97 protein-coding genes, 1 rRNA gene, 1 pseudogene and 1 riboswitch (1 of these 100 running past the window's edge) are annotated in these 115,343 nt (G+C 67.4%); of the genes and pseudogenes, 69 read left to right on the plus strand and 30 right to left on the minus strand.

Translation table 11 applies throughout. The features are described from left to right. The first annotated feature begins 3 nt into the window (after window positions 1–3). Window positions 4–118: ribosomal RNA gene (rrf, locus tag AC5P7E_RS15975) — 5S ribosomal RNA — on the plus strand. Window positions 119–594: 476 nt separating this feature from the next. On the opposite strand, the gene AC5P7E_RS15980 is transcribed toward rrf, so the two are convergent. From AC5P7E_RS15980 to hemH, 3 genes are all read right to left on the minus strand, one after another. Then, complete coding sequence (locus tag AC5P7E_RS15980; RefSeq protein ID WP_114618981.1) at window positions 595–2,709, minus strand: methyl-accepting chemotaxis protein; 2,115 nt, start codon at window positions 2,707–2,709, stop codon at window positions 595–597. Between the two features lie 290 nt (window positions 2,710–2,999). Next, the gene (locus tag AC5P7E_RS15985) at window positions 3,000–3,854 is read right to left on the minus strand and encodes an alpha/beta fold hydrolase (protein ID WP_005411680.1); all 855 of its coding nucleotides are present in this window, start codon (window positions 3,852–3,854) and stop codon (window positions 3,000–3,002) included. Further along, window positions 3,851–4,813 (minus strand): ferrochelatase, encoded by a 963-nt coding sequence (gene hemH / locus AC5P7E_RS15990; RefSeq protein WP_012481653.1) that lies wholly within the window; start codon window positions 4,811–4,813, stop codon window positions 3,851–3,853. Before hemH ends, AC5P7E_RS15985 begins: the two co-directional genes overlap by 4 nt. Window positions 4,814–4,978: 165 nt before the next feature. Here hemH and AC5P7E_RS15995 point away from each other — a divergent pair, with 165 nt between their 5' ends. The 4 genes from AC5P7E_RS15995 (at window position 4,979) to tatC (ending at window position 7,398) form a co-directional block, all read left to right on the plus strand. Then, complete coding sequence (locus AC5P7E_RS15995) at window positions 4,979–5,872, plus strand: lipid-binding SYLF domain-containing protein (protein ID WP_005411678.1); 894 nt, start codon at window positions 4,979–4,981, stop codon at window positions 5,870–5,872. Window positions 5,873–5,947: 75 nt separating this feature from the next. Next, a complete protein-coding gene (tatA, locus tag AC5P7E_RS16000) occupies window positions 5,948–6,175 on the plus strand; it encodes a Sec-independent protein translocase subunit TatA (RefSeq protein ID WP_005420453.1) in 228 nt (75 codons plus the stop codon). 15 nt (window positions 6,176–6,190) lie between these two features. After that, window positions 6,191–6,652: a Sec-independent protein translocase protein TatB gene (gene tatB / locus AC5P7E_RS16005; RefSeq protein WP_114618979.1), complete on the plus strand. Its 462-nt coding sequence runs from the start codon at window positions 6,191–6,193 to the stop codon at window positions 6,650–6,652. Continuing rightward, the gene (gene tatC, locus AC5P7E_RS16010; RefSeq protein WP_005411675.1) at window positions 6,649–7,398 is read left to right on the plus strand and encodes a twin-arginine translocase subunit TatC; all 750 of its coding nucleotides are present in this window, start codon (window positions 6,649–6,651) and stop codon (window positions 7,396–7,398) included. The genes tatB and tatC overlap by 4 nt, the downstream gene beginning before the upstream one ends. Window positions 7,399–7,505: 107 nt before the next feature. Here tatC and AC5P7E_RS16015 read toward each other — a convergent pair whose 3' ends face one another. The 3 genes from AC5P7E_RS16015 to AC5P7E_RS16025 are packed head-to-tail and all read right to left on the minus strand — an operon-like array spanning window position 7,506 to window position 11,021. Continuing rightward, complete coding sequence (locus AC5P7E_RS16015; protein ID WP_005411674.1) at window positions 7,506–8,417, minus strand: BPSS1780 family membrane protein; 912 nt, start codon at window positions 8,415–8,417, stop codon at window positions 7,506–7,508. A 50-nt stretch (window positions 8,418–8,467) separates the two neighbouring features. Further along, window positions 8,468–9,214, minus strand: a complete 747-nt coding sequence (locus AC5P7E_RS16020) for a glutamine amidotransferase (RefSeq protein ID WP_012481650.1) — start codon at window positions 9,212–9,214, stop codon at window positions 8,468–8,470. Continuing rightward, window positions 9,186–11,021, minus strand: a complete 1,836-nt coding sequence (locus tag AC5P7E_RS16025; RefSeq protein WP_005414929.1) for a GspE/PulE family protein — start codon at window positions 11,019–11,021, stop codon at window positions 9,186–9,188. The genes AC5P7E_RS16020 and AC5P7E_RS16025 overlap by 29 nt, the downstream gene beginning before the upstream one ends. An 83-nt stretch (window positions 11,022–11,104) precedes the next feature. On the opposite strand from AC5P7E_RS16025, the gene glyQ reads away from it, so the two are divergent. The 4 genes from glyQ to AC5P7E_RS16045 all read left to right on the plus strand — a co-directional run bounded on the left by glyQ (window position 11,105) and on the right by AC5P7E_RS16045 (window position 20,086). Then, the gene (glyQ, locus tag AC5P7E_RS16030) at window positions 11,105–12,016 is read left to right on the plus strand and encodes a glycine--tRNA ligase subunit alpha (RefSeq protein ID WP_495222855.1); all 912 of its coding nucleotides are present in this window, start codon (window positions 11,105–11,107) and stop codon (window positions 12,014–12,016) included. A gap of 87 nt (window positions 12,017–12,103) precedes the next feature. After that, complete coding sequence (glyS, locus tag AC5P7E_RS16035; RefSeq protein WP_065183648.1) at window positions 12,104–14,179, plus strand: glycine--tRNA ligase subunit beta; 2,076 nt, start codon at window positions 12,104–12,106, stop codon at window positions 14,177–14,179. A 256-nt stretch (window positions 14,180–14,435) separates the two neighbouring features. Beyond that, complete coding sequence (locus AC5P7E_RS16040; protein WP_005414924.1) at window positions 14,436–16,232, plus strand: autotransporter assembly complex protein TamA; 1,797 nt, start codon at window positions 14,436–14,438, stop codon at window positions 16,230–16,232. Continuing rightward, window positions 16,229–20,086 carry a translocation/assembly module TamB domain-containing protein gene (locus AC5P7E_RS16045; protein ID WP_111197075.1) on the plus strand — a complete coding sequence of 1,286 codons (3,858 nt, stop codon included), beginning with the start codon at window positions 16,229–16,231 and terminating at the stop codon, window positions 20,084–20,086. The genes AC5P7E_RS16040 and AC5P7E_RS16045 overlap by 4 nt, the downstream gene beginning before the upstream one ends. A gap of 19 nt (window positions 20,087–20,105) precedes the next feature. On the opposite strand, the gene AC5P7E_RS16050 is transcribed toward AC5P7E_RS16045, so the two are convergent. After that, window positions 20,106–21,719 (minus strand): J domain-containing protein, encoded by a 1,614-nt coding sequence (locus AC5P7E_RS16050; protein WP_099531407.1) that lies wholly within the window; start codon window positions 21,717–21,719, stop codon window positions 20,106–20,108. Beyond that, window positions 21,716–23,404 (minus strand): molecular chaperone HscC, encoded by a 1,689-nt coding sequence (locus tag AC5P7E_RS16055; protein WP_005414921.1) that lies wholly within the window; start codon window positions 23,402–23,404, stop codon window positions 21,716–21,718. The genes AC5P7E_RS16050 and AC5P7E_RS16055 overlap by 4 nt, the downstream gene beginning before the upstream one ends. A gap of 127 nt (window positions 23,405–23,531) precedes the next feature. Between AC5P7E_RS16055 and AC5P7E_RS16060 the strand changes: the two genes are divergently transcribed. Together AC5P7E_RS16060 and AC5P7E_RS16065 are read left to right on the plus strand one after the other, a co-directional pair. Next, complete coding sequence (locus tag AC5P7E_RS16060) at window positions 23,532–25,679, plus strand: S46 family peptidase (protein WP_099531406.1); 2,148 nt, start codon at window positions 23,532–23,534, stop codon at window positions 25,677–25,679. A 207-nt stretch (window positions 25,680–25,886) separates the two neighbouring features. Continuing rightward, window positions 25,887–29,333 (plus strand): hybrid sensor histidine kinase/response regulator, encoded by a 3,447-nt coding sequence (locus tag AC5P7E_RS16065; RefSeq protein WP_114618978.1) that lies wholly within the window; start codon window positions 25,887–25,889, stop codon window positions 29,331–29,333. Between the two features lie 39 nt (window positions 29,334–29,372). On the opposite strand, the gene AC5P7E_RS16070 is transcribed toward AC5P7E_RS16065, so the two are convergent. The 3 genes from AC5P7E_RS16070 to acs all read right to left on the minus strand — a co-directional run bounded on the left by AC5P7E_RS16070 (window position 29,373) and on the right by acs (window position 33,047). Then, window positions 29,373–29,948 (minus strand): manganese efflux pump MntP, encoded by a 576-nt coding sequence (locus AC5P7E_RS16070; protein WP_088430561.1) that lies wholly within the window; start codon window positions 29,946–29,948, stop codon window positions 29,373–29,375. An 88-nt stretch (window positions 29,949–30,036) separates the two neighbouring features. Further along, window positions 30,037–30,126, minus strand: a riboswitch (yybP-ykoY riboswitch). 232 nt (window positions 30,127–30,358) lie between these two features. Continuing rightward, window positions 30,359–31,024 (minus strand): response regulator transcription factor, encoded by a 666-nt coding sequence (locus AC5P7E_RS16075; RefSeq protein WP_005411662.1) that lies wholly within the window; start codon window positions 31,022–31,024, stop codon window positions 30,359–30,361. Between the two features lie 79 nt (window positions 31,025–31,103). Beyond that, window positions 31,104–33,047 (minus strand): acetate--CoA ligase, encoded by a 1,944-nt coding sequence (gene acs / locus AC5P7E_RS16080; RefSeq protein ID WP_005411661.1) that lies wholly within the window; start codon window positions 33,045–33,047, stop codon window positions 31,104–31,106. 245 nt (window positions 33,048–33,292) lie between these two features. Here acs and AC5P7E_RS16085 point away from each other — a divergent pair, with 245 nt between their 5' ends. From AC5P7E_RS16085 to xth, 4 genes are all read left to right on the plus strand, one after another. Continuing rightward, window positions 33,293–34,720, plus strand: a complete 1,428-nt coding sequence (locus AC5P7E_RS16085; protein ID WP_099490694.1) for a DcaP family trimeric outer membrane transporter — start codon at window positions 33,293–33,295, stop codon at window positions 34,718–34,720. Between the two features lie 192 nt (window positions 34,721–34,912). After that, complete coding sequence (locus AC5P7E_RS16090; RefSeq protein ID WP_005411659.1) at window positions 34,913–36,574, plus strand: MFS transporter; 1,662 nt, start codon at window positions 34,913–34,915, stop codon at window positions 36,572–36,574. A 213-nt stretch (window positions 36,575–36,787) separates the two neighbouring features. Beyond that, complete coding sequence (locus tag AC5P7E_RS16095) at window positions 36,788–38,197, plus strand: coniferyl aldehyde dehydrogenase (protein WP_099473896.1); 1,410 nt, start codon at window positions 36,788–36,790, stop codon at window positions 38,195–38,197. Between the two features lie 131 nt (window positions 38,198–38,328). Beyond that, a complete protein-coding gene (gene xth / locus AC5P7E_RS16100; RefSeq protein ID WP_062605312.1) occupies window positions 38,329–39,096 on the plus strand; it encodes an exodeoxyribonuclease III in 768 nt (255 codons plus the stop codon). Window positions 39,097–39,168: 72 nt separating this feature from the next. Here xth and AC5P7E_RS16105 read toward each other — a convergent pair whose 3' ends face one another. Beyond that, a complete protein-coding gene (locus AC5P7E_RS16105; protein ID WP_005411656.1) occupies window positions 39,169–39,420 on the minus strand; it encodes a GlsB/YeaQ/YmgE family stress response membrane protein in 252 nt (83 codons plus the stop codon). An 84-nt stretch (window positions 39,421–39,504) separates the two neighbouring features. On the opposite strand from AC5P7E_RS16105, the gene AC5P7E_RS16110 reads away from it, so the two are divergent. The 9 genes from AC5P7E_RS16110 to AC5P7E_RS16150 all read left to right on the plus strand — a co-directional run bounded on the left by AC5P7E_RS16110 (window position 39,505) and on the right by AC5P7E_RS16150 (window position 47,671). Next, window positions 39,505–40,104, plus strand: coding sequence for a 4'-phosphopantetheinyl transferase family protein (locus tag AC5P7E_RS16110; protein ID WP_043034419.1), 600 nt, complete (start codon window positions 39,505–39,507; stop codon window positions 40,102–40,104). 39 nt (window positions 40,105–40,143) lie between these two features. Continuing rightward, window positions 40,144–40,782 (plus strand): 16S rRNA (guanine(527)-N(7))-methyltransferase RsmG, encoded by a 639-nt coding sequence (gene rsmG, locus AC5P7E_RS16115; protein ID WP_012481632.1) that lies wholly within the window; start codon window positions 40,144–40,146, stop codon window positions 40,780–40,782. A 113-nt stretch (window positions 40,783–40,895) separates the two neighbouring features. After that, window positions 40,896–41,693 carry a ParA family protein gene (locus tag AC5P7E_RS16120; protein WP_005411653.1) on the plus strand — a complete coding sequence of 266 codons (798 nt, stop codon included), beginning with the start codon at window positions 40,896–40,898 and terminating at the stop codon, window positions 41,691–41,693. Continuing rightward, window positions 41,693–42,616 carry a ParB/RepB/Spo0J family partition protein gene (locus tag AC5P7E_RS16125; protein WP_005411652.1) on the plus strand — a complete coding sequence of 308 codons (924 nt, stop codon included), beginning with the start codon at window positions 41,693–41,695 and terminating at the stop codon, window positions 42,614–42,616. The genes AC5P7E_RS16120 and AC5P7E_RS16125 overlap by 1 nt, the downstream gene beginning before the upstream one ends. Window positions 42,617–42,741: 125 nt before the next feature. Next, window positions 42,742–43,476: a suppressor of fused domain protein gene (locus AC5P7E_RS16130; protein ID WP_049419294.1), complete on the plus strand. Its 735-nt coding sequence runs from the start codon at window positions 42,742–42,744 to the stop codon at window positions 43,474–43,476. A gap of 45 nt (window positions 43,477–43,521) precedes the next feature. Then, on the plus strand, window positions 43,522–44,487 hold the full coding sequence (locus AC5P7E_RS16135; protein ID WP_049419295.1) for an NAD-dependent epimerase/dehydratase family protein: 966 nt from the start codon (window positions 43,522–43,524) through the stop codon (window positions 44,485–44,487). A gap of 89 nt (window positions 44,488–44,576) precedes the next feature. Beyond that, entirely contained in the window at window positions 44,577–45,299 is a 723-nt protein-coding gene (locus AC5P7E_RS16140; RefSeq protein WP_012481630.1) for a glycosyltransferase family 2 protein, read from the plus strand. Further along, the gene (locus AC5P7E_RS16145) at window positions 45,299–45,646 is read left to right on the plus strand and encodes a lipid-A-disaccharide synthase N-terminal domain-containing protein (protein ID WP_005414908.1); all 348 of its coding nucleotides are present in this window, start codon (window positions 45,299–45,301) and stop codon (window positions 45,644–45,646) included. Before AC5P7E_RS16140 ends, AC5P7E_RS16145 begins: the two co-directional genes overlap by 1 nt. A 252-nt stretch (window positions 45,647–45,898) precedes the next feature. Then, the gene (locus AC5P7E_RS16150; protein WP_111118201.1) at window positions 45,899–47,671 is read left to right on the plus strand and encodes a DUF885 domain-containing protein; all 1,773 of its coding nucleotides are present in this window, start codon (window positions 45,899–45,901) and stop codon (window positions 47,669–47,671) included. A gap of 95 nt (window positions 47,672–47,766) precedes the next feature. On the opposite strand, the gene AC5P7E_RS16155 is transcribed toward AC5P7E_RS16150, so the two are convergent. The 5 genes from AC5P7E_RS16155 to AC5P7E_RS16175 form a co-directional block, all read right to left on the minus strand. Continuing rightward, window positions 47,767–50,976, minus strand: coding sequence for an efflux RND transporter permease subunit (locus AC5P7E_RS16155; protein WP_114618977.1), 3,210 nt, complete (start codon window positions 50,974–50,976; stop codon window positions 47,767–47,769). A 10-nt stretch (window positions 50,977–50,986) separates the two neighbouring features. Then, a complete protein-coding gene (locus AC5P7E_RS16160; RefSeq protein ID WP_099473889.1) occupies window positions 50,987–52,192 on the minus strand; it encodes an efflux RND transporter periplasmic adaptor subunit in 1,206 nt (401 codons plus the stop codon). Further along, window positions 52,189–53,442: a TolC family protein gene (locus AC5P7E_RS16165; protein ID WP_099473887.1), complete on the minus strand. Its 1,254-nt coding sequence runs from the start codon at window positions 53,440–53,442 to the stop codon at window positions 52,189–52,191. The genes AC5P7E_RS16160 and AC5P7E_RS16165 overlap by 4 nt, the downstream gene beginning before the upstream one ends. A gap of 56 nt (window positions 53,443–53,498) precedes the next feature. Next, the gene (locus AC5P7E_RS16170) at window positions 53,499–53,831 is read right to left on the minus strand and encodes a hypothetical protein (RefSeq protein ID WP_099473884.1); all 333 of its coding nucleotides are present in this window, start codon (window positions 53,829–53,831) and stop codon (window positions 53,499–53,501) included. Window positions 53,832–53,992: 161 nt separating this feature from the next. Further along, entirely contained in the window at window positions 53,993–54,391 is a 399-nt protein-coding gene (locus AC5P7E_RS16175; protein WP_329761708.1) for a RidA family protein, read from the minus strand. A gap of 108 nt (window positions 54,392–54,499) precedes the next feature. On the opposite strand from AC5P7E_RS16175, the gene AC5P7E_RS16180 reads away from it, so the two are divergent. Both AC5P7E_RS16180 and dnaQ read left to right on the plus strand, forming a co-directional pair. Then, window positions 54,500–55,393, plus strand: a complete 894-nt coding sequence (locus AC5P7E_RS16180; RefSeq protein WP_099473882.1) for a LysR family transcriptional regulator — start codon at window positions 54,500–54,502, stop codon at window positions 55,391–55,393. A gap of 55 nt (window positions 55,394–55,448) precedes the next feature. Then, complete coding sequence (gene dnaQ / locus AC5P7E_RS16185; RefSeq protein WP_005411640.1) at window positions 55,449–55,958, plus strand: DNA polymerase III subunit epsilon; 510 nt, start codon at window positions 55,449–55,451, stop codon at window positions 55,956–55,958. Window positions 55,959–55,971: 13 nt separating this feature from the next. Here dnaQ and AC5P7E_RS16190 read toward each other — a convergent pair whose 3' ends face one another. Further along, window positions 55,972–57,186: a nucleotide disphospho-sugar-binding domain-containing protein gene (locus AC5P7E_RS16190; protein WP_099473879.1), complete on the minus strand. Its 1,215-nt coding sequence runs from the start codon at window positions 57,184–57,186 to the stop codon at window positions 55,972–55,974. Between the two features lie 278 nt (window positions 57,187–57,464). Between AC5P7E_RS16190 and rpmB the strand changes: the two genes are divergently transcribed. The 6 genes from rpmB (at window position 57,465) to AC5P7E_RS16220 (ending at window position 63,696) form a co-directional block, all read left to right on the plus strand. After that, a complete protein-coding gene (rpmB, locus tag AC5P7E_RS16195; RefSeq protein WP_005411638.1) occupies window positions 57,465–57,701 on the plus strand; it encodes a 50S ribosomal protein L28 in 237 nt (78 codons plus the stop codon). A 10-nt stretch (window positions 57,702–57,711) separates the two neighbouring features. Further along, window positions 57,712–57,879, plus strand: a complete 168-nt coding sequence (rpmG, locus tag AC5P7E_RS16200; protein ID WP_169411268.1) for a 50S ribosomal protein L33 — start codon at window positions 57,712–57,714, stop codon at window positions 57,877–57,879. Window positions 57,880–58,111: 232 nt separating this feature from the next. Continuing rightward, window positions 58,112–59,530: a cardiolipin synthase gene (cls, locus tag AC5P7E_RS16205; RefSeq protein WP_005414897.1), complete on the plus strand. Its 1,419-nt coding sequence runs from the start codon at window positions 58,112–58,114 to the stop codon at window positions 59,528–59,530. 45 nt (window positions 59,531–59,575) lie between these two features. Beyond that, window positions 59,576–60,997, plus strand: a complete 1,422-nt coding sequence (locus tag AC5P7E_RS16210; protein WP_099473878.1) for an FAD/NAD(P)-binding protein — start codon at window positions 59,576–59,578, stop codon at window positions 60,995–60,997. Window positions 60,998–61,006: 9 nt separating this feature from the next. Then, a complete protein-coding gene (gene uvrD / locus AC5P7E_RS16215) occupies window positions 61,007–63,199 on the plus strand; it encodes a DNA helicase II (protein ID WP_049396046.1) in 2,193 nt (730 codons plus the stop codon). Between the two features lie 170 nt (window positions 63,200–63,369). Next, on the plus strand, window positions 63,370–63,696 hold the full coding sequence (locus AC5P7E_RS16220) for a low molecular weight protein tyrosine phosphatase family protein (RefSeq protein WP_049396047.1): 327 nt from the start codon (window positions 63,370–63,372) through the stop codon (window positions 63,694–63,696). A gap of 91 nt (window positions 63,697–63,787) precedes the next feature. Here AC5P7E_RS16220 and AC5P7E_RS16225 read toward each other — a convergent pair whose 3' ends face one another. Then, window positions 63,788–64,414: a hypothetical protein gene (locus AC5P7E_RS16225; RefSeq protein ID WP_024957802.1), complete on the minus strand. Its 627-nt coding sequence runs from the start codon at window positions 64,412–64,414 to the stop codon at window positions 63,788–63,790. Window positions 64,415–64,669: 255 nt separating this feature from the next. On the opposite strand from AC5P7E_RS16225, the gene AC5P7E_RS16230 reads away from it, so the two are divergent. Next, window positions 64,670–65,224 (plus strand): hypothetical protein, encoded by a 555-nt coding sequence (locus tag AC5P7E_RS16230; protein ID WP_043034430.1) that lies wholly within the window; start codon window positions 64,670–64,672, stop codon window positions 65,222–65,224. 48 nt (window positions 65,225–65,272) lie between these two features. Here AC5P7E_RS16230 and AC5P7E_RS16235 read toward each other — a convergent pair whose 3' ends face one another. Next, window positions 65,273–65,419 (minus strand): hypothetical protein, encoded by a 147-nt coding sequence (locus AC5P7E_RS16235; RefSeq protein WP_005411630.1) that lies wholly within the window; start codon window positions 65,417–65,419, stop codon window positions 65,273–65,275. A gap of 185 nt (window positions 65,420–65,604) precedes the next feature. Between AC5P7E_RS16235 and AC5P7E_RS16240 the strand changes: the two genes are divergently transcribed. Beyond that, window positions 65,605–66,051 (plus strand): universal stress protein, encoded by a 447-nt coding sequence (locus AC5P7E_RS16240; RefSeq protein WP_005411629.1) that lies wholly within the window; start codon window positions 65,605–65,607, stop codon window positions 66,049–66,051. A 257-nt stretch (window positions 66,052–66,308) separates the two neighbouring features. Here AC5P7E_RS16240 and AC5P7E_RS16245 read toward each other — a convergent pair whose 3' ends face one another. Continuing rightward, window positions 66,309–66,593, minus strand: coding sequence for a DUF2782 domain-containing protein (locus AC5P7E_RS16245; protein WP_005411628.1), 285 nt, complete (start codon window positions 66,591–66,593; stop codon window positions 66,309–66,311). Window positions 66,594–66,691: 98 nt separating this feature from the next. On the opposite strand from AC5P7E_RS16245, the gene polA reads away from it, so the two are divergent. Further along, window positions 66,692–69,466: a DNA polymerase I gene (polA, locus tag AC5P7E_RS16250; protein WP_024957710.1), complete on the plus strand. Its 2,775-nt coding sequence runs from the start codon at window positions 66,692–66,694 to the stop codon at window positions 69,464–69,466. Window positions 69,467–69,806: 340 nt separating this feature from the next. Next, window positions 69,807–70,286, plus strand: a complete 480-nt coding sequence (locus AC5P7E_RS16255) for a DUF421 domain-containing protein (protein ID WP_005411626.1) — start codon at window positions 69,807–69,809, stop codon at window positions 70,284–70,286. Between the two features lie 42 nt (window positions 70,287–70,328). Here the strand turns inward: AC5P7E_RS16255 and AC5P7E_RS16260 are convergent, their stop codons facing one another. From AC5P7E_RS16260 to AC5P7E_RS16290, 7 genes are all read right to left on the minus strand, one after another. Further along, window positions 70,329–71,492 (minus strand): hypothetical protein, encoded by a 1,164-nt coding sequence (locus AC5P7E_RS16260; protein ID WP_114618975.1) that lies wholly within the window; start codon window positions 71,490–71,492, stop codon window positions 70,329–70,331. A 95-nt stretch (window positions 71,493–71,587) separates the two neighbouring features. After that, window positions 71,588–72,484 (minus strand): oxygen-dependent coproporphyrinogen oxidase, encoded by an 897-nt coding sequence (hemF, locus tag AC5P7E_RS16265; RefSeq protein ID WP_088429546.1) that lies wholly within the window; start codon window positions 72,482–72,484, stop codon window positions 71,588–71,590. A 54-nt stretch (window positions 72,485–72,538) separates the two neighbouring features. Next, window positions 72,539–74,152 (minus strand): hypothetical protein, encoded by a 1,614-nt coding sequence (locus AC5P7E_RS16270; protein ID WP_099473872.1) that lies wholly within the window; start codon window positions 74,150–74,152, stop codon window positions 72,539–72,541. 37 nt (window positions 74,153–74,189) lie between these two features. Then, the gene (locus tag AC5P7E_RS16275; RefSeq protein WP_114618974.1) at window positions 74,190–75,311 is read right to left on the minus strand and encodes a hypothetical protein; all 1,122 of its coding nucleotides are present in this window, start codon (window positions 75,309–75,311) and stop codon (window positions 74,190–74,192) included. A 34-nt stretch (window positions 75,312–75,345) separates the two neighbouring features. Then, window positions 75,346–75,906: a hypothetical protein gene (locus tag AC5P7E_RS16280; protein WP_111118213.1), complete on the minus strand. Its 561-nt coding sequence runs from the start codon at window positions 75,904–75,906 to the stop codon at window positions 75,346–75,348. Between the two features lie 30 nt (window positions 75,907–75,936). After that, window positions 75,937–76,356 carry an NUDIX hydrolase gene (locus AC5P7E_RS16285; RefSeq protein ID WP_012481609.1) on the minus strand — a complete coding sequence of 140 codons (420 nt, stop codon included), beginning with the start codon at window positions 76,354–76,356 and terminating at the stop codon, window positions 75,937–75,939. Further along, window positions 76,353–78,725, minus strand: coding sequence for a S9 family peptidase (locus AC5P7E_RS16290; protein WP_012481608.1), 2,373 nt, complete (start codon window positions 78,723–78,725; stop codon window positions 76,353–76,355). Before AC5P7E_RS16290 ends, AC5P7E_RS16285 begins: the two co-directional genes overlap by 4 nt. A gap of 168 nt (window positions 78,726–78,893) precedes the next feature. On the opposite strand from AC5P7E_RS16290, the gene AC5P7E_RS16295 reads away from it, so the two are divergent. From AC5P7E_RS16295 to AC5P7E_RS16420, 26 genes are all read left to right on the plus strand, one after another. Further along, a complete protein-coding gene (locus AC5P7E_RS16295; protein ID WP_043034435.1) occupies window positions 78,894–79,223 on the plus strand; it encodes a hypothetical protein in 330 nt (109 codons plus the stop codon). A gap of 37 nt (window positions 79,224–79,260) precedes the next feature. After that, window positions 79,261–79,914: an RNA polymerase sigma factor gene (locus tag AC5P7E_RS16300; protein WP_114618973.1), complete on the plus strand. Its 654-nt coding sequence runs from the start codon at window positions 79,261–79,263 to the stop codon at window positions 79,912–79,914. Continuing rightward, window positions 79,911–80,126, plus strand: a complete 216-nt coding sequence (locus AC5P7E_RS16305) for a hypothetical protein (protein ID WP_005414878.1) — start codon at window positions 79,911–79,913, stop codon at window positions 80,124–80,126. The genes AC5P7E_RS16300 and AC5P7E_RS16305 overlap by 4 nt, the downstream gene beginning before the upstream one ends. Window positions 80,127–80,341: 215 nt before the next feature. Next, entirely contained in the window at window positions 80,342–81,739 is a 1,398-nt protein-coding gene (locus AC5P7E_RS16310) for a cytochrome ubiquinol oxidase subunit I (protein ID WP_099490678.1), read from the plus strand. Between the two features lies 1 nt (window position 81,740). Then, entirely contained in the window at window positions 81,741–82,754 is a 1,014-nt protein-coding gene (gene cydB / locus AC5P7E_RS16315; protein ID WP_005414876.1) for a cytochrome d ubiquinol oxidase subunit II, read from the plus strand. A 217-nt stretch (window positions 82,755–82,971) separates the two neighbouring features. Beyond that, the gene (locus tag AC5P7E_RS16320; protein ID WP_049403644.1) at window positions 82,972–83,715 is read left to right on the plus strand and encodes a beta-ketoacyl synthase chain length factor; all 744 of its coding nucleotides are present in this window, start codon (window positions 82,972–82,974) and stop codon (window positions 83,713–83,715) included. Then, entirely contained in the window at window positions 83,708–84,505 is a 798-nt protein-coding gene (locus AC5P7E_RS16325; RefSeq protein ID WP_005414875.1) for a lysophospholipid acyltransferase family protein, read from the plus strand. Before AC5P7E_RS16320 ends, AC5P7E_RS16325 begins: the two co-directional genes overlap by 8 nt. Continuing rightward, complete coding sequence (locus tag AC5P7E_RS16330) at window positions 84,492–84,749, plus strand: phosphopantetheine-binding protein (protein WP_005411610.1); 258 nt, start codon at window positions 84,492–84,494, stop codon at window positions 84,747–84,749. Before AC5P7E_RS16325 ends, AC5P7E_RS16330 begins: the two co-directional genes overlap by 14 nt. Window positions 84,750–84,766: 17 nt before the next feature. Beyond that, window positions 84,767–85,024, plus strand: a complete 258-nt coding sequence (locus tag AC5P7E_RS16335) for an acyl carrier protein (protein ID WP_005411609.1) — start codon at window positions 84,767–84,769, stop codon at window positions 85,022–85,024. 22 nt (window positions 85,025–85,046) lie between these two features. Continuing rightward, window positions 85,047–85,598, plus strand: coding sequence for a COG4648 family protein (locus tag AC5P7E_RS16340; RefSeq protein ID WP_005414874.1), 552 nt, complete (start codon window positions 85,047–85,049; stop codon window positions 85,596–85,598). Continuing rightward, entirely contained in the window at window positions 85,591–87,276 is a 1,686-nt protein-coding gene (locus AC5P7E_RS16345; RefSeq protein WP_114618972.1) for an ApeI family dehydratase, read from the plus strand. Before AC5P7E_RS16340 ends, AC5P7E_RS16345 begins: the two co-directional genes overlap by 8 nt. After that, a complete protein-coding gene (locus AC5P7E_RS16350; protein WP_114618971.1) occupies window positions 87,266–88,036 on the plus strand; it encodes a glycosyltransferase family 2 protein in 771 nt (256 codons plus the stop codon). Before AC5P7E_RS16345 ends, AC5P7E_RS16350 begins: the two co-directional genes overlap by 11 nt. Before the next feature lies 1 nt (window position 88,037). Next, window positions 88,038–88,979 (plus strand): lysophospholipid acyltransferase family protein, encoded by a 942-nt coding sequence (locus AC5P7E_RS16355; protein WP_114618970.1) that lies wholly within the window; start codon window positions 88,038–88,040, stop codon window positions 88,977–88,979. Then, entirely contained in the window at window positions 88,969–90,519 is a 1,551-nt protein-coding gene (locus tag AC5P7E_RS16360; protein ID WP_049448227.1) for an HAL/PAL/TAL family ammonia-lyase, read from the plus strand. Before AC5P7E_RS16355 ends, AC5P7E_RS16360 begins: the two co-directional genes overlap by 11 nt. Then, entirely contained in the window at window positions 90,506–90,937 is a 432-nt protein-coding gene (locus AC5P7E_RS16365) for an acyl-CoA thioesterase (protein WP_032960618.1), read from the plus strand. Before AC5P7E_RS16360 ends, AC5P7E_RS16365 begins: the two co-directional genes overlap by 14 nt. 2 nt (window positions 90,938–90,939) lie before the next feature. Then, window positions 90,940–91,563: a LolA family protein gene (locus AC5P7E_RS16370; RefSeq protein WP_196769509.1), complete on the plus strand. Its 624-nt coding sequence runs from the start codon at window positions 90,940–90,942 to the stop codon at window positions 91,561–91,563. Then, the gene (locus AC5P7E_RS16375) at window positions 91,535–93,910 is read left to right on the plus strand and encodes an MMPL family transporter (protein ID WP_065183619.1); all 2,376 of its coding nucleotides are present in this window, start codon (window positions 91,535–91,537) and stop codon (window positions 93,908–93,910) included. The genes AC5P7E_RS16370 and AC5P7E_RS16375 overlap by 29 nt, the downstream gene beginning before the upstream one ends. A 52-nt stretch (window positions 93,911–93,962) precedes the next feature. Further along, a complete protein-coding gene (locus tag AC5P7E_RS16380; protein ID WP_043034447.1) occupies window positions 93,963–95,213 on the plus strand; it encodes an NAD(P)/FAD-dependent oxidoreductase in 1,251 nt (416 codons plus the stop codon). Further along, window positions 95,201–95,758, plus strand: coding sequence for a DUF3261 domain-containing protein (locus tag AC5P7E_RS16385; RefSeq protein ID WP_005411599.1), 558 nt, complete (start codon window positions 95,201–95,203; stop codon window positions 95,756–95,758). The genes AC5P7E_RS16380 and AC5P7E_RS16385 overlap by 13 nt, the downstream gene beginning before the upstream one ends. After that, window positions 95,755–96,939 carry a beta-ketoacyl-ACP synthase gene (locus tag AC5P7E_RS16390; protein WP_099473860.1) on the plus strand — a complete coding sequence of 395 codons (1,185 nt, stop codon included), beginning with the start codon at window positions 95,755–95,757 and terminating at the stop codon, window positions 96,937–96,939. Before AC5P7E_RS16385 ends, AC5P7E_RS16390 begins: the two co-directional genes overlap by 4 nt. Next, a complete protein-coding gene (locus AC5P7E_RS16395; RefSeq protein ID WP_329761707.1) occupies window positions 96,936–97,391 on the plus strand; it encodes a hotdog family protein in 456 nt (151 codons plus the stop codon). The genes AC5P7E_RS16390 and AC5P7E_RS16395 overlap by 4 nt, the downstream gene beginning before the upstream one ends. After that, complete coding sequence (locus tag AC5P7E_RS16400) at window positions 97,388–98,119, plus strand: 3-ketoacyl-ACP reductase FabG2 (RefSeq protein WP_005414863.1); 732 nt, start codon at window positions 97,388–97,390, stop codon at window positions 98,117–98,119. The genes AC5P7E_RS16395 and AC5P7E_RS16400 overlap by 4 nt, the downstream gene beginning before the upstream one ends. Beyond that, window positions 98,119–99,357, plus strand: coding sequence for a beta-ketoacyl-ACP synthase (locus AC5P7E_RS16405; protein WP_005411595.1), 1,239 nt, complete (start codon window positions 98,119–98,121; stop codon window positions 99,355–99,357). Before AC5P7E_RS16400 ends, AC5P7E_RS16405 begins: the two co-directional genes overlap by 1 nt. A gap of 62 nt (window positions 99,358–99,419) precedes the next feature. Further along, the gene (locus AC5P7E_RS16410) at window positions 99,420–99,860 is read left to right on the plus strand and encodes a hypothetical protein (RefSeq protein ID WP_005411594.1); all 441 of its coding nucleotides are present in this window, start codon (window positions 99,420–99,422) and stop codon (window positions 99,858–99,860) included. A gap of 160 nt (window positions 99,861–100,020) precedes the next feature. Then, window positions 100,021–100,281 (plus strand): YcgL domain-containing protein, encoded by a 261-nt coding sequence (locus tag AC5P7E_RS16415; protein ID WP_005411593.1) that lies wholly within the window; start codon window positions 100,021–100,023, stop codon window positions 100,279–100,281. Beyond that, on the plus strand, window positions 100,274–103,612 hold the full coding sequence (locus AC5P7E_RS16420) for an ankyrin repeat domain-containing protein (RefSeq protein WP_495222856.1): 3,339 nt from the start codon (window positions 100,274–100,276) through the stop codon (window positions 103,610–103,612). Before AC5P7E_RS16415 ends, AC5P7E_RS16420 begins: the two co-directional genes overlap by 8 nt. Window positions 103,613–103,746: 134 nt before the next feature. Here the strand turns inward: AC5P7E_RS16420 and AC5P7E_RS16425 are convergent, their stop codons facing one another. After that, entirely contained in the window at window positions 103,747–105,525 is a 1,779-nt protein-coding gene (locus tag AC5P7E_RS16425) for a monovalent cation:proton antiporter-2 (CPA2) family protein (protein ID WP_005411591.1), read from the minus strand. 344 nt (window positions 105,526–105,869) lie between these two features. Here AC5P7E_RS16425 and mgtE point away from each other — a divergent pair, with 344 nt between their 5' ends. After that, entirely contained in the window at window positions 105,870–107,240 is a 1,371-nt protein-coding gene (mgtE, locus tag AC5P7E_RS16430) for a magnesium transporter (RefSeq protein WP_043034452.1), read from the plus strand. 178 nt (window positions 107,241–107,418) lie between these two features. Next, the gene (locus tag AC5P7E_RS16435) at window positions 107,419–110,145 is read left to right on the plus strand and encodes a bifunctional acetate--CoA ligase family protein/GNAT family N-acetyltransferase (RefSeq protein WP_099473854.1); all 2,727 of its coding nucleotides are present in this window, start codon (window positions 107,419–107,421) and stop codon (window positions 110,143–110,145) included. Window positions 110,146–110,169: 24 nt separating this feature from the next. Here AC5P7E_RS16435 and AC5P7E_RS16440 read toward each other — a convergent pair. Then, window positions 110,170–110,286 (minus strand): annotated as a pseudogene (locus AC5P7E_RS16440) (heavy metal-binding domain-containing protein); the annotation flags it as partial. Between the two features lie 218 nt (window positions 110,287–110,504). Between AC5P7E_RS16440 and AC5P7E_RS16445 the strand changes: the two are divergent. The 5 genes from AC5P7E_RS16445 to AC5P7E_RS16465 all read left to right on the plus strand — a co-directional run. Then, window positions 110,505–111,752, plus strand: coding sequence for an HlyD family secretion protein (locus tag AC5P7E_RS16445; RefSeq protein WP_108270096.1), 1,248 nt, complete (start codon window positions 110,505–110,507; stop codon window positions 111,750–111,752). 82 nt (window positions 111,753–111,834) lie between these two features. Beyond that, window positions 111,835–112,011, plus strand: a complete 177-nt coding sequence (locus AC5P7E_RS16450; RefSeq protein WP_165931253.1) for a hypothetical protein — start codon at window positions 111,835–111,837, stop codon at window positions 112,009–112,011. A 51-nt stretch (window positions 112,012–112,062) separates the two neighbouring features. Beyond that, window positions 112,063–112,251 carry a Blp family class II bacteriocin gene (locus tag AC5P7E_RS16455; RefSeq protein WP_099473850.1) on the plus strand — a complete coding sequence of 63 codons (189 nt, stop codon included), beginning with the start codon at window positions 112,063–112,065 and terminating at the stop codon, window positions 112,249–112,251. Window positions 112,252–112,653: 402 nt separating this feature from the next. Then, window positions 112,654–114,780: a peptidase domain-containing ABC transporter gene (locus AC5P7E_RS16460; RefSeq protein ID WP_099473920.1), complete on the plus strand. Its 2,127-nt coding sequence runs from the start codon at window positions 112,654–112,656 to the stop codon at window positions 114,778–114,780. A gap of 128 nt (window positions 114,781–114,908) precedes the next feature. After that, window positions 114,909–115,343: the 5' portion of an alpha/beta fold hydrolase gene (locus AC5P7E_RS16465; protein ID WP_329761706.1), read on the plus strand. 267 nt of this gene lie beyond the right edge of the window; only the first 435 of its 702 coding nucleotides appear in the window; it begins with the start codon at window positions 114,909–114,911; its stop codon lies beyond the right edge, outside the window.

Consider the following 115,343-nt stretch of genomic DNA (forward strand, 5'->3'; position numbering starts at 1 on the left):
CTCCCTGGTGAAATTAGCGCTGTGGAACCACCCGATCCCATCCCGAACTCGGAAGTGAAACGCAGCTGCGCCGATGGTAGTGTGGCTCAAGCCATGCGAGAGTAGGTCATCGCCAGGGTTTACACCCAAAACCCCGCTGCTTACGCAGCGGGGTTTTTCTTTGTGCGCAGAAAATGCAGGTAGTGCCGGCCGCTGGCCGGCACCCGATGGCATTGCATCACCCGGTAGATCCACGCCATGCGTGGATGCCCTCTGCGAGGAGCCAAGGCGCCAACCAAGGTTGGCCGCTACCAGCAGGCGCGCACAGCGGTCGTTTGCCGGCCAGCGGCCGGCAACTTTGTGCGCGGTAAACACCGGGTAGTGCCGGCCGCTGGCCGGCAACCCGATGGCATTACATCGCCCGGTAGATCCACGCCATGCGTGGATACCCCCTGCGAGGAACAGCGGCGCCAACCAAGGTTGGCCGCTACCAACAGCAGGCCCACACAGCAATCGGTTGCCGGCCAGCGGCCGGCACTACCAGGGGCAGGTCACGCATAAAAAGACGGCGCCCTGCGGGCGCCGTCCTGATCAGACTCGAATGGAAGGCCAGGATCAGGCGACCCGCGAGACCTCGAGCGGTTCCTGCTGGCGGAATACCGAGACTGCTTCGGTCAACGTGCCGGCCTGGTTCTGCAGCTCGCGTGCGGCAGCGGTGGCTTCTTCCACCAGCGCCGCATTCTGCTGCGTGGCCTGATCCATCTGCACCACGGTCTGGTTGATCTGCTCGATACCGACCGACTGCTCCTGCGACGCCGCGGATATCTCGCGCATCAGGTGGCTGACATCCTCCACGCCGCCGACAATTCCCTGCATGCGCTGGCCGGCATCGGCCACCAGCTGGGCACCTTCGCCCACCTGCCGGCCCGCTTCGTCGATCAGCTTCCTGATCTCCTGTGCGGCCGCCGCCGAACGCTGCGCCAGCACGCGCACCTCGCTGGCCACCACGGCAAAGCCTCGGCCCTGCTCGCCGGCGCGTGCCGCCTCCACCGCTGCGTTCAACGCCAGGATATTGGTCTGGAAGGCAATGCCGTCGATGACGCCGGTGATGTCGCCGATCCGCTTCGAGGCACCTTCGATGGCCTGCATGGTATCCACCACCCGCTGCATGGCCGTGTTGCCGTCACTGGCAGCGCTCTGCGTGGAGGCCGCCAACGCACTGGCCTCACGCGCATGGGCGGCGTTCTGGCGCACGGTGGCGGTCAGTTCCTCCATCGATGCTGCGGTCTCCTGCAGGTGCGCGGCCTGGCGCTCGCTGCGCTCGGACAACGCGCCGTTGCCAGCGGCAATCTCGCTGGCGGCGGTACTGATCGACGCCGCGCATTCCTGGATGCGGCCGACCATGCGTGCCAACTGCCCGGCCGTGGCGTTGGCATCGCGCTGGATGGCAGCGAAGGCGCCGTGATACTCGCCGTGCATGCGCCGATCCAGATCGCCGTTGGCCAGTGCCGAGAGCATCTGCCGCACTTCGTTGACGGTGCTGCCGAGCGTATCGAGCAGCTGGTTGATGCCACCGGTCAGGCCATCGAGGAAGCTGGCGCCTTCAGTGGCCTGCAGGCGCTGGTCGAGGTCACCGGCCGCTGCCGCTGCGACGATGCCGGCCACGGCATTCTCCAGCGCGAGCTCATGGGTGCGGTCATGCCATTCCACGGCGAAGCCCAGGCGCACGCCCTGCGCGTCGAACACCGGCGTGACCACCTGCGCGAAGTGCACCGGGCCGATCTGTACCTTGCCGTTGTGCGCTACCTGCAGGCCGTTGAGGATCGCGCGGATGCGGTCCGGGTTGGCGTGGAAACGATGGATGCTGCTGCCGACCAGGCGCTCGGCGTCGAAATCGGGGAAGGCCTGTCGCAACGTCGCCTGCTGGTTGCGCAGCAGTGCCACCACCGAGCGGTTCACGTAGCGGATCACATGGTCGTTGTCGGCGATCATCATCGCGGTGCGCGAGGCATCGAGGGCCTGGCGGATCTGCGCGTTCTCGGCATGTGACGCGGCTTCGCGCCCACGCTGGGCCTGCACGTGGCGTGCAGTGTCGGCCAGGGCGTGGGCCAGTGAACCCGGCGCATAGGCGCCGGTATCGGCATGCGCGCCAAGATCGGCACCGGTGGCGATATCGCGTGCGAGCGCGGCAAGCCGACGCGGGCCGTGGCCGAGGGCCTCGGTCTGCTGCCGAAGGCGCAGTGCGACCTGGCCGAGGAACAGGGTCAGGCCCGCGAGCATGCCGGCCTGCAGCAGCGTCGGCCACAGCGCGGCACCGCCCTGTAGCGGTGCCAGCAGGGCGAGGGTACCGACGCCACCGGCCAGCCACACCGGAAGGCGATCGCGATGGCCCAGCAGCACGCCCAGCAGCAGGGCAATCGGCAATGCCGGTGACAGGCTGATGATCGCGCACAACACAGCCAGCTGCAGCGACAACAGCAACGCCAGACCGTTGCGGGCGACGGCCCGGCCCGCCTGGGCCCCGCCCAACCACGCGGCTGGCAGCACGGCGACGGCCGCCAACGCGGCAGCCTGCACCTGCGGGCCGCGCAGGGCCAGCGCCAGGCCAGCCAGGGCCAGTACCGCGCTGCCGATCAGCAGGCGGCGGTCAGCGCGGTGCGCGAGCTGCTGCAGGTGCGGCAGGTGCGGCAGGCGGGCGGTATCGGGGGGACGGGAGGATGCAACGGACATCGGCGACTCCTGGATCAGCAGACGACAACGGCCACGCCGCGGCGCACGCAGGAGTGCGTGACCAGGGCGCGAGCCGGGAATTCGGGGAATGCGACGCGATCAGCGACGCGGAGACGGGACACCGCGGCCACATCCTGTGGGTGACGGTGCAATGGAGCAGGCATGCGGACTTCCTTGCAGAACCAGACACACGCCGCAGGCCCGACCGGACCTGCGTGCTGCGGACGCAGGGGCCCGCAACTGATGTATCGGCCGCAGACGCGCAGAGTGAAGCGCGCGGATACCTTTGCTCAGCCCGCGTTGTCGTTGCTGAAGAAGCGCAGGATCACGCCTGCGATCTGTTCCGGATCTTCCATGTGCAGGTGATGGTTGCCGGGAAACACTGCCAACCGCCCATCGCGCAGGTGCTGCAGGCGATCGCTGCGCATCGGCTCGGGGTAGTAGGACTGCGCTGGCGTGGCATAGATCACCTGCGTCGGGCAGGCGATGGCCTGCAGCAGGTTGTCGATCTGGCCTTCGCTGAGACGGATCGCAGTGGGCAGCATCAGGCGCGGATCGCTGCACCAGCGGTAGCCACCCTCGACCGGTTCCACGCCGCGCTCGACCAGCAACCGTGCACAGTGCTCGCTGAGCTGGTTGGTCATCATCCGTGCGCGGATCGGCGCGGCGAGGTCGGGGAACACGCGCAGCTGCTTGCGTGCCAGTGCGCGCGTGGCATTCACATGCTCGCGCAGGCGGTTGGCGGTTTCTTCCTCGGGGCCGCGCAGGCCGCCGAGCGCTTCGATCGCCACCAGGCGCTCGACGCGATCACTGACCGAGGCGGTGAGGCTGGCGATGCCGGCACCCATCGAATGGCCGAGCAGGTTGAAGCGGTCCCAGCCCAGTGCATCGGCGACGTCGAGCACGTGGCAGATCGCGGCGGCCGTGGTGTAGCTGGCACCGGCCGGCAGATGCGCGCTGTGGCCATGACCGGGCAGGTCGATGGCAACCAGCTGCAGCGACGACAGATGCGGCGCCAGCGGCACGAAGCTGGCCGCGTTGTCGAGCCAGCCGTGCAGGGCCAGCACGCGCGGGCCATCGCCGTGGTTGCGCAGGCCGGCGACGCGCGCGCCACCGACCTCCAGTTCAAACGGTTGCAGACTCATGCCAGCGAGGCCACGGCCAGCCGCGCAAGCGCGCGTGCGTGCTCCGGTTCGGCGTTGAGGCAGGGGATGTAGCGCATCGTCGCGCCGCGCTCGGCCAGTGTTTCGGTGAACCCCAGCGCGACTTCTTCCAGCGTCTCCAGGCAGTCGGTGGCGAAGCCGGGGCACACCACGTCGATCTGCTTCACGCCGGATTCGGCCAGCGCCCACAGGCTGGGCTCGGCATACGGCTGCAGCCAGCGCTCGCGGCCGAAACGCGACTGGTAACCCATCTGCCACTCGTCCCTGCCCAGTTCCAGCGCCTTGGCGATGGCCTGTGCGCTGGCCTCGCAGCGCTGCGGATACGGATCGCCGGCATCGGCCAGGCGCTGCGGGATGCCGTGGAAGGAGAACATCAGCATCTGGCCGCGACCGTGCTGTTCCCAGTAGCGACGGATCGAGCCGGCCACGGCCTCGACCCAGCCCGGATCGACCGAATAGTCGCGCACCAGGCTGACGGTCACGCCAGGATTGCGGCGCTGCCAGGCATCGACGCGGTCTTCGACCGAGGCAGTGGTGGTGGTGGAGTACTGCGGATACAGCGGCAGCACCACGATGCGGCGCGCACCGTCGGCTGCCAGGCGGTCGAGCTCGCTGGCCAGCGCGGGTTCGCCGTAACGCATCGCATGACGCACTGTCAGGGTCGGCAACAGGGCCTGCATGGCCTGCGCCAGCTGGCGCGTATGCACCATCAGCGGTGAGCCGTCGGGCAGCCAGACCTGGGCGTACTTGGCCGCCGAACGACTGCTGCGCAGGGGCAGGATCAGTCCGCGCAGCAGCGGCTGCCACAGCAGTGGCGGGATCGCGACCACGCGGCGGTCGGACAGGAATTCAGCCAGGTAACGGCGTACGGCGGGGGCCGTCGGCGTCTCGGGCGTGCCTAGGTTGACCGCCAGCACGGCGGTATCGGGTGCGTCGAGCATGGGCGGTATTGTCGCCGATCCGGTGTCGCGCCGGGATGCAGGGTTCGGATTGCGGGCATAGCGCGCATCAATGTGAGCAGGGAACGCTCATTGGGGATTCATGACAACGCTACTAATTTCAGTCACTTGCTATATCTTCCTATGGACTGACTTCTGGAGCCTGCCATGCGTCGCCCGATCCAAGCCCTGCTGATCGCCGCCAGCCTGCTGTCCAGCCAGGCCATGGCCGGGCCGCAGGAAGACCAGCGTGCGCGCAATGCCGTGCGCGTGCTGGCTGAAATCCAGGAAATCCCTGAACAGGGCATTCCGGATAAATTGCTGGACGAAGGCCGCGCGGTCATCGTCATTCCCGACACGATCAAGGCCGGTCTGGTCATTGGCGGCCGTCGTGGCCACGGCCTGATGTCGGTGCGCATGCCCAACGGCGCCTGGTCCAACCCGGTGTTCGTGAAGCTCACCGGCGGCAGCATCGGCTTCCAGGCCGGCGTGCAGTCCTCCGATGTGGTGCTGGTGTTCCGCAACGACCGCAGCCTGGACAACCTGGTCAACGGCAAGTTCACGCTGGGTGCCGACGCTGGCGTCGCCGCCGGTCCGGTGGGCCGCAACGCCGCCGCGGCCACCGACGGCCAGCTGAAGGCCGAGATCTGGTCCTGGTCGCGCGCCCGCGGCCTGTTTGCCGGCGTCGCGCTGGATGGCGCGGTGCTGCAGATCGACGATGCCGCCAATCTGGACGCCTACGGCAGCAACACCACGCCGCGGATGATCTTCGAAGGCCGCGCCGCCGGTTCGCCGTCGATGGATGTGGTCGCCTTCCGCGATCGCCTGGAAGAGGCCACCTACGCGGCGCGCAACAACCGCAGCGGCAACGGCGGCAGCGCGCCGCGCCCGGCTGCCGCCCCGGCAGCTGCTCCGGCGCCTGTTCAGGCAGCACCGGCTGCGCCGGCTGAGGCCACCACCGCGCCGCTGCAGAACGTGCCGCAGACCCCGCCGCCGCAGCAGCAGGGCTTCCAGCCGGTGAATGACGGCGAGATCCGTACGGAAACGCTGGGCGGAAACTGACTTTCGTCACGCGCGCCGGCTGACAGCCGGTGCGCTATGCTCGACAGCCTGATCACTAACGTAACGAGCGTCTTTATGGGCAGTTTCAGCATCTGGCATTGGTTGGTCGTGCTGGCCATCGTCCTGCTGGTGTTCGGCACCAAGCGCCTGACCAGCGGCGCCAAGGACCTCGGTTCGGCGGTCAAGGAATTCAAGAAGGGCATGCGCGACGAGGACAAGCCGAACGCGCAGCTGGGCGATGAGTCGCGCAGCCAGGACGCGTCGCGCACCGCGCAGGACGAGCACGACCGTAACGCTCGCTGATCCGGAGCGGTTGCGGTGTTCGATATCGGCTTCAGCGAACTGCTGGTGATTGCAGTGGTCGCCCTGGTGGTGCTCGGTCCCGAGCGCCTGCCCAAGGCGGCCCGCTTCGCCGGCCTGTGGGTGCGTCGCGCCCGCAATCAATGGGATTCGGTGAAACAGGAACTGGAGCGCGAACTGCAGGCAGAGGACATCAAGCGGCAGATGCAGGATGTGCGCCAGGGCATGCAGGACACCGAGAACCAGCTGCGCGCCAGCGGTGAAGCGATCCGTCGCGAAGCCCAGCAGGCGCAGCAGCAGGGCGATGACCTGGTGCAGCACGTCCGTGCACCGGCGCCCGCGGATCTGCCGCCGCACATGAGCGCCGCGCCCGATGCCGTTGAACCAGCGCAGGACGGTGGTGCCGCCGAGCCGGTTTCGGCCGCGCCCGCTGAAGCTGGTACGCCGCCGCCGGCGCAGAGCACGGAGCGCCACCCATGAGTGAACAGGATTTCGGCGAGAGCTCGCTGGTAGAACACCTGGTGGAACTGCGCGGCCGGCTGGTGCGCGCATTGCTGGGCCTGGGCGTGGTGCTGCTGGCGCTGCTGCCGTTCACCCAGAAGCTCTACAACGCGCTGGCCGAACCGCTGGTCTCGCAGCTGCCGAACGGGCAGACGATGATCGCCACCAACCCGGCCGGTGCCTTCTTCGCACCGCTGAAGCTGACCTTCTTCGTCGCGTTGTTCGTGGCGGTACCGTGGCTGCTGTACCAGCTGTGGGCGTTCGTCGCGCCCGGTCTGTATGCACGCGAGAAGCGCCTGGCGGTGCCGCTGCTGGTGTCATCGGTGCTGCTGTTCTACACCGGTTGCGCCTTTGCGTATTTCCTGGTGCTGCCGGCGGTGTTCCACTTCCTCACCACCTTCAGCCCGGACGTGATCGCAATCACACCGGATGCGAATGCCTATCTGGACTTCGTGCTGGCGATCTTCTTCGCCTTTGGTGGCAGTTTCGAACTGCCGGTGGCGATGGTGATCCTGGTGTTGCTGGGCTGGGTGACGCCGCAGCAGTTCAAGGAAGGCCGCGGCTACGCGATCGTCGGCATCTTCGTGCTGGCGGCGGTGCTGACCCCGCCGGACGTGGTGTCGCAGCTGATGCTGGCGATTCCGATGTGCCTGCTGTACGAGCTGGGTATCCACGCCGCACGCTGGCTGGTGCCGTCGTCGGTAGTGAAGAAGCCCGCCGCCTGAAAGACAAAAAGGGGACGGAGGGGATTAAGTCGTTTTTGCCTTTAACGACTTAATCCCCTCCGTCCCCTTTTCTATCCACGCATGGCGTGGATCTACCTGCGTTCTGGTCAGGCGTGGAACACGTCGCTGGAGGTCGGCGTGGTCGGGATCGGCGGCGCCGCGCGGCTGCCGCGGTGCACGAACATCTGCTTCCACGCAGCGTAGACCGCGCCGACATACAGCGGCATCAGCACCGTGGTCAGTACCAGCTGGGCGATGAAGGCGGCGGCCAGCGGGCCGCCGATCAGCATCGCGATCTGGATCACGATCACGAACAGGATGTACATGCAGAACGCGGCGATCAGGCCGAGCGCGGCGAACACGATCATCGCGCCGATGTTCTCGATGCAGCCCTGGAGGCTCAGGCGCAGCGCGTGCATGCCGCTCTGCTTGTCGAACACCACCAGCGCCGGCTGGGTGAACATCGCCAGCGACAGCGCGACCGCACTCAGGAACACCAGCAGCATCCACAGCGCGATGCGCTTGGCCGGCAGGTTGGCAACCAGCGCGGCCGCGTCATCCGGCTTGATCTGCTGGCCACTGCGGCTGATCTCTTCCATCTTGGTCATGACCTCGCTGAAGGCGGTGAAGCCCTCGCGGCCGATCATCAGGAACAGCAGCGCGCCCAGCAGCAGCACCGCCAGCACCTGGATCGCCAGCGGCACCAGCAGGTGGCTGACGCGGTGGTCGCGGATCGGCTGCAGCAGGTGCGAGGCCAGGCCCGGGCGGCCTTCATCGATCTCGCCCACGGCATACAGCATGCCGCCGAACATGATCGGCGAAATGGCCAGCGTCATAAGCTGCACGGCCATGCCGGCAGCGCCAGGAATCAGCGTCGACAACAAGGTGACCACCCAGCTCACCAGCAGCCAGGTCAGGCCGATCCGGGCCAGCTGCAGCGGCGCACGCCGGTACAGGGAGAACGTATCCAGCAACCACTGGGCGCCCGCCGAAGCCGGCAGCTTGCGAATCTCTTTCATGGACATCCGGGAAGGACAGGAGGGGGCCGGGCGGCTGCCCGTGCCGCCGATTATCCCTGTTTTGCCACCGGCTGGGCTGAAGACAGCCGTGCCTGGCGGACGAAGCGGCGCAACAGCTGGCGGGCCAGCGGCGCGGCACTGACCGCGCGCTCGATGCTGCGGGCGCAGCCGCCGTGGCGGCCGATGCAGTCGGCGCGGGCACGCACGTAGCCACGCATGTGGTGGGTGGCGAACTCCGGATGGAACTGCACGCCCCAGGCCTGGCGGCCCCAGCGGAAGGCATGGCAGCCATCCAGCGGTGAACGGGCCAGCACCTCGGCACCATCGGGCGCGCGCAGCACGGTCTGCAGATGGGTGGCATGGGCGGCAAAGTGCTGCGGCAGGCCCTGGAACAGCGGGTCCTGCGCGGCCTGCGGCTGCAGTTCCAGTTCGATCGTGCCGGACTCGCGGCCGGCCGGGTTGTAGGCCACCTCGCCACCCAGCGCATGTGCCAGCAGCTGATGGCCGTAGCAGATGCCGAATACCGGCAGGTCGTCGTGGGCGGTCTGGCGCAGCCACGCGGCGCTGCGCTCGCTCCAGTCGGCATGGTCGGTGACGAAGGCGGCCGAGCCGGTCACCAGCACGCCGGCGAAGGCATGAGGGTCGGGCAGGGCGCCACCGTGCTCGACATCGACCACCACCGTCTCGTGTTCTTCCAGCCCGGCGGCGACGCGGATCCAGTGCGGAAAGCGCCCGTAGCGGCGCAATGACGGCACCGGTCGGCCGGTTTCAAGGATCAGGAACGGGGCTGGGTTCATCCGGGGGCGGCAGCACTGACAGGACTTCCTCGATTGTAGTCAGCCCCTGCGCCACCTTTTCAAGCCCGGCCTGGCGCAGGGTTCGCAGCCCTTCAGCCCGCGCGGCACGGGTGAAACCGGCCAGGTCCATGTCGGCGCGGATCTGCCCGCGCAGCCGCGAACCCAATGGCAGCAACTCATACAGGCCGATGCGGCCGAGGAATCCGGTGCGCCGGCATTCCAGGCAACCGACCGGCCGACAGGGCGTGGCGGCATCTGGATATGCAGCATGGCTATCAGCCAGCACCGCCCAATCGGCCGCGCCGAGGCTGTGCGGCTGCTTGCAGTGCGGGCACAGCGTGCGCACCAGGCGCTGGGCGAGGATGCCGTTGAGGGTGCTGGCCAGCAGGTAATGCGGCACGCCCAGGTCGAGCAGGCGGGTGACCGCCGAGGGCGCGTCGTTGGTATGCAGGGTGGACAGCACCAGGTGGCCGGTCAGCGAGGCCTGCACCGCCATCTGTGCGGTCTCCAGGTCGCGGATCTCGCCGATCATGATGATGTCCGGGTCCTGCCGCAGCAGGGTGCGCACGCCGCTGGCGAAGTCCAGGTCGATGTTGGCCTGCACCTGCATCTGGTTGAACTCGGGCGCGATCATCTCGATCGGATCCTCCACCGTGCACACGTTCACGTCCGGCGTGGCCAGCCGCTTCAGCGTGGAATACAGGGTGGTGGTCTTGCCCGAGCCGGTCGGGCCGGTGACCAGCACGATGCCGTGCGGGCGCTCGACCAGCGCATTCCAGCCGGCGGCCTCCTGCGGGCTGAAACCGAGCTGGTCGATGCTCTTGAACGCGGCATCCGGGTCGAAGATGCGCATCACGCACTTCTCGCCGAAGGCGGTGGGCATGGTCGACAGGCGCATCTCGACCTCGCGGCCACCCGGCGAGCGGGTCTTGATGCGGCCGTCCTGCGGGCGCCGGCGCTCGGCCAGGTCCATCCGGCCAAGCACCTTGATACGGCTGACCACGGCGGTCATCACCGCCGGTGGCACCTCGAACACCTTGTGCAGCACGCCGTCGATGCGGAAGCGCATGCGCCCCATCTCGCGGCGCGGTTCCAGGTGGATGTCCGAGGCGCGTTGCTCATAGGCGTACTGCAGCAGCCAGTCGACGATGTGCACGATGTGCTGGTCGTCGGCATTGACGTCGCCGGTGCGGCCCAGCTCCACCAGCTGCTCGAAGCTGGGCAGGGTGGTGCTGGCCTCGCCACGCACGTCGCCACGGGCGCCGCGTACCGAGCGGGTCACCCCGTAGAACTCCATGGTGTAACGGTGCAGGTCCAGCGGGTTGACCACCGCCAGCTCGATGCGGCGGCGGGTCAGGTGCTGCAGGTCACGACGCCATTCCTGCACCAGCGGCTCGCTGGTGGCTACCAGCACGCGCTCGGCATCCACCGCCAGCGGCAGGAAGCGGTGGCGGCGGGCGTAGGCATGCGACACCAGCGCGGTCACCGCAGCGACGTCCACTCGGGTCGGGTCGATGCGCAGGTAACGGCTGCCGGTGCGCTGCGCCAGCCACTCGGTCAGGCGTTCCAGGGTCAGTTCGCCGCCGCCGGTGGCGGCCAGCTTGAGGTTGGACAGCAGCACCAGCGGATGCACTTCACTGGCGTTGCGCGCGCCCTGTGCGGAAAACCGCATGCGCTCGCGGTCCTGCTCGGCCACCAGGCCATCGGCGGTCAGGGCCGCGGCAATCTGCTCGAAATGCAGCCGTCCCCAGGGCAGCGGTACGCCGTCCGCCTCGCCGGGCGTGCCTGCCGGCAGCCGATGTTCCATCTGCCTGCTCCTCCCGGGTACGGAATGCCCCGCAGGTCGGCCGTTATACTAGCGCACCCCCTTGCCGGCCAAGACTCGTACGCATGTCCGCGACCCCGACCGTTCCGATCACCTTCCAGGGCCTGATCCAGACCCTGAACCAGTTCTGGGCCCAGCAGGGCTGCGTGCTCATCCAGCCGCTCGACCTGGAGGTGGGCGCCGGTACCTTCCACCCGGCCACCTTCCTGCGTGCGATCGGTCCGGAAGGCTGGAATGCGGCCTACGTGCAGCCGTCGCGGCGCCCGACCGATGGCCGTTACGGTGAGAACCCGAACCGCCTGCAGCGCTACTACCAGTACCAGGTGGCGATGAAGCCGGCGCCGGACAATATCCAGCAGCTGTACCTGGATTCGCTGAAGGCACTGGGCATCGATCCGCTGGTGCACGACCTGCGCTTCGTCGAGGACAACTGGGAATCGCCGACGCTGGGCGCGTGGGGCCTGGGCTGGGAAGTCTGGCTCAACGGCATGGAAGTGACCCAGTTCACCTACTTCCAGCAGGCCGGTGGCCTGGAATGCCGCCCGGTGCTGGGCGAGATCACCTACGGTCTCGAGCGCCTGTGCATGTACCTGCAGAACTGCGACAACGTCTACGACCTGATCTGGACCTACGGCCCGGACGGCCAGCCGGTGACCTACGGTGACGTCTACCACCAGAACGAGGTGGAGCAGAGCACCTACAACTTCGAATACGCCGACGTGGAAGAAATGTTCCACCGTTTCGACGCCTGCGAGCGTGAGGCGCAGAAGCTGGTGGAAGTGAACCTGCCGCTGCCGGCCTACGAGCAGGTGATGAAGGCCAGCCACACCTTCAACCTGCTGGATGCGCGCCGTGCGATCAGCGTGACCGAGCGCCAGCGCTACATCCTGCGCGTGCGCTCGCTGGCCCAGGCGGTGGCCAAGGCGTACTACGAGCAGCGCGAGAAGCTGGGCTTCCCGGGTGCGAAGAAGGCCTGACGGCCCTCCCGCACCGACCCGCTTTTCATCAACTACCCGGGGCGCCGGACGCGTTGCGCGCTGCGCCCCCACCACAGGATCGAACCGATGAGCCAACTGTCCCCCCTGCTGATCGAACTGGGCACCGAGGAACTGCCGGTCAAGGCGCTGCCGGGCCTGGCCCAGGCGTTCTTCGACGGTGTCGTCGAAGGCCTGCGCAAGCGCGGCGTCGCGCTGGAACTGGGCGATGCGCGCCCGCTGTCGACCCCGCGCCGACTGGCCGTGCTGCTGCCGGGCGTCGGCCTGGAACAGCCGGAGCAGCACAGCGAAGTGCTGGGCCCGTACCTGAACATCGCGCTGGACGCCGAAGGCCAGCCGACCAAGGCGTTGCAGGGCTTCGCCGCCAAGGCCGGGATCGACTGGACCGCGCTGGAGAAGACCACCGACAACAAGGGCGAGCGCTTCGTGCACCGCGCGGTGACCCCGGGCGCGAGCACCGCCAGCCTGCTGCCGGAGATCCTGCGCGAGGCGATCGCGGCGATGCCGATTCCCAAGCCGATGCGCTGGGGCGACCACGCCTGGGGCTTCGCGCGCCCGGCGCACTGGCTGGTGCTGCTGCACGGCGCCAACGTGGTCGAGGCCGAACTGTTCGGTCTGCAGGCCGGCCGCGTCAGCCGTGGCCATCGCTTCCACCATGACCAGGCGGTGTCGCTGGCGCAGCCGCAGGACTACGTTGAAGCGCTGCGCGCCGCGTTCGTGCTGGTCGACCCGAGCGAGCGCCGCGCGCGCATCGTCGCCGAGGTCGAGGCCGCTGCGGCCAAGGCCGGTGGCAGCGCCCGCATCACCGACGACAACCTGGAGCAGGTGGTGAACCTGGTCGAATGGCCGTCGGCGGTGCTGTGCAGCTTCGAGCCCGCGTTCCTGGCGGTGCCGCAGGAAGCGCTGATCGAGACGATGGAGATCAACCAGAAGTTCTTCCCGGTGCTGGATGCCGCAGGCACGCTGACCGAGAAGTTCATCGGCATCGCCAACATCGAATCGAAGAACGTGGCCGAAGTGGCCAAGGGCTACGAGCGGGTGATCCGTCCGCGTTTCGCCGATGCCAAGTTCTTCTTCGACGAGGACCTGAAGCAGGGCCTGGTGTCGATGGGTGAGGGGCTGAAGACGGTGACCTACCAGGCCAAGCTGGGCAGCGTGGCCGACAAGGTGGCGCGCGTGGCTGCATTGGCCGAAGTGATCGCACCCCAGGTTGGCGCCGATGCCGCGCAGGCCAGGCGGGCTGCCGAACTGGCCAAGAACGACCTGCAGTCGCGCATGGTCAACGAGTTCCCGGAGCTGCAGGGCATCGCCGGCCGCCACTACGCCGTGGCCGGTGGCGAATCGGCCGAGGTGGCGCTGGCCATCGACGAGGCCTACCAGCCGCGCTTCGGCGGTGATGACATCGCGCTGTCGCCGCTGGGCAAGGTACTGGCCATTGCCGAACGCGTGGACACCCTGGCCGGCGGCTTCGCCGCAGGCCTGAAGCCGACCGGCAACAAGGACCCGTTCGCGCTGCGCCGCAATGCGCTGGGCCTGGCGCGCACGATCATCGAAAGCGGCTTCGAGCTGGACCTGCGCGCACTGCTGGCCAGCGCCAACGCCGGCCTGGCCGCACGCAACGTGCAGGCCGACGTCGGCGAGCTGTACGACTTCATCCTCGACCGCCTGAAGGGTTACTACGGCGACAAGAACGTGCCAGCCACGCACTTCAATGCGGTGGCCGAACTGAAGCCTGTCTCGCTGTATGACTTCGACCGCCGCCTGGACGCGATCGGCACCTTCGCCGCGCTGCCGGAAGCCGAGGCGCTGGCTGCGGCCAACAAGCGCATCCGCAATATCCTCCGCAAGGCTGAAGGCGACATTCCGGCCCAGATCGACCCGGCGCTGCTGCAGGAAGACGCTGAGCGCGCGCTGGCTGAAGCGGTCACCGCGGCCATCGATGACACCGGCGCCAGCCTGCATCAGAAGGATTACGTGGCGGTGCTGGCGCGCCTGGCCCGCCTGCGCCCGCAGGTCGACGCGTTCTTCGATGGCGTGATGGTCAATGCGGAAGATCCGGCGCTGCGTGGCAACCGCCTGGCGCTGCTGACGATGCTGGGCGAGCGCTTGGGCAAGGTGGCAGCGATCGAGCATCTGTCGAGCTGATGCCCGTATCGGTAGTGCCGGCTGCTGGCCGGCATTGCCACCGCGCATCGCATCGACCTGTGGATTGCCGGCCAGCGGCCGGCACTACCGGATCGCCGTCGGTGGATGTCCATCGGGATCATTGCCGGCATCGCGCAGGATGCCGGCATCCTCGCCTGCGATCACGAGGATCGCCACAAAGGCGCGTATTTTGACCGCCACTTAACAACCGATCCCGAATGACGTGATGCATTTCGCATCGTCACCTTCGGTCGGTATGCTGTGCCGCATGCAGCCAAAGAAATACGCCCTGCCGCTGATGGTCCTGTCGCTGGCCGCCACCTCCGTGGCCCACGCGCGCGGCACCATCGACAAGGTGGACATCAAGGGATTGGACAAGGGCGACGACGCCGCGATCATCGAGAACATCCAGGAATCGCTGTCGCTGTACGACACGATCGGCAAGGAACAGGGCGAATCGCGCCTGGAGTACCTGCTGTCACAGGCCGAGCGGCAGACCCGCCAGGCACTGGAACCCTTCGGGTACTACAACCCGGTGATCAAGGTCGAGGCGCCGCGCGAGGACGAGCATGTGCGGGTGCTGATCCATGTCGACAAGGGCACCCCGGTGACCGTGCGCCGTGAGCACATCGACATCACCGGGCCGGCGATGTATGACCAGTACCTGCAGGACGACCTGGCCGCATTCAAGCCCCGCAAGGGCCAGCGCTTCGAGCACACGCAGTACGAAGCCAGCAAGATCACCATCACCCGTCGCCTGGCCGAGCGTGGCTACTTCGATGCCGACTACACCCAGCGCCAGGTGCAGATCACCCGCGCCGACAACGCAGCCGACATCGACCTGACCTGGGACAGCGGCCGCCGCTACAACATGGGGCCGGTGCGTTTCGAGCAGGATTACTTCGTCGACAAGCTGTTCGACCCGCTGGTGTACTGGGAGCAGGGCAGTTACTTCCACGAGGGCAAGCTGGACCGGCTGCGCGAGTCGCTGACCAAGCTGGACTACTTCAGCGTGATCGACATCCAGCCACGGCCCGACCAGGCCGATGCCAACGGCGAAGTGCCGGTGGATGTGAAGCTGACCCGCGCCAAGCGCACCATCTATACCGCGGGTCTGAGCTACGGCAGCGAGAGTGGCCCGGGTGTGCGCGGCGGCATCGAGCGGCGGTTCCTGAACAACCGCGGCCACAAGATGAACACGCAGCTGGACTATGCGCAGAAGCGCAAGAGCCTGGTGACCAGCTACCGCATCCCCGCCTTCAACTGGCTTGACGGCTGGTACACCTTCGCCGCCAGTGCGTATGACGAGCAGACCGATTACATCGACCTGCGCAACTTCAAGCTGATCGCCAGCCGCAGCGGCGAGATCAACGAGCACTGGACCGCGATCGCCTCGATCAACGCACTGCGCGAGCGTTGGCGCTATGCCTCCGGCACTGAATTCACCGATGCCGTCTACAACACCTCGACGCTGGTGTACCCGCAGATGGTTGCCGACTACGTCAACGTCGACGACGAGATGTTCCCGCGCAAGGGCATCAGCGGTACTGCGACGATGCGTGCCGGCGTTGAAGGTGCCGGCTCGGACACCAGCTTCGTGCAGGCCAACGCCGTGCTGCGCTGGTACATCCCGGTGGGTGAAAGCAACCGCCTGATCCTGCGCGGCGAGGGGGGTACCACCTGGACCAGCGATCTGGTGGCGATGCCGCCGAGCCTGCGCTACTTCGCGGGCGGTGACCGCAGCATCCGCGGTTACGCCTACCGCGAAGTCGGCCCGCGCACACCCAAACCCGACAAATACGCGCTGGGCGCCAAGAACCTGGTGATCGGCTCGGCCGAGTACGAGCACTACTTCAATGGCGGCCCGTGGGGCGCGGCGGTGTTCGTCGATACCGGCAGCGCATTCGACAACACCATTGATCTGCACACCGGCGTCGGCTTCGGCGTGCGCTGGAAATCGCCGGTGGGCCCGGTGCGCGTGGATATCGCGCATGGCCTGAACAATCCGGATTCGCAGTTCCAGCTTTACCTCAACATCGGAGCGGACCTGTGAGCACGCCCGCACCCACCCCGAACACGCCGCCGCCGCGCGTGCGTTTCTACCGCCGCCGCCGCTTCTGGGCGTGGTCCGGCGTGGGCGTGATCGGCCTGGTGCTGCTGGCGTTGCTGGCGGTGTACTGGCTGCTGCAGACCGTGGCCGGCCGCGATGTGCTGTTGGCACAGGTGGTGGCGCGGCTGCCGGTGGGCGCCAGCTTCACCTGGGACAAGGTGGACGGTCCGGTGGCCGGTCCGCTGACCCTGTACAACGTCGACTTCCGCTACGACGACATCCATTTCCACGCCGAGCGCGCGCACCTGGAGCCGGACCTGCGTCCGCTGCTGGGCCGCAAGCTGCTGCTGGACAAGCTGGAGCTGACCAACGCCACGCTGAACCTGGCCAAGAGTGACGAGCCGTTCAAGCTGCCGTCGTGGCCCGATTCGCTGCCGCAGATCGAAATGCCGCTGGCGATCCAGGCCGATGCCATTGCCATCGACGGCTTCCGCATCAGCCAGGCCAACGAGCCGGTGATCGACATCAGCCGTGTGCGGGGTGGCATCGAGATCGCCAACGGCGAGTTCCAGGCGCACAAACTGGTCGTGGACAGCGACATGGGCAATTTCACCGCCCAGGGCCGCTACATCCCGGCCAAGGACTACGACACCGACGTGACCGTCACCGCAGTGTTGCCGGCCCCGCGTGGCCGTACCGCAGCGACGGTGGGGCTGGTGGCACGCGGTGACCTGGCGCACATGGAAGTGGCCGTAGCCGGGCGCGCGCCGAAGCCGCTGCGCGCGATGCTGGTGTTCGATGGCCGCACCGATCCGAGCTGGAGCGCCAGCATCCGCAGCGACGAACTGGATCTGGCGCTGCTGTCGCCGGCACTGGCCAGCTCGGCGATCGCACCACTCGCACTGGACTTCACCGCGGCTGGCAAGGGCGGCAACGCCAACCTGCGTGGCAAGGTGAAGCAGGGTGATCAGGAGCTGGAGCTGGCACCGTCGGTGGTGTCGCTGCAGGACCAGGTGCTGAAGGTGTCGCCCCTGCTGGTGAAAGGGCTTGGCGGTGAGGCACGGCTGGAAGGCACCGCCGACTTCAGCCAGGAAGACCAGCAGAAACTCAATTTCTCGGTGGTCGCCCATGACCTGACCTACGTGCCGGCGCCCGATCCGAACACGGCCGGCAGCGCACCGGTGCCGGTCACCCTGAAGGAAGCGCGCTTCGGCCTGGCCGGTACCTTGAAGGCGTGGGCCGCGATCGGCCGTGCCGATGTCGAACGCGAAAAGCAGAAGGCACAGCTGCAGTTCGACGTACGCGGCAATGACCAGGCCGCGTCGATCCACCAGCTGCAGGCGCAGACGCCGGGTGGGCAGCTGCAGGTGGAAGGCCAGGCGGCGTGGGCACCGCAGCTGGACTGGGATGCCAAGGCCACGCTGAAGGACTTCGACCCCGGCTATTTCGTGCCGGGCTGGAACGGCCGCCTGTCCGGCAACCTGGCCTCCAAGGGCCGCCAGCTGCCGCCGCCGGCAAACGCGCCGCCGGGCACGGCCGGCACGCTGGAAGCCACCGTCGACCTGCCGTCGCTGAAGGGCATACTGCGCCAGCGCAATCTCGACGCACAGGGCAAGTTCGCGCTGCAGGGCGCGCAGGGCCAGGGCGATCTGAAGCTGTCGCTGGGCAGCAGCCGGGTGACCGCGTCGGGCAAGGTGGGTGATCGCCTCGACATCGACGCGCGTTTCGAACCGCTGCAGCTGAGCGATCTGCTGCCCGGCGCCGATGGCGGCCTGCGTGGACAGGTACAGGTGAAGGGCCCGCGCGATGCGCCGGACATCACCGCCGACCTGGTGGGCAACAACCTCAACTGGGACGGCTACGGCGCCGAGAGCGTGAGCATCAAGGGCCACCTGCCATGGCGCGGCGACAGCGGCACGCTGGCGGTGCAGGGCCAGCAGGTCAACGCCGGCATGCTGCTGGAACGCTTGAACGTGGATGCGCAGGGCAGTGTCTCCAACCTGCGTCTGGCCGCGCAGACCCGCAACGAGATGGGCGCGATCGAGCTGCAGGGCAGCGTCCGCCAGCAGGGCGCGCAGTGGCGCGGCGAACTGGCGTCGCTGCGCATCGCACCGGTGAAGGGCGATGCCTGGTCGTTGCGTGCACCGGCGGCGTTCGCGATCAACGGCAGCACCTACACCCTGTCCGAAGCCTGTCTGGCCGCGGCCAGCAGCGGCGCGCTGTGCGCACAGGCCAACTGGCCGCGTGAGGGCCTGGTGGTGCGCAGTGATGCGCTGCCGCTGGCGCTGGTGCAGCCGTGGCTGCCGCCGCAGTCCGGCCGCCGCATCTACCTGCGTGGCGATGTCAGCCTGGACGCGCAGATCCGCCCGCGCGGCAATGCCTGGGAAGGCCATGTAGAGGTGCGCTCGAAGGAAGGCGGCGTGCGCCTGGGCGAGAACCGCAACACCGTGGGGGATACCACCCGCGGCGAGCTGGTGCGTTATGACCAGTTCTCGCTCAAGCTCGACATGACCCCGGCCAGCATCAAGGGCTACCTGGGCATGGGCTTCCAGGGCAACGGCTTCGTCGATGCCAGGATGCAGACCGGCTGGGAGGCCAGTGCGCCGCTGAACGGCGAGCTCTACCTCAACATGTCGCGGCTGTACTGGCTGGAGCTGTTCTCGCCGGACATCGTGCGCCCGACCGGCCTGATCGAAGGCCACGTCAGCCTGCGCGGTACGCGCGGGCAGCCGTCGCTGGGCGGCGACGCGCAGCTGAGCAACTTCAAGGGCGAATTCCCCGCGCTGGGCCTGACCTTCGACCAGGGCAAGGGCAGCTTCGTGGCCCAGCCCGACGGTTCGGCAAAGATCACCGCGCAGGCCAACTCGGGCCAGGGCACGCTTTATGTCGATGGTGGCCTGTCGTGGTTTGGTGATGCACAGCCGCTGCAGCTGAAGATCCACGGCGAGAACGTGCTGCTGTCCAACACCAGCGAGCTGCGCATCGTCGCCAACCCCAACCTCGACTTCACCCTGGCCAAGGCGGCGATGGAGCTGCGCGGCACCGTGCACGTGCCCGAGGCCGACATCGATCTCGAACGCCTGGATCGTGGCACCTCGGTGTCCGAGGACGTGGTGGTGCTGGACCCGGCCGACCCGGAAGAGTCGCGCACCTCGCCGCTGGACATGGACCTGACCGTCAGCCTTGGCGACAAGGTCAAGATGACCGGCTTCGGCCTGAAGGGCGCGCTGACCGGCAAGATGCAGGTCTGGGCCAAGCCTGGCCGCGAAATGACCGCCAATGGTGGCCTGGAAGTGAGTGGTCGCTACAAGGCATACGGGCAGGACCTGACCATCACCCGTGGCAACCTCACCTGGAACTACAACGCGGTGTCCGACCCGCGCATCAACATCCGTGCCGAGCGCCGGATCGGTGATGTCACCGCCGGCATCGACGTGACCGGGCGTGCGCAGCAGCCGCGCGCGGACGTGTGGTCCGAGCCGGCGATGTCGCAGTCCGAGGCACTGGCCTACCTGGTGCTGGGCCGCAGCCTGACCGGTGCCAGCAGCGACCAGGCCCAGCAGGTCAACGCGGCCTCGGCGGCGCTCTCGGCTGGCAGCGGCCTGCTGGCGTCGCAGCTGGGCGCCAAGCTGGGCCTGGACGATGCCGGCGTGAGCCAGTCGCGCGCGCTGGGCGGCTCGGTGATCGGTGTTGGCAAGTACATCTCGCCCAAGCTGTACGTCGGCTACGGCGTGTCGCTGGTCGGTGCCGGTTCGGTGATCACGCTGAAGTACCTGCTGCGTCGCGGATTCGACGTGGAAGTGGAGTCGAGCACGGTGGAAAACCGGGGGTCGATCAACTGGCGGCGGGAGAAGTAACCCGCCGCACATGGATGCATCATTGCGGCGATCTGCGCCGCAGCACCTGGGTGCGGGCCCAATAGCCCAGCACGATCACCAGCCCCAACCAGGGAAAAATCAGGCCGGGAATCATGCTGACGCGGTCCAGGGCGCCATGGTCGGCCATACCGAGCCGCTGGCGCTGCGTGGTGGTACCGATGAATGCCACCAACCAGAGCGCGAACACCAGTCCACGAGCCAACAGGATCCCAGACATATCCGGGAACGACTCATGCTGGAACAGCAGCAGAAGGCCGGCACCGACAACGACAGTAACTGGAAGCGAGGCGACCTGCCGCCAGCTTCCAGCCGCAACCGGGTTCACCTGCCAGCTGATCAGCATCCGTAATCCGCAGATCAGGTACCAGCCGAATGGAATCAGCAGCGTGCCGATCGCGAGGCTGAGCGCGGCCTTCGCACCGCCGGTCATGCCGCCCTCGGTGGAGGCCAGTGGCCAGCTGTTGATCACGCCGACCAGGCAGATCGTGCCGCACAGCAGGCCGGCCAACCAGGCCCGAAGGGCGGCCACCTGCGAACGCAGAGGATCCTGACGGCTGCCGAAGCGACTCCAGAACGCCACCTGCGTGGCGGACAGGCCTGGCGGCAGCTCACGATCGGGCCAGTAACGCAGTGCCGCCAACGTCAGCACCGTGATGTCGGGCCGCGACCACGGCAGCGACTCCAGCAGGTTGCGCCAGCGGCTGCGCGGGCGGCGCAACCGGTCCAGTACCGGGCGCATATCCGGGCGCACGATGGAGGTGTCCAGCCGCGAAACATGCCACGCCAGGCGCTGCCGGCCCGCATCCGTGAGCATCCAGGCCTGATCGCAGCGACGCACGATCCGCTGCAGATCCTCGGCATCGAGTCCGTTGCCGATATCATCCCAGCCGAAGCTGCTGGCCACGTGCTCGACCACCTCCCGCGGCAGAGGCGGGGACGCCTCGCGCAGTTGCTCCAGCAGGGACGCCGCGATGAGCGGCTTGTCATGCAGGGACCATAGCTCGGGTTGAGCCTGCAGCCAGGTTTCCAGCGCGGGCACGGTCGTGTCATCGTCGCTGCCCCGGGCAGCTGCAGCCAGTCGGATCAGGATGGCCGCGACCATCTGATCCACTGAACGCAGTGGCGATCGCTCGCCGTCGCCAGCAGGGGCGAGCGTGGGCTGCGGTGCCAGGGCGTGCGCCGTTGGTAACGCGTCAGGCCCGTGCGGATCGCTCTGCGACGGCTCTACCACCTTGTCCAACCCGGTGTCGGCTGGCGGCATCGGTGTGGTCTGCACGATCCGGACAGGGTCATGGCCGTATGGCCCGCGTTCCTGCTCCAGCTGGTGATCCAGCGCGATCGCTGCGTGTATCGCATCGATATGTGCACGCGACGCCGGTTCCAGCGATGGATCCTGCATCGGCGGCAAGGCGTGCTTGTCCTGATCGATGTCGAGGGGCTGAGCGCGTTGTTTCGCCCATGACACCGCAGACTGGTAAGCCTCATGCAGGTGCTGGAACGCAACCGGATCATCGTCAGGCCGGGTTACCCGCAACAGCCTGGCGTAGGCTCGCTTGATCGCCCGCTCGTCAGCATCCTCGTCCAGTTCGAGGACGTCCAGCCCCCGCCTCATGCATCGATCTCCAGCGAATCCATGGCGTGGGTCAATTCCTCGCGGTGGCGTTCGATACGGGCCAGGTCCTGGCTCTCCAGCGCAGCATGGAACTGCGACAGCCATCTCTGCAGGGTATCGCGCTGGTCGAGGCACTCTTCGTAAAGCCGACCCAGTCGGGCCACTACGGCCAGGTTCGGTTGATCGTCGCGCGGATGCACTTTCAATGACTGCAGTGCCGCGAGCCGCTGCTGGATCTCGTCCGGTGACAGCAAGCCGGGGTTCTGTTCCAGAATCAGCTCATGCCGGGTCCCGCTGGCATGTTCGGTCACCTCCACCTGCAGCAATCCGTTGACGTCGTAGGTGAAGCGGGCAGTCACGCTTTTTGCCTGGGCCGGGCCCTTTCCCTTCAACGGAATGCGGATTTCACCCAGTTTGATGTTGCGGTCCACGGTGGGGCTTTCGCCCTGGTAGATGTCCAGTACCAGCTGTGTCTGTGCATCGTTGATTGGGCAGAAATCGTCCTCGCGGCTGACCGGCACCACGCTGTTGCGCTGGATGATCGGATGGAAGTAGCCGCCGCGCTCCTGGCCGGATGCATCGCGACGGCACACCTGTATGCCCAACGTATAGGGGCAGACATCGGTCAGCACGGTTTCGCGCAGTGACTGGTCGCGCGCTTTAAGGCCGGCCGCCACGGCCGCGCCCATGGCGATGGCCTGGTCCGGGTTGACATGCCGCAATGGCAGGCGACCGAACATGCGGGTCACCAGCCGGCTGATCATCGGCATGCGGACGGCACCGCCCACCAGCACGATGTCGTCCAGCGCCTCCGGCTTCAGGCGGGCATCACGGATGGCCCGTTCGATGGGCGCACGCATGCGCTGTAGCAGGGGGTCGCACAACTGCGCGTAGCGTGCCTCATCCAGCTGCCAGTCCAATTCGCGGCCTTCCAGGTTGAACTGCAGGTGGCCGCTGCCCTGTTGGCTCAGTTCGCGCTTGAACAGTTCCAGCCGGCGCAGCAGCTGTGCACGTTCGCCCGGGGCGATCATGGCCGCCCGCAGGCCCTGTTCGGCCAGCAACGCCTGCTCGAGCACCCGCAGGAAGTCTTCTCCGCCAAGGAAGTTGTCGCCGGCGCTGGCATGGACTTCCACCACACCTTCGAACAGCTCCAGGATGGAGACATCGAAGGTGCCACCGCCAAGGTCCAGTACCAGCACCCGAGCATCCTCCTCGCGCTGCTGCAGGCCATAGGACAGCGCGGCGGCGGTGGGTTCGTTGATCAGGCGCTCGACCCGGATGCCAGCCAGTTCGCCGGCGGCGCGGGTGGCCTTGCGCTGGGCGTCGGAAAAATACGCAGGCACGCTGATGACCGCTTCTTCCACTTTCTGCCCGAGCACGGCTTCCGCATCGGCCAGCAATGAACGCAGCACCAGCGCCGAAAGCTCCTCGGGACGGAATACGCGATCGCCCAGCCGGGTTTCACGGTTGCTGCCCATCCAGCGTTTGAAATGGGCCACGCTCTGATCAGGATGGCTGATCAGGCGATCGCGAGCGGGAGCACCCACCAGCACGATGTCGCCGTCGAGACTGACTACCGACGGGGTCAACAGCTCGCCATGGGCATTGGGGAACAGGCGCGGTCCATCCGACGAATGCACACCGATGAGCGAGTGCGTCGTGCCCAGGTCGATTCCAACAATCATCTGCTGACGTCCGTTGTGCAGGGAACCGCGATTGTAGGAGTGGCCCCGACCCCCTGACCATCGGGCGTTGCCCGACAGCGCCCCACGGGCTATGGTCCCGGGCTGTTCTGTCGTACCGGATTGCCTCATGTCATCACGCAAAGCCCTTCCCACCGCCCTGGCCCTGGGCCTGACCCTCGCCGCCGGTGCCCACGCCGATGAAGGCATGTGGATGCCGACGCAGCTGCCGGAACTGGCCAAGCCGCTGCAGGCCGCAGGTTTCAAGGGCAATCCGGCCGACCTGGCCAACGTCACTGCGCCGCCGCTGAGCGCCGTGGTGCGTGCCGGTGGCGGCACCGGTTCGTTCGTGTCCGCCGACGGCCTGCTGCTGACCAACCACCACGTGGCGATGGGCGTGATCCAGTACAACAGCTCGCCCGAGCACGACCTGATCACTGGTGGCTTCATCGCCAGGGACCGTGGCGACGAGCGCCCGGCCAACCCGGACTTCCGCGTGCTGGTCACCGTCGGCTTCGACAAGGTGACCGACCAGGTACTGGCGCAGGCGCGTGGCAAGACCGGCCGCGCCTACTTCGATGCCGTCGATGCGGCCAGCAAGCAGATCGTGGCCGAGTGCGAGAAGGACGGCAGCGTGCGCTGCTCGGTGGCCAACATGTACTACGGCACCGACTTCTACCGCATCGCCCAGCTGGAACTGAGCGACGTGCGCCTGGTGTACGCGCCGCCGCGTGCGATCGGCAACTACGGCGACGAGATCGACAACTTCATGTGGCCGCGCCACACCGGCGACTTCACCCTGCTGCGCGCCTACGTGGGCAAGGACGGCAAGCCGGCCGCCTACAGCAAGGACAACGTGCCCTACCAGGCCCCGGCACACCTGCAGATGTCGGTGGAAGGCCCGAAGGAAGGCGACTACGCGATGCTGGCCGGTTACCCGGGCATCACCTACCGCCATCGTACCGCGGCCGAATTCGCTGGCCAGATCGATACCGTGCTGCCGCGCCGCGTGTCGGTGTTCCAGCAGATGATCGACACCATCGAGGCGGCCAGCGCCAAGGATGCCCAGGCGCGCACCCGCTACGCCTCGCAGCTGCAGTCGCTGAAGAACAACCGCAAGCGCGCTGCCGGTGAGCTGGAAGGCCTGCTGCGCAGCGACGCGAAGGCCCAGCGTGCCGCCGACGAGACGGCGATGCTGGCGGCCACCGACCGCAGGTACCAGGGCGACATCAAGGCGCTGCTGGCCAACCTGTCGCAGGGCGCGGCGGTGGGCGAGCGTGACCTGCTGCTGGACCAGATGGCCGCGCAGAGCCAGCTGCTGCGTTCGGCGTTGCTGCTGGAGCGCCTGCGCATCGAATCGGCCAAGCCGGACGCGCAGCGCGAAAGCGGCTACCAGCAGCGCGACCAGGCGATGATCGAAGGCGTGCTCAAGCAGGTCCAGCGCCGTTACGCACCGGAGGTCGAGAAGGCGCTGCTGACCACCCTGCTGACCCGCTACCAGCAGCTGCCGGACGCGCAGCGCGTGGCCGAGTTCGACGCGGCCTTCGGCCGTACCCCGCAGCAGCTGGCCAAGGCGCTGGACACCCTGTATGCGGGCACCCAGCTGGGTGACGAGGCGCAGCGCCTGTCGCGCTTCGCCGCCGCACGTGAAGGCAAGGCGCTGGCCGCCGATCCGCTGATCGCCGTGGCCGGCCCGCTGGTGGCCGCGCAGCTGCGCATCGAGAACGAGAGCAAGACCCGCGAAGGCGAGCAGCTGCGCCTGCGCCCGGCCTACATGCAGGCGCTGTTCGCCTGGCGTGCCAAGCAGGGCCGCGCCGTGTACCCGGATGCCAACCGCACCCTGCGCATCAGCTACGGCAAGGTGGAGGCGCTGCACCCGCGCGATGGCGTGACCTACTCGCCGGTGACCACCGTGGCCGGCATCGTCGAGAAGAACACCAACGCCTATCCGTTCGATGCACCCAAGCCGCTGCTGGCGGCGATTGCCAAGGGTGACTTCGGCAGCACCGCCGACCCGGCGCTGAAGACCCAGACGGTCAACTTCCTGACCAACCTGGATACCACCGGCGGCAACTCCGGCTCGCCGGTGCTCAACGCCAAGGGTGAACTGATCGGCCTGAACTTCGACAGCAACTGGGAATCGGTCAGCGCCAGCTGGTGGTTCGACCCGCGCTACAAGCGCGCCGTGCACGTGGACATGCGCTACCTGCGCTGGCTGCTGGCCAAGGTCTACCCGGCGCCAGAGCTGCTGAAGGAAATGGGCGTGCCGGCCCAATAACGCCGGAACCTGGCAGGTGCCCACCGCTTCCTGGTGGGTGCCCATTGCTTCCCGGTAGGTGCCCACTGTCAGTGGGCACGGATGTCCCCGTCACGACCAACGGTCGTGACCCACCAGACGGGCCAACGGTCGTGACCCACCGCCATGACCTACCCTCACGACCAACGGTCGTGATCTACTGGCCCCTGTTCCGACGGAAACGCACGCGTGGTCTCCAGCTGGATCCTGCTGCTGGTCTCGGTTGCCTATGCCGCGCTGCTGTTCGGCGTGGCGTGGTGGGGTGACCGCCGGCCGATGTATCCCGACCGGCCGTGGCTGCGGCCGGTGGTGTACAGCCTGGCGCTGGCCGTGTACTGCTCGTCGTGGACCTTCTACGGCGCGGTCGGCACCGCCGTGCGCAACGGCGTGGGCTACCTGCCGATCTATATCGGTCCGTTGCTGCTGCTGTTGTTCGGCTGGCGCATCATCGAGCGCCTGGCGCTGATCGCGCGCAGCCAGAACGTGGTCTCCATCGCCGATTTCATCTCCTCGCGCTTCGGCCGCTCGCGGCGGTTGGCGGCACTGGTGGCGATCATCGCCCTGATCGGCATCATCCCGTACCTGGCCCTGCAGTACAAAGCGGTGGCGATGAGCCTGCAGGTGCTGACCGGCAACAGCGGCCCGACCGGCTTCTTCACCGATCCGGCGCTGTACGTGGCGCTGCTGATGGCGCTGTTCGCCACCCTGTTCGGCACCCGCCAGGTCGACGCCACCGAGCACCACCACGGCATGATGCTGGCGATCGCCTTCGAATCGGTGATCAAGCTGCTGGCGATGCTGGCCGTGGGCGTGTTCGCCTACCTGTGGCTGAGCAACCGCACCGACGCGGTGGTCGAGTCGGTGCATACGCTGTTCACCGGCCTGCCGCCGGTGGGCTTCATCTCGCAGACCCTGCTCAGCTTCCTGGCCATCATCTGCCTGCCACGCCAGTTCCACGTGGCCGTGGTCGAGTGCGGTGACGTGCGCGATGTACGCCGCGCGCGCTGGATGTTCGGTGGCTACCTGGTGCTGATCTCCGGCATGGTGCTGCCGATCGCCACCGCCGGCGTGACCCTGTTCGGCACCGGCGGCAGCGTCGCCGACGACTCGATGGTGCTGGCCCTGCCGCTGGCCGAAGGCCGCAACGCGCTGGCGCTGATCGCCTATGTGGGCGGCTTCTCCGCCGCCACCGGCATGGTCATCGTCTCGTCCATCGCGCTGGCCACCATGGTCAGCAACGATCTGGTGATGCCGGTGCTGCTGCGTCGCAGTGGCGACCATCAGGAAGCCGCCGACGTTGCCTCGCGCGTGCTGTGGATCCGCCGCCTGGCGATCCTGCTGCTGGCGCTGATGGCGTACAGCTACTACCGCACCAGCAGCAACGACAGCACGTTGGCCTCGTACGGCCTGATGGCGTTCGCGGCGGTGGCGCAGTTCGCGCCCGGGCTGATCGGCGGTCTGTACTGGCGCGGCGCGAGCCGGCGTGGTGTCGAGGTAGGCATGCTGCTGGGCTTCGCCACTTGGCTGTACACACTGCTGCTGCCGGCGATGACCATGGCCGGCTGGGTCGATGCTGGCTGGGTGCAGCACGGCCCGTTCGGCATCGAGTGGCTGCGCCCGCAGCAGCTGTTCGGCATGACCGGCTGGGACCCGCTGACCCATGGCACGTTCTGGTCGCTGCTGGTCAATGCGGCGACGATGATGCTGGTGTCCGCACGCTGGCGGCCCGGTGTGGACGAGCGGCTGCGCGCCGCGCCGTTCCTCGACCCGTATGCCGAGCGCCCGTCGGTGGCCGGTGGCTGGCCCGGTCATGTGCACGTGGGCGACCTGCTGGCACTTGCCTCGCGCGTGGTCGGCGAGCGCCATGCGCGGCGTTCGTTCTTCGAGCAGGCACAGTCGCTGGGCCGCGAGCTGCAATCCTCGGCGCCGGCCGACCGGCCGTGGGTGCAGTTCACCGAACGCCTGCTGGCCGCGTCGATTGGTGCGGCCTCGGCGCGCCTGCTGCTGACCAGCCTGCTGCGCGGCTCGGGCATGGACCTGGGCGAAGTGGTGGCGGTGCTGGACGAAGCCGGGCAGGAACTGCGCTTCAACCGCGAGATCCTGTCGACCACGCTGGAGAACATCAGCGCCGGGGTCAGCGTGGTCGATCCGGACATGCGGCTGACCGCATGGAATCGTCGTTACCAGGACATGTTCGGCTACCCCGACGGCATGCTCTACGTAGGTCGTCCGGTGGCCGACCTGATCCGCTACAACGCCGAGCGCGGCGAGCTGGGCGAAGGCGATATTGAAGTGCAGATCAACCGCCGCATCGGCTACATGCGCGCCGGTTCGCCGCACGTGTTCGAGCGCACCCGCAGCGACGGCAAGGTGATCGAGATGCGTGGCCAGGCGCTGCCCGGCGGCGGTTACGTGACCAGCTACAACGACATCACCGACTACAAGCACGCGGAAAAGGCCCTGCTGGAAGCCAACGAGACGCTGGAACAGCGCGTGGCAGAGCGTTCGCATGAGGCCGAGGTCGCGCAGCAGTCGAAGACCCGCTTCCTGGCGGCGATCAGCCATGACGTGCTGCAGCCACTGAACGCCGCACGCCTGTTCGCTTCCGCGCTGCGCGACAGCGATCACGTGAGCGATGAGCAGAAGCACCTGGCCGAGCGCGTGGATGCATCGCTGCGCGCGGCTGAAGAACTGCTCGATGGCCTGCTGGACGTATCGCGCCTGGACGCCGGCGGCCTGCACCCGGTGATCGGCGAATTCGACGTGAGCGCGCTGATGCGCGAACTGGCTGCGCAGTACACCCCGGTCGCCGCCGGCCGTGGCCTGCGCCTGGACCTGTTCGCACGCCCGGCATGGGTGCGCAGTGACCGCCGCCTGCTGCGCCGCGTGCTGCAGAACTTCCTGGCCAATGCGCTGCGCTACACGCGCCAGGGACGCATCGTGCTGGCCGTGCGTCAGCGTGGCGACGAGGTGGAACTGCAGGTGTGGGATACCGGCCCCGGTATTCCCGAGCACCACATGCGGCAGATCTTCGACGAGTTCCACCGCTACCAGCAACCGTTCGATTGGGGTGAGCAGGGGTTGGGGCTGGGCCTGTCGATCTGCCAGCGCATCTCGCGTCTGCTTGACCATCGCCTCAATGCGCGCAGCCGGGTCGGCAAGGGATCGATGTTCTCGATCATCCTGCCGCGGGTCGCACCGCTGCCGGGCTACACCGAACTGGCCGCGCCGGTACAGGCCGTCGCCGCGCCGGTGCGCAGCGATTCGCTGGCGGGCCTGCGCGTGCTGTGCGTGGACAACGACGAGGAGATCCTCGACGGCATGCGCGCACTGCTCGGCCGTTGGCAGGTGCAGGTGATCACGGCATCGACGGTGGATCAGGCGTTGGAGAATGTGGCCGAACGACCACAGGTGATGCTGGTCGACTACCACCTGCACGACCGCATGGATGGCCTGGACGCGCTGGTGGCCCTGCGCGAAGCCGCCGGTTACCCGCTGCCGGGTGCGCTGCTGACCGCCGATGGCCGCGACGAGCTGAAGCGGATGGCGCGCGAACGCGGCTACCGCGTGCTGACCAAGCCGATCAAGCCGGCCTCGCTGCGCGCCTTCCTCGGCGCGCTGCGCGACGCGCAGTAGTGCCGGCCGCTGGCCGGCAACCACGTAATCGCGGAAGCGTTACCCCACGCCGTGCAGGTGCTCGTACAGGATCGCCGCACCGATGATCACCAGGATCACGCCACCGATGATCTCGGCACGCTTGCCGACCATGCTGCCCAGCACGCGGCCGAGCATGATGCCGGCGGTGACCATGGTCAGCGTGCACAGGCCGATGACCGCAGCCATCACGCCGATATGCACGTCCATGAAGGCCAGGCCGATGCCTACCGCCATCGCGTCGATGCTGGTGGCGAAACCGGTCAACGCCAGCTTCAAGAAGCCATGGTGCTGGGAGGGGTCTTCGTCCTCGTCGACACTTTCCGGGCGCAGGCCGTTGTAGATCATGTGGATGCCCAGTGCGCCGAGCAGGCCGAAGGCGATCCAGTGGTCGAAGGCTTCGACGTACTGCAGCGCGGCGCGGCCGAGCAGCCAGCCGATGATGGGCGTGATCGCCTCGATGACGCCGAAGATGATGCCGGCCCGTAGTGCATCGCGGAACACCGGCTTGCGCATGGCCGCACCCTTGCCGATCGCCGCAGCGAAGGCATCGGTGGACATGGCAAAGCCGATCAGGAGGATCGAAATGGGGGACATGGGCAGCTGCTGAGGTCGGGCTAGGACGGACGCACGGCCTGCGCTCGCGCCCAACCTGACGTTGCGCGCGCGGGCCGCTGGTCTCGCCAACCATCATGGTTGTCCACGCCACGGCGCACCGGCCGAGTATGTTGACGTGGACGATTCCTGCGAAGGAATCCGGCTACTCCCCAAGGGGACGCGAAGCTTAGCATCGCGATTCGCGCGTGGCGCATTTCCAGCGAAACGCGCAGGCAGGGCTGGTTTGTATAGCGATGGCTATATCGCGAGCGCAACGGTGCCGGGTATTGCCGGCCGCTGGCCGGCATGCGCAACGGCGAGAGCGTGTCAAGCAAGCTTGGCACCTACCGAAGCGGTTTCGGGTGATTTCAGGGGCTGAAGGCGATTGCCGGCCAGCGGCCGGCACTACCTCAATCTTCTTCCGGCGGCAGCACGATGGCGTCGTCGTCGATCGCCAGCTTGCCGGCCATCAGCACGGCCTGGGTGCGGTTGGTCACGCCCAGCTTGCGCAGGATGGCGGTGACGTGGGCCTTGATCGTCGCTTCGGAGACGTTGAGGTCGTAAGCGATCTGCTTGTTCAAGCGGCCTGCGCCCAGCATCTGCAGCACGCGGAACTGCTGCGGGGTGAGCTCGCGCAGTCGCTGGCCGACTTCGCGTTCCTCGCGCTCGGTGGGCGGCACGTTGTGCGCTTCCGGCGGCGCCCAGGTCTCGCCATCGAGGATGGTGCCCAGTGCGTGGCCGATGGTGTCCGAATCCGCAGACTTCGGAATGAAGCCCAGCGCGCCGTGGTCGAGCGCGCGGCGCATCACCGTCGCCTCTTCGCGCGCGGACACCACTACCACCGGCAGGTGCGGATGCAGCGAGCGCATGTGCACCAGCGCGTTGAAACCCTGCGCACCGGGCATGTTGAGGTCCATCAGGACCAGGTCGGCGTCGTTGTGCTGGTCGGCCAGCGCATACAGCGCTTCCACGCTGTCTGCCTCGAACAGCTGCACGCCGGGGATGACCCGCTGCACGGCGCCGCGCAGGGCTTCGCGGAACAGCGGGTGGTCATCGGCAATCAGGAGGGTGGTCATGGTCGGGGGGAACCGTGGGGGAAAGCAGATGGGGTCAGAGCCCTTTCCTTGCGGAAAGGGATCCGACCCCGGTCGTACATCAGCGCACCTTGCGCTCGTCCACCAGTGACGCCACCACCGACGGATCAGCCAGGGTCGAGGTGTCGCCGAGCTGGTCCGGCGCGTTCTCGGCGATCTTGCGCAGGATGCGGCGCATGATCTTGCCCGAGCGGGTCTTCGGCAGGCCCGGTGCCCACTGCAGGTGGTCGGGCGTGGCGATCGGGCCGATCTCCTTGCGCACCCAAGCGATCAGCTCCTTGTGCAGCTCGTCGCTCGGTGCCTCTTCGGCCACCAGGGTGACGTAGGCGTAGATGCCCTGGCCCTTCACGTCGTGCGGGAAGCCGACCACGGCCGCTTCGGCCACCTTCGGGTGCGAGACCAGCGCGCTTTCCACTTCGGCGGTGCCGATGCGGTGGCCCGACACGTTGATCACGTCATCGACGCGGCCGGTGATCCAGTAATAGCCGTCCTCGTCGCGTCGGCAACCGTCGCCGGTGAAGTAGCTGCCCGGGTAGGTGCGGAAATAGGTATCGATGAAACGCTGGTGGTCGCCGTACACCGTGCGCATCTGGCCCGGCCAGGAATCACGGATGATCAGGTTGCCCTCGGTCGGGCCGTCCTGGATCTCGCCATCGGCATTGACCAGCGCCGGCTGCACGCCGAAGAAGGGCAGGGTGGCCGAACCCGGCTTGAGGTCCATCGCGCCGGCCAGCGGCGAGATCAGGATGCCGCCGGTCTCGGTCTGCCACCAGGTATCGACGATCGGGCAGCGGCTGTCGCCGACCACCTCGTAGTACCAGCGCCAGGCTTCCGGGTTGATCGGCTCGCCGACGCTGCCGAGCAGGCGCAGCGAGGCGCGCGAGGTCTTCTTCACCGGCTCCTCGCCTTCGCGCATCAGCGCACGGATGGCGGTCGGGGCGGTGTAGAAGATGGTCACCTTGTGCTTGTCGATGACGTTCCAGAAGCGCGACGTGTCCGGGTAGTTCGGCACGCCTTCGAACATCAGCGAGGTCGCGCCGTTGGCCAGCGGCCCGTACACGATGTAGCTGTGGCCGGTGACCCAGCCGACGTCGGCGGTGCACCAGTAGATGTCGTCCTCGCGCAGGTCGAACACCGCTTCATGGGTGTAGGCCGCGTACAGCAGGTAACCGCCGGTGGTGTGCAGCACGCCCTTCGGCTTGCCGGTGGAACCGGAGGTGTAGAGGATGAACAGCGGGTCTTCCGCGTTCATGCGTTCCGGTTCGCAGGTGGCCGGCTGGCTGTCCACCACATCGTGGAACCAGCGGTCGCGCGGGGCCTGCATGTCCACCGCACCGCCGGTGTGGCGCACCACCAGCACGGTTTCCACGGTATTGGTGCCCGGCAGCTTCAGCGCGGCATCGACGTTGGCCTTCAGCGGAATCCTGCGGCCACCGCGCAGGCCCTCGTCGGCGGTGATGATCAGCTTGCTCTGGCAGTCGCTGACGCGGTCGGCGATCGAGTTCGGCGCGAAGCCACCGAACACCACCGAGTGGATCGCACCGATGCGCGCGCAGGCCAGCATGGCCACGGCGGCGTCGACGATCATCGGCAGGTAGATGGTGACGCGGTCGCCCTTCTTGACGCCCAGGTTGCGCAGCGCATTGCCGAGGCGGCAGGTGCGCTCGTACAGCTCGCGGTAGGTCACGTGCTGGGCCGGTGCATCCGGGCCATCGGGCTCGAACAGCAGGGCGGTCTTGTCGCCGCGCGTTTCCAGCTGGCGATCCAGGCAGTTCACGCTGGCATTGAGCTCGCCATCTTCGAACCACTTGATGTGGAAGTCGGACAGGTCGTAGCTGACGTTCTTGATCCTGGTCGGCTTGCGCATCCACTGCAGGCGCTCGGCGGCCTTGCCCCAGAAACCATCCGGGTCGGTCACCGAAGCCTGGTACTGCTGTTCGTACGACGTCTTGTCGATGCGTGCCTTGGCGGCGAATTGCGGATCGACGGGGTAGATATCAGCCATGGCACCCTCACTTGCACGTTGACTTTGTATGTGCGGTCGCAGCATCGCAGCGACCGATCCCCTTCAGTTTGCCCCATCCACCCCCGGCCGCGTCACCACTCTGGTTAGACCATGGTCGAAAGTGAGCGCCCAGCAGGGCCGGGTTCGACCAATGGCGAATAGCCGCTATACATAATCGCCCCGCAGTCTCGGCTCGACCGTGCCCCACGCGCGGCATCACCTTGCCACTTGGGAGAGAGGGCAACATGAGCCACCGTACGTTGAAAGCCGTGCGCACACCTTTGGCGGCCTGCCTGTTGGTCGCCCTGGTCGCACCGGGCATGGCGTTCGCTGAGACCGCCAAAGAGAAAGCGCTGGAAGCACGCGTTGCCGAACTGGAACGCCAGGTCCAGCTGCTGCTGTCTTCGCAGCAACAACAACAGACCCAGATCAGCCAGACCCAGCAGGCGGTGACCGAAGTGCGCACGGTGCAGGCCGAGCAGAAGCCGGTCGCCTCTGTGCCGGCAGGCAAGCAGCCGATCCAGGTCACCACCATCACCCCGGGCGCCGCGCCGGGCACCACGGTCAAGATCGGCGGCTTCATCAAGGCCGACTTCCTGGCCACCCAGACCAGCGATGGCCAGCTGGCCGACGACGCCACCGGCCGCTCGCTGTATCTGCCGGGCCAGACCCCGGTGGAAGGCGCCGGCGGCAGCGGCAAGCGTTCGGGCACCGACTTCAATGCCCACGCCAAGTTCTCGCGCTTCAACCTGGGCATCGACAACGTGAGCGAGTCGGGCAACAAGGCCGGTGCGTTCTTCGAGATGGACTTCTTCGGCAACTCGCTGGGCAACCAGACCGCCACCAATACCTATGGTGTGACCCTGCGCCACGCCTACATGTACTGGAACAACTGGATGGCCGGCCAGACCTGGTCCAACTTCATGGACGCGGCCGCGCTGCCCGAAGCGGTCGACTTCGTCGGCCCCACCGACGGCGTGATCTTCGTGCGCCAGGCCCAGGTGCGCTACACCCAGGGTGGCTTCAGCGTCGCGCTGGAAAACCCGGAAACCACCACCCTCACCGGTACCCGCAACCCGGTCACCGGCGCCTGGACCAACACCAGCGCCAACTCCGACCGTGGCAGCCTGCCTGACCTGACCCTTCGCTATGGCTGGAAGGGTGACTGGGGCACCTTCGGTGTCGGCGGCATCGTCCGTCAGCTGAAGGTCGACAACCAGGCCACCGGCGCCAAGGCCGACAAGGTGGCTGGCGGCCTGACCCTGGGCGGCAAATGGGTGATGGGCGACAGCGATTCGCTGCACTACCAGCTGACCGGCGGCGAAGGCATCGCCCGCTACATCGGTCTGGGCATCACCGCCGACAGCGCCTACGACGTGGCCCGCGACGAGCTCAACCCGACCGGCGTGCTGGCCGGCTACGTGGGCTGGCGGCATGCGTTCTCACCGAAGCTGCGCACCAACCTGATCTATGCGCGCAGCGACTACGACAACGACAGCATCCTGGGCCCGCTGGTGACCAAGAGCGTGCAGAGCATCCGCGGCAACATCTTCTATTCGCCGCTGCCCAAGGTCGATATCGGCGCCGAACTGATGTACGGCCGTCGCGAAGTGGAGAACGGCAACAAGGGTGACATCACCCGATTGCAGTTCACCACGAAGTACAGCTTCTAAGAGCGTGCCGGCCAGCGGCCGGCACCTACCGAGATGGGTGCCGGCCAAGGTCGGCATCTACCGAGATGGGGTGCCGGCCAAGGTCGGCACCTACCGAGATGGGGTGCCGGCCAAGGTCGGCATCTACCGAATTGAGTGCCGACCAACGGTCGGCACCCACCAACAACGATTGCTTCGGAGGGGAAGCGTCCCATGTCCAGTACACCCAGCACCGCACATAAAGCGGGCACCCTGACCAAGGGCCACAAGAAGGTCATCTTCGCCTCGAGCCTCGGCACGGTCTTCGAGTGGTATGACTTCTTCCTGTACGGCTCGCTCGCGGCCATCATCGCCAAGCAGTTCTTCAGTGGCGTCAATGAAACCACGGGCATGATCTTCGCCCTGCTGGCGTTTGCTGCCGGCTTCTTCGTGCGTCCGTTCGGCGCGGCCTTCTTCGGCAGCCTCGGCGACCGCATCGGCCGCAAGTACACCTTCCTGGTCACCATCCTGATCATGGGCATCTCGACCTTCCTGGTCGGCGTGCTGCCCAACTATGCCTCGATCGGTTTCGCCGCACCGGTGATCCTGATCATCCTGCGCCTGGCCCAGGGTCTGGCGATGGGCGGCGAGTACGGCGGTGCCGCCACCTACGTGGCCGAGCACGCGCCGGACGACAAGCGCGGCCTGTATACCAGCTTCATCCAGTGCACCGCCACGCTCGGCCTGTTCATGTCGCTGCTGATCATCCTGGCCTGCCGCTACTTCCTGGGCAATGAAGCCTTCGAAGCCTGGGGCTGGCGCATCCCGTTCCTGGTGTCGATCCTGCTGCTGGGCGTGTCGGTGTGGATCCGCCTGCAGCTGAGCGAGTCGCCGCTGTTCCAGCAGATGAAGTCCGAGGGCAAGGGTTCCAAGACGCCGTTCCGTGACAGCCTGAAGGGCGGCAACCTGAAGCTGATGCTGCTGGTCCTGCTCGGTGCGGCGGCCGGCCAGGCCGTGGTCTGGTACGGCGGCCAGTTCTACGCGCTGTTCTTCCTCAGCAGCATGCTGAAGGTCGATGCCACCACCTCCTACCTGCTGATCGCGGCCGCGCTGGCGCTGGGCGTGCCGTTCTTCATCTTCTTCGGCTGGCTGTCCGACCGCATCGGCCGCAAGAAGATCATCCTGGCCGGCTGCCTGCTGGCGGCCATCACCTACATCCCGATCTTCAAGGGCCTGACCCACTTCGCCAACCCGGCCATCGAAGAAGCGCGTGCATCCTCGCCGGCGCTGGTCGTCGCCGATCCGAACACCTGTTCATTCCAGTTCGATCCGGTGGGCCTGCGCAAGTTCACCAGCTCCTGCGACGTGGCCACCGCCGCGCTGACCAAGGCCGGTGTGCCGTACGACGTGCAGCCCGCCGCCGCCGGTTCGCTGGCGATGGTGAACGTGGGCAGCGCCAGCGTCACCTCGTATGAGGCCGCCGGCCTGACCAAGGAAGAGGGCAAGGCCAAGGCCGATGCGTTCGGTGCGGAACTGAAGACCGCCCTGACCACCGCCGGCTACCCGGCCAAGGCCGACGGCGCCCGCATCAACATCGCCGGCACCATCTTCATGCTGTGGCTGCTGGTGCTGTACGTGACCATGGTCTACGGCCCGATTGCCGCTTACCTGGTCGAACTGTTCCCGACCCGCATCCGCTACACCTCGATGTCGCTGCCGTACCACATCGGCAACGGCTGGTTCGGTGGCTTCCTGCCGGCGATCTCGTTCGCGCTGGTGGCCGGTACCGGCAACCTGTACTACGGCCTGTGGTACCCCATCATCATTGCGCTGATGTCGGTGGTGATCGGCGGCCTGTTCCTGCGTGAGACCAAGGACGTGGATATCACCAAGTAACCGGTGTGCCGACCAACGGTCGGCACTCACCGGGTTTCAGGGGCCGCGGTGCAGACCGCGGCCTTTCTGTTTGTGGGGCGTGCCCACTCGGCTCGCATTCCGGTAGTGCCGGCCGCTGGCCGGCAACGGCTTTATGTCCGCGGAGATTCATGAGGTTGCCGGCCAGCGGCCGACACTACCATTGCGTCGCGCAGCACCCCGTATAGTCGGCCCATGACCACCACTACGCCGGAAGACCTCCCCGCCCTCCTGCACACCCTGCGCAGCGCCTGGCAGTCGCAGCGCCCGTCGCTGGACCAGCGCGAAGCTGACCTGCGCCGCCTGCGCGAGGCGTTGAAGCCACGTTTGGACGAGATGGCCCAAGCCATCGCCGAGGACTTTGGCCATCGCGCCCGCGTTGAATCGAAGCTGGCCGATGGCATGAGCGTGCTGTCGGCCATCGATCACCTGCGCCGCCACCTGCGGCGCTGGTCGAAGCCACAGCGGGTCGGTGCAGGCTGGAAGCTGTGGCCGGCGCGTGCGCAGCTGCGGCCGACGCCGCTGGGCGTGGTCGGGGTGATCTCGCCTTGGAATTACCCGGTTACGCTGGCGCTGGTGCCGCTGGCCACCGCGATTGCCGCCGGCAACCATGTGTTGCTGAAGCCCTCGGAACACACACCACGCACCAGTGCATTCCTGGCCGATCTGCTGGCCAGTGTGTTCCCGCCCGATCGCGTGGCGGTGGTGCAGGGCGGGGCGGACGTGGCGGAGGCAGTGTCTTCGCTGCCGCTGGACCATCTGTTGTTCACCGGTTCGACGGCGGTCGGCCGCAAGGTGATGGCCGCCGCCGCCGAACATCTGGTGCCGGTCACGCTGGAACTGGGCGGCAAGTCGCCGGCCATCGTCTGTCGCGATTTCCCGCTGGACAAAGCAGCCACACGGCTGGCCACCGGCAAGTGGTTCAACGCCGGCCAGACCTGCATCGCGCCGGATTACGTGCTGATCGATACCGCGCGCCAGCGCGAGTTCGTGCAGGCGCTGCAGCAGCAGGTGCGCGAGCGCTATGGCGACTTCAGCGATGCTGACGATTACACCCGCATCATCAACGAGGGTCAGTACCGGCGCCTGCAGGGGTACCTGGCGCAGGCGCGCGAGCGCGGGGTGCCGGTGATTCCGCTGGCGCAGGTGGATGAGGCGCGTGCCGACCGCGAGCGCCTGCTGGTGCCGACCGTGGTGCTGGACCCGCCGGACGACCTGGACCTGATGCGCGAGGAGATCTTCGGGCCGATCCTGCCGGTGCGGGCCTATCCGGATCTGGAGGCGGCGCTGGCCGACGTATTGTCCCGTGACCGGCCGCTGGCACTGTATCCCTTCAGTCATGACACGGCGACGGTGGAACGCATCCTCGGCCAGGTGGTGGCCGGCGGGGTGACGGTGAATGACACGCTGCTGCACTTCGCCGCCGATGGCCTGCCGTTCGGTGGGGTGGGGGCCAGCGGCATGGGCGCGTACCACGGCCGCGCCGGGTTCGATGCGATGAGCAAGCGGCTGCCGGTGCTGTGGCAGTCGCGCTGGGCGGCCAGCGACCGGCTGCGGCCGCCGTATTCGAAGATTGCGGGGTTGTTGAAGCTGCTGCTTCGGTAGTGCCGGCCGCTGGCCGGCAACTGCATGGACCGTCGGCAAGACCCTGCAGTTGCCGGCCAGCGGCCGGCACTACCGGTGGGTGCCCACCTGGGGTGGCACGCGTGCCAAGCCCACCCGGGTAGAATGCCCGCATGAAGATCGCCTCGTGGAACGTCAATTCGCTCAATGTCCGCCTGCCGCACCTGGAGCAGTGGCTCAGGGAGTTCGGCCCGGACATCGTCGGTATCCAGGAAACCAAGCTGGAGGACCACAAGTTCCCCGATTCGGCGCTGATCGCCGCCGGCTACCGCAGCGTGTTCGCCGGCCAGAAGACCTACAACGGCGTGGCGCTGCTGTCGCGTGAGTCGGCGCAGGACGTGCAGATCGGCATTCCCGGTTTCGAGGACGAACAGAAGCGCGTCATTGCCGGTACCTTCGGCGACCTGCGGGTGATCAACCTGTACGTGGTCAATGGCCAGGACATCGGCACCGACAAGTACGACTACAAGCTGCGCTGGCTGGAAGCGGTGCATGCCTGGATCGCCGAAGAACTGCAGCGGCATCCGAAGCTGATCGTGATGGGTGACTTCAACATCGCCCCGGACGCGCGCGATGTGCACGACCCGGAGGTGTGGAACGACAACCACATCCTGACCTCCACCGCCGAGCGCGGCGCGCTCAACAAGCTGCTGCAGCTGGGTCTGCACGATGGCTTCCGCCTGCACAACGACGAGGCGGGCACCTTCAGCTGGTGGGATTACCGTGCCGCCGGCTTCCGCCGCAACCTGGGCCTGCGCATCGACCTGACCCTGGTCTCCGATGCGCTGAAGGGCAGCGCGGTGGCCTCGGGCATCGACCGCGCGCCGCGCACCTGGGAACGCCCGAGCGACCATGCGCCGGCCTGGGTGCAGATCGGTTGAACGAACAGGGCCCGACGATTGCCGGGCCCGTTCTGGAACATCTGCCGGCCAGTGGCCGGCACTACCCTCAGATCACCGTATGCTCTTGCGGGTGAACAGGTTGACGATCGCCAGCAGGATCACCGCGCCGATCAGCGAGAACAGGAAGGTGCGGATGGTGATCGCTTCGTTGATGCCGCCGCCGAACAGCCAGCCGGAAATCAGCGCGCCGACGATGCCGACCACGATGTTGAGGATGATGCCCTGCTGGGCATCGCGCTTCATGATGATGCTGGCCAGCCAGCCTACGATGCCGCCGACGATCAGCCAGATGATGATGCCCATGATCGAACCTCCGGTGGGAAACTGTGACCAGTTGACGCGCACGGCCGTGAACCCGTCGTGCAATTGCGTGATGGACGCGTGCGGATGAGCCTGCCAGCCACCCTCGACGGCCCGTGGCGCTTCGGTCCGGTAACGGTCTGGCGGCGTCCGCACGTGCCGGGCCAGCGCGGTGAACCGCAGGCCCGGCAGGTACTGGCGCAGGCGCTGGGCACCGATCCGCAGACGCTGCCACTGGTCCGTGACGACAAGGGCCGGCCGGAGCTGAGCGGCCCGTTGGCCCACTATGGGACCGGCTGGAGCCACAGCGGTGAGGTGCTGCTGGTGGCGCTGGGCGAAGGCGTGCGGTTGGGCGTGGACCTGGAACTGCTGCGGCCGCGGCCGCGTCTTCTGGAAATCGTGCGGCGCTTCTTCCACCCGCAGGAGGTGGCCTGGCTGGAACGCCTGGACGAGGCCGACCGCGAGCACTGGTTCTTCCGCGTATGGTGCGTCAAGGAGGCGATCCTGAAGGCGCACGGGCAGGGCATCTCGTTCGGGCTGCACCGCCTGCAGTTGGCGCCGGGGGCCGATGGCGCCCTGCACCTGCGCTGGTGCGACCCGGAACTGGGCGAGGCCGCGCGCTGGCACCTGCACGAATGGCAGGCCAGCGGCCAGTTCCGTGCGGCGTTGGCCTGGTATCCGCACTGAAGCGGGGAATCAGCGCGCAAAACCGGCGATAATGTCGGCATGAGCGAACACCCACTTCCCGCCAGCGTGGCTGCCACGCTGGAACAGGGCCTGGCCAGCATGGGCCTGGACGCCGCGCTGGCGCCGCCGCTGCTGCGCTACCTGGCCCTGCTGCACCGCTGGAACGGCACCTACAACCTCACCGCCATCCGCGACCCGCAGGAGATGGTTACCCGCCACCTGCTCGATTCGCTGGCGATGCAGCCGTTCGTGGCTGATGGCAGCCTGGCCGACCTCGGTACCGGCCCCGGGTTGCCCGGCATCCCGCTTGCGATCGCCTGCCCGGGCCTGCAGGTCACCCTGGTGGAGAGCAACGGCAAGAAGGCGCGCTTCATGCGCGAGGCCGTGCGCCAGCTCGGCCTGGGCAACGCCCGCGTGGCCGAATCGCGGGCCGAAGCGCTGGACGAGGCCGGTCGTTACGACCAGCTGACCGCGCGCGCAATGGATACCCTGGCTGGCATCGTCCGCGTCGGTGGCCATCTGCTGCGCCCCGGTGGCGTGCTGCTGGCCATGAAGGGCGTCTACCCGCATGAGGAGATCGCGGAACTGCCGGCTGGCTGGCAGGTGCGTGAGGTGACCCCGCTGAGCGTGCCCGGCCTGGCCGGCGAACGCCACCTGGTCACCGTTACAGGTCCCTGATTCCCGCCGCCAGCCCTTTGTGGAACAACGGGTTGGCGATCCACGATTTCCGCAAGGGGCCGGTTGTACGCATAATGACCGGTCCCAACCATCCGTCGACGAGGCACACCCGCATGGCCCGCATCATCGCCATCGCCAACCAGAAGGGTGGCGTCGGCAAGACCACGACCGCCGTCAACCTGGCCGCTTCCCTGGCCAACGCACCCAAGCGCGTGCTGTTGGTCGACCTGGACTCGCAGGGCAACGCGACCATGGGCAGCGGCGTGGACAAGCGTGAGCTGGCGGCCTCCACCTGCGATCTGCTGCTGGGCGAGAACAGCGCCGCCGATGTGCGCGTGCAGACCGCCGAAGGCTACGACCTGCTGCCGGGCAACATCGACCTGACCGCCGCCGAGATCCAGCTGATGGGCCAGAGCGAGCGCGAGCAGCGCCTGAAGCGCGCACTGGCGCCGATCCGCGACGAGTACGACTACATCCTGATCGATTGCCCGCCGGCGTTGTCGCTGCTGACGCTCAACGCGCTGGCCGCCGCCGATTCGGTGATCGTGCCGATGCAGTGCGAGTACTACGCACTGGAAGGCCTGAGCGCGCTGGTGGAAACCATCGAAGCGCTGCGCACCAGCCTGAACCCGGCGCTGGAGATCGAAGGCGTGCTGCGCACCATGTTCGACGTGCGCAACAACCTGGCCAACGCAGTGTCGGCCGAGCTCACCGAGCACTTCGGCGACCGCGTGTTCCGCACCATCGTGCCGCGCAACGTGCGCCTGGCCGAGGCGCCCAGCCATGGCCAGAGCATCGTCGGCTACGACCGCGCCTCGCGCGGTGGCGTGGCCTACCTGGGCCTGGCCGGCGAGATCATCCGCCGCAACAACGAACGCAACAAGGCCGCCAAGGCCGTGGAGACCGTCTGATGACCAGCAGCAAGCCGGCAGCCAAGAAGCGAGGCCTCGGCCGTGGCCTGGACGCGCTGCTGGGCCCGAAAGGCGCGGTCAGCCAGGTGCAGGCCACCACCGCGGTGATTGAGCCGCTGCCGGGTGAAGTGCTGCGCAAGTTGCCGGTCGGCCAGCTGCAGCCGGGCAAGTACCAGCCGCGCCGCGAGATGGACGAGGGCAAGCTCTCCGAGCTGGCCGACTCGATCAAGTCGCAGGGCGTGATCCAACCGATCCTGGTGCGCCAGCTGCCGGCAGGCAACTACGAAATCGTCGCCGGTGAGCGCCGCTGGCGCGCATCGCAGCTGGCCGGCCTGGACGAAGTGCCGGTGGTGGTGCGCGAGCTGGAAGACCGCACCGTCATCGCGATGGCGCTGATCGAGAACATCCAGCGCGAAGACCTCAACCCGCTGGAAGAAGCCGAGGCGCTGCAGCGCCTGATCAGCGAGTTCACCCTGACCCATGCCGAGGCCGCCGAGGCCGTCGGCCGCTCGCGCGCGGCGGTGTCCAACCTGCTGCGCCTGCTGGAGCTGCCGGTTGCGATCCGCTTGCTGCTGGAAACCCGCCGCCTGGAAATGGGCCACGCCCGCGCGCTGCTGACCCTGGCTCCCGAGCTGGCTGGCAAGCTGGCGCAGGAAGCTGCCGATGAAGGCTGGTCGGTGCGCGAGGTCGAGCGCCGTGCGCAGGCCTTCGCGGCCGGCAAGGTGCCGAGCAACCGCCCGGTGGCGACGCCGAAGGTGCAGCAGGCCGACATCGCCTCGCTGGAAACCGAACTGTCCGAAGCACTGGGTGCCAAGGTGGCGATCAACCACGGCCGGGGCGGCAAGGGCAAGCTGATCATCCACTACACCGACCTGGATACCCTGGACGGCGTGCTGGAAAAGCTGCGTACGCGCCAGGGCTGAGCCCGGCGCAGCGCCAGGGGGTGCGGCCTGTTCCCGCCGCGTCCTGCAGATGACAGGGAACGCACCGCCGCGCGTGCCGGGGATGCACTGCTCTCCGGTCCGTGGCCTCATCCAGGGAACAGGACATGAGCAACGAATACGAGGACGTCAGCCCGGACGGCACCCAGATACTGGTACATCGCCGCGAAAAGGACTTCGCGCCCGCCATCGGCGAAGAACAGCACATCGAGGCGATCAGCGCCCACCTCGAACGCCATCTGGGCCCGGTGTCCGGTGTCTTCCATGAAATCATCTCCGACCTGGTGCACATCGACGTGCACGTGGTGCCGGCCAATGACCACTGCCCGTACCTGCGCCTGGTCACCTCCGGCATGAGCGACCTGCCGATGACCGTGCCCGCCGAGGTGGACGCGGACGTGCCGCGCTACATGGAACTGATGGTGACCCTGCCGGCCGACTGGCCGATCTCCCAGGACGCCTTCGAGGACGAGCGCAATTACTGGCCGGTGCGCCTGCTGAAGGGCATGGCACGGTTGCCGCACGAGTACGACACCTGGCTGGGCTTCGGCCACACCATTCCCAACGGCCATCCCAGCGAGCCCTACGCGCCGGGCGTGGGTTTCGACGGTGCCATCGTGCTGTCGCCGGTGACCGCCCCGGAGGACTTCGCCACGCTGGCGCTGGAGGACGGCAGGACCATCAGCTTCATGAGCCTGGTTCCGCTGTACCCGGAAGAGATGGACCTGAAGCTGAGGAAGGGCGCCGAGGCGCTGCTCGACCGCTTCGATGCGAAGAACATCCAGGACGTGATCGAACCCGGCCGCAACAACGTGGCGAAGAAGCGTTTCGGTTTGTTCTGAGACCGGTAACATCAGGGGCCTGAACTTCGTTTCCAGGCCCCTGTCATGACCATCCTGCTCACCGGCGCTGCCGGCTTCATCGGTGCCTACACCGCCCGCGCGCTGCTGGAGGCCGGCCAGCCCGTGGTCGGCCTGGACAACTTCAACGACTACTATGACCCGCAGCTCAAGCGCGACCGCGTGGCTGCGCTGTGCCCGGCGCTGGACCTGCGCACCCTGGACCTGACCGACCAGCAGGGCCTGGCGGCACTGTTCGACGAGGTGAAGCCGACTGCGGTGATCCACCTGGCCGCGCAGGCCGGCGTGCGCTATTCGCTGGAAAACCCGCACGCCTACGTCGACAGCAACCTGGTCGGCTTCGTCAACATGCTCGAACTGTGCCGCCACCGTGGCGTGCAGCACCTGGTGTATGCCTCCAGCAGCTCGGTCTACGGTGATTCGGCCACGCCGCCGTTCTCCGAGGACCAGCGCGTGGACCAGCCGCGCTCGCTGTACGCGGCGACCAAAGCGGCCAACGAGCTGATGGCCTACACCTACGCGCAGCTGTACGGCCTGCATGCCACCGGCCTGCGCTTCTTCACCGTGTATGGCCCGTGGGGCCGGCCGGACATGGCACCGCTGCTGTTCTCGCGCGCGGTGCTGGCCGGGCGGCCGATCGACGTGTTCAACGAGGGCCGCATGCAGCGCGATTTCACACATGTCTCCGACATCGTGTCGGGTATCCTCGGCGCGCTCGCGCATCCGGCCGATGGTCCGGTACCGCACCGGGTGTTCAACCTCGGCAACCATACGCCGGTCGAGCTGGAGCGCTTCATCAGCGTGATCGAGCAGGCCGCCGGTCGCCCCGCGCAGAAGGTCTACAAGCCGATGCAGCCGGGCGACATGGTGCGCACGATGGCCGATACCCGGCGCGCCCATGACGCATTCGGCTTCGACGCGGTGACCCCGATCGAAGAAGGGTTGCCCCCCGTCGTGCAGTGGTGCCGCGAGTATTTTGGCGACCGCGCCTGAGGACGGATCCTCACACAGCCGGATTCATCTTCGGATAACCTCGGCTTCGGAGAATGCGCGGTCTTTGTCCCCCTTTGGCCGAGTGCCTTATGAGCCAACCCGAGCTTTCCGTTGTCGTCCCGGTGTTCAACGAACGCGACAACGTCGCCCCGCTGGTTGCCGAAATCACCGCTGCACTGCGTGGCCGGCTGCCGTTCGAGATCATCTACATCGACGATCACTCGCGCGATGACACCCTGGCGGTGCTGCAGGGGCTGAAGGCGACCACGCCGGAACTGCGGGTGCTGCACCACGTGGACCAGAGCGGGCAGAGCACCGCCGTGCGCACCGGCGTCAAGCACGCACGTGCGCCGTGGATCGCGACCCTGGATGGCGATGGCCAGAACGATCCGGCCGATATCCCCAAGCTGCTGGCCGCGCGCGATGCCGCCGAGGCGCAGGTGAAGCTGTTCGCCGGCTGGCGGGTCAACCGCCAGGACAGCGGCAGCAAGCGCTGGGCCAGCAAGTGGGCCAACGCCATCCGCGCACGCATGCTGCGCGACGATACGCCCGATACCGGCTGCGGCATCAAGCTGTTCGAGCGCAGCGCGTTCCTCGACCTGCCGTACTTCGACCACATGCACCGCTATCTGCCCGCGCTGATGCAGCGTGCCGGCTGGAAGACCACCAGCGTGCCGGTCAACCACCGCCACCGTACCGCCGGCGTGTCCAAGTACAACAACCTGGGCCGTGCACTGGTCGGCATCCGTGACCTGCGCGGCGTGGCGTGGCTGATCACCCGCAGCAAGCGCACCGCAGTGGAGGAGCGTTGATGGATCTGGAGCTGCACTGGCTCGACCAGCCGCTGACCTGGTTGTACTGGACCGGCCTGCATGTGACCGGCTGGAAGCTGATCGGCTATACCGGCGCGCTGATGTTCGGCGGCCGCTGGCTGGTCCAGTTCATCGCGTCCAAGCGTGCGGGCAAGCCGGTGATCCCGCGCCTGTTCTGGTACATGAGCGTGGTCGGCAGCCTGATGACGCTGAGCTACTTCCTGTTCTCGGCCAAGCAGGACTCGGTAGGCGTGCTGCAGAACCTGTTCCCGGCATTCACCGCGCTGTACAGCCTGCAGCTGGACATCAAGCACCGGGGCTGGAAGCGGGACAAGGCCAGCCATTGAGGCTGCGCCGGGATGCGGGCTGCCGTGGGTAGAGTCGACTGTCAGTCGACTTTCGCGCGGAGCGCGGGGTTTGCTGCATATGGCGGAAGAGCAGCCGACTGACAGTCGGCTCTACCACGCGCCTTCGGCGCTGGGGCCCCGGCCTGCGGCCGGGGCCCGGTCCTGCCTGCTGCGCAGGCAGGACCTTCGTCCCATGCCACGGGCCGTGGGCGGTGCCATCATCGGGGTCTGCCTTCCCGGGAACTTGTGCTCGTGAAAACCCGTCTTGCCGTTGCCCTGCTGATTGCCCTGTCCGCGCCCGCCGTGGCCCTGGCCGCGCCGCCCGCCGCCGCCGCGCCGGCCAGCGTCGCTACCGAATCGCCCGCCGATGCCGCCTTCCGCGCGCTGTACGAGAAGGAATGGAAGTGGCGCCAGCAGGGCGGCGGCGAGGCCAGCGAGGACGAAGACGCGCCGGCCAATGCCACCCGCATGCCCGATGTCGGCCCGGCCGCGCAGCAGGCGCGCCTGAAGGTGTGGGACGAGACCCTCGCCGCGCTGAAGAAGATCGACCCGAAGACCCTGTCGCCCGACAACCAGGTCAACTACGCGATCTACCACGACCAGGTGTTCAACCTGGCCGAAGAGACGCGCCTGCGCGGCTACGAGATGCCGTTCAACGCCGACTCCTCGTTCTGGTCCAACCTGTCCTTCATGGCCCGGCGCGAGATGAAGACCGTGCAGGACTACCAGAACTACATCGCACGGCTGAACGATGTGCCGCGTTACTTCGGCCAGCAGACCGAGAACATGCGTGCCGGCCTGAAGCGTGGCTTCAGCGTGCCGCGTGCCGTGCTCGATGGCCGCGAAGTGTCCATCGCCACCGTCGCCGAGCTGAAGGACCCGACCGGATCGCCGTTGTACGCGCCGTTCAAGAAACTGCCCACCACCATCCCGGCCGCCGAGCAGGCCAGGCTGCAGGCGCAGGCGCGTGAAGCGATCAGCGGCAAGGTGGTGCCGGCGTTCCAGCAGCTGCGCACCTTCTTCGTCAACGAGTACGTGCCGCAGGCGCGCACCACCCTGGCCGCCGAAGCGATGCCTGATGGCAAGGCGTACTACAAGCAGCAGATCCACGAATACACAACGCTGGACCTGTCGCCGGACGAGATCCATCGCATCGGCCTGGATGAAGTCGCACGCATCCAGAAGGAAATGAACGACATCATCAAGCAGGTGAAGTTCAAGGGCAGCTTCGCCGAGTTCCTGACCTTCCTGCGTACCGATCCGCAGTTCTATGCCAGGACGCCGGAAGAGCTGCTGTCGCGTGCCGCGTGGATCTCCAAGCGCGCCGATGGCCAGCTGGGCAAATACATGACGCTGCCGCGCGCGCGCTTCACCATCGTGCCGGTGCCGCCGGATATCGCGCCGTTCTGGACCGCCGGCCGTGGTGGCATGGGCACCTACTGGCTCAATACCTACAACCTGCCGTCGCGCCCGCTGTACAACCTGCCGGCACTGACGCTGCATGAGTCCGATCCGGGCCACGCGCTGCAGGGCGCGATCGCCGCCGAACAGAAGAACCTGCCCGAGTTCCGCCGCAACGCCTACATCTCCGCCTATGGCGAAGGCTGGGCGCTGTACTGCGAGAAGCTGGGCGTGGAGATGGGCATCTACGAAACCCCGTACGAGGATTTCGGCCGCCTGACCTATGAGATGTGGCGCGCCGCGCGCCTGGTGATCGACACCGGCGTGCACAGCAAGGGCTGGACCCGCGAGCAGGCGCTGGCCTACCTGCGTGACCACACCGCGCTGAGCGAGCATGAAGTGACCACCGAAGTGGACCGCTACATCTCCTGGCCGGGCCAGGCACTGAGCTACAAGCTGGGCGAGATCGCCATCGTGCGCCTGCGCGCGCAGGCCGAGAAGGAACTGGGCGACAAGTTCGACATCAAGGGCTTCCACGACACCCTGCTCAAGCAGGGCTCGGTGCCGCTGCCGGTGCTGGAACAGCAGATCCAAGCCTACATCGCCGAGCGCAAGAAGGCCTGACCGCTACCGGGTAGTGCCGGCCGCTGGCCGGCAATCCGACCCGGTCACGGGGTTGGATCCCTTTCCCAAGGAAAGGGCTCCGACCCCCTCTCAGCTCACCCCACCGCCCGCGGCTTGGCCACTCGTGCAGCAAAGGTCGGCAGCACCAGCAGGGTCAGCACGGTGGCGGTGATCAGGCCACCGATCACCACCGTCGCCAACGGCTTCTGCACTTCCGCACCGGAACCGCTGGCAATCGCCATCGGAATGAAGCCGACGATCGCCACCAGCGCCGTGGTCAGCACCGCGCGGATGCGGCTGGAGGCACCGTTGATCGCTGCCTGCAGCGGCAGGTCACCGGCATCCAGGCGTTCGCGGATCGCCTGCATCAGCACCAGGCCGTTCAAGGTGGCCACGCCGGAGACGGCGATGAAGCCGACCGCCGCCGACACCGAGAACGGCATGCCCCGCAGCAGCAGCGCGAGGATGCCGCCGACCAGCGCCAACGGCACGCAGCTGAACACCAGAATGGCTTCCTTGCCGCTGCGCAGGGCCATGAACAGCAGGCTACCGATCAGCAGGAACACCACCGGCACTACCGTCGCCAGCCGCTTCTCCGCGCGCTGCAGGTTCTCGAACTGGCCACCCCAGGTCAGGTAGGCACCCGGCGGCAGTGCCACGTCGGCCACCGCTGCCTGCGCCTCGCCGACGAAGCCGCCCAGATCGCGACCGCGCACGTTGGCCTGCACCACCACGCGGCGGCTGCCGTTGTTGCGGCTGATCTGGTTCGGCCCTTCGCTCACCGTGATGCGCGCCACTGACGACAGCGGAATCACCAGCCCCGAAGGCGTGGCGATCGGCAGCGAGGCCAGCTGGTCCGGATCGTTGCGCGAGGCATCGTCCAGGCGCACCACCACGTTGAAGCGGCGATCACCTTCGAAGATCTTGCCGGCCGCCGTGCCGCCAATGCCGGTGGACAGTGCATCACTGACGTCTGCGGCAGTCAGGCCGTACTGCGCCGCCGCCACGTGGTCGATCGCCACGTTGAGCGTAGGCAGGCCGGAGATCTGTTCCACCCGCACGTCGGCCGCGCCGTTCACCGCACGCAGCTTCAGCGCCACCTGGTCGGCCACCTTCTGCAGCTGGCTGAAGTCATCGCCGAAGATCATCACCGCCAGGTCGGTACGCACGCCGGAAATCAGCTCGTTGAAGCGCAGTTCGATCGGCTGGCTGAACTCGAAGCTGTTGCCCAGCTGCTGCCCGGCCAGCTTTTCGAAGCGCGCCACCAGTGCGTCCTTGGCCAGCTTCGGATCGGGCCAGTCCTTGCGCGGCTTCAGCACGATCACGCTGTCGGAGATGTTGGTCGGCATCGGGTCGATGGCCGCCTCGGCGGTACCGGTACGCGAGAATACGGTTTCCACTTCCGGCTGCTTGGCGATCGCTTTCTCCAGCGCGAGCTGCATCGCCAGCGACTGCTCCAGTGAGGTCGACGGCACGCGCAGGGCCTGCATCGCCACGTTGCCTTCGTCCAGCGTCGGCATGAACTCGCGGCCCAGCAGCGAGAACGCGCCGATGCCCACCACCACCATCATCACCGCAGCTGCCAGCACCGTGCGCGGATGTGCCACGGCCTTGCGCACCACCGGTTCGATGCGCGCACGCAGCACGCGGATCAGCCTGGTCTCGTGCTCGCCATCTTCGGCATGCGTATCGCCGTCCTTTACCTTCGGCTCGCGCACCAGCAGCGCGGCCATCGCCGGCACGAAGGTGAAGGAGAACAGGAAGGCACCGACCAGGGCCAGCATGAAGGTCGCTGCCATCGGGTGGAACGTCTTGCCCTCCACACCTTCCAGCGTGAGGATCGGCGCGAACACCAGCAGGATGATCAACTGTCCGAACGCAGCTGGACGCGCCATCTTCATCGCCGAATCGGCAGCCACGCGCAGCCGCTCCATCGCGGTCAACGCACGGCCCAGTTCGGCGCGGCGCTGGCCCAGCATCAGCAGGGTCGATTCGACCACGATCACCGCACCGTCCACCAGGATGCCAAAGTCCAGCGCACCCAGGCTCATCAGGTTGCCGCTGATCCCGAAGCGGTTCATGCCGATTACTGCGAACAGGAACGACAGCGGAATCACCAGCGCGGTGATCGTCGCTGCACGCAGGTTGCCCAGCAGCAGGAACAGCACCACCACCACCAGCAGCGCGCCCTCGGTGAGGTTCCTGGCCACGGTCTTGATGGTGGAATTGACCAGCACGCTGCGGTCCAGCACCGGCGCGGCCACAATGTCGGCCGGCAGCGATTTGTTCACCTGTTCCAGGCGCGCCGCAGCGGCCTGCGCCACGGTGCGGCTGTTGCCGCCGGCAATCATCAGCGCGGTACCCAGTACGGCTTCATGGCCGTTGCGGCTGGCCGCACCCAGGCGCGGCGCGCGGCTCAGCTCGACCTCGGCCACATCGGCCACGCGCACCACCACGCCATTGCGGGTCGCCACCGGGGCCTGTGCCAGATCCTCGGTGGTCAGCGCCAGGCCATCGGCACGCACCACCAGTCCTTCGCCGGCGCGCTGCACGAAACCGGCACCGGCCTGCACGTTGGAACGCTGCAGGGCGGTGACCAGATCGGCCAGGCCGAGGCCGTGCGCGGCCAACCGGGCGCTGTCCGGATGCACGCCATATTCCTTGACGTAGCCACCGACCGTATCGACGCCGGCCAGCCCCGGGCTGGAACGCATCTGCGGCGCGATGATCCAGTCCTGCACGGTGCGCAGGTAGGTCGCACGTTCTTCCGGTGTACGCAGCAGATTGCCTTCCGGCGTGCGGTAGACCTCGCCGGCCTGCCAGCCGGCTTCACCCGGCTTGGCCAGCCTGGCCGGATCGAACGCGGTGAAGTCCACGGTCCACATCAGCACCTCGCCGAGGCCGGTGGTGACCGGCGACAGCATCGGCGACGCGCCATCGGGCAGGTCTTCCGATGCCTCGCGCATGCGTTCGGCCACCTGCTGGCGGGCGAAGTAGATGTCGGTGGCATCGGTGAAGATCGCGGTCACCTGCGAGAAGCCATTGCGCGACAGTGAACGCGTGGTGGTCAGGCCGGGGATGCCGGCCAGCGCGGTTTCCAGCGGGTAGGTCACCTGCCGCTCGATCTGCTCCGGGGTCAGCGCCGGTGCCACCGTGTTGATCTGCACCTGGCGGTTGGTGATGTCCGGCACCGCGTCGATCGGCAGCTTGCCCAGCTGGAACAGGCCCACCGCGGCGATCAGCGCCGCCATGAACACCACCAGCCAGCGGTGGCGCACCGCTGTTTCAATGATCAGCTTGAACATGGTCGCCTCCTCAGTGGCCGTGCTCGGCTTCGCCCTTGGCCAGCTCGGCCTTGAGCAGGAAGGCGTTGCTGCCAACGATGCGCTCGCTGCCGGTCAGGCCACCGAGGATCTCGATGCGGTCACCGGCACGGCGCCCAGCCAGCACCGGCTGCGCCTTGAAGCCGCCTTCGACGGCGACGAACACCGCGCTGCTGCCATCGACGTTCTGCACTGCATCGGCCGGGACGCTGAGCGAGCCGTCCTGGCCTTCGGTGACCACCACGGCCGATACCGGCGAACCGGCCGGCGGCAGCGACGCATCCACCGGCGTGGCACGGATCACCGCGACGCCGCCCTGCTGGCGCACATCGGCAGCCGAACCGGTGACGGTGGCGGTGAAGCTGCCACCCGGCACGCTGACTTCCAGCTTCATACCGGGCGTGACCTGCGCGGCCAGCGCAGGCGGTGCGGTGAACACCAGCTCGTTCATCGTCGGGTCGGCGACGTCGGCCACCGCGCTGCCGGCGGCGACCACGCCGCCCGGGGTGACCTGCACGTTGCCGACGATGCCGGCCACCGGGCTGGTGATGCGCACGCGACCGCTGGCATCGGGCGCACCGTTGGCGGCGGCCTGGGCCTGCGCGGCAGCAGCCTGGGCCTGTGCCGCCAGCGAACGTGCGCGCGAGGCTTCCATCTCCTGGCGGGCGACCACGCCCTGGTCGACCAGCGCCTTGTCGCGGCCATAGGCCAGACGCGCGGCCTCGGCTTCGGCCGCTGCGGCCAGCGCATTGGCGCGGAACACCGCCGCTTCGCCGCTGACCACGATCGCCAGCGCCTGGTTCTGCTTCACCGCGGTGCCCGGCGCGACCAGCACGCGCTCGACGCGGCCGGTCACGGTCGACGCCACCGAGGCGCGTGCGCCGACCGACGGTTCGACCCGGCCGGACAGGCGCGTGGAACCACCGCCACCGCGACCGATCGCGACCACTTCGATACCGGAGGCCTTGATCTGCTCCGGGGTCAGCTGCACCACGCCTTCGTCGGCGTCAGCAGGCGCCTTCGCGGTTTCTGTCTTGGCTTCCTTGCTGCCGGCGGCATGGCCGTGGCCATCGTCGGTGCCGGCCTTGGCCGCAGCGGGGTTTTCATTGGCAGGCGTCTGCGCGTTGCCGGCGCAGCCAGCCAGCAGGACGGTCAGCAGCACGCCGCCGATCAGCGGGAAAGTACGGGAGAGAGTCATGGAGCCTCCACAAAGGGTGCGCGCCCTTCCAGGCGGGCAAGATCGATTTCCGCGGCGACGCGCGACAGGCGCGCATCCACGGCGGTGCCGCGGGCGGCGATGAGGGCGCTGCGCGTGCTGCGCAGTTCCAGCTGCGAGATGCGTCCGGCGTCGAAGCCAATGCGGGCCAGGCGATACGCCTCTTCGGCGGCGACCACGCTTTCATCGGCGGCGCGGGTACGGCTGCTGGCGGCCTTCAACCCGGCCACCGCAGAGAGGCGCTCGGCCTCGCTGTCGCGGCGCTGCTGGTCCAGGCGTGCTTCGGCCGCGCGCTGGTCGGCATTGGCGGCGCGGATGCCACCGCGGTTGCGGTCGAACAGCGGGATGCTGAGGCTGACCCCGAGGTTGTAGGCACGCTCGCCGCCTTCGCGGAAGCGGGTCTGCGCGGCGGTGACACTGAGGTCGGGCAGGGCACGCTTGCGCTCCACCTCGACCAGCTTGCCCGCCGCATCGGCTTCGGCTTCGGCGATGCGCACCGCCAGTGCCACGTCGGTGGCGCCACGCGGTAGCGGCGGCGCACGGTCGAGCAGGCTGTCGTTGATCGACTGCACCGGTGCATCCAGCAGTGCGGCACCGGCCAGGCGGGCCAGCGCGGCATCGCGGAACGCCTGCGCTTCATCCAGCGCGGCGCTGGCGTTGGCCACCTCGCTCTGCGCCTGCACCGCGCGCAGCTGCGGCTCGCGGCCCTGCTTGACCATCGCGTTGACGGCGTTGGCGTCAGCGCGGGTGAGAGTCAGTGCTTCTTCGGCCAGGGTGTAGCGGCGCAGTGCACTTTCCGCCTGTGCATAGACCACCGCCAGCTGGCTGGCCACGTCGCTGCGGCTTTGCGCGCCACGCAGGTTGGCCGCCTGTGCTTCGGCGCGGGCCGCACGGAAGCGCGCGCCGCGCTGGCCCCAGACCTCCAGCGGCTGGGACAAGGTGAGCACGGTATCGGCCTTGCCCATGCCGCCATAGGAGCCGGTGCCCCAGGCGTTCTCGGCGGAGTAGGAGAGGGAAGGGTTGGGCAACGCACGGGCCTGGTCGGCGCGCGCGTCGGCGGCCTCGGCCAGCGCCGCACCGACGCGGGTGCCGGGCAGCTGGTCCAGGCGTTCAAGCAGGGTGTCGTAGGAAGGGGCGGCTTGTGCCGACGCCTGCATTGCCGGGGCCAGGCCCAGCAACGCGGCGACGACCAGCCCGGCCGCGCGCGGCGACCGAGGTGTCAGGATCGACATAGGGGGATTCCGGTTGTGAGTGAAACGGGAGCCCGCAATCGCGGGACGCGCTCAACTCACGCCCGGGGGGGACGCGTCAATTCATCCTGGGCGACCGCATAGGTCGCCGCGTCGCCGGCATTCATCCAGCGCGCCGGCAGTGGCGCACCGAAGGCGGCGAGGGTACTGGCCGGCAGGCTCAGGTTGGAGTGGTGGCAGTGGTTGTGGCCACAGGCACCGACATGCTTGCCGTCGGCATCGCCATCGGCATCCGGTGCGGACTCCACATGCACCGTGCTGGCGTGCGGTTCTACCGTGCAGGCCAGCGCGTCGGCCACCGGCACGACCACGAATGCCGCCATCAGCAGCATCATCAGGTACGTACGCAGTTGGCGGGTGATCCGGCGCATGGAAGGGAGGCTAGCAAGCGGTTTTCGCCGGATACAATATCAATGGTCAGTTCGGGAATTCGTCGGAATCTCCCGTTCAGGTGGGCCGGGCGCGGGGTCGGATCCCTTTCCGCCGGAAAGGGCTCTGACCCCGACACCTTGCTGCCGGCCAGCGGCCGGCACTACCGGTCTGCAGGCAACTTCGCGATCACCTTGATCTCGAACTGGAACCCATACAGCCAGGTCACGCCAATACCGGTCAGGGTCGGGTGCGGCGCCTCGCCCCAGTACTCGGGCACGATCACCCAGGCCTTCTCGAAGTTCTCTTCCGGATCGACCAGAAATACAGTCACATCGATCACGTCATCGAACGTGCAGCCGGCGGCGGCCAGCACCGCATTGAGATTCTCGAACGCGCGGCGCACTTGGATTTCGAAATCCGGCTCGGGTGAGCCGTCCTCGCGGCTGCCGACCTGGCCGGAGACGAACAGGAAGCCATTGGATCGGATCGCCGGCGAGTAGCGGTTGCGCTCGTACAGGGCCTGGCGGCCGGCGGGGAAAACGACATCACGCTGTGACATGGGGAAGATCCCGTGGGAGAGAACGCCATCCTCCGCGCCAGTTCTGTCTGGATAAACCGCGATGATCGGCCTAGATTGATTGCCAATCCCAAACAATCATGGCCCGCCATGGACCGTTTCGAGGCGATGCGGGCGTTTGCCCGCGTGGTGGAAACCGGCAGCTTCACCCGCGCCGCACACACGCTGCAGATAAGCCGCACTACGGTCACCCAGCTGGTGCAGCAGCTGGAGGCGCACCTGCGGCTGCGCCTGCTCAACCGCACCACGCGCCGGGTCAGCGTCACCGCCGACGGCGCGGCCTACTACCCGCGCATCGCCCGCCTGCTGGCCGAGCTGGAAGAAGTGGAGGGCGGGCTGGGCGACGCGGCCAACCAGCCACGCGGGCGGCTGCGCGTGGATGTGCCCGGGCCGTACGCGCGGTTGCGGCTGGTGCCGGCGTTGCCGGATTTCCAGGCGCGCTACCCGGAGATCCAGCTGGACATCGGCGTCAGCGACCGCGAGGTCGACGTCATCGCAGACAACGTCGATTGCGTGATCCGGGGTGGCACCCCGGCCGACCCGGCACTGGTGGCGCGACCGCTCGGCGCGCTGCCGATCGGTTTCCACGCCAGTCCGGGCTATGTGCAGCGCTTCGGCCTGCCGACCGACCCGCGCGCGCTGGAAGGACCCGACCACCACATGGTCGGCTTCCTCAGCCCGCGCAGTGGCCGGGCGCGGGTGTTCAGCGCACAGCGCGGCGATGAGCGCGTTGAGGTGCAGGGCCGCTATACGGTCGGCTTCGATGATGGAAACGCCTATCTGGCCGCTGCGTTGGCGGGGTTGGGCGTGGTGGCGCTGCCCAGCTACATGGCCGAGCCGCACATGGCGCGCGGCGAGCTGCTGCCGGTGTTGCAGGACTGGCAGCTGCCGCCGATGCCGATGCATGTGATGTTCCCGCCGAACCGGCACATGAGCCAGCGGCTGCGGGTGTTCATCGATTGGGTGGTGGAAGCGTTGGGGTGAGTGCATCGGTCGCGTGCGAGAATCGGCGTGCACGTACTGGAGAACGCACACCCTGATGAGCCGCATCGTTGCACTGGATACCGAAACCACCGGCATCTCCCACCGCCTGGGGCACCGGGTGATCGAAATCGGTGCCGTCGAACTGATCGATGGCCAGCTCACCGGCCGCCAGTTCCACACCTACCTGCAGCCGCAGCGCAAGGTGGATTGGGGCGCACAGCGCGTGCACGGCATCAGCGATGCGATGCTGGTGGGCAAGCCGCTGTTCTCCAGCAAGGCGGCCGAACTGCTGGAGTTCCTGCGCGGCAGCGAGATGGTCGCGCACAACGCTACCTTCGATGTGGGCTTCCTGGACAACGAGCTGCGCCTGTCCGGCATCCCCGGCACGCTGGCCCAGCACTGCCGCATCACCTGCAGCCTGAAGCTTGCGCGGGGACGCTGGCCGGGTCAGGGCAACAAGCTGGATGATGTGCTGCAGCGCCTGCGCATTCCCAGCCAGCGCGGCCTGCATGGCGCGTTGAAGGATGCGCACCTGCTGGCGCAGGTGATTCCGCACCTGCGCTGACGCCTGGCCGCTGTCACACCGGCCGCAACCATCGCTCGATCATTGCAACGCCACAGGCCACCCCGTCCTCATGGCGCATCGCCACGCCCAGGGCCGCCGCGCGTGCGCGTGTTGCGTCGGTTTCAACGAAGGTGATGGCTGCCGCCAGCGTTGCTGCGTCCAGTCGCTTCGCTGACAGCGGCGCCGGTGCCACCCGCAACCGATACAGACGATCAGCCCAGAAGAACTGATCGGCGGCGAACGGCATCACCAGCGAGGGAATGCCGGCGCGGCAGGCCGAATGCGTGGTGCCGCTGCCACCGTGGTGGATGGCGAATGCGCAACGCGGGAACAGCGCTTCGTGTGGAGTCGGCTCCAGTACGAAGACCGAATCGGGCAAGCGCATCGCAGGCAGTCCCACCCAGCCAGGAAACAGCAGCACCCGGCGTGGCGCCAGCGCCTGCAGCAGGGCCGGCAACACGCGCTCGCGATCAAAGCCGGTCATGCTGCCGAAGCCCAGATACACCGGCGCCGGGCCGGCATCGAGGAAGGCCTGCAGATCGGTCGGGAGTATCCAGGGCGCATCGGGAAGGCGCCATTGGCCGCAGACGATGTGGTCGGCCGGCCAATCCGCAGGTGGCGGCAGCAGCTGCGGCGAGATGCCATAGAGCATCGGCAGGCCGGGCCACAGCGAGCGGCGCGGCGATTGCCCCAGCTGCTTGCGGGCTGCGTTGATCGGCCGACGGAACTGGCGCCAGATCAGGCCGTTGACCAGCCCGTAGCTGGCCCGGTTCAACCAGCCCGGCGAGCGTCCGGGTGGCAGGAACGGAGAGCGGAAGGCTCGCGTCGGGGTCAGCGGAATCATGCCGGTGCCGATGACCGGCAGTCCGCGGCGTTCGCCCACGCTCATGCCGACAAAGGCCGCCAGGCCACCGGTCAGAATCGCATCGCAGCCTTCGGCAGCGGCATCGGCCTGGCGCATCCAGCCGCTGACATGCTGCAGCGCCATCCGTGCCAGCCCGCTACTGGCGGCGGCAACACCGTTGCCACGCGAGACCAGCGCGACCACTTCGTCATGGATGTCACCTTCAAGAGCCGCATGGGGCACATCCAGTGCCTGCGCGCTGCCCAGGGTGCCGCCATCGGCAAGCAGTGCCACCTCGTGGCCTGCGCCGATCAGCCCATGGCAGAGCATGGCCAGGGGACGCGTATCGCCTTCGGTTCCGTAGGTCAGGGCCAGCAGCCGCATGGAAAGCTCCGCAGTGAACCGGAGCAGTATGCCGGTTGGCGGGCTCCCGGCCCTGCCGGTTCAGCCGCAGCCTGTGGGTAACTTGCGCAAGTGCTTGAACCCGTGCATAATGCGCGGCTCGCTGTGTCCGGTTTTCTACCGGGCGGCGCCCCCGGGAGCACGTCCCCGGCCGCCCAACGCCAGCGTAACCCTTTGATTCTCTTGACGTGTGGTGGGCAACCATCGAGGCCGCCGTCTCCCGGGCTACGGGCTGACAACTACTACTATCGAGGTGCGCAATGTCCCGCGTATGCCAGGTTTCCGGCAAGCGAGTGCAGACGGGTAACAACGTCTCGCACGCCAACAACAAGACCCGTCGTCGTTTCCTGCCGAATCTGCACGAGCGCCGTTTCTGGGTGGCCAGCGAGAACCGCTGGGTCAAGCTTCGTGTTTCCGCGCATGCACTGCGCACCATCGACAAGAACGGCATTGATTCCGTTCTGGCTGAGCTGCGTGCGCGCGGCGAAAAGGTCTGAGGAGTAAAGCATCATGGCAGGCAAGCGCGATAAGGTCCGTATGATTTCCTCGGCCGGTACCGGCCACTTCTACACGACCGACAAGAACAAGAAGAACACCCCGGGGAAGATGGAATTCCTGAAGTACGATCCGGTCGTGCGCAAGCACGTCCTGTACAAGGAAGGCAAGATCAAGTAATCCGCAAGGATTGCTGGTCCCCGCGAAGAAACCCGCCCTTGTGGCGGGTTTTTTCATGCCCGATGTTCCCGTGGTGGGCGCCTGTGGGTGCCGACCGTTGGTCGGCACACTCCCTCCACCCCCCGGTAGGTGCCAACCTTGGTTGGCACGCTGCTTCAACGCAGTCGAGCGCAGCTCGACTCTACACACCCCGCTGGGCAGAATGGCCCATCACCTCCCGACGGGCGACACGATGCTGTTCGAGTGGTTGCTGGGTTCCTACCTGCTGCTGATCGACTGGCTGATCCGGCTGGTCGCGCTGTGCTGGATTCCCACCCGCACCACGCCCGGCGCGGCGCGCAGCTGGCTGCTGCTGGTCGGCTTCGTACCGCTGCTGGGCCTGCCGCTGTACCTGCTGTTCGGCCATCCGTGGCTGTCGCGCGAGCGCATCCGCCGCCAGGCCGAGGCCTCGCAGGTGATCCGTGAGGAGCAGGCGCTGCAGCATCGCCTGCGCTGGACCCCACAGCCCGACACCGCCAGCGCCGAGATCGTGCCGTTGGTGCAGCGCCAAGGCGATTTCATGCCGGTACACGGCAACGCCGTCGATCTGCTGACCGACTACGACGAGTCGCTGCACACGCTGATCGCCGACATCGACCAGGCCGAAGACCGCGTGCACCTGCTGTACTACCTGATGTTCGACGACGCGGTCGGCGAGGCCATTGTCGAGGCCTTGCAGCGTGCCGCCGCGCGTGGCGTGCAGTGCCGCGTGCTGCTCGATGCGGTGGGCGCCAAGCGTGGCCTGCGCGCCTATCGCAAGCGCCTGCAGGCGCGCGACATCGAAGTGCGCGCGATGCTGCCCGGTGGCCTGCGCTGGCGTCGCAGCGGACGCATGGACCTGCGCAACCACCGCAAGATCGCGGTGATCGACAACGAAGTGGCCTATGTCGGTTCGCAGAACCTGGCGGGCCCGCAGTTCGTGCCGGGCCACCCGAACCGCGAACTGGTGGCGCGCGTCCGCGGCCCGGCGGTGGCGCACCTGGAAGCCGTATTCGCCAGCGACTGGTACATGGAGACCGGCCAGCGCCTGGATGTGATCACCGATGTGCCCGAATGCGGCGACGACATCGCCACCCAGCTGCTGCCCAGCGGCCCGGCCTACCCGTACAGCAACGCGCGAGACGCGGTAGCCGCGCTGATCCACCTGGCGCGACGCCGGCTGGTGATGGTCACCCCGTACTTCGTGCCTGACGAAGCCACACTGAGTGCGCTGCGTATCGCCGCATTGTCCGGCGTGCAGGTGCAGCTGATCCTGTCTGCCAGCAACAACCAGCGGCTGACGTCGTGGGCGCAGGAGGCCTACTACGATGAACTGCTGCGCTGTGGCGTGCGCATCGCGCTGTACGAGCCGCAGTTCCTGCACGCCAAGCACATGAGCGTGGATGAGGACATCGCCGTGCTCGGCTCCATCAACATGGATATCCGCTCGTTCGCGCTGAATGCCGAGATCGGCCTGATCTGCTACGACCGCGCGCTGGTCCAGCAGCTGTGCGCGATCGAGGACGGCTACCTGCGCGAGTCGCGGCAGCTGGACCTGCAGCAGTGGCGCAGCCGTCCCACGTGGCGGCGCAGCCGCGAAGGTATTGCACGGCTGGCCGATGCGTTGATGTGAAGCAATGCCGGCCGCCCATTCCGGCAATCCGGCCCGTCATCGCCGATGGCCTACAATCGGCACATGACTGATTCACCGCGTAATGGCGAACTGGACCTGGCAATCATCGGTGGTGGTGCGGCCGGGGTGCTGGTGGCGATCCAGGTGTTGCGCCAGGCCAAGGCGCCGCTGGCGCTGGCCATCTTCGAACCCGCCTCGCAGCTGGCCCAGGGCATCGCCTATGCCACGCCATGGCCGGAGCATCTGCTGAACGTGCCGGCGGCGAAGATGAGTGCGTTTGCCGACCAGCCCGGCGATTTCCTCGACTACCTGATGGCCGCCAATGCCTACCCGGGCGAGGCGCGCGAGGTGCTGGGCGAGCGCTATGTGTGCCGCCACTACTTTGCTGCCTACCTGCAGCAGCGCCTGCAGGAGGCCGCTGCGACCAGCCCGGCACAGCTGCAGGTGATCGCGCAGCCGGTGCTGGGCCTGCAGCCGGATGACCATGGCTACCAGCTGACACTCGGCGATGGCAGCACGCTGCACGCCGCGCAGGCGGTGCTGGCCACCGGCAACAGCATGCGGCCGCTGCCGGTGGCCGGTGCCGAGGCACTGCCCGCCGATGACGTGATCGAGGCCTGGGACTACGACGGCGTACGCACCCTGGCCGGCGAGCAGGCCGTGGCCATCGTAGGCTCCGGCCTGAGCATGGCCGACACCGTGTTGGCATTGGTCGCCGCCGGCCACACCGGCCCGCTGCATGTGATCTCGCGCCACGGCCTGCTGCCGTTGCCGCATGCGCATGGTGGCCTGCCCACGTTCGACCCGGCCACGCTGCTGCCGATGAACCTGCGTCAGCGCCTGCGCGCGTTGCGTGGGTTCGCACACCAGGCACAGGCCGACGGCCTGCCGTGGCAGGGCGTGATGGACCGCATCCGTCCGCACGGGCAGGCGCTGTGGTGCAGCCTCGACGCGGCCGACCAGCGCCGCTTCCTGCGCCATGTGGTGCGCTACTGGGACGTGCATCGCCACCGCATCGCCGAAGAGGTCGACGCACAGCTGCAGGCGCTGATCGAAAGCGGCCAACTGCGTATCCACCGGTCCCGCCTGCAACGCGTCGGCCGCGAAGGCGATGCCCTGCGGCTGTGGGGTCGCGATGCCTCCGGCAATGAACAGCAGTGGACGATCAGCGGCGTGATCAACGCTACCGGCGTGGAAACCCGTGCCAGTGCGCTGCGCAACCCGCTGCTGCAGCAGCTGCAGGCCGATGGCCTGGCCCGCCCCGGCCCGCATGGGCTGGGCCTGGACAGCACGGTGCCGGGCGACCGCCTGTGTGCCGCTGGTGGCCAGCCGCAGGCACGGCTGGGCGTGCTCGGCAGCCTGCGCATCGGCAGCCTGTGGGAAAGCCTGGCGGTGCCTGAACTGCGTCAGCAGGCGCAGGCACTGGCCACCCAGGTGGTCGCAGGAGCCGCGACGGCGATGCCGTAAAATGGGGGCATGGATGTCTCCCACCTGCTTGATGGCCTGAACCCGGCCCAGCGCGAAGCCGTCTCCGCTCCCCCCGGCCACCACCTGGTGCTGGCCGGTGCCGGTTCCGGCAAGACCCGCGTACTCACCCACCGCATCGCCTGGCTGCATGAAGTCGAAGGCGTGCCGACCCACGGCATTTTCGCGGTGACCTTCACCAACAAGGCGGCCGGTGAAATGCGCCACCGCATCGACGCGCAGCTGCCCAATGGCAGCCGCGGCATGTGGATCGGCACCTTCCACGGCCTGGCCAACCGCCTGCTGCGCCTGCATTGGCAGGACGCCAAGCTGCCCGAAGGCTTCCAGGTGATGGATTCAGATGATCAGCTGCGGCTGGTCAAGCGCGTGGTGCAGGCGCTGGAACTGGACGACGGCAAGTACCCGGCCAAGCAGATCGCCTGGTGGATCAACGAACAGAAGGATGAGGGTCGCCGCCCGCAGCACATCCAGCCCGAGCCGCATGATGCGTGGCTGGAAACCATGCGCCAGGCCTATATCGAATACCAGGCACGCTGCGACCGCGCCGGCCTGGTCGACTTCGCCGAGCTGCTGCTGCGCGCCCATGAACTGCTGCGCGACAACCCGGCGCTGCTGTCGCACTACCGTGCCCGCTTCCGCGAGATCCTGGTGGACGAGTTCCAGGATACCAATGCCATCCAGTACGCCTTCGTGCGCGTGCTGGCCGGCGATTCCGGCCACGTGTTCGTGGTCGGCGACGATGACCAGGCCATCTACGGCTGGCGCGGCGCCAAGGTCGAGAACGTGCAGGGCTTCCTGCGTGATTTCCCAGGTGCGCAGACCATCCGCCTGGAACAGAACTATCGCTCCACCGCCAACATCCTCGGCGCCGCCAACGCGGTGATCGCGCACAACCCGGATCGCATCGGCAAGCAGCTGTGGACCGACAGTGGCGACGGAGAACCGATCGACCTGTACGCGGCGTATAACGAGATGGACGAGGCGCGCTACATCGTCGAGCGTGCCCGCCAGTGGGTGCGCGACGGTGGCAGCTACACCGAAGTGGCCGTGCTCTACCGCAGCAACGCGCAGTCGCGCGCGCTGGAAGAGGCGCTGCTGAGCGAACAGGTGCCCTATCGCGTGTACGGCGGCATGCGCTTCTTCGAACGTGCCGAAATCAAGGACGCGCTGGCTTACCTGCGCCTGCTGTCCAACCGCAACGATGACGCCGCCTTCGAGCGCGCGGTCAACACGCCTACCCGGGGCATCGGCGACCGCACGCTGGACGAAGTGCGCCGCGAGGCGCGCGCGCAGGGCATCTCGCTGTGGGAAGCAACGATGCTGGTCACCCAGGGCAACGCGCTGGCCGCACGCGCGCGCAATGCACTGGCCGGCTTCCTGGGGCTGGTCAACGAGCTGCAGGCGCAGACCGTGCACATGACCCTGGCCGAGCGCGTGGACCACGTGTTGGCCCGCTCGCAGCTGCGCGAGCACTGGAGCAAAGAAAGCCGCAATTCGCTGGATTCGGAATCGCGCACCGACAACCTCGACGAACTGGTCTCGGTCGCTTCGCGCTTCGTGCGCCGCGCCGACGACATCGAGGAAGTGGGCGAGGACATGGACGAGCTGGTCGCGTTCCTGGCCTACGCCGCGCTGGAGGCCGGTGAAGGCCAGGCGCAGGCCGGCGAGGACGGCGTGCAGCTGATGACCCTGCATTCGGCCAAGGGCCTGGAATTCCCGCTGGTGTTCCTGGCGGGCATGGAAGACGGCCTGTTCCCCAGCGCACGTTCGCTGGAGGAAAGCGGGCGGCTGGAGGAAGAGCGCCGCCTGGCCTACGTCGGCATCACCCGCGCGCGCCAGAAGCTGGTGCTGAGCTATGCCGAGTCGCGCCGCATCCACGGCCAGGACAACTACAGCCTGCCGTCGCGCTTCCTGCGCGAGATCCCGCGCGAACTGCTGCACGAAGTGCGCCCGAAGGTACAGGTCTCGCGGCCGGCCTCGATGGGTGCCAGCCGGGTGATGGGCCATGCCTCGATCGAGGCGCCGCCGGTCAAGCTCGGCGCGCTGGTCACCCATCCCAAGTTCGGCGAAGGCATGGTGACCGACTACGAAGGCAGCGGCGCCCACGCCCGCGTGCAGGTCGAGTTTGCCGACGCCGGCAGCAAGTGGCTGGTGATGGCCTACGCCAACCTGACGGTGATCTGATCACCGTCGGGGGGCGGGATCCCTGTAGAGCCGAGCCATGCTCGGCTGCTGTTGGCGGGGAAGAACAGCCGAGCATAGGCCCGGCTCTACAAAAGCGGTTGGACGTTACACGTATGGGGTCAGAGCCCCTTTCCGTTGGAAAAGGGATCCGACCCCGATACGCTGCAGCCATGACCCGCAACGTGCTCTTCCTCTGCAGCCAGAACCGCCTGCGCAGCCCGACGGCCGAGCAGGTGTTCGCCGAGTGGCCGGGCATCGAAACCGCATCGGCCGGGCTGCTGGCCGATGCCGAGGAAGTGCTCAGCCCCGAGCTGCTGCAGTGGGCCGATATCGTGTTCGTGATGGAGCGTGCTCACCGCAACCGGCTGTCCAGCCGCTACAAGCCGTGGCTGAAGGACAAGCGGGTGATCTGCCTGGATATCCCGGATGACTACGACTACATGGACCCGGTGCTGGTGGAGTTGCTGAAGCGCAAGGTGGCGCCGTTCCTGCGTTGAGCGTTGGTGGTGTAGAGCCGAGCCCATGCTCGGCTGCTTCTGGCGGGAAAGGCAGCCGAACATGGCTCGGGTCTACCAGAAAGACAGAGCGTCAGTCCTGCGCCTTTGAACCGGCCGTCGCATCCTGTTCGGACATCGACTGCTGCAGGCTGCTGGTGAAACTCTTTACCGCGCGCTCCAGTGCGATTTCCCAGTTCTCGCGTGATGGCACCTGGAAGATGTTCGCGCCATGCCCGGTGGCGGTGAAGGTACGGGTCTGGCCTTCCTTCCGCGCAACGACCTGCACCGAAATGTCGGCCAGCATCTGTTGTGTGGATGACACCATCCGGAAGAAGTTCGCCGGCATCTTGACCGAGAAATCGGTGAGCGAGGCCTCCAGTTGCGTACATGAGGTTTCGCACTGATCGGCGGTGCGATAGCCCATGTTTCGCAATGCCTGGATCATGATTGCGCGTGTCTTGTCCGCCGCTGTGGTGGACTCGATGGAGACAAGGACGCCGTTGCCTTGACGAACCACCCCGGCAATGTTCTTCGCACGGTCGGCTGCCGCAACTTCCGGGTAATAGACCGGACGGACGTCGCGCACCGGCCCCACCACCACTACCGGACCCTCTTCGGGATTCACCCGGATATCGGGCACGTTCACGCGCACCACTTCGGTGCGGATGCCGCAGCCGGTGAGGAGCAGCAGCAGCGAAAGACCAATGATCGACTTCATGTATTCCCCCTGTTGGAATGGTGTCCTTGCGACGCGCATTATCGCGTGGCTCGCAGGCAGCGGGAGTGGCGTTGGTCACAGCGGGGCAGCCGAGCATAGGCGTGGCTCTACTGGGACGAGCAAAATGCAGTCGAGCATGGCTATGCCGGTCGTCCTGACCGGCACCCTTTGGGCGGTCGCAAGCGACGTTGGCAGCGGCTCCTGCCGCTCCCTTCGACTCTACAATGGGGCCTGACATCCTCCAGGAACGCCCCCATGACCGAACCCACGCTGCACGTCACCGTGAAGTTGAACGCCCGGCTGCAGCCCGAGCATCGTCACGAACTGTTCGAGGACCCGCTCGACGCGCTGTTGCAGGCGGCCCAGGTGGGCGAGCTGACCGGTGGTGGCACTGCAATATCCGACCTCGGTGAAGTCGAGTACGGCGACATCGAAGTGGCGCTGGTCGATGCGGACGGCGTGCCGAAGCTGATCGACCTGCTGGAACAGCTGGGTGCACCGAAGGGTTCGCAGCTGCAGGGCGCGGGTGAAGCCGACCGCAGCTTCGGCGTGACCGAGGGGCTGGGCATCTACCTGGATGGCCTGAACCTGCCGGACGAAGTCTACGAGCAGTGCGATTCCAACCACGTGTTCGAACAGCTGTCGGAGAACATCGACGGCCTGGGCGAGATCTGCAGCTGGTGGCAGGGCCCGACCGAAACCGCGCTGTACATGTACGGCGAATCGTTCGAAGCGATGCGTGATGCGATTGCCGGATTCGTGGGCAGCTATCCGCTGTGCCAGAACGCACGCGTGGTGCAGATCGCCTGAAGGTAGGGGCGCTGTAGAGTCGAGCAAGCTCGACTCTACGGCAGCAGGTTATCGGCCGGCTGACTGCCGGGCGTTGTCGCGCAGCGCCATGTCCTTGCCGATCTGGTAGCCGCCGAACAGCACCGCCAAGGCGATGATCGCGGCGACCATGATGGACTTCTGGGAACTCCAGACGGGCGGCTTGTTGTCCTGCATGTCGGTCGTCCTTGGGCGCGGCAGTGCGCCGCCCGCCGAGCATGCGCCGCCCGACCGGTGCGTGCAAGCGGGCGGTGCGCACACGCCAATGCGCGGCGCCGGATTGATTCTGCTCAAGGCACGGCCTGCACATCCGGTGTGCAATGGTGTCGTTCCCATCTGGCAGATCGCTACGGAGCCCCACCATGTACAAGCGCATCCTGATTGCCACCGACGGATCCGAGCTGGCCGACAAGGGCCTGGCCAAGGGCCTGGAGCTGGCCAAGGACCTCAACGCCGAGGTCGATATCGTGACTGTCTCCGAGCCGTGGGCCGTCGGCATGTACGACGCCATGGGCTGGAGCGTGGGCTACATGAACAGCCCCGAGTACAAGGCCGACCGCGAGGAAGGCGCGCAGAAGGTGCTGCAGCCGGCGCTGGCCAAGGCGGCCGAGCAGGGCATCACCGCCAATCCGGTGCACGTGCTGGACCGCTACGCAGCTGACGGCATCATCGAGACCGCCGGCGAGCGCAACAGCGACCTGATCGTGATGACCTCGCACGGCCGCCGTGGCGTGACCCGCGTGCTGCTGGGCAGCCAGACTGCCGAAGTGCTGGCACGCAGCACGCTGCCGGTGTTGGTCATCCGCTGATCCACACCCACTGATTCAAGCGTTCCCGGGGAGGGGACCCGACGCCGGCCGCAGGATGCGCGCCGGCGTTGTTTTTTGTCGGGGATCGGGGGGCGGATCCACGCATGGCGTGGATCTACTGATAGGCGGTCACCCACGCATGGCGTGGATCCACGTTCGTTGTCCCGGTAGATCCACGCCATGCGTGGATGGGCCGTGCCGATGGCCTTGAGGGGTCAGAGCCCTTTCCTGTGGAGAGGGATCCGACCCCGGTCACATCACCAGCTGTACAGCTTCCAGTACACCGGCGACACACCGTCCTTGTCGTTGTCGAAACGGCCATCGCCGTTCTTGTCGTACATGTAGAACGGAGCACCGCGCGATGGCGTCACCTTGACCATGCGCAGCTGGCCGGACACACGGTATTCCTCGATGACATCGCCGTTGTCCATGGTGCGCTTGGAGACATCGGCGCCCTTGACGTCCACCGGGGGAGCACCTGCGCCACCCATGCTGGCGCAGCCAGCGAGCAGGAGCAGGGAAGCCAGCATCAGGGTCTTCATCGGCGGGGGCCTTTGCCTGGAGAGAGCCCTGATTATGCCCCATCGCCAGGTGCGTGCCGTGTCGTCGCGGTGCAGGCACGGGCGCGTAGAATCGGCCCATGAGCAGATTAGTCCTGATCGACGGGTCCAGTTACCTGTACCGCGCGTTCCACGCGCTGCCGCCCCTGTCCAATGCACAGGGTGAACCCACTGGCGCACTGTTCGGCGTGGTCAACATGCTGCGTTCGACGCTGAAGGAACGCCCGGCCTACGTCGCGTTCGTGGTCGATGCGCCCGGCAAGACCTTCCGTGACGACCTGTACGACCAGTACAAGGCCAACCGCCCGCCGATGCCCGATGAGCTGCGCAGCCAGGTCGAGCCGATGTGCCGCATCGTCGAGGCGCTGGGCATCAGCATCCTGCGCGTCCCCGGCGTGGAAGCCGACGATGTGATCGGCACGCTGGCCCTCCAGGGCCTGGCGCAGGACCTGAAGGTGACCATTTCCACCGGCGACAAGGACTTCGCCCAGCTGGTGCGCCCGGGCATCGAGCTGGTCAACACCATGACCGGCAGCCGCATGGATTCGGATGCGGCGGTGATGGAGAAATTCGGCGTGCGCGCCGACCAGATCATCGACCTGCTGGCGCTGATGGGCGACGCGGTCGACAACGTGCCGGGCGTCGAGAAGTGCGGGCCGAAGACCGCTGCCAAGTGGCTGGCCGAGTACCAGCACCTGGATGGGGTGATGGCGGCCGCGCCCACCATGAAGGGCAAGATCGGCGAAAACCTGCGCGCGGCGCTGGAGCGTCTGCCGCTGAACCGCGAGCTGGTGACCATCCGCACCGACCTGGCGCTGGACGCCAGCCCGACCACGTTGGCCCTGCGCGAGCAGGACGTGCCGGAGCTGACCGAGCTGTATGCGCGCTACGGCTTCACCCAGGCGCTGAAGGAGCTGGGTGCGCCGGTGCCGGCACCGGTGGCCGCCAGCGAGGCGACCCCGAGCCTGCGCGGCACTGCGGCCGGCTTCGCGCGTGGCAGCGTCGAGGCGCCCGCCGCCGGCACGCTGGATCCGGCACTGTCCGCGCCGGGTGAATACGAGACCGTGCTGAGCGCCGAGCAGCTGCAGGCCTGGGTCGAACGCCTGCAGCAGGCCGACCTGATCAGCTTCGATACCGAGACCGATGCACTGGACGCGATGCGCGCGCGGCTGGTGGGCATCAGCCTGGCCGTCGAGCCGGGCAGGGCGGCGTACATTCCGGTCGGCCACGATTACCCGGGTGCGCCGGCCCAGCTGCCGATGCAGCAGGTGCTGGACGCACTGCGCCCGGTGCTGCAGGACCCGGCGAAGAAGAAGCTGGGCCAGCACGGCAAGTACGACCTGCACGTGCTGCGCCGCCACGGCGTGCAGGTGCAGGGCTACCACGACGACACTATGCTCGAGAGCTTCGTGCTCAATTCCACCGCCACCCGCCACGACATGGATTCGCTGGCGCTGCGCTACCTGGGCTACAGCACCATCAAGTTCGAGGACGTGGCCGGCAAGGGCGCCAAGCAGATTCCGTTCTCGCAGGTGGGCATCGACGAGGCCAGCCGCTACGCCGCCGAGGACGCCGACATCACCCTGCGCCTGCACCACGCGCTGCAGCCGCAGCTGCTGGCCGAGCCGGCGCTGGACAGCGTTTACCGCGGCATCGAGATGCCGCTGGTGCCGGTGCTGGCCAGCATCGAAGCCAACGGCGTGCGGGTCGACACCGACGAACTGCGCCGGCAGAGCCAGGACCTGTCTTCGCGCATGCTGGCCGCGCAGCAGAAAGCCACCGAGCTGGCCGGGCGCAGCTTCAACCTGGATTCGCCCAAGCAGCTGCAGGCGGTGCTGTTCGACGAGTTGAAGCTGCCGGCGGTGGTGAAGACCCCCAAGGGCCAGCCCAGCACCAATGAAGAGGCGCTGGAGGCGATTGCCGACCAGCACGAGCTGCCGCGCGTGATCCTGGAGTACCGCGGGCTGGCCAAGCTGCGCAGCACCTACACCGACAAGCTGCCGGAGATGGTCAACCCGGACACCGGCCGCGTGCATACCAGCTATCACCAGTCCGGAGCCGCCACCGGCCGCCTGTCCTCGTCGGACCCGAACCTGCAGAACATCCCGATCCGCACCGAGGATGGTCGCCGCATCCGCCGCGCGTTCATCGCCCCGGAGGGCTTCCAGCTGCTGGCCGCCGATTACTCGCAGATCGAGCTGCGGATCATGGCCCACCTGTCCGAGGACCCGGGCCTGGTGCGCGCCTTCGAGCAGGGTGCCGACGTGCACCGTGCCACCGCCGCCGAGGTGTTCGGGCGTACGCTGGAGGAAGTGACGCCGAACGAGCGCCGCGCCGCCAAGGCGATCAACTTCGGGCTGATGTACGGCATGAGCGCCTTCGGCCTGGCCCGCAACCTGGGCATCGACCGCGGCCAGGCGCAGGATTACGTGGCGCTGTACTTCAGCCGCTACCCGGGCGTGCGCGATTTCATGGAGCGGATGCGCCAGCAGGCCCGCGACCAGGGCTATGTGGAAACCCTGTTTGGTCGTCGCCTGTACCTGAACGACATTCATGCACGTAACCAGGGCCTGCGCGCCGGTGCCGAACGCGCGGCGATCAACGCGCCGATGCAGGGCACCGCCGCCGACATCATCAAACGCGCGATGGTGGACGTGGACCAGTGGCTGCGTGACAGCGGCGCACCGGCACGGATGATCCTGCAGGTGCACGATGAACTGGTGTTCGAAACCGAAAGCAGTTTCGTTGAAGACTTGCGTTTGCAGGTGGTCGAGCGCATGTCGCAAGCGGCCAAACTGCGGGTGCCGCTGGTGGTCGATACCGGCGTCGGCAACAACTGGGACGAAGCGCACTGAGGGTATTTCAGGCCGAAAACGACGTGAATTCGTTCATCCGTCAGAGGTTTCTGACTCGATCATGAATGTTGTCCTGATCGAGGTTCATTAAATTGGGCCCCTTCACGAACCGTTAGTGTTCGGAGTGCTTCTATAACTCTCGACAGGCGCAACGCCTGTTGTGGATCTCTCCCATCCCCTGGAGCAGATCTCGGAACGGGGACTCCTCCCCAAGTGCCCGTTCCCCGGCCCCGTTGACCTCCCCCTGGTCAGCGGGGCTTTTTATTTGTGCCGCCGCAGCACCAGGGATGGGGTCAGATCCTTGGTGCTAGGCTGGGCTACCGTTCCACAGGGGAAGACCATGCCCGATCTGTTTGCACTGGCAATGCCCTGGTGGGAGTTCATCCTGCGCGCGGTGGTGGTCTATGTCGTGGTGCTGGGCATGGTCCGGCTTGGCGGCAAGCGGGCTCTAGGGCAGATCACGCCCTTCGACGTGCTGTTGATCGTGCTGCTGGGCAATGCGGTGCAGAACGCGCTGCTGGGCACCGATACCTCGCTGGGCGGCGGCCTGCTGCTGGCCGCGACCCTCATCCTGCTCAACTATGGGGTGGGCTGGCTGACCACCCGGAATCGACGCATGGAGCGGATGATCGAGGGAGAACCTACCGTAATCGCGCGCGATGGCCGGCTTTTGGAGGGTGTTCTCCGCCGCGAACTGATCAGCCGGGCCGATTTCGATGCTGCGTTGCGCCAGCAGGGCGGGCTGCAGATCGAAGACGTGCAGATCGCCCTGCTGGAGACGACCGGGCACATCACCATCCTTCCGCGGAAGGGCACCTGATCGTGCAGCACCGAGCATGGGCTCGGCGCTACAGGGCATCATTCACGGTGTGCAGCGGGTAGTGCCGGCCGCCGGTTTGCGCTCGTAATAGGCGAATCGATTGCCGCTGTCGATACCGACCAGGTTGCCGTTCTGCAGCAGCTGCAGCACGAAGTCGCTGCCGATATCGCGGTGGATGAGGATGCGGCCGTCGCTCAGGCTTGCCCGCAGTGGCTGTTCGCGGCCACCGGCCTCAACCACACCACCCTCGAGGAAACGCAGCTGCGACAGCACGCTGCGCTCGGCTTCAAAGCTGCCACAGGGCAGTGCGGCGGCCGGCACCGGCGTGAGCGCTGCCGCGGGGGCGCTGGCGAGAACGGCAAGGTCCTTGGCCGGACCGCAGGCCAGGGCATCCGCGCGCTGTGCACAGGATCGCTGCAGCGCATCGCGGGCCTGCTGCAGGCGGCCACTGCTCCACAAGGTTTCGGCGGTGTCGGCGCAGAACGTTTCGCCCTGTTGCACGCGGCAAAGGTCGATCAGTTCATCAAGCTGTGCAGGTGGCAGAGGCGCATCCACGGAATGCTGCAGGCCGAGCAGGGCCTTGCCCATCATTTCCGAGGCAATCTCCTTGGCTGCCGTCATGCAACCCTCGGCGTCGAACGAGGGCAGCTCCTCCCTGCAGATCTCGGGAATCGGCGGTTCTTCCTTTCTGGGCGCTGCGTCCTTGGCCTGCTGCTGGTAGGTCTCCAGCAGGCGCATGCAGGCTGCGCCCACGCCCTCGGCGCACCAGGCGTGCAGTTTCACGGGTGCGGCCTCTGGCAGCGCCTCCAGGCACTCGGAGGTGTTCATCACGCAACCGTCCTCGACGGGCTGCGGCATCGTCTTGCAGGCGGCGGCGTGCTCACGGGCGAACTCGCGATAGGGCGTGCTGATCGTGCGGTCGTTGTCCGAGAAGTACCAGTTTTCCAGCTGGCCCGTGGAGAGGTTGCCGGTACCGAGCACGTCTTCCTGGCGGGCGATGCGCAGTTCCTCGGTGGCCTGGTAGGGGCCGGACAGGAAGCCGTGGCCTTCGCTCTCCAGGGTCAGCGTGGTGTTGCCGCTGCTGTCCTTGTAGGTGCCGCAGGCCATCGACTGAGCGGCGGCCGGCAGGCTGGCCGAGGCCAATGCAAGCAACAGCAGGGAGCGCCAGCCCACAGCGCGGGGGCGGGGGGAAACAGCAGCGGGCATGGGGTCATCCTTGAAGGAAGTGAGCAGGGCCTGTCCGGTGCGGGGCGCACCACAGGCGCGAGAAGGCGCCACGCGTCAGGCGTGGCGCCGGAAGATCAGAGCCAGTCGCGTGGCACCAGGTAGTCGGCCAGGCGCGCCTCGGCGCTGCCCGCTTCCGGGGCGAAGCCGTACTCCCAGCGCACCCGCGGCGGCAGGCTCATCAGGATGCTCTCGCTGCGGCCGCCGCTCTGCAGGCCGAACAGCGTGCCGCGGTCGTAGACCAGGTTGAACTCCACGTAGCGGCCGCGGCGGTACAGCTGGAACTCGCGTTCGCGCTCGCCATGCGCGGTGTCCTTGCGCTGCTGCACGATCGGCAGGTAGGCGTCGAGGAAACCATCGCCGACCGCACGCAGATAAGCGAAGTCGCGCTCGAAGTCGCCGTGCAGGTCGTCGAAGAACAGCCCGCCGACGCCGCGCGTTTCATTGCGGTGGCGCAGGAAGAAGTACTCATCACACCAGCGCTTGTGCGCGGCATAGCGTTCGTCGCCGAACGGCGCACACAGATCGCGTGCCACCTTGTGCCAGTGCTGCACATCCTCGTCGAACGGATAGAACGGGGTCAGGTCGAAGCCGCCGCCGAACCAGCTGGCCACCACTTCACCATCGCGCTGCGCCTGGAAGAAGCGCACGTTGGCATGGGTGGTCGGCACGTAGGGGTTGAGCGGGTGGAACACCAGCGACACGCCGGTGGCGCGCCAGGAGGCGCCGGCCAGTTCCGGGCGGTTGGCCGAGGCCGACGGCGGCAGGCGGCTGCCGGACACATCGGAAAAGCCGATACCGGCCTGCTCGAACACCGCGCCGTCGCGCAGCACGCGGGTGCGCCCACCGCCGCCCTCGGCACGCTGCCACAGGTCTTCCTGGAAGCGGGCCCGGCCATCGACGGCCTCGATCGCCGCACAGATGCGGTCCTGCAGGTCGGTGAGGTAGGCGCGCACGCGCTCGAATTCGTTCATGGCGCGTACTTTACCGCAGGGCCCGCCCGAAGCTGAGGACAGGCCCTGGCTGGCTCAGCGCTTGCGGTTGGAATGGCGTGGCGGCGGGGTGTTGTCTGATGCCGCGTCATCGGCCGCCTTCTGCAGCGCGCGGCCCAGATCGATCAGTTCCCAGTTCTGGGTGCCGAGCACGTCGCAGGCCACGTGCAGGCCACTGCGGTCGGCCTTGCACAGCCGGTCCAGCAGTGCATGTGCATCCACCTCGGCATCGTTGCCCTGGGCCGTGACCAGGTTCTCGCAGCCCTCGCGGACGCCGGCGCGGCAGACCGTGGTGTAGTGCTCGGCGGCCTGCAGCCAGTGCCCGGACAGCGCAAGGCGGTTGCCGAGTACGTTGCAGCCCTGCAGCTTGCCCTGCGCGCAGCAGGCTTCCGCCCCGCCGGTAGCGAGCGCCTGCGGGCAATCCTGGGGTAGCGGCAGCACGGTGTACTGCTTCGGTGCACTGCAGCGGCCCGGGCCATCGCCAGTGGGGGTGAACACCTGGAAGCGGGTCGAGGTATCCAGGCCCAGCAGTTGGCCGCCAGGCAGCGGACGCAGCACGAAGTCGCCGCCCCTGTCGTGGCGGATGCGGATGTCGCCCTCTTCGACGCGGGCGCGGAGATGACTGTTCCAGCCAACGCCGACCAGGCCGTTGTCACCGAAGTCCAGCGTGTCCATCAGACCGCCATCGGCCCGGTAGTTGCCGCAGGGCAGGGCCGTTGCCGGTTGCGGTTGCAATGATGCGCCCAGCGCCTGCAACGCCGGCAGACGCTCGCAGGTGGCGGTGTCGTTGCCCGGTGTACAGGCCGCAGCCAGCGCCTGCACCGCCAGCAGGGGATCTCCCGCGTCCCAGGACAGTTCGGCCACCCGCTCGCAGAAGCCGCCATGCGCTACCTCGCGGCACAGCCGCAACAACTGTTGCCGCCGCTCAGCCGGAATGATCACCGGCACGGTCGGCGCCGTCATCGTCACCATGGCTTCGGTCATGGCTGCCGTCATCGCGGCCTTGACCAGCTGCGCCTGCACTGCGGGGTCGGCCTTGAGCGCGGCGGCACATGCCGGGGTTTCCTGTTCGAAGCCACCGTTGTCACAGGCAGCGGGGAGCTTGATACCGGACAGGGCGGCGTCGAGGGCCGCCTTCTGCTGGACAGGATCGGCTTCGACGACAGGTTTAGCCTCCTCATGCCAACGATCAGCCAGTTGCAGGCACATGCCGGGCACGCCTTCCCGGCACCCTGCTTCCAGCGCGGCCGGAGTGGCTTCGTGACGGTTGTCCAGGCAGGCCACGGCATTGGCCAGGCAGCTGCCTTCAGCCGGCGTGGCTGCGGCGGCGCACTGTTCGGGGGTCAGCAGGATGTAGGTCGTGCCATCCACCTCGACCGTGCGGCCACGATCACGTACCTGCAGCGGGCTGGGCAGGCCGTACTCCAGGTTCACCAGTTGCAGCTTCCCGTCGATCTGCTGGAACGCGACCGGAGACGGTGCACTGCCGAAGTGCTTCTGCTCGCCACGGTTGGGTGAGCTGATGCGCAGCGTGCTGCTGCCTTCGTCGGCCTTGAACAGGCCGCATTGCGGTGACTGTGCGGCGGCCATCGGTGCGGCCAGCAGCAGCGCCCAGGCCAGCCAGCGCTGGCGCGGTGCGGGTGAATGCATGTCGTCTCCTTGACGATCGAACGGGAAACTCCAGGCGCTACGGCGAACCACGGCCCTCGCGCGGGGCCGTGCATTGTGCCGTGCCGGGCACGGACTGGTAACGCTGGTAGGCGGTCTGCGCATCCATGCCGAGCAGATCGCCGTTGCCGAGCTGGCGCAGCACAAGGGTTTCGCCGTTCTGCTGCAGGTGGATGGCGCCGTTCTGCAGGCGGGCCCGGGTGCCATCGCCGAAGTCGAGCCTGTCGATCACGCCTCCATCGGCCTGGTAGCGGCCGCAGGGCACCTGCTGGGCCGGGACGAGGCGCAGGTCAGCGCCGGGACCGCGCAGCGGTGCGATGCGTTCGCAGGCGCTGGCGCGGTCGGCATCGCAGACCACCTGCAGCGCCTGCACCGCCAATGCGGGCTCCAGCGCGATCAGCTGCTGTGCGGCTAGTTCGACGCAGAAGCGGCCACTGCGGTGCTGCAGGCACAACTGCTGCAGGCGATCGCGTGCAGCGGCCGGAAGCGGTGAATCCGGCATGTTTTCGTCTTCCTGTTGCAGGCGTTCACCGACCTTCTGCATGGCGGCGGCCAGCGCATCGCCAGTCAGCGTCTCGCAGGCCCGCGGGTCATGGCCGGGCGTGTGTTCGCGGCAGATGGGCGGGCGTTCGAAGCGCGCGGGGCTGGTGTCATCGCTGCCGACTGCAGTTGTTCCATCGCGAAGCTGGCGCAGCAGCGCCGAGCAGCCCGCGCCAACGCCTTCGCTGCACGCACGCTGGGCCTGGCCGGGTGAGGCCGTGGGCAGCCGTGCAACGCAGTGGCTGCCGGCGGCGCGGCAGCTGCCGTCCATCGCGCTGGGCTCGCTGGCGCAGGCGCGGGGCTGGCGCAGGGTGTAGAGCACCACCCCGTCGTGCTCGATGCGCTGCCCATCGGCGCTGATCCGGATCGGCTGCGCCACGCCATCGTCGAGCATGACCAACCGCGTCTGTGCCGCACCGCGATCAACCCACAGCGGCTGTGGCTCGCTGCCCTCATCGTGGTGGTAGCCGCTGCCGGGAGTGGTGAACACCAGCGCCATGCCGCCATCGGCGCTGCGGTATTCGCCACATTGCAGCGCATCGGCGCCGGCAGGCAGCGCAGTCAACAGCAGCAATGCGGGGAGAAGGGTCGAAAAGCGCAAGCGACGGTCCTTGTCGTGCGGGAAAGGGGGTGGCTCAGTGGAAGCGCGAGCGGATGTCCGGCCGCAACAGGCGCCAGGCCAGCCAGCCCTGCAGGCCGAGGAGCACCAATGACATGGCCACCACGGTCAGCGTGATCAACCAGCGTTTCAGATGGAGTTCCTGCTGCAGGACGGCGTCGTCGGAGAGAAACGGGATGACATCACGCATGAACACGTCCAACCAGCCGGCGATCGCAAAGTTGGCCAATGCGCTCAGCAGCAGGATCACCACAAAGCTCCACAGGCCCCAGCTGCGCTCGCGCAGCAGGCCCCAGCTGGCCAGCGTCGAGGCCAGGCACAGCAGCGCGGCAATCATCGACGCGGCCACCGGATGCGCCAACAGCCAGGTCAGGCTGTGCAGGTGCTGGTCTTGTACTTCCCTCTCAACCAGATGCCAGATCGGAAGGTTGTGCAGCGGCCACAGCAGCAGCCCCTGCATCACGAAGTACACCGTGAGCAGCAGCGACAGCCAGAACGAAGCGTGTGCGATCGGGCGCACCCAGGCGTGATAGGTCGGCTGGACCAGCGAGGGAATCGGCGGGATCGACATTGACATCCGGTGTCCTTGCAATCGGTGCCCGCGCGATCAGCGGGCCGTCACCCGGGTGGCGACGGCCGGCAGGATATGGTGTTCGCTCAACGGTGCCAAGGGCTGGCCATGCGGCGGCTGCAGTGGCACCCAGGCCAGTTCGGCGATCTCGGCACATGCCTGTGGCGTGCCGTCCACCCGCACCCACCAGGCCTGTGCCTGCACCCGATGGCCGGGTTCGTTCACCGCCCAATCCTCGAAGGTGCCCAGCGCGATGGCGGTATCGGCGCACAACTGCACACCGAGTTCTTCGTCCAGTTCGCGGGCCAGCGCCTGCAGCGGCGCTTCGCCGGGTTCGGGCTTGCCGCCCGGTTGGATGAAGCGGCTGGCGCCGTGCTTGCGTACCACCAGCGCCCGGCCGCGGTCATCCAGGATGACCGCGGCCACGATGTGGATCGTGGCCGCGGCGTTGCTCACTTCAGGTTCTGCTCGAACAGCTTGAGGATGCGCTTGTACTGGTCCAGCCAGGAATCGGCACGCACATAGCCGTGGCGCTCCAGCGGGTACGGTGCGATCGACCAGTTGTCCTTGTGCAGTTCGATCAGGCGCTGGGTCAGGTTCACCGAGTCCTGGAAGAACACGTTGTCATCCATCATGCCGTGGGCGATCAGCAGGTTGTCCTGCAGGTTCTGCGCGTATTCGATCGGCGAGGACACGCGGTACGCCTCCGGATCGATGTCCGGGGTATTGAGGATGTTGCTGGTATAGCCGTGGTTGTACTGGTGCCAATCCACCACCGGGCGCAGCGCGGCGCCGGCCTTGAACGTGCCCGGCGAGCGGAACAGGGCCATGAAGGTCATGAAGCCGCCGTAGGAACCACCGTAGATGCCGGCATGGTCGCGGTCACCCTGCTGGGTGTCGACCAGCCAGTCCAGGCCGTCCTTGTAGTCTTCCAGTTCCGGGTGGCCCATGTTGCGGTAGATCGCCGTACGCCAGTCGCGGCCGTAGCCCTCGCTGCCGCGGTAATCCATGTCCAGCACGATGTAGCCCTTCTGCACCAGCAGGTTGTGGAACATCTGCTCGCGGAAGTAGGCCGGGTAGCGCTGGTGCACGTTCTGCAGGTAGCCGGCGCCGTGCACGAACATCACGATCGGGTACTTCTTCCCCGGTTCCTTGTTTTCGGGCTCGTAGTACTTGGCCCAGACCACGCCGGCGCCATGCTTGGACGGCACCGCCACCAGCTTCGGCTGGATCCACTGGCGCGCCTTGAACTCGGCAGTGCGGGTGTCGGTCAGCACGCGGGCCTGGCCTGCGCCGGTGCTCGGTACCACGGCCAGCTGCGCCGGCAGGTAGGCGCCGGAGTAGCGCACCAGCAGCTGCTGGCCGTCCGGCGACAGCGAGAAGTCTTCCACGCCGTTGAGGCTGGTCAGCTCGCGCACTTGGCGGCTGCCGGTGTCGACCGCGCAGACTTCGTAGTCATGCGGCGCCTGCTGGTTGCACAGGAAGTAGAAACCCTTGCCGTCGGCCGACAGCACCGGCGCCGAGGTTTCCCACTTGCCGCTGGTCAGCGCCTGCGGCTTGCCCGTACCGGACTGGGTATACAGGTGCGAGAAGCCCGATTCCTCCGACAGCAGCCACAGCGTGCGGCCATCGGCCATCCAGCCGAAATCATTGAAGCCCCAGTTGATCCAGGCGTTGTCGGTCAGGCGATGGCGGTTCTGCACGCGGCCGTCGGCGGCGTTGACGCTGATGATCCAGCGGTCCTTGTTGTCGTTGGCACGCAGCATCACCGCGGCCTGCTGGCCATCGGGGCTCCAGCGGATGCCACCGCCCATGAAGTCGCTCATCACCTGCAGGCTGCGCTCGCCCTTCAGCGCGTCCTTGCCGGCCTTGCGGCGCAGCTCGGCCAGCGGATCGGTGCTGATGCCCGGCAGGCCGGCCAGCGAAACCTTCTCGGCCTTGCCGGTGCGCACGTCCACGTACCACAGCGTGTGCGGCTCGAAGCCGTTACGGCCGACGCGGGTGCGGGTGTCCTCGGTTTCCTCGTAGCCCGACTCGGTCACGTACAGCGGCATCTTGCCGCCACGGCCGTCATCGAAGTCCTTCGGCTTGGTCACCACGACCAGGTGGGTCAGGTCAGGCGACAGCACGCTGTCGGCGATCTCCACGTCGGCGCCCAGGTACACCGGGCCCGGCGCGCGGGTCGGGTCAGCCTGGCGCCAGCGCTGGTCCTGGTCCTTCAGTGCTTCGCGCTGGTCACGGTCGCGGCGAAGGGTTTCCAGCGTGCGCAGCTGCTGGTCGCGCAGCACGTCGGCCTTCGGCGGTGTACGCGGATCCTTTTCGGCCTTCAGGCTGGCCACCTGCTGCACGCCGCTGGCGGCGGCCCAGTGGAACCAGTTCTGGCCGACGCGCCAGATCACGCCATTGTCGGCGGCAAAGTTCACGTTGCCCGCGCGCTCGTTGCTGCGGGTCAGCTGCGTCAGCGCGCCGCTGCGCAGGTCGCGCACGAACACGTCGCCATTGCGCACGAAGGCGCTGCGGCTGCGGCTGCGGTCGTAGACCGGCTCGGCCACGTCCAGGGTGCCGCGCTGGTCATCGGCCACCTGCGCGGCCACGCCACCGGCCACCGGCTGGCGGAAGGTATCGCGCACCGGGCTGCCGTTGCGCTTGAGCTGGTACTCCACCTGCTGGCTGTTCCACGACCACCAGGCCTTCTCGACCGGCGGGCCGATCCAGTCCGGGTCGGCCATGGCCTGTTCGATGGTGATCGGCGTCGGCGCGGCATGCGCGGCCGGTGCGGCCAGCACGGCCGACAGCAGGAGGGACAGGGGCAGCACTCGGGACATGGGCGGACGGCACCAGTAGAGGAAAACCGGCCAAGCGTAGCAGCCGCAAGGGCCGGGGGCAGGGGCCACAGGTCATGGCAGCGGGATTGGCAAAGTAGTGCAACCGCTGGCCGGCCTCGCGCATCCATTCTCCTGAACCCGCATCATCCACCGAACAGGAGCCCGACCATGCAGGAACTGATCCCGATCACCCTCTTCATCTGCATCGCCTACGCGATCCACGCCATTGCCGATGCCCGCGCGCGTAGCAAGCTGGTGGCCCCGCACGTGCCCGAGGAAGTGATCCGCTCGCTGGCCGTGCTGGAAGAAGAGCGCCGCCGCCAGGGCGCGCTGCGCTGGGGCATCAGCCTGGTCTGCCTGGCGCTGGCCATGGCCCTGCTGGAAGCGATGGGTGCCCGTGACCTGACCTTCGGCGCCGCCGCCGCACTGGTCGGCAGCGCCGGCCTCGGCCAGCTGCTGGCCTGGCACTTCACCCGTCCCGCCGTCCGCAAGGGCTGAGCCGGAACATGCCACGGGCACAGGGGGCGCCCCGTAGATGAGCCTGTTCGGCGAGGCATTGTCGGCACTGCGGGGCCGTCGCCGTCACGATGCAGCGGCGACGGCGGCACCCGCCGCACCGCTGGACGCGGACCAAGCCCTGGTGCGGGCCATCATCGATGGCTCGCAGGTGGCGTTTTCGCAGCTGGTCGAGACCCATCAACGGACCTGCGCGCATGTGATCGGGCGCATGGTGGGCGATCGTGATCAGGTGGCCGACCTGCTGCAGGAAACTTTCCTTGCGGTGTTCCGCCAGCTGCACCGGTTTCGTTTTGAATGCTCGCTGCGCACCTGGGTATCCCGGGTCGCTTACACCACGGCGCTGCAGCACCTGCGCCGGCGGCGGCTGGAGGCGCAATGGATGGTGGCCGTGGAGGTGCCGGAGGAACTGGGTGTCGGCGATGAAGGCCCGGGCCCGGTAGAGTTGAGCGAGGCGCTGCAGGCCGGGCGCCAGCTCGGCGCGGCGCTGGAACGGCTGAGCGCACCGCAGCGCCTGATCGTCGGCCTGCACTACCTGGAGGATTTCGATCTGGCCGAGATCGAAAAGGTGACCGGGCTGGCCCGCGGTACCATCAAGAGCCACCTGTATCGCGCGCGCCAGGTCCTGAAGCAGGAACTGACGCGGCGTGCTGCCGCCGGAGAACTGCTGTGAACCCATCGACCGACCCTCGTGATGCGGAAGAGCGCGCGCTGGCGCAGGCGTTGCGTGAGCAGGTGCAGCGGGAAGAAACGCCGGATGTGAGTGAGGCGCTGCAGAAGCGCATTGCCGCTGAGTCACGCGACAGTGGCGTGGGCTATGTGGTGGTTCAGGTGCTGTTGTTTGGCGCGCTGCTGGCTGCAGCGGCCTGGTATTTCTGGCACTGAGGCACCCGCCGGGTGATGGGCCGCTCCAATCGCTGCTGGTAGATGCCGACCTTGGTCGGCCTACCAAAGCGCTTAATCCGTACTGCTGGGCCATGCCTGGCAGGCCTTCCCACCTGCGACAAAGTGAAGCAGCGCGTCACCCGGTCGCATCCCGTCTTAACGAAATCCTCCTAAAGTGGTCCGGTATCCCACCGGTCACAGGCAGGAGGCGTCCCTTGGACGCGTTGTTGTTGTCCCGGATCCAGTTCGGATTCGTCATCAGTTTCCATGTGCTGTTCCCCGCCTTCACCATTGGCACGGCCAGCTGGCTGGCCTTCATCGAATGGCGCTGGCTGCGCACGAAGTTGCCCGTGTGGCGCGAGCTGTATTTCTTCTGGCAGAAGATCTTCGCGGTGTCGTTCGGCATGGGCGTGGTCAGCGGCATCGTCATGGCCTTCCAGTTCGGAACCAACTGGCCACGGCTGAGCGAGGTGGCCGGCACGGTCATCGGCCCGCTGCTGACCTACGAAGTGCTGACCGCGTTCTTCCTGGAAGCCAGCTTCCTCGGCGTGATGATGTTCGGCTGGGGCCGCGTCTCGCCGCGCCTGCATTTCCTGTCCACCTGCATGGTGGCGCTGGGCACGCTGTTCTCCACGTTCTGGATCCTGTCGTCCAACAGCTGGCTGCATACGCCGGCCGGCTACGAGATGGTCAACGGCGTGGTGCATCCGGTGGACTGGTGGCAGGTGGTGTTCAACCCCTCGTTCCCCTATCGCCTGGCGCACATGGCGCTGGGTTCGTTCATCACCACCTGCTTCGTGGTCGGTGGCGTCGGTGCGTGGTACCTGCGCAAGGGCACGCATGTGGAAGCGGGCCGGCGCATGCTGGTGGCAGCGGTGGCGTTCGCGGCACTGACCGTGCCGGTGCAGATTTTCGTCGGCGACATGCATGGCCTGAACACGCTCAAGCACCAGCCGATGAAGATCGCGGCGATGGAAGCGCACTGGCATGAAACCAAGGAGGGCGAGGGCGTACCGCTGGTGGTGTTCGCGCTGCCGAACGAGAAGGAAGAGCGCAATGATTTCGAAGTTGCCATCCCGAAGCTGGGCAGCGTGATCCTCACCCACAGCCTGGACGGCACCTTCGACCCTCTTACCTCGGTGCCTGCCAGCGAGCGGCCGCCGGTTACGCCGGTGTTCTTCGCCTTCCGGATCATGGTCGGGCTGGGCACGCTGATGCTGCTGCTGGCCTGGGTGTCGGCGTTCCAGTTGTGGCGCAGGAAGCTGCTGGATTCGCCGTGGCTGCTGCGCGGCTGGAACTGGATGCTGCCCAGCGGCTTCATCGCGCTGCTGTCCGGGTGGTTCGTCACCGAGATGGGCCGCCAGCCGTGGGTGGTGTATGGCGTGCTGCGCACCGCTGATGCGGTTGGCCCGCAGAGCGCGTGGATGACCGCGCTGTCGCTGGCGGTTTATGTCGTTGGCTACGCCTTCGTGTTCGGCTGGGGCATCTGGTACCTGGTGAAGATCCTGCGCCACGGACCGCGGCCACATGATGATGGGCCGTCGCTGGACCACGGCAGCCACACCCCGGCACGCCCGCTGTCGGCGGCAGACGAACCGCTGGAGGAGCGCTGACATGGACCTGATGACCTGGCTGCCGGTGGCGTGGTTCGCGGTGATCGGCTTCGGCGTGCTGATGTATGTGGTGCTGGATGGCTTCGTGCTCGGTATCGGCATCCTGGCCCCGTTCGCCGAGGACGAGGAGCAGCTGGACCTGATGATGAACACCGCCGCGCCGATCTGGGACGGCAACGAGACCTGGCTGGTGCTGGGTGGCGCCGGGCTGCTGGCGGCGTTCCCGAAGGCCTATGCGGTGTTGTTGTCGGCGCTGTACCTGCCGGTGCTGCTGCTTGTGGTGGCGCTGGTGTTCCGCGGCGTGGCGTTCGAGTTCCGCTTCAAGGCGCATCGATCGCGCCGGCTGTGGAGCGTGGCGTTCGGCCTCGGTTCGCTGCTGGCCACGTTTGCCCAGGGCGTGATCCTCGGCACCCTGGTGCAGGGCATCCCGCTGGTGGACGGCGTCTACCAGGGCGGACCGTTCGCCTGGTTCAGCCCGTTCGCGATGCTGACCGGTGCTGCGCTGGTGGCCGGCTATGCACTGCTGGGCAGCACCTGGCTGATCCTGAAGACCGAAGGCCGCGTGCAGGCGCTGGCACGGCAGATGACCCGGCCGCTGGTGGTGGCGGTGATCGCAGCGATGGGCCTGGTCAGCAGCTGGCTGCCGTTCCTCGATTCGCGGCTGATGGCGCGCTGGTTCAGCGACGGCAACTTCTGGTGGCTGTCGCCGGTGCCGCTGTTGACCCTGGCGGTGGCCGCCGCGCTGTGGCGCAGTGCGACCCATCCGCGCCGCGACCTGCCGCCCTTCCTGCTCAGCCTGGCGCTGTTCGTGCTTGGTTTCCTTGGCCTGGTGCTGGGCATGTGGCCGTACCTGCTGCCGCCGTCGATGACCCTGTGGCAGGCCGCCGCGCCGGCCTCCTCGCTGGGCTTCACCCTGGTCGGGCTGGTCATTCTGCTGCCGGTCATCCTCGGCTATACGGCGTGGTCGTACCGGGTGTTCCGCGGCAAGGTGCACGCCGACACCGGTTACCACTGATGGGTTGAAGGCGGGGCCCGCCGGTGCCGGGCCCCGTGTTGGGGAATGTGAAACCTGCACACCCCGGGCGGGACGTGCTAGCGTGCGCTCCTTTCCGGCAGCCAGGGGGGCAGCCGGCGACGTCCTGGACGGACGCACGGCTGCAGGAATGGGGGGCCGCCGCGCGTCGCCGTAATGGCTCGTGCCTATCGTTCTCCCGTTGAAGCACCAACGCTAAATGATTGAATTCTCCATCGTCGACTGGGCCGCGTGGGCGCCCGGCCTGAGCGAGCGTAGCCAGTGGCTGGGCTGGGCCGAAGCGCCGTACCTGCCGCACGGCGGGGATACGCCGGCACTGGCAGAGGTTCCGGCAATGCAACGCCGTCGCATCGAGCGGTTGGGCCGCATGGCGATCCAGACCGCGTGCTGGTGCGAGGACGGGCAGGGGGCCGACAGCGACGTGCCGCTGGTGTTCGCCAGCCGCCATGGCGACGTCGCACGTTCGATGGACCTGCTGGGGGCGCTGGTCGGCGACCAGCCGTTGTCGCCCACCGGATTTGGCCTGTCGGTGCACAACGCGATCGCCGCGCTGTATTCAATCGCCCGCGGCCATCGCGGCAACTACCTGGCATTGGCTGCTGGCCAGGCAACGGTCGAAGCCGCGTGCCTGGAGGCCGTCGCCCTGCTTGCCGATGGCGCCCGCGAGGTACGGGTGGTGGTCTACGAGTCGCCGCTCCCGGAGGTTTACGCGACGTTCGCCGACGAACCCGACCCGTTCTTCGCCTGGTGCTGGCGTTTGACCGCGCCAGCAGAGGACCGGCCGACGCTGGCGCTGCAGTGGCAGCCGGCCGACGGCCAGGCCAGCACTGTGCCCGGCCTGCTGCCGCACGCGCTGGACCTGCATCGCTTCCTGTTGTCCGGCGCGCCAGCGCTGGAGCACGTGGCCCATGGCCAGCGCTGGCGCTGGGGCCGCCGTGAGTGAGCTGCCGCGCCGCCTCGACCACGCCTGGCGGGTGTTTGGCACCGGCCTGAGCTTTGTTGCGTTTGGCCTGGGCGGGCTGCTGCTCGGCGTCCTGGTGATGCCGGTACTGCTGCTGATGCGGGACCCGGTGGCCCGTCGCCGGCGCGCCCGGCGCGTGGTCCAGGTCGCGTTCGCCAGCCATCTGCGGCTGATGCGCGGGCTGGGGGTGATGACCTACGAGATCGAAGGCGGTGAACGCCTGCAGCGTGACGGCCTGCTGGTGCTGGCCAACCACCCGACCCTGATCGACGTGGTCTGCCTGATCTCGCTGCTTCCCAACGCCGACTGCGTGGTCAAGCGGGCCGTGGCCTGCAACCCGTTCATGCGCGGTCCGGTACGGGCCGCCGGCTACATCTCCAATGACGATGGCGCCGGCCTGGTCGATGACTGCGTGGCCGCGGTGCATGCCGGCGGCACCCTGGTCATCTTCCCGGAGGGCACCCGCAGCGTGCCCGGGCAGCCGCCGCGCCTGCAGCGCGGGGCCGCCAACATCGCCGTACGGGGCCGCATCGACGTCACCCCGGTGCGGATCACCTGCAGCCCGCCAACCCTGACCAAGGGACAGAAGTGGTATCGTGTCCCCTCACGTCGCTTTCACGTTCGGCTGCAGATCGGCGAAGATATCCCGATCGCGCCTTTCTTGGCCGAAGACGACTCGCCAAGGGGGGATGCCTTGGCGGCACGCCGCGTTACCGAGCACCTTTCTCGTTATTTCGACCTGTCTGGAGAGCCGCCCCGTGCAAGCACTTGAGCACGAGATCAAGGAATTGATCATTTCCTCCCTTTCGCTGGAGGACATCACGCCGGAGGACATCGATCCGACCGCGCCGCTGTTCGTCGAGGGCCTCGGCCTGGATTCGATCGACGCGCTGGAGTTGGGCCTGGCGTTGCAGAAGAAGTACGGTGTCAGCCTCTCGGCCGATTCGGAAGAAACCCGTCGCCATTTCTCCAGCGTGCGCGCGCTCGGCGAGTTCGTCGCCGCCCGCCAGTCGTAACGGCGCCAGGAATTGCCATGACCAAGAATGAACTGTTCGAACGCATCGTCAGCATCCTGACCGACAGCTTCGAGATCGAAACCGCCCGGATCACCCCCGAGGCACGCCTGTACGACGACCTGGATATCGACAGCATCGATGCGGTCGACCTGATCGTGCAGCTCAAGCCGCTGCTGGGCCGCAACCTGCAGCCGGAAGCGTTCAAGGCCGTGCGCACCGTGCAGGACATCGTCGATGTCGTGCATGGGTTGCTGCCGGACCAGGCAGCCGCCTGACCGCAGCGCCGGCGGCTCCGCCATGGCACGCGCACGCACGGTCGTGGTGGCTGCGATCTCGCTGGCCTACCCGGTGCTGGTGTACCTGGCGATGGGCCGTTTCGAGCCACGCTGGCTGTCGCTGCTGCTGTTCACCCTGGCCCTGCTGCGTGCGCTGAGTACGCGCCAGCCGCTGTGGTGGGCCGCCGCCGCGGGAACCGGCCTGCTGGCCGTGTTGGCCACCGTGCTGAACCAGGCCCTGCCGCTGAAGCTGTATCCGGCGCTGGTCAACATGGTGATGCTGGCGGTGTTCGGCACCAGCCTGCGCTTCGGCCCGCCGCTGGTGGAACGCCTGGCGCGGTTGCAGGAGCCGGACCTGCCGGCGTTCGCGGTGGCCTATACCCGCCGCGTCACCCAGGTGTGGTGTGGCTTCTTCGTTCTCAACGGCAGCCTGGCCCTGCTGACCGCGCTTTACGCGTCGGACCGGGTCTGGATGCTCTACAACGGATTGTTGGCGTACGTGATGATGGGCGTGTTGTTTGCAGGTGAGTGGCTGGTGCGGCGTCGGGTCAAGGCAGCGCACGCGCATGGCTGAGTGGATTGCCCTGGACCGGCTGCTGGTGGACCCGCAGCCGCAGCGCAGCATCGGCGTGTGCGATGGCGAGGTGATCGACCATGCCCGCTTCCGCCAGCGGGTGCTGGCCTGGCGTGCGGCCTTTGCTGCTGCCGATGGCCGTGACTGGGCCCTGTACTTCGATGATGCGGTGGCCTTCGCTGCTGCGCTGTTCGGCGCCTGGCATGCCGGCAAGCGGGTGTTCCTGGCTGCCGACAACCTGCCGGCCACGCTGCAGGCGCTGCGGCCACAGGTGAGCGGTTTCGCCGGCGATGTTTCCACCGACTACCGAGCGCTGGTTGCCCCCACCGTTGGCGTGGACGGCGAACTGCAGGTGCTGGACGAGCGCGCCTGCGAGCTGTGCGTGTTCACCTCCGGCAGCACGGGCCAGCCCAGTGCGATCAACAAGCGCATGGACCAGCTGGCGCGCGAGGTGGATGCGCTGCAGGCTGCGTTCGGCGCGCAGCTGGAAGGCGTGCAGGTGCATGGCACGGTGTCCCACCAGCACATCTACGGCCTGCTGTTCCGGGTGCTGTGGCCGCTGGCCGCCGGCCGCCTGATCCATCCGCGCCGGTTCTTCCACGAAGACCTGGTGGGCGCGCTGGCCGGCACCGACACGGTGCTGGTGGCGACGCCAGCCCACCTCAAGCGCCTGCCCGAGCAGCTCGACTGGGCCAGCCTGCACGGCCGCCTGCGCGCGGTGTTCTCCTCCGGTGGCCCACTGCCCGAAGAAGCCGCACGCCAGGTACGGCAATGGCTGGGCGTGGCACCGACCGAGGTTTACGGCAGCAGCGAAACCGGTGGTATCGCCTGGCGCCGCTGGGATACCGACCTGCCACCGTGGCAGCCGTTGCCGGGCGTGCAGTGGCGCATCGAGGATGGCTGCCTGGCCGTCGCCTCGGCGCATCTGGAAACCCTCGACTGGTGGCGCACCCAGGACCGTGTCGAAGCCCTGGCCGATGGCCGCTTCCGCCTGCTGGGCCGCGCCGACCGCATCGTCAAGATCGAGGAGCGCCGCGTTTCGCTGGATGCGCTGGAACGCGCGCTGCGCGAAGACACCGAAGTGGACGATGTGAGAGTGCTGGTCCTGCCGGGACAGCGTGAGCAGCTGGCAGCGGTGGTGGTACCGGCCAGCCTGGCGCTGCTGGAGGGCGGTGACGCCGCGCGCCGCGCGCTGGGCCAGCGCCTTGGCGCGCGCCTGGCACAGGCGCATGACGCGGTCACCCGGCCGCGCCGCTGGCGCCTGGTGAAGGCGCTGCCGATCAATGCACAGGGCAAGGTCACCCAGGCGGCACTGGCGGCGCTGTTCCAGCCGCTCATGCCGGTGCCGGTCTGGGATCACCGCGATGCTGCCAGCGCTACGTTGCGCATGACCCTCGACCCGGCGCTGCGGCCGTTCCAGGGCCACTTCCCGCAGGCGGCGATCCTGCCCGGCGTGGCGCAGCTGGACTGGGCCGTGCTTTTTGGCCGCCAGGCGTTCAGCATGCCGGCCGGATTCCTGCGCATGGATGCGGTGAAGTTCCAGCACGTGGCCCGCCCGGGCGATGAGCTGACCCTGCAGCTGGACTGGGATGCCACGCGCAATGTGCTGGCCTTCCGCTACACCTCCAGCCACGGTGTGCATGCCAGCGGCAAGGTGGTTTTCGCCGATGCGGACTGATCCGGCCGTTGCCGGTGCCGCGTTCGCGCCACTGGTGGTGATTCCTGTCTACGACCACGAGCACGCCATCGCGGCGGTGGTCGACGGCGTGCAGGCCGCTGGCCTGCCGTGCCTGCTGGTCGACGATGGCTCGCATGAGGCGTGCGCGACGGTGCTGCGTTCACTGGCGCAGCGCCAGGGCGTCGACCTGCTGCGCCTGGACATCAACCAGGGCAAGGGTGGGGCGATGCTGACCGGTTTTGCTGAAGCCGCTGCGCGTGGCTACAGCCACGTGCTGCAGATCGATGCCGACGGCCAGCACGATACCGCCGACCTGCCGCGTTTCGTCGAGGCGGCGCGTGCGCACCCGGGTGCGGTGATCTGCGGCATTCCGGCCTACGACGCCAGTGTTCCCAAGGCGCGCCTGTATGGCCGCTACGCGACCCACATCTGGGTCTGGATCAACACGCTGTCGCTGCACCTGCGCGACACCATGTGCGGCTTCCGCGTGTATCCGCTGCCGCCGGTGCTGCGCCTGGTCGGTGAAGAGACCATCGGCCGCCGCATGGATTTCGATACTGAAGTGATGGTGCGCCTGTACTGGCGACAGCTGCCGGTCGAGCACCTGGCCACGCGGGTGACCTATCCCGCCGATGGCGTGTCGCACTTCGATGTGTGGCGCGACAACGTGCGCATCAGCCGCATGCATACCCGCCTGTTCTTCGGCATGCTCTGGCGCGCACCGCGCCTGCTGTGGCGCCGCCTGCGGGGGCAGCGCTGAGATGGCGGCCGCGCAGGGCGCTCCGCACTGGGCCGACATCGGCGAATCGACGTCGGTGGCCGGCGTGTTGTTCCTGTGCTGGGTGCACCGCTGGTTCGGGCGCTGGCCGTTCCGTCTGTGCGTGTGGCCGGTGGTGGCCTGCCACTGGCTGGGCAACCGCGTCGGCCGCCAGGCCTCCATGCAGTACCTCCAGCGCCTGCAGGCACACAGCGGTGTGCTGGGCCGTGCGCCGACGCGGCGCGACAGCCTGCGCCACTTCTTCGCCTTCGCCGACACGATGCTGGACAAGATCCTCGGCCTGGGCGGGCGCTATCCGGCCGAACGCATCTACCTGCATCGCGACCTGGTGCTTGAGAAGATCGCGCGCCGCGAAGGCGGGCTGATCCTGACCGCGCACATCGGCTGCCTGGAACTGTGCCAGGTGCTGGCCGAACAGGTGCCGGGGTTCCGCATCACCGTGCTGGTGCACACCGCGCATGCGCAGCGCTTCAACCGCCTGCTGCAACGGCTGGACCCGCTGGCGGCGGTGGAACTGGTGCAGGTAACCGAAATGGGCCCGGCCACGGCAGTGATGCTGGCCGAGCGCGTCGCGGCGGGGGGCTTCGTCGCCATCGTCGGCGACCGCACGCCGGTGCAGGGCGGACGCAGCGTCACCGCCGATTTCCTTGGCCACCGCGCCCCGTTCCCGATCGGTGCCTATGTGCTCGCCGCCGCACTGGGCTGCCCGGTCTACACCATGGCCTGCCTGCACCAGGGCGAGGGCTACCGCGTGGCATTCGAACAGTTCGCCGAACGCATCGTGCTGCCGCGCGGCTCACGCGATGCGGCACTGGCCGAACAGGCACAGCACTTCGCGCGCTGGCTGGAACTCCAGGTCATCCAGTCCCCGTTGGACTGGTTCAATTTCTTCCCCTTCTGGGATCAGGCTCCGCATGACGACTGACGCCGTACCCGTGTGCCGCTTTGGCGATGCACCGTTGACCATCGAAGACGTGGTTGCCCTGGCCCAGCGCCAGTGCGAGGCCGCACTGAGCGACGCGCCGGCATTCCGCGCGCACATCCAGCGCGGTGCCGACTTCCTCGACCGCCTGCTGCGCGAGGATGGCGTGATCTACGGTGTGACCACCGGCTATGGCGATTCGTGCACGGTGAACATCCCACCGGCACTGGTGGCTGAACTGCCGCACCACCTGTACACCTACCATGGCTGCGGCCTTGGCCGTTACCTGGACCCGGTCGAGACCCGTGCGGTGCTGGCGGCGCGCCTGGCCTCTCTGGTGCGCGGCATGTCCGGTGTAAGCCTGCCGCTGCTGGAAGGCCTGGCCACGCTGCTGCAGCACGACGTGCTGCCGATGATTCCGGCCGAAGGCTCGGTCGGTGCCAGTGGCGACCTGACGCCGCTGTCCTACGTGGCGGCGGTGCTGTGCGGCGAGCGCGAGGTGCTGCACGACGGCCGCGTGCAGCCGGCGGCGGACGTGCTGGCGAAGATCGGCATGACCCCGCTGAAGCTGCGGCCGAAGGAAGGCCTGGCGATCATGAACGGCACCGCGGTGATGACCGGCCTGGCCTGCCTGGCCTGGCAGCGCGCCGACTACCTGGCACGCATGGCTACGCGCCTGACCGCATTCAACGTGCTGGCCAGCGACGGCAACGCGCACCACTTCGACGAAACCCTGTTCGCAGCCAAGCCGCACCCGGGCCAGGGCCGCATCGCCGCGCGCCTGCGCAGCGACCTGCACAGCGAGCGCCCGCCGCGCAATGAACAGCGCCTGCAGGATCGCTACTCGCTGCGCTGCGCACCGCATGTGATCGGCGTGCTGGAGGACAGCCTGCCGTTCCTGCGCCAGCTGATCGAGACCGAACTGAACAGCGCCAACGACAACCCGCTGATCGACGCCGACGGCGAGCGCATCCTGCATGGCGGCCACTTCTACGGGGGCCACATCGCGCTGGCGATGGACACCCTGAAGAACACCGTGGCCAACGTTGCCGATCTGCTCGACCGGCAGCTGGCGCTGGTGGTGGACGCCCGTTACAACCATGGCCTGCCGGCCAACCTGTCGGCGGCCACCGGTCCGCGCGCGGCCATCAACCATGGCCTGAAGGCACTGCAGATCAGCGTGTCGGCCTGGACTGCCGAAGCGCTGAAGCAGACCATGCCGGCCAGCGTGTTCTCGCGTTCCACCGAGTGCCACAACCAGGACAAGGTCAGCATGGGCACCATCGCCGCGCGCGACTGCCTGCGGGTGATCGAGCTGACCGAACAGGTGGTGGCCGCGATGCTGATCGCCGCGCGCCAGGGCCTGGCCCTGCGTGAGCGGGTTGGCCTGAATGCGCAGCTGCATGGCAGTCTGGCCGACATGTATGCCGACCTGGGGCAGCGCATCGCCCTGGTCGAGGAAGACCGCGCGCTGGATCGCGAACTGCGGGAACTGCTGGTGGAGATCCGCGCGCAACGTTGGGAGCTGTATGCCGGTGAATGAGGCCATTGAACGGGTTGGCGAGATTGCGTTGACCCCCGCCTTCCATGACTGCGATCCGATGAACGTGGTCTGGCATGGCAACTACTTCAAGTACTTCGAGATCGCGCGCTGCGCGCTGCTCGGTCGCTACGACTACGACTACCCGCAGATGCTCGAATCGGGCTACCTGTGGCCGGTGGTCGATGCGCGGGTGAAGTACGTGCGCCCGCTGCTGTTCAACCAGGCGCTGCGCGTGGTCGCGCGCATCGTGGAATGGGAGAACCGGCTGAAGATCGAGTACGAAATCCTCGATGCGCAAAGCGGCCAGGTGCTGACCCGGGCGATGACCATCCAGGTCGCGGTGGACGCGGCCAGCAAGGAAATGCTGTACCAGTGCCCGCCGGTACTGTGGGAACGCCTGGGAGTGCCTGCGCCGTGACTATGCTTGCCCGTCTTCCGAGCGTGCTGCTGTGCGCGCTGATGCTCGTTGCCGCACCGCGCGTGCAGGCGGCCGACCCCGCCATCGATGCGATTACCCAGGCGGTGGCGCGGCCGGATGTGCTGCGTGGCCAGTTCAGCCAGGAAAAGCAGGTGAGTGGCTTCAAGAACCCGCTGCGCTCGCAGGGCCGGTTCGTGGTCGCGCGCCAGCACGGCGTGATCTGGAGCACGCTCAAGCCGTTCCCCTCGGAAGTAGTGGTCACCGCCGATCGCATCCTCAGCCGGCAGCGTGATGGCAGCACCCGCGTCGAACTGGACGCGCGGCAGCAGCCGGCGATGCGTTCAGTGAACGCGATCATGTTCGCGTTGATGAGTGGCGACGTGCAGGCACTGTCCAGCCAGTTCAACGTGGCGGCCAGCCGTGAAGGGCAGGGCTGGCGGCTGCGCCTGACGCCGAAGTCGGCGATGCTGGCCAAGGCCTTCGAATCGCTGACCCTGCAGGGCGACCACTACGTGCGCCAGGTCGAGATCGTCGAGGCCAACAAGGACCGCACGCAGATCCAGTTCAGCGCGTTGAGCGAGGCGCCGGCCACGCTCAATGCCGACGAGGCCCGCCGCTTTGAGTGAGGCCGTGGCATCGAACGTACCGGACCGGTTGCGGCGCTGGTGGCACTGGCTGGGCATTGCCTGGCTGCTGGTGCTGCTGGCGCTGGGCGCACAGCAGTGGCAGCTGTGGAGCCAGCAATCGCGGATCGACACCGACATCCTCGCCCTGCTGCCGCAGGATGCGCACGACCGCCTGTTGAGCGACGTCACCCGGCGCATTGCCGATGGCAGTTCGCGGCAGGTCGTGGTGCTGCTCGGCAGCAAGGACAGCGCGGCTGCCAAGCGCGCGCAGGCGGCCTTTGCGGCGGCCATGGCCAAGGATGCCGACCACGCCTTGCTGGTACCCAGCGGCTCGATCGAAGGCTGGTTTGACGAGGCGCGCGCGTTCTACGCGCCGTACCGCGACCGCCTGCTGACACCGGCCCAGCGCGAGCAGTTGCAGGGCAGCGAACCGGGCGTGTTGGCCGAGCAGGCGCTGGCTGCGCTGTATGGCCCGATGGGTGCGCCGCGATTGACTGAATGGCGCCAGGATCCGTTGTCGCTGTGGCCGCAGTGGTGGCAGCAGCAGGCGCAGGGTTCGGGCCTGCGGTTGGGCGATGACGGCCTGCTTGAAGCCGAGGGCAGGCATTGGGCCGTGCTGCAGTTCGATACGCCCGGCTCGGCGTTCCAGCTGGATGGCGAGCGCCACCTCGATGGCCTGCTGGAACGTGCCGGGCAGGCCGCCACGGCGGCGGCGCCTGAGCTTGAAATCCTGCATGCGGGCGTGCCGCTGCATGCCGAGGCCGCTGCGGTGCAGGCCAACCAGGAGATCAACACCATCGGTTGGGGGTCGCTGGCGGCGGTGCTGCTGCTGGTGTGGCTGGCATTCCGCTCGCTGCGCCCGATCCTGCTGGTGGCCGCCTCGCTGCTGATCGGCTGTGGCGTGGCGCTGGCGGTGACCGTGCTGGTGTTCGGCAAGGTGCACGTGCTGACCCTGGTGTTTGGTGCGTCGCTGGTGGGCGTGGCCGAGGATTACGGCATTCACTGGTTCGCCTCGCGCCAGGCCGAACCGGCCGATCGTCGCTGGAAACTGCTGCGGCATCTGCTGCCCGGCCTGTGGCTGGCCCTGCTGACCAGTGCGCTGGCCTACCTGGCATTGGGCCTGGCCCCGTTCCCCGGCCTGCGCCAGATGGCACTGTTCTCGGTGGTGGGCCTGGCCGCAGCTTTCCTCACGGTGATCTTCTGGTTCCCGTGGCTCGACGGTGGCGAGATCCGCCAGACCCGCTTCTCGCAGTGGCTGGGCAATACGCTGGAGCGCTTCCCGCGCCTGCATGGCCGCCGCGCGGTGACGATGTTCGTGGTGATCACGCTGGCGCTGTCTGCCATCGGCATCGCGCGCCTGCAGAGCAACGACGACCTGCGCAGCCTGCAGTCCTCGCCGCCGGCATTGATGGCGCAGCAAATCCGCCTGAGCCAGTTGCTGGGCATGCCCAGTCCGGCGCAGTTCTACCTGGTGCAGGGTGTCGATGCCGCGCAGCTGCTGCAGCGCGAGGAAGCACTGACCGAGCGCCTGCGTGTGTTGGCCACCGACAAGCGCATTGGTGGCTATCGCGCGATCAGCGATTGGCTGCCATCACCGGCACGCCAGCAGGCCGATGCTGCGCTGACCGCGAAGGTGGAACCCGGCGTGCTGTCGGCCGTGTCCGAGGCGGTGGGCGAGCCGCTGCAGCGGCCGCAGTTCGCCGGTGCGCCGCTCACCGCCGAAGCCTTCCTGGCCTCGCCGGCCTCGCAGCCGTTCCGCCACCTGTGGGTGGGTGAAGTCGGTGGGCAGATGATCAGCGTGGTGATGGTCGATGACCTGTCGCGCGCCGATGCCCTGGCCACGCTGCAGGGTGCTGCCGAAGGCCTGCCCGGCGTGCGCTGGGTAGACCGCACCTCCGATTTCTCCAAGCTGCTGGGCCACTACCGCAAGCTGATGGGCGGGCTGCTGCTGGTCGGCATCGCACTGGTGTTCGGTGCGCTGTGGCTGCGCTACCGCCGCCAGGCCTGGCGCGTATTTGCCCCCACCCTGATTGCCGGCGCACTGACCCTGGGCCTGCTGGGCCTGTTCGGCCAGCCGCTGCAGCTGTTCAACGTGCTGGCGCTGATGCTGCTGCTGGGCATGGGCATCGACTACGGCATCTTCCTGATCGAACACCGTGGCGATGCCAGCGCATGGCTGGCGGTCTGCGTGGGTGCGGCCAGCACCTGGCTGTCGTTCGGCCTGCTGGGCCTGTCGCAGACCCCGGCGCTGCGCGCGTTCGGCCTGACCCTGCTGTTCGGCATCGGCCTGGTCTGGCTGATCTCGCCACTGTTCCGGCCGCCACCGCATGACCTGCCGCCGGCCTGAGTCCGCCTTCCGCTTTTCTTCTTTCCCCTGATCGAGCAACAAGGACGCCCCGATGAGTACTGCTGTGGATGCTGTCGAACGCACTGAAATCCTGATCATCGGCGCAGGCCCGGCCGGCTCCGTGGCCGCGGCGATGCTGCGCCAGCAGGGCCGCCAGGTGCTGATGCTGGAGCGCCAGCAGTTCCCGCGCTTCTCCATCGGCGAAAGCCTGCTGCCACAGAGCATGGAGTACATCGAAGCAGCCGGGCTGCTGCAGGATGTGGTCGAGGCCGGCTTCCAGTACAAGAACGGCGCGGCCTTCGTGCACGGTGAAGCGCGTACTGCCTTCGACTTCCGGAAGAAGTTCTCGCCGGGCTGGGGTACCACCTACCAGGTGCAGCGCGCCGACTTCGACAACGTGTTGGCACGCGGCGCCGAGCGCATGGGAACCACGCTGCGTTTCGGTGATGAAGTGCTGTCGGTCGAACCCGGTGAACAGCCTGCGGTGAACGTGCGCCGCCCGGATGGCAGCGAATACCGCATCGAGGCCGATTTCATCCTCGACGCATCGGGCTTCGCGCGCCTGCTGCCGCGCCTGCTGCAGCTGGAATCGCCATCCAATTTCCCGGTGCGCGGCGCGATCTTCTGCCACGTGCGCGACAACATTCCGGCCGAAGCCGACTTCGACCGCAACAAGATCCTGATCACCACCCATCCCGAACACATCGACGTCTGGTACTGGACGATTCCATTCTCCAACGGCTGCTGCTCGCTGGGCGTGGTCGCCGAGCCGTCGTTCTTCGAGCGCTACGAAGGCGACGACCTGCAGAAGCTGCAGGCCATCGTCGGCGAGGACCCCAACCTGACCCGCCTGCTGGCCAATGCCGAATGGGCGGTGCTGCCGGTGCGCCGCATCACGGGTTACTCGGCCAATGTCAGCTCGCTGTGGGGCCCCGGCTACGCGTTGCTGGGCAACGCCGGCGAGTTCCTCGACCCGGTGTTCTCGTCCGGTGTGACCATTGCCTTCAAGTCCGCGCAGCTGGCCAGCGAGTGCCTCAAGCGCCGTTATGCCGGCCAAACCGTCGACTGGGAAGCTGAATTCTCGATCCCGCTGCGCGCCGGCGTGAAGACCTTCCGCCGCTTCGTGGAAAGCTGGTACCAGGGCGGCTTCCAGAAGATCATCTACCACCCGCAGCAGCAGCCCGAAGTGCGCGACATGATCAGCTCCATCCTGGCCGGTTACGCCTGGGACACCAAGAATCCGTATGTGGCCGATGAAAGTGGTCGCCGCATGCGCGTGCTGGAGGAATTGTGCAGCGCCTGATCTTCCGTACTGCGGCCCTGCTGCTGTGCCTGCTGCTGGCCGCCTGTGCCGGGCGCATGCCCAAGCCCCAGGTGGAGCTGCCGCCACTGCGGCTGTCGCCGGCCAGCCTGCCGGCGCCGCTGGCCCTGCAGCAGCAGCTGCATTTCCGCTTCGGCAGCCATGAGCGCGACCTCGACGCGCTGCTGGAAGCCGACGCGCAGCAGGTGCAGCTGGCGGTGCAGGCGATGGGCCAGACCGGCGTGCGCCTGCAGTGGGACGGCCAGCAGCTGACCCAGCAGCGCGCGCCGTGGCTGCCGCCGCAGGTACGTGCCGAGCGTGTGCTGGATGACCTGCAGTTCGCGCTGTGGCCGACCGCGGCCATCGCCGCCGCGCTGCCGTCCGACTGGCAGGTCAGCGACGACGGCCAGCAGCGCAGCCTGTCGCGCGATGGCACGGTGTGGCTGCAACTGCAGCGCCTGGACGATGGCAGCGTGCAGCTGGACAACCGTGCCGAAGGCTATGCGCTGCGCATCGAATCGATCGACATGGCCGGACAGGACCGATGAGTGCACCGATCTACCTGAACGACCTGGGCGTGGTCTGCGCGCTCGGCGATGGCCGCGCCGCTGTCGCGTCGGCGATGTTCGCCGACGTGCCGGGCGGGCTCAGTGACAACGACAGCCTGTTGCCGGGGCGCACCCTGGCGGCGGGAGAAGTACGCACGCCACTGCCGGCGCTGGAGGAACTGCCGGTGGCCCTGCGCGGGCGCAACAACGCCCTGCTGGACGTGGCACTGGCGCAGATCGCTCCGGCGGTGGCCGCCGCGATCACCCGCCATGGCGCCGAGCGCGTGGCGGTGGTGCTGGGCACCAGCACCTCGGGCATTGGTGAGTCCGAGCAGGCCCTGCGCACCCACGCCGAACAGGGCCAGTGGCCGCAGGGCTTCGATTACGCCCAGCAGGAAATGGGTACTGCCGCGCAGTTCGTGCGCCAGCGCAGCGGCGCTCAGGGGCCCGCGTGGACCCTGTCCACCGCCTGCTCGTCCAGTGCCAAGGCATTGATGTCGGCTGCACGCATGCTGCGAGCCGGTATCGTCGACGCCGTGATCGCAGGCGGTGCGGACTCGCTGTGCCGCTTCACCGTGGCCGGCTTCAGCGCGCTGGAATCGGTGTCGGCCCTGCGCTGCAATCCGTTCTCGCAGCACCGCGCCGGTATCAACATCGGTGAGGGCGCCGCGCTGTTCCTGCTCACCCGCGAGCCGGGTCCGGTGTGCCTGGCCGGATGGGGCGAATCGGCCGACGCTCACCATATGTCCGCTCCCGATCCGCAGGGCCTGGGTGCCATCGATGCCCTGCAGCAGGCGCTGCAGCGCGCCGGCTGGGCGGCCGATGAAGTGGACTACGTGAACCTGCATGGCACCGCCACCGGGCACAACGATGCGATGGAAAGCCTGGCGGTTTCGCAGGTGCTGGGCAACGGCATTCGGGCCAGTTCGACCAAGCCCCTGACCGGCCATACGCTGGGTGCGTCAGGCGCGATCGAAGCTGCATTGTGCTGGATCGTGCTGGCCGAAAACCCGCAGCAGCAGCTGCCACCGCACTGGTGGGACGGCGTGGCAGACCCCGCGCTGCCGGCACTGCCGCTGGTCGCACCAGCCACCCGCCTGGCGCAGGCACCGCGGCGGGTGCTGAGCAATTCGTTCGCCTTCGGCGGCAGCAATGCCGTGCTGGCGTTGGAGCGTCGATGAACATGCTGTATGCAATTGAAGAGGTGGTACCGCACCGCCAGGACATGTGCCTGCTGGAGCGCATCACGCACTGGGACCAGGACACCATCGAGGCGGAACTGGTGGTGCCCGAGGCCGGCCTGTTCGTGGAAAACCACAAAGTGCCGGCCTGGGTGGGCATCGAATACATGGCACAGGCCATCGCGGCCTGGGCCGGCTGCCGTGCGCGTGCAGCGGGCAAGCCACCGCAGCTGGGCTTCCTGCTCGGCAGCCGCCGCTACAACAGCGCGCGCTGCAGCTTCCCCAGCGGCTCGCGGCTGCGCGTACAGGCGCGCTGCGAGCTGTTGGGTGACAATGGATTGGGGATGTTCGCCTGCCGCATCCTGGCGGGCGAGGACGAATGGGCGACAGCCAACGTGTCGGTGTTCGAACCGGCCGATGCGATGGCCTATCTGGAGAGTGGACAGGCATGACAGGGAATCGAAGCGTGCTGGTGACCGGCGCCAGCCGGGGCATCGGCCGGGCCATCGCGCTGCGCATCGCGCGCGATGGCTTCGACGTGGTGGTGCATTGCCGCAGCCGCCTGGATGAGGCACAGGCCGTGGTGGCCGAGATCCACGCGTTGGGCCAGCAGGCCCGCGTACTGATGTTCGACGTGGCCGACCGCGAGGCCGCACGCGCCGCGCTGGAGGCCGATGTCGAAGCGCACGGCGCGTACTACGGCGTGGTCTGCAATGCGGGCATCGCCCGTGATGGCGCCTTCCCGGCACTGTCGGCGGAGGATTGGGACCAGGTCATCCACACCAACCTGGATGGCTTCTACAACGTGCTGCATCCGCTGATCATGCCGATGGTGCGGCGGCGCAAGCCGGGCCGCATCGTCACCCTGTCGTCGGTGTCCGGACTGGCCGGCAACCGCGGGCAGGTCAATTACAGTGCCGCCAAGGCCGGCATCATCGGTGCCACCAAGGCCCTGGCGCTGGAACTGGCCAGCCGCCAGATCACCGTCAACTGCGTGGCCCCGGGCCTGATCGAGACCGAAATGCTCAACGATGAAGTGATCGAACACGCGCTCAAGCTGATTCCCGCCGGCCGCGTCGGCCGTCCCGACGAAGTGGCGGCCACGGTGGCGTTCCTGCTGTCCGAACCGGCCGGCTACATCACCCGCCAGGTGATCTCGGTGAACGGGGGCATGCTCTGATGGCCACCGATCGTCGCGTCGTGGTGACCGGTGCGTCCGCGATCAGTCCGCTCGGCCATGACTGGCCGACCATCGAGGCGCACCTGCGCAGCTGCCGCAACGCGGTGCGCGCGATGCCCGAGTGGGATGTCTATGCCGGGCTGAACACCAAGCTGGCTGCGCCGGCGCAGGACTTCGCGCTGCCGCCGAACTACAACCGCAAGACCACCCGCTCCATGGGCAAGGTCGCGATCATGTCGGTGCGTGCCACCGAAGTGGCGCTGCGCGAAGCTGGCCTGCACGAGCACCCGGTGCTGCGCAGCGGTCGCACCGGCGTGGCCTATGGTTCCTCGTCGGGCAGCCACGAAGCCACCGGCGAGTTCGGGCGCATGCTCAACGAGTTCACCACCGAAGGCATCAGCGCCACCACCTACCTGAAGATGATGAGCCACACCGCGCCGGTCAACATCGGCGTGTTCTTCGGCCTGTCCGGGCGTGTCTATACCACCTCCAGCGCCTGCACCTCGGGCAGCCAGGGCGTGGGCGCGGCCTATGAAGCGATCCGCAGCGGCAAGCAGACGGTGATGGTCGCCGGTGGTGCCGAGCAGCTCGACGCTACCGCTGCGGCGGTGTTCGACACCCTGTTCGCCACCAGCGTGCGCAACGACGCGCCGCAGACCACGCCGCGCCCGTTCGATGCCGGCCGCGATGGCCTGGTGCTGGGCGAGGGTGCCTGCACGCTGATCCTGGAAGACCTGGAGCACGCGCAGGCGCGCGGTGCCACCATCCTTGCCGAGGTGGTCGGCTACGGCACCAACAGCGACGGCCAGCACGTCACCCAGCCCAGCGCCGACACCATGGCCCAGGCCATGCGCCTGGCGCTGGAGGATGCGGGCCTGGAGGCGGCGCAGATCGACTACGTCAACGCCCACGGCACCGCCACCGATCACGGCGACATCGCCGAGACCCAGGCCACCGCGCAGGTGTTCGGCAGCCGCGTACCGATCAGCTCGCTGAAGAGCTACGTCGGCCACATGCTCGGTGCCTGTGGTGCGTTCGAGGCCTGGCTGAGCATCGAGATGATGCGTGCCGGCTGGTTCGCCCCCACGCTGAACCTGGCCGAGGTTGACCCGCGCTGCGGCCAGCTCGACTTCATCACCGGGCAGGGCCGCGAATTGCAGGCCGAGTACGTGATGAGCAACAACTTCGCCTTCGGCGGCATCAACACCTCGCTGGTGTTCCGCCGCTGGAGCGAATGATCCACCGTCCCATCCCGCCTTTTTCCTCAACCCACCCGCACCCCCGACAAGGAGATGTTCCGATGCGCCGCACCCTGATGATCGCCACGGCCACTGCACTGCTGGCCCTGACCTCCACCGCCTCCGCCCGCGACACCCGCGTTGAGCAGTCCCTGCAGGAGCTGGTCACCTCGCAGGCCGCCCGGGACGCCGGCATCGACGGCAGCGTGCGCTTCTACCTGGCCGGCCAGCCGGTCAGCGTGCAGCAGCGCCTGGGCGAGGACGTGACCAACAAGAAGACCAACGCCGCCAACAAGAGCGATGCCGAGGCCTGCCGCTGGGTCGCGCTGTCGGCGCTGCGCGCACTGCAGGACGGCGCCAAGTCGCGCGGTGCCAACGCGGTGGTCGACATCGTCAGCTACTACAAGAAGAACGAGTTCAAGAGCAGCACCAACTACGAATGCTATGCCGGTACGATCCTCGCTGGCGTGGCGCTGAAGGGCACCTACGCCAAGGTCAAGTAAGCGACCGCAGGGCAGCGGCGTTGCCTGAACGCCGCCGCCACATTGCTGAACCCCGTCGGGGAAACGCCGTCGATCACGCCGCCATCGTCGGCCGACGGCTTTCCCCGGTGTCGGCTTTCCGACACAATCATGGCTCTTCCCGGGTTATCGTCCCGCGGACATGCACGCCTACGTCTATAAAAGCCAACTCAAGCCTGACACCTACGTCTACGTTCCCCGACGCGATGATTTCAGCGCGCTGCCTGCGCCGCTGCTCACCTCGCTGGGTGCGCTCACCTTCGTCCTGGACGTGGCCCTGGATGCCCAGCGTCGCCTGGCCCAGGCCGACCCGGACAAGGTTCGCAGTGACATGAGCGAGCGCGGGTTCTACCTGCAGGTGCCGCCGTCGGTGGCCAGCCTGATGCCGCGCCACTATGACTGACGTCTCCCGTCCGCGCGCCCTGTCGATCGCCTTCGCCGTGGGCGCCTTGCTGGCACTGGGTGCTGCCGTGGGCGGCGTTGCCGGTGCCATCCTCGCCGCCCTGGCGCAACCGGCGTTCGCGCTGGGCGTATCGTGGTGGCGGCGCAGCCGTGCGCTGCTGCCGCTGAAGGTGGTTGCACGCCAGGACCTGCCGGCGCTGCTGGCACTGTGGGCGGCCGCACCGCTGCTGCTGGCGCTGCTGCTGGCCTGGCCGCTGGCGGCGCTGCGTGACAGCGGCAGCCTTGCGGCGGTGCTGGGCCTGAGTGTGCTGGTCAGTGCCGGCCTGCTCGCTGCCTGGCGCACCTGGCCGTTGTGGAACGATGTCGAACGGCTTGATGGCCGCCTGGCCCATCATTGGCAGGCGCTGGCCGGTCGCGACCTGACCGCCTGGCGCGGTCTCGGCGTGGCGGCGCTGGTGATCGCGCTGGCCGCGCTGGTGGTGCTGCCGGCCTGGCCGGGGCTGCTGCCGGAGAGCGCGCGCTGGCCCGCTGCGCTGGCGGTGGTGGTGGTGTCTCCCGTGCTGCACCTGCTGCTGCAACGGGTCGCGCCGGCGCCGCTGGTGTCGTTGCGCCCCAGCCCGATGGCGACGTCCAGCGCAGAACACGAACCGATGTTCGCTGCCGCGGCCGAGACCGCGCCGCTGGAGGCGATGGCACCGCAGGAGCTGACCCCGGCCCTGTATGAAGCCGCCCGCCACGGCCGCATCGACCGCGGCCTGCAGCTGCTGCAGGCCGGCGCCGATCCGTATGCGCTGCCCGACCCGAACTGGCGCGACCAGCGCAGCCTGGCGGTGCTGGCGGCGGTGCTGCCGGACCTGCGCCTGCTGCGCGAACTGATTGCCCGCGGCGTTGACGTGAACGCGCCGCACCGGGGCATGACCCCGCTGCTGGCCGCCACCCGCGACAGCTGGCATGGCCGCCCCGAAGCCGTGATGACCCTGCTCGCCAACGGTGCCGATTCGCGTGCCACCGACAGCGATGGCAACACCCCGCTGCACCATGCCGCGCGCAGTTCCGACCCAGGCGTGGCCGCGCTGCTGCGCGATGCCGCCGCCGAAGTCGATGCGCTGAACAACGAGGGCTGGTCGCCGCTGGCCGTGGCGTGCCAGGTCGGCAACTGGCGCCTGGCCCGCTTCCTGCTCGAACGCGGTGCGCGCAGCGAACCGGCAGAGGGCACCCCGGTGCTGCTGGCCGCCGCCGCCACCGAAGACGACGATCCGGCTGGCGTGCAGCTGCTGCTCAAGCACAAGGCGCGTGCCGACGCGCGTGATCGCCAGCGCCGCAGCGCGCTGCACGAGGCGGCGCTGGCCGGCCACGTTGAAATCATCGGCGTGCTGCTGGCTGCCGGTGCCAACCTGGAAGCACGCGATGCACTGGGGCGTACGCCCTGGCTGGAAGCTGCCCGTGCCGGGCGCGCCGCGGTGGTCGAACACTTGCTGCCGCACAAGCCGGACCTGGTTGCCGTCGACGGCGAAGGGCGCAACGCAGTGCAGCTGGCGGTGATGGCAGAGGATGTCTCGCCGTTGCTGGTCAAGCGCCTGGTGGAGCTGGGCATCGCCGCCGACGCGACCGATCCGGTCGGTCGTCGTGCAGTGGACTACGCTGCCGAAGCCGGGCGCTGGGCGATTGTCGCCCTGCTGGATCCGTCCTATCCGTTGCCGGCCGCGGTCAGTGACGGCCTGGCCGAGCGTGGCGAAGCCGCCAGTGCCAGCGGCCTGCTGCCGGACCGCCCGCCGCTGACCCTGCTGCGCGAAGCGCTGGGCTTCGGCAACACCGAAGGCATGGCCGCGCTGGCCAAGCTGTGCCAGCCGGAAGAACTGGGCGGCCTGCTGCTCGACCCCGAGCTGGCGCTGGAGCCGCGCGCGGTGGATTGGCTGCTGGGTCATGGCGCCGATCCCTACGTGCGCGACGCCTGTTCCGATACGCCGATGTTCGCGTTGCTGTCGCGCGGCATTGATGCGGTGCCGGCGTTGCAGGTGATGTTGCAGCGTGGCTTGTCGCCGGCCGGACGCGGTGGCCTGGCGCGCTTCCTGGCGGCCTGTGCGCAGCACGACCAGGCCGCCCGTGGCCTGGAACAGCTGGCGCTGGAATTGCTGGAGCGTGGCGCCGATCCGTTCGCGGCTTCGCCGGCCGGTGATCCGCCGTTGTCGCTGGCGGTGCGCCTGGGCTGGCTGCGCCTGCAGCAGGCGCTGCTGAAGGCGGGCGTCGATCGCGAAGCGCGCGACAGCCATGGCATGACCGCATTGCATCTGGCCACCGCATTGGCCCGCGAAGGCGCGCTGAAGCTGCTGGTGCAGCACGGTGCCTCGCCGGAAGCACGCGCCGCCGATGGCCAGACGCCGCTGGGCGTGGCGCTGTCGATTGGTCGCCGCGACCTGGCCGACTGGCTGGACTGGCGGGTGTGGCCGTTGCCGCGCCGCACCCTGCGCGAGTCCGATCTGCCGGCCGCCGCAATGGCCGGTGACGTGGATGCGGTACGCCGCCTGATCGATCTGGGCTTCGCCGTCGATGCGGTTGATGCGCAGGGCTGCACCGCGCTGCTGCGCGCCGCCGGTGGTGGCCATCTGGCGGTGACCGACCTGTTGCTGGCGCGTGGCGCTGATCCGCAGCACGCAGCGGCCAGTGGTGCCACGCCGCTGTCGGCGGCGGTCAGCATGCGCCAGGTGGACATCGTCTCGGCCCTGCTCGACGCTGGCGCCAAGCTGGAACACCGCCTGCCGGGCGGAGTGACCGTGCTGATGCTGGCGTCCGCGCTGGGCCTGCCGGACATCGTTGCGCGCCTGCTCACCGCCGGTGCCGACGTGCACGCCGGTGACGCCCAGCAGCTGGGCCCACTGCACTGTGCCGCGCTGTATGGCTTCAGTGCCCGCGTCCGCTCGCGCCTGCTCGCCCTGCTCGACACCCTGCTGCTGGCCGGTGCCGAACCGGACCAGGCCGCGGCTGGTTCGGTCACGCCGCTGCTGCTGCTGCTGGGCGCACGCGCCGAGCCCGGCACCGCCTGCGACGAACAGGTGGTGATGGCCGCAGTGGAACGCCTGCTGGACGAAGACGTGAGCCTTGAGGTGCGCGATCCGCGCGGCTTCGGACCGCTGCACCTCGCGGCCCTGCACGGTCTGCCGCTGCTGGTGCAGCGCCTGCTGCGCGCTGGTGCCGATCCGGAGGCGCGCGACAGCCTCAACCGCAGCCCGCGCGAGATCGCGGTGATGCGTGGCTTCATCGACGTGGCCGGCGAGTTTGAACCGCGCGTGCCGGGTGTCTCGTCAATGGCGCGGTTCCTGCGCGACAACGGTTGATCGCTGGAAAAGGGTAGTGCCGGCCGCTGGCCGGCTACCTCATGACATCTCCGGGATGACGGGATTGCCGGCCAGCGGCCGGCACTACCGGGTCCGCCATTGATCGGGTGGGTGCCGACCGTTGGTCGGCACGCCTACTTGCCGTCGCTTTCCGCGTCGGCCTCGAACAGATGCATCAGGTCGTTGCGTGCGTCGCGCGAGGTCTGGATCACCGCTGCCTCGTCGTCGTACACCAGGTACTGGTCGCGCAGCAGCTGCTCATCGTGCTCGCGGAAGCGCTGCACGTGGCGCTCGGCCACGTCCGGTGCCACGCCCAGCGCGGTCAGCACGCGGCCGCTCATCTCCAGGCTGGTGCCGAACACTTCGCGGAACGGCTCGGCCGACATGTCCATCAACCGCCACGCATGCTGGCGGTTGCGTGCACGCGCCAGCACCGTCGCGTCCGGGTACAGCCGGCGCACCATGCGCACCGCGCGCAGGTTGGTTTCCGGGTCATCCACGGTGATCACGAACACATCGATGTGCTCGCCCCCGGCCGCGCGCAGCATCTCCGGCCGGGTCGGGTCGCCGTAATACAGCTGGTTGCCGAATCGGCGCAGGTCGGCCACGGTATCCGGATTCGCCTCCAGCGCCACGAACGGCACCTTCTGCGCGGTCAGCAGGCGCGCGATCACCTGGCCGAAGCGGCCCATGCCGGCGATCAGCACCTTGGGCCGGTTGTCCGGCGCCACCTTGTCGGCCTCGGCCGGCTCGCGCGGAGTGGCTTTCTCCTGGCCGAGCAGTTTCAGCAGCGCGATCATCAACAGCGGCGTGATCGCCATCGACAGGCCGACGATCGCCACCAGCCGGTCGTGGTTGGCGTTGCCCAGCAGGTGCGCGCGCTGTGCCTCGTTGAACACCACGAAGGCGAACTCACCGCCCAGCCACAGCACGCTGCCCAGCAGCAGCGATTGCCGCGAGCTGAGCCGGGCGACACGTCCAACCGCGTAGAGCAGGCTGAACTTGACCACCAGCAGGATGCCGACACCTGCGGCGATCAGCCACGGCTCGGCGGCGATGCGGTCCAGGTCGATGCCCATGCCCACCGCGATGAAGAACAGGCCCAGCAGCAGCCCCTTGAACGGCTCGATCTGCGCTTCCAGCTCATGCCGGAACTCCGAATCGGACAGCAGCACGCCGGCCAGGAACGCGCCGAGGCTGGGGCTGAGGCCGGCTTCCTGCATGAACCAGGCGGTGCCCAGCACCACCAGCAGGGCGGTGGCAGTGAATACTTCCGGGCTGCGGGTGCGCGCGATGATGCTGAACACCTTGCGCAGCACCGGTCGTCCGCACAGGATCACCACCGCCAGCGCACCCAGCGCCACGGCCGCATCTTCCCAACGCAGGGTCTCGTTCTTCACCCCGCCCAGCAGCGGGATGGCCGCCAGCAGCGGGATCGCGATCAGGTCCTGGAACAGCAGGATGGCAAAGCCCAACCGGCCATGGTCGCTGTTGATCGCCTTGTGCTCGGACAGCAGCTGCAGGCCCACCGCCGTGGATGACAGCGCCAGCGCCACACCCACCACCAGCGCGCTCTTCCACTGGAAGTGGTCGAGCAGCAGCAGGCCGCCCAGCACCAGCCCGGACAGCGCCACCTGTGCCGCACCGGCGCCGAACACCGAGCGCCGCATCACCTTCAGGCGTGCCGGCGACAGCTCCAGGCCGATCACGAACAGCAGCATCACCACGCCGATCTCGGCGGCGCCGAGGATGCGGTCGGCGTCCTGCACGAAGCCCAGCCCGTCCGGGCCCAGCACCACACCGGCCGCCAGGTAGCCCAGCACCGCGCCGAAGCCGAACTTCTTGAACACCGGCACGGCGATGACCGCTGCCAGCAGCAGCACCAGCGCCAGTTCCAGACCACCGCTATGCATGGGAATACCTGGTCATCGGGGGAGCCGCCGTGCGTCCGTTCGGGTTGGGAAAAGCGTGGCGAACACCACCGCGCCATTATGCGCGCCGGCCTGTGTACGCACGAGAACAACCTGCGGGCAGGGTGCTGCCGCGGCGGGACCGGGTTGACCTGCATGGTCCACGGGTCCAGACTGCCCGCCGCTGGCGGCGCGTCCGTCGGCACACGCATCCCGGAGTACCCAACCCATGTCCAGCGACAGTAGAAGTCGACCTCGTTCGACGCCAGCGATGGCCACCGCCTGACATCGGGACGGTTTGCCTGCGTTGGCGTTGCGCGAGGTCGCACCCCCACAAGGCAAACCCGATGAACCAGAAGCAATTGCTGCGCCCGGTGGCCGATGCCGCCGCACTGGCCGCGCCGCTGGCGAACTTCAACACCGCCGATGCGGTGGAATTCCTCAACACGCTGGAACTGACCCGCGCCGCGGAAACGCTGGCTGCGCTGCCGTTGCCGCGTGCAGTGAAAATGCTGGAAGCGCCGGAACTGCACCGCAGCGGCGAACTGGTGGCTGCGCTGCCGCCGGCGCGCGCTGCCGCCCTGCTCGGCTTGATGGCCGACGACCGCGCCACCGACATCGTCCATGAGCTGGATGAGGAAGAACGCGCCCGGTTGATCCCGCTGCTGGGCACCGACGCCCGCCAGGCCATCCAGAAGCTGCTCAGCTACCCGCCGAACACCGCCGGCGCGCTGATGACCACCGAGTACGTGGCGGTACCCGCCAGCTGGACCGTGGCGCAGACCCTGCAGCACATCCGCCAGGTCGAGCGCACCCGTGAAACGGTGTACGCGATCTACGTGCTGGAGCCGGCCAGCCAGCAGCTGCAGCAGGTGGTGACCATGCGCCGGCTGATCACCGGCCTGCCGGAGGAGTCGATCCTGGACGTGGCCCAGGTCAATCCACCGGTGACGGTGGACGCACTGATGGACCAGGAAGAAGTGGCACGGCTGATCCGTCGCCACGACCTGCTGGCGATCCCGGTGGTCGATGCGCAGCAGCAGATGCTCGGCATCGTCACCGTCGATGACGTACTGGATGCGCTGATCGAGGAATCCACCGAGGACGCGCACAAGTTCGGCGGCATGGAAGCGCTGGACAAGCCGTACATGCAGATCGGTTTCTTCGAGATGCTGCGCAAGCGCGCCGGCTGGCTGAGCGTGCTGTTCCTGGGCGAGATGCTGACCGCCAGCGCGATGCAGCACTATGAGGACGAACTGGCGCGCGCGGTGGTGCTGACCCTGTTCATTCCGCTCATCATGAGTTCGGGCGGCAACTCCGGTTCGCAGGCCACCTCGCTGCTGATCCGCAGCCTGGCGCTGCGCGAGCTGCGCCTGCGCGACTGGTGGAAGGTGGCCCTGCGCGAAGTGCCCACCGGCATGGTGCTGGGCGCGATCCTCGGCTGCCTGGCCATCGTGCGAATCGTGATCTGGCAGCTGGGTGGCCTGCATGACTACGGCGAGCACTGGATCCTGCTGGCGATCACCATCGGCGCGGCGCTGATCGGCATCGTCACGTTCGGCTCGCTGTCCGGATCGATGCTGCCGTTCATCCTGAAGCGGCTCGGCTTCGACCCGGCCAGTGCCTCGGCCCCGTTCGTGGCCACGCTGGTGGACGTGACCGGGCTGGTGATCTATTTCAGCATCGCCGCGATGATCCTGCACGGCACACTGTTGTAAACCGGGGTCGGTTACGGGGTCGGATCCCTTCGCGCAGCGAAGGGCTCGGACCCCTGAAGCAGCGTGCTCCGGTAGTTGCCGACCTTGGTCGGCACGCAAGGGTCACGCAAGGGTCAGAGCCCTTCCTTGGCGAAAGGGATCTGACCCCATCGCCATGGAATTTGGTTACCGTAGGCGCATGAGTACCTACCACCTGCAGTCCGTGTTCCGTCCGCAGTCGGTCGCGGTGATCGGCGGCAGCCCGCGTCAGCGCTCGGCCGGACGTGCGGTGATGCGCAACCTGCGCGGCACCGGCTTCCCCGGCAAGGTGGCGTGGATCAACCCGCGGCATGCCGAAATCGATGGCATCCGCACCGTGAAGCGGCTGAAGGACCTGGACTGGGTGCCGGATCTGGTGGTTATCACCGCGCCGGCGTCGATCGTGCCGCAGGTGGTGCGCACCGCTGCCGAACGCGGCGTGCAGGCCGCAATCATCCTCACCGCGCACCTGGGGGAAGGCCCGGGCTCGCTGTCGGCGCAGGTGGAGGCGGTGGCGCGCAAGCATGGCCTGCGCATCCTCGGCCCACACTGCCTGGGTGTGATTGCACCGCACGCGCGGCTCAATGCCAGCATCGCCGCGCACTTCCCGCAGGCCGGTGATCTTGCGTTGATCTCCGAATCCTCGGCCATTGCCGCCGCGCTGGTGGAGTGGGGCGTGGCCCGCTCGGTCGGGTTTTCCGCGGTGGTCTCGCTGGGCGACACGATGGACGTCGACTTCGGTGACCTGCTCGACTACTTCGCCACCGACTACCGCACCCGCGCCATCCTGCTCTACGTCGAGCAGATCAAGGATGCGCGCAAGTTCATGTCGGCCGCGCGTGCCGCCGCCCGCGCCAAGCCGGTAGTGGTGGTGAAGTCCGGCCGCGCCGAGCGCGTGCAGCCGGGCAGCCGCGATACCCATGTGCAGGCCCTGGCCCGCGCCGACGACGTGTATGGCGCCGCGTTCAACCGCGCCGGCCTGCTGCGCGTGGGCGCGCTGGACGAACTGTTCACGGCCGCCGAATCGCTGGGCCGGTTGGGGACCTTCCCCGGTCGTCGCCTGGCCATTCTCAGCAATGGTGGCGGTGTCGGCCGCCTGGCCGTGGACCAGCTCATTGCACTGCGTGGCACGCTGGCCAACCTGTCCGACAGCACGGTCGAGAAACTCGACGCCGTGCTGCCGCAGGGCTGGTCGCGCAGCAACCCGGTCGACATCGTGGTCGACGCCGATGGTGACCGCTATGCCGCCGCCATCGAGGCGCTGCTGGCTGACAACGAGAATGATGCGGTGATGGTGGTCAACGTGCCGACCGCATTCACTTCATCCGCAGACGCCGCACAGGCGCTTACCCGCACGCTCGGACTGCGCCCGCGCCATCACCGCGACAAACCGGTATTCGCGGTGTGGCTGGGCAACGATGACCAGGCCACCGCCACGCTCAACGCGGCACGGGTGCCGACCTATCCGACCGAGGCCGAAGCGGTGCGCGGCTTCCAGCATCTGGTGCGTTACCGCGAAGCGCAGAACGCGCTGATGGAAACACCGCCCAGCCTGCCGCAGGACTTCAGTGTCGACGCGGCGGCCGCACGCGCGCTGGTCGATGCGGCATTGGCCAACGGCCAGCAATGGCTGGACCCGTTGGCCACCCACGAACTGCTCAAGGCCTACGGCATTCCCTCCGCGCCGGTGATGCACGCGCGCGATGCGCACGAGGCAATGGACCTGGCGCAGCCGTTGCTGGAGCGTGGCGCCAGCGTGGCGCTGAAGATCCTGTCGCCGGACATTCCGCACAAGTCGGAAGTGGACGGCGTGCGCCTGAACCTGTCCACGCTGCCGGCGGTGCAGAGCGCGGCCAACGCGATCCTGTCGCGCGCACGCCAGCTGCGGCCGGATGCGCGCATCGATGGCCTGCTGGTGCAGCCGACCATCGTTCGCCCGAAGGCGCGCGAGTTGATCGTCGGCATTGCCGATGACGCGACGTTCGGCCCGGTGATCGTGGTCGGCCGTGGCGGTACCGCGGTTGAAGTGATCAATGACAAGGCGTTGGCGCTGCCGCCGCTGGACCTGCGCCTGGCCCACGAGCTGATCGGCCAGACCCGCGCCTCGCGCATCCTCAAGGCCTATGGCGATGTGCCTGCCGCCGACGAGCGCGCACTGGCATTGGCGCTGGTCAAGCTGGCACAACTGGCCGCCGACATTCCCGAAGTGCGCACGCTGGACATCAATCCGTTGCTGGTCGACGGCAAGGGCATCCTCGCCCTCGACGCACGCGTGGCGGTGGCGCCGTCGCGCATCCTGCACAAGGGCCGTGGCCATCCGCGTTTTTCGGTGTTCCCGTACCCGAAGGAGTGGGAGCGCACCATCGAACTGTCCGATGGCGGCCGCGCCTTCGTGCGTCCGGTGCGGCCGGAGGATGACGCGTTGTTCCGTGCGTTCTTCGCCCGCGTCAGCGACGAGGACCTGCGCCTGCGTTTCTTCCAGTCGGTGAAGCACTTCAGCCACGAGTTCATCGCGCGCCTGACCCAGCTCGACTACGCACGCTCGATCGCACTGGTGGCGATCGAACCGCGCAGTGGCGAAATGCTCGGCGCGGTGCGCCTGCACGCCGATGCCGATTACCACCGTGGCGAGTACGGCATCTTGATCCGCTCGGACCTGAAGGGACACGGCATCGGCTGGCGGCTGATGGCAATCATGATCGAGTACGCCAAGTGGCTGGGCCTGGACGTGGTCGAAGGCCAGGTGCTGCGCGAGAACAGCACCATGCTGGCGATGTGCCAGAGCCTGGGCTTCAAGACGAAGCTGGACCCGGATGACCCGACGGTGATGATGGTGACCCTGCCGGTGCAGCAGGTCGAGGTGCCCGAAGTGCCGCCGGTGGCGTGATCCGCGCTCGGCGGTGCACCGATCTCATCGCACCGGTTCCACCACCACAGCCGTGCCATAGCACAGCACCTCGGTCAGCCCGGTCATCACATCGGTGGCGTCGTGGCGCATGCCGATGATCGCGTTGGCGCCGGTTGTTCTAATGATTGAGCGTGGACTATGACGACGGCTTATGCCCTGCATGACGGCGCGCGATCAGCCCGAGCATGCCAGTGCACCAAGTAGTTGGCGCGTCTCTCAAGAAATGGTTATCGAATCGAGGTCACCATATGGGATAAGCGCTGACGCATTTCGCTCTTTAACTCTGCGAACAGACGTCGCTATCATTCGGTGAACGCGGGCTAAATGATTATCGAAGAGTGTCTACAGATCTGTTTCGCAAGGAAGTTCTACAAGGAAAACGTGCCGGTTGGTTGGGATCGATTTCCATCGCGCAGCCAATCAGACTCTGGGTTCTTGCGATCGCCGCTTCTGTCACCGCACTTGCTGTAGCGCTGCTGCTTTCAATTGGCACCTATACCCGTCGTTCGCATGTGGGTGGCCAGCTTGTTCCAGTTAATGGCATCGCGCAGGTCATGGCGCCCGCTGATGGGTTCATGTCGGAAGTCAGCGTTTCCGAGGGTGAGCACGTCGAAGCAGGCGAAGTGATCGCGGTCTTGACTGTCCCGCGGGCCACTACCACCGATGGGGATACGCTGGCCGCGATGGAATCCCGCTTCGAGCGCAGGACGTCCGGCCTTGAGGCCGCACAGATTGCCAAAAGGATGCGCCTGAGCGCACAGCGTGAGGGATTGAGTGGCCAACTTTCCAACGCACAGCGAGAGCTTGCACAGATTGACACGGAAGTGCTGACAAGGCGGGATCAGATCAGAATTGCAGAGGAAACGTTGGAACGCCTCCGGCTCCTTGAGGATGATCGTTACGTCAGTGTTCTCCAGATCAAGCAGCAGGAATCTGCAGCGCTCACGCAGAAGGGCGAAATGCAGGCATTGCAGCGACAGTCCATCGCCACGCGCAGGATGATCGAGCAGATCACGCAGGCGCTCAATGAACTGCCTGGAGAGAATGAGGCCGCAGAAGCGGCATTCCAGCAGGATCTGGCATTGCTTGAGCAGGAACGCGTGGAGAATACCGCACGTGGGCGCTTGGCCATTGTCGCGCCGGTCTCTGGAATTGTGGCCACCCAGCAGATCAAGGCTGGCCAGGCCGTGCAGAGCGGTCAGCCGATCGTGAGCGTGCTGCCTGGGGATGGCCGTCTGGAAGCGGAATTACTGGTTCCGAGCCGAGCGGTGGGTTTCATCGAACCCGATGACAAGGTCCTGCTCAGATACCAGGCATATCCCTACCAGAAGTTTGGACATCATGAAGGGCGGGTTTCGCGGATCAGTCGAAGCACACTGGGCGTCCCGCAGAATGGCAGCGCGACAGAGCCGATGTACCGAATCACCGTCGCGCTTGCAGCGCAAACGGTAAGCGCATACGGGAAGCCCGAGGCACTCAAACCCGGAATGCTCGTGGATGCGGATGTTCTGGGTGAGACGAGATCATTCTTTGAGTGGGTCCTTGAGCCGATCTACTCAATCAAGGGAACTGTGTTCGGACAATGACTGCAGCATTGGATGAGACAGCGTGTTGCTGGTCGAGCCAGCCCATGCACACTGGACGTGTGCCAATTTCAGGAGATCGATTGTGCGTGAACTGACCATGGATGAAGTTTTCGAAGTTGAGGGTGAAGGTGCGATGGGTGCCTTCATCAATGGTGCAGGTGCGGGTGGCTTTGCAGGTGCGCTCGCTGGTGGCCCGGCCGGGTCCGCTGCCGGTGCGCTCATCGGTGGGGGAATCGCCGTTGCGCTTTACCTGATGTAAGTCCTTCTTCTCTGAAACTCAATCAATCATATCAATATAGGAGGAATTATCATGCGTGAACTCAATAATGCGGAAGTTGCCAATGTCGACGGCGCAGGCGAAGGTGCTTCGAACGGCTTCGTCGGTGGCGTGATCGCCGGTGCGGGAGTCGGGTTCCTGGTGGGGGGGCCGGTGGGCGCATTCGCTGGCGCGGTCAGCGGTGGCATCCACGGTGCAATCGTGGGTCACTACCTGATGTGATGGGCATGGCGCAGGGGTGCTGGCGCACCCCTGCGCAATCTGTTTGGAAGCACTGGCTTCCGGAAAAATTGGCAGGAGGAGAGCAGATCATGAAGTTTCCGGGTATCGACGAAAAGACGTTCGCCATCTGTGTGTGCTGCCTGGCCGTGGTCGCGGCATCTTCAGACCGCCGGATCTGGTCACTTCTGTGCGTTGGTGCGATTGTGGTCGCTATCGCCAGATTCGTTGATGCAAGACGCAAGCGAGTTCAGAGAGAACATACGTCGAATTGAACCCTTGTGCGGGAAAAATTCACGCTGCCGAAGGTGATCATGCGGCGTGTTCGGTAGTGGCCATTGGTACTGAGGTTTGCACCAGAGGCGTCTGTTTCAGATTGACTGGGATCTTGGGCTTGTCATCGGAATGAAAGCGATACTGCAGTCGGAGGCAACGGAATGTGGGCTGGCGTCGATCGCGATGATCGCCGACTTTCATGGGAAGAAGATCGGTCTAAGCGAGATCCGCCGGCGCTATCCGTTATCGCTCAAGGGTGCCAAGCTGGCCCAGCTCATCCACATTGCACATCAGTTGGGACTGTCTTCGCGGCCCTTGCGGCTTGAGATGGAGCACCTTTCCGAACTCAAACTGCCTTGTATTCTACATTGGGATCTGAGCCACTATGTGGTGCTGGCAAAGGTGGGCCGCAGCGGCGTCAGGATTCTTGATCCCGCCATCGGTGAGCGGGTGCTTGCGCTGGAGGAGGTGTCCGAGCATTTCACCGGTGTGGCGCTTGAGCTGGCTCCCACGTCGGAGTTCCAGAAGGAGGCCCGGCCGGATTCGATCTCACTGCGGCAGCTGACGGGACAGATCAATGGCCTGTGGCCCTCGTTGGCGTTAGTCCTGCTTCTCTCGGTCGCGCTCCAGATCTTCGTGGTCCTTGCCCCGTTCTATACCCAGTGGGTGGTGGATCAGGCACTGGTTTCGGCAGATCGGGATCTCCTTACGGTACTGGGAATAAGCTTCGGGCTTGCCATGCTGTTGCAGGTGGCTATCGGGCTGTTGCGCGGTTGGTCTGTCATCTATCTCTCCTCTACTCTGGGCTTGAGATGGATGGGGAATGTTATCGGGCATCTGCTGCGATTGCCGTTGGACTTCTTCGAGAAGCGACACCTGGGCGATATCACCTCTCGGGTCTCGTCGGTGCAATCCATCCAGAGGACGTTGACGACCAGTTTCGTCGAAGCGCTCATCGATGGCCTGATGGCGATCGTCACGCTAGGAGTCATGGTTCTCTACAGCTGGAAGCTAGCGTTGGTGACGCTGGCGGCGGTGGTGCTGTACACCTTGGTCCGCGCCACCGCGTACGCGCCAGTTCGCAATCGTACCGAGCGCCAGCTCGTTGCCAGTGCAAAGCAGCAATCGCATCTGCTCGAGTCGATCCGCGGCATGCAGAGCATCAAGATCGCCGGCCAGGAGCCGATGCGGAGGGCAACCTACGAGAACCTGATGGTTGGCACGGTCAATGAAGAAGTCAGGCTTTCGAAGCTGACGCTCGGCTTCACCGTTACCAGTCAGCTGATCTTCGGAGTCGAGAGGATTGCTGTCATCTGGATTGGCGCGGTGCTGGCCATGAACAACGTGTTCTCGGTTGGCATGTTGGTAGCCTATCTTGCGTACAAGGACCAGTTCGCACTACGAATGGCTGGTCTGATCGACAAGGCCATCGAGTTCAGGATGCTTCGCCTGCATGGCGAGCGATTGGCGGATGTCGTTCTGAGTGAACCTGATCAGGATTTCGATCAGATCGACACAGTGGTACCAATTTCGTCCTCCATCGAGGTCGAGAATCTCTCCTTCCGTTACGCCGAAGGTGAGCCCTGGATCGTCCGCAACTGTTCCTTTCGTGTTGAACAGGGTGAAGCAGTGGCCATCGTGGGCGCATCAGGTTGCGGCAAGTCGACCCTGATGAAACTGCTGCTCGGATTGCTCAAGCCCAGCGAAGGAAGCGTAAGCATCGGCGGGATAGATATCCAGAAGCACGGTCCACGTGGCGTCCGCTCCATGATCGGAGCGGTGATGCAGGATGACCAGTTGTTTGCCGGGAGCATTGCCGACAACATCAGCGGCTTCGACAGTGGCTTCGATGAACAGCGCATTGAGGAAGCTGCTCGAATGGCCGCGGTGCACGATGACATCGCGGGGATGGCGATGGGTTACCACGGTCTTATCGGCGACATGGGCAACTCGCTCTCAGGCGGTCAGAAGCAGCGAGTGATTCTGGCCCGCGCCCTCTACCGCCGGCCACGGATTCTGTTTCTAGATGAGGCCACCAGCCATCTTGATGTCATGCGCGAGCGCTTGGTCAACGAAGCCGTGCAGCGTATGGAGCTGACCAAGGTGATCGTGGCCCATAGGCCGGAGACCATAAACAGCGCCGACCGCGTGCTCGTGATGGAGCAGGGGCGGATCGTCCAGGAGGTGCGGCCCCAGCGTGGGGCGTCGACGGCGCCTGCTTCCGACGCCGAGGAATGCGTCGCGGCATCGGTCTGACTCGCGTCCCACAGGGTATCCAGAAGCGGGCGTGGGTCCGGCGCGCCTGGCTCATCCGGCGGCACGTCGCCGCGCTTGGCGCGGTCGCTGGCATGGCGCCGTCACCGCACCGGCGCGACAATACCCCCATGACCGACCGTACCCCCCTGTTGCTGCTGCCCGGCCTGCTCAACGATGGCGAGCTGTGGCGCGCGCAGTTGGCCGATCTGGCCGACATTGCCGATTGCACCGTAGGCGACCAGACCCGTGGTGAGACCCTGCACGCCGTGGCCGAGGATGTGCTGGCGCAGGCGCCGGAGCGCTTCGCGCTGGCCGGTTTCTCGCTGGGCGGTTTCGTCGCCCAGCAGATTCTGCGCATCGCGCCGGAACGCGTGTTGCAGCTGGCGCTGGTCGATACCTCGATCCACGCCGATTCACCGGAACGTGCCGAACAACGCCGCAGCCAACGCGCCAGTGTGCGCCTGCCGGGGAAGTTCCACGGCTTCGGCGATGCGCTGATGCGCAGCTACATCGACGCCTCGCGGCTGGATGACTACGTGCTGGTGCAGCGCGTGCGCGACATG

Source organism: Stenotrophomonas sp. YJH_SMC_25 (genome assembly GCF_059369595.1).

Bases quoted from the DNA above. Each gene is read 5' to 3' on its own strand.
- AC5P7E_RS16300 (WP_114618973.1), top strand. From the start codon at position 79,261: ATGAGCCTGTTCGGCGAGGCATTGTCGGCACTGCGGGGCCGTCGCCGT.
- glyQ (WP_495222855.1), top strand. From the start codon at position 11,105: ATGTCCGCGACCCCGACCGTTCCGATCACCTTCCAGGGCCTGATCCAG.
- AC5P7E_RS16090 (WP_005411659.1), top strand. From the start codon at position 34,913: ATGTCCAGTACACCCAGCACCGCACATAAAGCGGGCACCCTGACCAAG.
- dnaQ (WP_005411640.1), top strand. From the start codon at position 55,449: ATGAGCCGCATCGTTGCACTGGATACCGAAACCACCGGCATCTCCCAC.
- AC5P7E_RS16120 (WP_005411653.1), top strand. From the start codon at position 40,896: ATGGCCCGCATCATCGCCATCGCCAACCAGAAGGGTGGCGTCGGCAAG.
- AC5P7E_RS16175 (WP_329761708.1), bottom strand. From the start codon at position 54,391: ATGTCACAGCGTGATGTCGTTTTCCCCGCCGGCCGCCAGGCCCTGTAC.
- AC5P7E_RS16180 (WP_099473882.1), top strand. From the start codon at position 54,500: ATGGACCGTTTCGAGGCGATGCGGGCGTTTGCCCGCGTGGTGGAAACC.
- AC5P7E_RS16435 (WP_099473854.1), top strand. From the start codon at position 107,419: ATGAGTACCTACCACCTGCAGTCCGTGTTCCGTCCGCAGTCGGTCGCG.
- AC5P7E_RS16085 (WP_099490694.1), top strand. From the start codon at position 33,293: ATGAGCCACCGTACGTTGAAAGCCGTGCGCACACCTTTGGCGGCCTGC.
- hemF (WP_088429546.1), bottom strand. From the start codon at position 72,484: ATGAACGAATTCGAGCGCGTGCGCGCCTACCTCACCGACCTGCAGGAC.
- AC5P7E_RS16135 (WP_049419295.1), top strand. From the start codon at position 43,522: ATGACCATCCTGCTCACCGGCGCTGCCGGCTTCATCGGTGCCTACACC.
- xth (WP_062605312.1), top strand. From the start codon at position 38,329: ATGAAGATCGCCTCGTGGAACGTCAATTCGCTCAATGTCCGCCTGCCG.
- mgtE (WP_043034452.1), top strand. From the start codon at position 105,870: ATGAACCAGAAGCAATTGCTGCGCCCGGTGGCCGATGCCGCCGCACTG.
- AC5P7E_RS16405 (WP_005411595.1), top strand. From the start codon at position 98,119: ATGGCCACCGATCGTCGCGTCGTGGTGACCGGTGCGTCCGCGATCAGT.
- cls (WP_005414897.1), top strand. From the start codon at position 58,112: ATGCTGTTCGAGTGGTTGCTGGGTTCCTACCTGCTGCTGATCGACTGG.
- rpmB (WP_005411638.1), top strand. From the start codon at position 57,465: ATGTCCCGCGTATGCCAGGTTTCCGGCAAGCGAGTGCAGACGGGTAAC.
- AC5P7E_RS16345 (WP_114618972.1), top strand. From the start codon at position 85,591: ATGGCTGAGTGGATTGCCCTGGACCGGCTGCTGGTGGACCCGCAGCCG.
- AC5P7E_RS16320 (WP_049403644.1), top strand. From the start codon at position 82,972: ATGATTGAATTCTCCATCGTCGACTGGGCCGCGTGGGCGCCCGGCCTG.
- AC5P7E_RS16270 (WP_099473872.1), bottom strand. From the start codon at position 74,152: ATGCATTCACCCGCACCGCGCCAGCGCTGGCTGGCCTGGGCGCTGCTG.
- AC5P7E_RS16280 (WP_111118213.1), bottom strand. From the start codon at position 75,906: ATGTCAATGTCGATCCCGCCGATTCCCTCGCTGGTCCAGCCGACCTAT.
- AC5P7E_RS16140 (WP_012481630.1), top strand. From the start codon at position 44,577: ATGAGCCAACCCGAGCTTTCCGTTGTCGTCCCGGTGTTCAACGAACGC.
- AC5P7E_RS16380 (WP_043034447.1), top strand. From the start codon at position 93,963: ATGAGTACTGCTGTGGATGCTGTCGAACGCACTGAAATCCTGATCATC.
- AC5P7E_RS16420 (WP_495222856.1), top strand. From the start codon at position 100,274: ATGACTGACGTCTCCCGTCCGCGCGCCCTGTCGATCGCCTTCGCCGTG.
- AC5P7E_RS16220 (WP_049396047.1), top strand. From the start codon at position 63,370: ATGACCCGCAACGTGCTCTTCCTCTGCAGCCAGAACCGCCTGCGCAGC.
- AC5P7E_RS16165 (WP_099473887.1), bottom strand. From the start codon at position 53,442: ATGTCGATCCTGACACCTCGGTCGCCGCGCGCGGCCGGGCTGGTCGTC.
- AC5P7E_RS16255 (WP_005411626.1), top strand. From the start codon at position 69,807: ATGCCCGATCTGTTTGCACTGGCAATGCCCTGGTGGGAGTTCATCCTG.
- AC5P7E_RS16040 (WP_005414924.1), top strand. From the start codon at position 14,436: ATGCTGTGCCGCATGCAGCCAAAGAAATACGCCCTGCCGCTGATGGTC.
- AC5P7E_RS16155 (WP_114618977.1), bottom strand. From the start codon at position 50,976: ATGTTCAAGCTGATCATTGAAACAGCGGTGCGCCACCGCTGGCTGGTG.
- AC5P7E_RS16415 (WP_005411593.1), top strand. From the start codon at position 100,021: ATGCACGCCTACGTCTATAAAAGCCAACTCAAGCCTGACACCTACGTC.
- AC5P7E_RS16145 (WP_005414908.1), top strand. From the start codon at position 45,299: ATGGATCTGGAGCTGCACTGGCTCGACCAGCCGCTGACCTGGTTGTAC.
- AC5P7E_RS16340 (WP_005414874.1), top strand. From the start codon at position 85,047: ATGGCACGCGCACGCACGGTCGTGGTGGCTGCGATCTCGCTGGCCTAC.
- AC5P7E_RS16025 (WP_005414929.1), bottom strand. From the start codon at position 11,021: ATGGAACATCGGCTGCCGGCAGGCACGCCCGGCGAGGCGGACGGCGTA.
- AC5P7E_RS16210 (WP_099473878.1), top strand. From the start codon at position 59,576: ATGGCCTACAATCGGCACATGACTGATTCACCGCGTAATGGCGAACTG.
- AC5P7E_RS16360 (WP_049448227.1), top strand. From the start codon at position 88,969: ATGACGACTGACGCCGTACCCGTGTGCCGCTTTGGCGATGCACCGTTG.
- AC5P7E_RS16095 (WP_099473896.1), top strand. From the start codon at position 36,788: ATGACCACCACTACGCCGGAAGACCTCCCCGCCCTCCTGCACACCCTG.
- AC5P7E_RS16125 (WP_005411652.1), top strand. From the start codon at position 41,693: ATGACCAGCAGCAAGCCGGCAGCCAAGAAGCGAGGCCTCGGCCGTGGC.
- AC5P7E_RS16350 (WP_114618971.1), top strand. From the start codon at position 87,266: ATGCGGACTGATCCGGCCGTTGCCGGTGCCGCGTTCGCGCCACTGGTG.
- AC5P7E_RS16375 (WP_065183619.1), top strand. From the start codon at position 91,535: ATGCCGACGAGGCCCGCCGCTTTGAGTGAGGCCGTGGCATCGAACGTA.
- AC5P7E_RS15995 (WP_005411678.1), top strand. From the start codon at position 4,979: ATGCGTCGCCCGATCCAAGCCCTGCTGATCGCCGCCAGCCTGCTGTCC.
- AC5P7E_RS16365 (WP_032960618.1), top strand. From the start codon at position 90,506: ATGCCGGTGAATGAGGCCATTGAACGGGTTGGCGAGATTGCGTTGACC.
- AC5P7E_RS16110 (WP_043034419.1), top strand. From the start codon at position 39,505: ATGAGCCTGCCAGCCACCCTCGACGGCCCGTGGCGCTTCGGTCCGGTA.
- AC5P7E_RS16355 (WP_114618970.1), top strand. From the start codon at position 88,038: ATGGCGGCCGCGCAGGGCGCTCCGCACTGGGCCGACATCGGCGAATCG.
- AC5P7E_RS16075 (WP_005411662.1), bottom strand. From the start codon at position 31,024: ATGACCACCCTCCTGATTGCCGATGACCACCCGCTGTTCCGCGAAGCC.
- AC5P7E_RS16395 (WP_329761707.1), top strand. From the start codon at position 96,936: ATGAACATGCTGTATGCAATTGAAGAGGTGGTACCGCACCGCCAGGAC.
- cydB (WP_005414876.1), top strand. From the start codon at position 81,741: ATGGACCTGATGACCTGGCTGCCGGTGGCGTGGTTCGCGGTGATCGGC.
- tatC (WP_005411675.1), top strand. From the start codon at position 6,649: ATGAGTGAACAGGATTTCGGCGAGAGCTCGCTGGTAGAACACCTGGTG.
- polA (WP_024957710.1), top strand. From the start codon at position 66,692: ATGAGCAGATTAGTCCTGATCGACGGGTCCAGTTACCTGTACCGCGCG.
- AC5P7E_RS16130 (WP_049419294.1), top strand. From the start codon at position 42,742: ATGAGCAACGAATACGAGGACGTCAGCCCGGACGGCACCCAGATACTG.
- AC5P7E_RS16410 (WP_005411594.1), top strand. From the start codon at position 99,420: ATGCGCCGCACCCTGATGATCGCCACGGCCACTGCACTGCTGGCCCTG.
- AC5P7E_RS16230 (WP_043034430.1), top strand. From the start codon at position 64,670: ATGACCGAACCCACGCTGCACGTCACCGTGAAGTTGAACGCCCGGCTG.
- AC5P7E_RS16190 (WP_099473879.1), bottom strand. From the start codon at position 57,186: ATGCGGCTGCTGGCCCTGACCTACGGAACCGAAGGCGATACGCGTCCC.
- AC5P7E_RS16260 (WP_114618975.1), bottom strand. From the start codon at position 71,492: ATGCCCGCTGCTGTTTCCCCCCGCCCCCGCGCTGTGGGCTGGCGCTCC.
- AC5P7E_RS16290 (WP_012481608.1), bottom strand. From the start codon at position 78,725: ATGTCCCGAGTGCTGCCCCTGTCCCTCCTGCTGTCGGCCGTGCTGGCC.
- AC5P7E_RS16400 (WP_005414863.1), top strand. From the start codon at position 97,388: ATGACAGGGAATCGAAGCGTGCTGGTGACCGGCGCCAGCCGGGGCATC.
- AC5P7E_RS16160 (WP_099473889.1), bottom strand. From the start codon at position 52,192: ATGACTCTCTCCCGTACTTTCCCGCTGATCGGCGGCGTGCTGCTGACC.
- rsmG (WP_012481632.1), top strand. From the start codon at position 40,144: ATGAGCGAACACCCACTTCCCGCCAGCGTGGCTGCCACGCTGGAACAG.
- AC5P7E_RS16060 (WP_099531406.1), top strand. From the start codon at position 23,532: ATGTCATCACGCAAAGCCCTTCCCACCGCCCTGGCCCTGGGCCTGACC.
- AC5P7E_RS16170 (WP_099473884.1), bottom strand. From the start codon at position 53,831: ATGCGCCGGATCACCCGCCAACTGCGTACGTACCTGATGATGCTGCTG.
- AC5P7E_RS16070 (WP_088430561.1), bottom strand. From the start codon at position 29,948: ATGTCCCCCATTTCGATCCTCCTGATCGGCTTTGCCATGTCCACCGAT.
- AC5P7E_RS16105 (WP_005411656.1), bottom strand. From the start codon at position 39,420: ATGGGCATCATCATCTGGCTGATCGTCGGCGGCATCGTAGGCTGGCTG.
- uvrD (WP_049396046.1), top strand. From the start codon at position 61,007: ATGGATGTCTCCCACCTGCTTGATGGCCTGAACCCGGCCCAGCGCGAA.
- AC5P7E_RS16055 (WP_005414921.1), bottom strand. From the start codon at position 23,404: ATGATTGTTGGAATCGACCTGGGCACGACGCACTCGCTCATCGGTGTG.
- AC5P7E_RS16015 (WP_005411674.1), bottom strand. From the start codon at position 8,417: ATGAAAGAGATTCGCAAGCTGCCGGCTTCGGCGGGCGCCCAGTGGTTG.
- AC5P7E_RS15985 (WP_005411680.1), bottom strand. From the start codon at position 3,854: ATGAGTCTGCAACCGTTTGAACTGGAGGTCGGTGGCGCGCGCGTCGCC.
- AC5P7E_RS16240 (WP_005411629.1), top strand. From the start codon at position 65,605: ATGTACAAGCGCATCCTGATTGCCACCGACGGATCCGAGCTGGCCGAC.
- AC5P7E_RS16425 (WP_005411591.1), bottom strand. From the start codon at position 105,525: ATGCATAGCGGTGGTCTGGAACTGGCGCTGGTGCTGCTGCTGGCAGCG.
- AC5P7E_RS16370 (WP_196769509.1), top strand. From the start codon at position 90,940: ATGCTTGCCCGTCTTCCGAGCGTGCTGCTGTGCGCGCTGATGCTCGTT.
- AC5P7E_RS16460 (WP_099473920.1), top strand. From the start codon at position 112,654: ATGAAAGCGATACTGCAGTCGGAGGCAACGGAATGTGGGCTGGCGTCG.
- AC5P7E_RS16455 (WP_099473850.1), top strand. From the start codon at position 112,063: ATGCGTGAACTCAATAATGCGGAAGTTGCCAATGTCGACGGCGCAGGC.
- AC5P7E_RS16245 (WP_005411628.1), bottom strand. From the start codon at position 66,593: ATGAAGACCCTGATGCTGGCTTCCCTGCTCCTGCTCGCTGGCTGCGCC.
- AC5P7E_RS16225 (WP_024957802.1), bottom strand. From the start codon at position 64,414: ATGAAGTCGATCATTGGTCTTTCGCTGCTGCTGCTCCTCACCGGCTGC.
- AC5P7E_RS16390 (WP_099473860.1), top strand. From the start codon at position 95,755: ATGAGTGCACCGATCTACCTGAACGACCTGGGCGTGGTCTGCGCGCTC.
- AC5P7E_RS16020 (WP_012481650.1), bottom strand. From the start codon at position 9,214: ATGAACCCAGCCCCGTTCCTGATCCTTGAAACCGGCCGACCGGTGCCG.
- AC5P7E_RS15980 (WP_114618981.1), bottom strand. From the start codon at position 2,709: ATGTCCGTTGCATCCTCCCGTCCCCCCGATACCGCCCGCCTGCCGCAC.
- AC5P7E_RS16235 (WP_005411630.1), bottom strand. From the start codon at position 65,419: ATGCAGGACAACAAGCCGCCCGTCTGGAGTTCCCAGAAGTCCATCATG.
- acs (WP_005411661.1), bottom strand. From the start codon at position 33,047: ATGGCTGATATCTACCCCGTCGATCCGCAATTCGCCGCCAAGGCACGC.
- glyS (WP_065183648.1), top strand. From the start codon at position 12,104: ATGAGCCAACTGTCCCCCCTGCTGATCGAACTGGGCACCGAGGAACTG.
- AC5P7E_RS16335 (WP_005411609.1), top strand. From the start codon at position 84,767: ATGACCAAGAATGAACTGTTCGAACGCATCGTCAGCATCCTGACCGAC.
- tatA (WP_005420453.1), top strand. From the start codon at position 5,948: ATGGGCAGTTTCAGCATCTGGCATTGGTTGGTCGTGCTGGCCATCGTC.
- hemH (WP_012481653.1), bottom strand. From the start codon at position 4,813: ATGCTCGACGCACCCGATACCGCCGTGCTGGCGGTCAACCTAGGCACG.
- AC5P7E_RS16295 (WP_043034435.1), top strand. From the start codon at position 78,894: ATGCAGGAACTGATCCCGATCACCCTCTTCATCTGCATCGCCTACGCG.
- AC5P7E_RS16050 (WP_099531407.1), bottom strand. From the start codon at position 21,719: ATGAGGCGGGGGCTGGACGTCCTCGAACTGGACGAGGATGCTGACGAG.